Source organism: Streptosporangium sp. NPDC004631 (assembly GCF_053601935.1).
Map to the genome: position 1 here is coordinate 287,727 of NZ_JBSGCR010000002.1, position 82,008 is coordinate 369,734.

General features: G+C 70.4%; 75 protein-coding genes, 2 tRNA genes and 1 riboswitch (1 of these 78 cut by a window edge). Of the genes, 49 read left to right on the forward strand and 28 right to left on the reverse strand.

Going from position 1 to position 82,008, the window contains the following annotated elements:
• The 7 genes from ACWEF2_RS02925 to ACWEF2_RS02955 all read left to right on the forward strand — a co-directional run.
• Window positions 1–161 carry the final stretch of a phosphotransferase enzyme family protein gene (locus tag ACWEF2_RS02925; protein ID WP_453811309.1) on the forward strand. It extends 643 nt beyond the left edge of the window, so 161 of the gene's 804 nt are visible here — the last part of the coding sequence; its start codon lies beyond the left edge, outside the window; its stop codon occupies window positions 159–161.
• The gene (locus ACWEF2_RS02930) at window positions 145–1,143 is read left to right on the forward strand and encodes a cobalamin biosynthesis protein (RefSeq protein WP_453811310.1); all 999 of its coding nucleotides are present in this window, start codon (window positions 145–147) and stop codon (window positions 1,141–1,143) included. The genes ACWEF2_RS02925 and ACWEF2_RS02930 overlap by 17 nt, the downstream gene beginning before the upstream one ends.
• A 148-nt stretch (window positions 1,144–1,291) precedes the next feature.
• On the forward strand, window positions 1,292–2,809 hold the full coding sequence (locus tag ACWEF2_RS02935) for a cobyric acid synthase (RefSeq protein WP_453811311.1): 1,518 nt from the start codon (window positions 1,292–1,294) through the stop codon (window positions 2,807–2,809).
• 58 nt (window positions 2,810–2,867) lie between these two features.
• Window positions 2,868–3,062, forward strand: coding sequence for an SHOCT domain-containing protein (locus ACWEF2_RS02940; RefSeq protein WP_453811312.1), 195 nt, complete (start codon window positions 2,868–2,870; stop codon window positions 3,060–3,062).
• A 143-nt stretch (window positions 3,063–3,205) separates the two neighbouring features.
• On the forward strand, window positions 3,206–4,126 hold the full coding sequence (locus ACWEF2_RS02945; protein ID WP_453811313.1) for an ABC transporter ATP-binding protein: 921 nt from the start codon (window positions 3,206–3,208) through the stop codon (window positions 4,124–4,126).
• On the forward strand, window positions 4,095–4,895 hold the full coding sequence (locus ACWEF2_RS02950) for an ABC transporter permease subunit (RefSeq protein WP_453811314.1): 801 nt from the start codon (window positions 4,095–4,097) through the stop codon (window positions 4,893–4,895). Before ACWEF2_RS02945 ends, ACWEF2_RS02950 begins: the two co-directional genes overlap by 32 nt.
• Window positions 4,895–6,001 carry a PucR family transcriptional regulator gene (locus ACWEF2_RS02955; protein ID WP_453811315.1) on the forward strand — a complete coding sequence of 369 codons (1,107 nt, stop codon included), beginning with the start codon at window positions 4,895–4,897 and terminating at the stop codon, window positions 5,999–6,001. Before ACWEF2_RS02950 ends, ACWEF2_RS02955 begins: the two co-directional genes overlap by 1 nt.
• An 89-nt stretch (window positions 6,002–6,090) precedes the next feature.
• On the opposite strand, the gene ACWEF2_RS02960 is transcribed toward ACWEF2_RS02955, so the two are convergent.
• The gene (locus ACWEF2_RS02960) at window positions 6,091–7,050 is read right to left on the reverse strand and encodes a quinone oxidoreductase family protein (protein WP_453811316.1); all 960 of its coding nucleotides are present in this window, start codon (window positions 7,048–7,050) and stop codon (window positions 6,091–6,093) included.
• A 326-nt stretch (window positions 7,051–7,376) separates the two neighbouring features.
• On the opposite strand from ACWEF2_RS02960, the gene ACWEF2_RS02965 reads away from it, so the two are divergent.
• Window positions 7,377–7,643 carry a DUF6504 family protein gene (locus tag ACWEF2_RS02965; RefSeq protein WP_355599235.1) on the forward strand — a complete coding sequence of 89 codons (267 nt, stop codon included), beginning with the start codon at window positions 7,377–7,379 and terminating at the stop codon, window positions 7,641–7,643.
• A gap of 14 nt (window positions 7,644–7,657) precedes the next feature.
• Here the strand turns inward: ACWEF2_RS02965 and ACWEF2_RS02970 are convergent, their stop codons facing one another.
• Together ACWEF2_RS02970 and ACWEF2_RS02975 are read right to left on the reverse strand one after the other, a co-directional pair.
• On the reverse strand, window positions 7,658–8,377 hold the full coding sequence (locus ACWEF2_RS02970; RefSeq protein ID WP_453811317.1) for a DUF4328 domain-containing protein: 720 nt from the start codon (window positions 8,375–8,377) through the stop codon (window positions 7,658–7,660).
• Between the two features lie 240 nt (window positions 8,378–8,617).
• Complete coding sequence (locus ACWEF2_RS02975; protein WP_355599233.1) at window positions 8,618–9,268, reverse strand: response regulator transcription factor; 651 nt, start codon at window positions 9,266–9,268, stop codon at window positions 8,618–8,620.
• A gap of 137 nt (window positions 9,269–9,405) precedes the next feature.
• Here ACWEF2_RS02975 and ACWEF2_RS02980 point away from each other — a divergent pair, with 137 nt between their 5' ends.
• From ACWEF2_RS02980 to ACWEF2_RS03050, 15 genes are all read left to right on the forward strand, one after another.
• A complete protein-coding gene (locus ACWEF2_RS02980; protein WP_453811318.1) occupies window positions 9,406–10,173 on the forward strand; it encodes an ABC transporter ATP-binding protein in 768 nt (255 codons plus the stop codon).
• Window positions 10,170–12,155 (forward strand): FtsX-like permease family protein, encoded by a 1,986-nt coding sequence (locus ACWEF2_RS02985; protein WP_453811319.1) that lies wholly within the window; start codon window positions 10,170–10,172, stop codon window positions 12,153–12,155. Before ACWEF2_RS02980 ends, ACWEF2_RS02985 begins: the two co-directional genes overlap by 4 nt.
• 240 nt (window positions 12,156–12,395) lie before the next feature.
• Complete coding sequence (locus tag ACWEF2_RS02990; protein ID WP_453811321.1) at window positions 12,396–13,886, forward strand: sulfatase family protein; 1,491 nt, start codon at window positions 12,396–12,398, stop codon at window positions 13,884–13,886.
• 103 nt (window positions 13,887–13,989) lie between these two features.
• Window positions 13,990–14,862, forward strand: a complete 873-nt coding sequence (locus ACWEF2_RS02995) for a (Fe-S)-binding protein (RefSeq protein ID WP_453811323.1) — start codon at window positions 13,990–13,992, stop codon at window positions 14,860–14,862.
• A complete protein-coding gene (locus ACWEF2_RS03000; protein ID WP_453811324.1) occupies window positions 14,859–16,268 on the forward strand; it encodes a lactate utilization protein B in 1,410 nt (469 codons plus the stop codon). The genes ACWEF2_RS02995 and ACWEF2_RS03000 overlap by 4 nt, the downstream gene beginning before the upstream one ends.
• A gap of 86 nt (window positions 16,269–16,354) precedes the next feature.
• Entirely contained in the window at window positions 16,355–16,969 is a 615-nt protein-coding gene (locus tag ACWEF2_RS03005) for a LutC/YkgG family protein (RefSeq protein ID WP_453811326.1), read from the forward strand.
• Between the two features lie 138 nt (window positions 16,970–17,107).
• A complete protein-coding gene (locus ACWEF2_RS03010; RefSeq protein WP_355598932.1) occupies window positions 17,108–17,935 on the forward strand; it encodes a sirohydrochlorin chelatase in 828 nt (275 codons plus the stop codon).
• Between the two features lie 117 nt (window positions 17,936–18,052).
• Window positions 18,053–19,150 (forward strand): nicotinate-nucleotide--dimethylbenzimidazole phosphoribosyltransferase, encoded by a 1,098-nt coding sequence (cobT, locus tag ACWEF2_RS03015; RefSeq protein ID WP_453811425.1) that lies wholly within the window; start codon window positions 18,053–18,055, stop codon window positions 19,148–19,150.
• Window positions 19,151–19,302: 152 nt separating this feature from the next.
• Window positions 19,303–20,535 carry a uroporphyrinogen-III C-methyltransferase gene (gene cobA / locus ACWEF2_RS03020; RefSeq protein WP_453811329.1) on the forward strand — a complete coding sequence of 411 codons (1,233 nt, stop codon included), beginning with the start codon at window positions 19,303–19,305 and terminating at the stop codon, window positions 20,533–20,535.
• The gene (locus tag ACWEF2_RS03025; RefSeq protein WP_453811331.1) at window positions 20,532–23,675 is read left to right on the forward strand and encodes a GTPase; all 3,144 of its coding nucleotides are present in this window, start codon (window positions 20,532–20,534) and stop codon (window positions 23,673–23,675) included. The genes cobA and ACWEF2_RS03025 overlap by 4 nt, the downstream gene beginning before the upstream one ends.
• On the forward strand, window positions 23,672–25,312 hold the full coding sequence (locus tag ACWEF2_RS03030; RefSeq protein ID WP_453811333.1) for a GTPase: 1,641 nt from the start codon (window positions 23,672–23,674) through the stop codon (window positions 25,310–25,312). The genes ACWEF2_RS03025 and ACWEF2_RS03030 overlap by 4 nt, the downstream gene beginning before the upstream one ends.
• 138 nt (window positions 25,313–25,450) lie before the next feature.
• Window positions 25,451–26,029 carry a single-stranded DNA-binding protein gene (locus ACWEF2_RS03035; protein WP_453811335.1) on the forward strand — a complete coding sequence of 193 codons (579 nt, stop codon included), beginning with the start codon at window positions 25,451–25,453 and terminating at the stop codon, window positions 26,027–26,029.
• Window positions 26,030–26,886: 857 nt separating this feature from the next.
• Complete coding sequence (locus ACWEF2_RS03040; protein WP_355598926.1) at window positions 26,887–28,185, forward strand: GGDEF domain-containing protein; 1,299 nt, start codon at window positions 26,887–26,889, stop codon at window positions 28,183–28,185.
• Between the two features lie 26 nt (window positions 28,186–28,211).
• On the forward strand, window positions 28,212–29,876 hold the full coding sequence (ettA, locus tag ACWEF2_RS03045; RefSeq protein WP_453811337.1) for an energy-dependent translational throttle protein EttA: 1,665 nt from the start codon (window positions 28,212–28,214) through the stop codon (window positions 29,874–29,876).
• A gap of 100 nt (window positions 29,877–29,976) precedes the next feature.
• Window positions 29,977–30,396 carry an acyl-CoA thioesterase gene (locus tag ACWEF2_RS03050; protein WP_453811339.1) on the forward strand — a complete coding sequence of 140 codons (420 nt, stop codon included), beginning with the start codon at window positions 29,977–29,979 and terminating at the stop codon, window positions 30,394–30,396.
• 272 nt (window positions 30,397–30,668) lie between these two features.
• On the opposite strand, the gene ACWEF2_RS03055 is transcribed toward ACWEF2_RS03050, so the two are convergent.
• The 3 genes from ACWEF2_RS03055 to ACWEF2_RS03065 all read right to left on the reverse strand — a co-directional run bounded on the left by ACWEF2_RS03055 (window position 30,669) and on the right by ACWEF2_RS03065 (window position 32,872).
• A complete protein-coding gene (locus ACWEF2_RS03055; protein WP_453811340.1) occupies window positions 30,669–31,067 on the reverse strand; it encodes a globin in 399 nt (132 codons plus the stop codon).
• A gap of 20 nt (window positions 31,068–31,087) precedes the next feature.
• Complete coding sequence (locus ACWEF2_RS03060) at window positions 31,088–31,990, reverse strand: mechanosensitive ion channel family protein (RefSeq protein WP_453811342.1); 903 nt, start codon at window positions 31,988–31,990, stop codon at window positions 31,088–31,090.
• Between the two features lie 597 nt (window positions 31,991–32,587).
• On the reverse strand, window positions 32,588–32,872 hold the full coding sequence (locus tag ACWEF2_RS03065) for a hypothetical protein (protein WP_355598921.1): 285 nt from the start codon (window positions 32,870–32,872) through the stop codon (window positions 32,588–32,590).
• A 343-nt stretch (window positions 32,873–33,215) separates the two neighbouring features.
• On the opposite strand from ACWEF2_RS03065, the gene ACWEF2_RS03070 reads away from it, so the two are divergent.
• Together ACWEF2_RS03070 and ACWEF2_RS03075 are read left to right on the forward strand one after the other, a co-directional pair.
• Window positions 33,216–34,775, forward strand: coding sequence for an XRE family transcriptional regulator (locus ACWEF2_RS03070; protein ID WP_453811345.1), 1,560 nt, complete (start codon window positions 33,216–33,218; stop codon window positions 34,773–34,775).
• Entirely contained in the window at window positions 34,772–35,251 is a 480-nt protein-coding gene (locus tag ACWEF2_RS03075) for a GNAT family N-acetyltransferase (RefSeq protein WP_355598919.1), read from the forward strand. The genes ACWEF2_RS03070 and ACWEF2_RS03075 overlap by 4 nt, the downstream gene beginning before the upstream one ends.
• Window positions 35,252–35,666: 415 nt before the next feature.
• On the opposite strand, the gene ACWEF2_RS03080 is transcribed toward ACWEF2_RS03075, so the two are convergent.
• Window positions 35,667–36,299: a DUF47 domain-containing protein gene (locus ACWEF2_RS03080; protein WP_453811347.1), complete on the reverse strand. Its 633-nt coding sequence runs from the start codon at window positions 36,297–36,299 to the stop codon at window positions 35,667–35,669.
• On the reverse strand, window positions 36,296–37,234 hold the full coding sequence (locus ACWEF2_RS03085) for an anion permease (RefSeq protein ID WP_453811349.1): 939 nt from the start codon (window positions 37,232–37,234) through the stop codon (window positions 36,296–36,298). The genes ACWEF2_RS03080 and ACWEF2_RS03085 overlap by 4 nt, the downstream gene beginning before the upstream one ends.
• 398 nt (window positions 37,235–37,632) lie before the next feature.
• On the opposite strand from ACWEF2_RS03085, the gene purU reads away from it, so the two are divergent.
• The gene (gene purU / locus ACWEF2_RS03090; protein WP_453811351.1) at window positions 37,633–38,487 is read left to right on the forward strand and encodes a formyltetrahydrofolate deformylase; all 855 of its coding nucleotides are present in this window, start codon (window positions 37,633–37,635) and stop codon (window positions 38,485–38,487) included.
• A gap of 155 nt (window positions 38,488–38,642) precedes the next feature.
• Here the strand turns inward: purU and ACWEF2_RS03095 are convergent, their stop codons facing one another.
• Window positions 38,643–40,715 (reverse strand): prolyl oligopeptidase family serine peptidase, encoded by a 2,073-nt coding sequence (locus ACWEF2_RS03095; RefSeq protein WP_453811353.1) that lies wholly within the window; start codon window positions 40,713–40,715, stop codon window positions 38,643–38,645.
• A gap of 319 nt (window positions 40,716–41,034) precedes the next feature.
• Here ACWEF2_RS03095 and ACWEF2_RS03100 point away from each other — a divergent pair, with 319 nt between their 5' ends.
• The 3 genes from ACWEF2_RS03100 to ACWEF2_RS03110 all read left to right on the forward strand — a co-directional run bounded on the left by ACWEF2_RS03100 (window position 41,035) and on the right by ACWEF2_RS03110 (window position 42,726).
• A complete protein-coding gene (locus ACWEF2_RS03100) occupies window positions 41,035–41,544 on the forward strand; it encodes an HNH endonuclease (RefSeq protein ID WP_355598940.1) in 510 nt (169 codons plus the stop codon).
• A 127-nt stretch (window positions 41,545–41,671) separates the two neighbouring features.
• Window positions 41,672–42,493, forward strand: coding sequence for a GNAT family N-acetyltransferase (locus ACWEF2_RS03105; protein ID WP_453811356.1), 822 nt, complete (start codon window positions 41,672–41,674; stop codon window positions 42,491–42,493).
• Between the two features lie 14 nt (window positions 42,494–42,507).
• Window positions 42,508–42,726: an FmdB family zinc ribbon protein gene (locus tag ACWEF2_RS03110; protein WP_355598939.1), complete on the forward strand. Its 219-nt coding sequence runs from the start codon at window positions 42,508–42,510 to the stop codon at window positions 42,724–42,726.
• 70 nt (window positions 42,727–42,796) lie between these two features.
• Here the strand turns inward: ACWEF2_RS03110 and ACWEF2_RS03115 are convergent, their stop codons facing one another.
• From ACWEF2_RS03115 to ACWEF2_RS03125, 3 genes are all read right to left on the reverse strand, one after another.
• Window positions 42,797–43,282, reverse strand: a complete 486-nt coding sequence (locus tag ACWEF2_RS03115; RefSeq protein WP_453811359.1) for a helix-turn-helix transcriptional regulator — start codon at window positions 43,280–43,282, stop codon at window positions 42,797–42,799.
• Window positions 43,283–43,406: 124 nt separating this feature from the next.
• Window positions 43,407–45,245, reverse strand: coding sequence for a dihydroxy-acid dehydratase (gene ilvD, locus ACWEF2_RS03120; protein WP_453811361.1), 1,839 nt, complete (start codon window positions 45,243–45,245; stop codon window positions 43,407–43,409).
• A 133-nt stretch (window positions 45,246–45,378) separates the two neighbouring features.
• The gene (locus ACWEF2_RS03125; protein WP_453811363.1) at window positions 45,379–46,203 is read right to left on the reverse strand and encodes a nuclease-related domain-containing protein; all 825 of its coding nucleotides are present in this window, start codon (window positions 46,201–46,203) and stop codon (window positions 45,379–45,381) included.
• 152 nt (window positions 46,204–46,355) lie between these two features.
• Between ACWEF2_RS03125 and ACWEF2_RS03130 the strand changes: the two genes are divergently transcribed.
• The 5 genes from ACWEF2_RS03130 to ACWEF2_RS03150 all read left to right on the forward strand — a co-directional run bounded on the left by ACWEF2_RS03130 (window position 46,356) and on the right by ACWEF2_RS03150 (window position 49,907).
• On the forward strand, window positions 46,356–47,777 hold the full coding sequence (locus ACWEF2_RS03130; RefSeq protein WP_453811365.1) for an amidase: 1,422 nt from the start codon (window positions 46,356–46,358) through the stop codon (window positions 47,775–47,777).
• A gap of 39 nt (window positions 47,778–47,816) precedes the next feature.
• Window positions 47,817–48,110 carry a hypothetical protein gene (locus ACWEF2_RS03135; protein WP_453811367.1) on the forward strand — a complete coding sequence of 98 codons (294 nt, stop codon included), beginning with the start codon at window positions 47,817–47,819 and terminating at the stop codon, window positions 48,108–48,110.
• On the forward strand, window positions 48,104–48,478 hold the full coding sequence (locus tag ACWEF2_RS03140) for a TPM domain-containing protein (protein WP_453811369.1): 375 nt from the start codon (window positions 48,104–48,106) through the stop codon (window positions 48,476–48,478). The genes ACWEF2_RS03135 and ACWEF2_RS03140 overlap by 7 nt, the downstream gene beginning before the upstream one ends.
• A complete protein-coding gene (locus tag ACWEF2_RS03145) occupies window positions 48,475–49,134 on the forward strand; it encodes a hypothetical protein (protein ID WP_453811370.1) in 660 nt (219 codons plus the stop codon). The genes ACWEF2_RS03140 and ACWEF2_RS03145 overlap by 4 nt, the downstream gene beginning before the upstream one ends.
• A gap of 65 nt (window positions 49,135–49,199) precedes the next feature.
• On the forward strand, window positions 49,200–49,907 hold the full coding sequence (locus ACWEF2_RS03150) for a hypothetical protein (RefSeq protein ID WP_453811372.1): 708 nt from the start codon (window positions 49,200–49,202) through the stop codon (window positions 49,905–49,907).
• 127 nt (window positions 49,908–50,034) lie between these two features.
• Here the strand turns inward: ACWEF2_RS03150 and pepN are convergent, their stop codons facing one another.
• On the reverse strand, window positions 50,035–52,602 hold the full coding sequence (gene pepN, locus ACWEF2_RS03155) for an aminopeptidase N (protein WP_453811374.1): 2,568 nt from the start codon (window positions 52,600–52,602) through the stop codon (window positions 50,035–50,037).
• A 224-nt stretch (window positions 52,603–52,826) separates the two neighbouring features.
• Here pepN and ACWEF2_RS03160 point away from each other — a divergent pair, with 224 nt between their 5' ends.
• The 3 genes from ACWEF2_RS03160 (at window position 52,827) to ACWEF2_RS03170 (ending at window position 55,839) form a co-directional block, all read left to right on the forward strand.
• A complete protein-coding gene (locus ACWEF2_RS03160) occupies window positions 52,827–53,447 on the forward strand; it encodes a mycothiol-dependent nitroreductase Rv2466c family protein (RefSeq protein WP_453811376.1) in 621 nt (206 codons plus the stop codon).
• 344 nt (window positions 53,448–53,791) lie between these two features.
• A complete protein-coding gene (locus ACWEF2_RS03165; protein WP_453811378.1) occupies window positions 53,792–55,201 on the forward strand; it encodes an aldehyde dehydrogenase family protein in 1,410 nt (469 codons plus the stop codon).
• Between the two features lie 179 nt (window positions 55,202–55,380).
• The gene (locus ACWEF2_RS03170; RefSeq protein WP_453811380.1) at window positions 55,381–55,839 is read left to right on the forward strand and encodes a hypothetical protein; all 459 of its coding nucleotides are present in this window, start codon (window positions 55,381–55,383) and stop codon (window positions 55,837–55,839) included.
• 64 nt (window positions 55,840–55,903) lie between these two features.
• Here the strand turns inward: ACWEF2_RS03170 and def are convergent, their stop codons facing one another.
• Window positions 55,904–56,392, reverse strand: a complete 489-nt coding sequence (gene def / locus ACWEF2_RS03175) for a peptide deformylase (RefSeq protein WP_355598902.1) — start codon at window positions 56,390–56,392, stop codon at window positions 55,904–55,906.
• Window positions 56,393–56,489: 97 nt separating this feature from the next.
• Between def and ACWEF2_RS03180 the strand changes: the two genes are divergently transcribed.
• Window positions 56,490–56,957 (forward strand): ribose-5-phosphate isomerase, encoded by a 468-nt coding sequence (locus ACWEF2_RS03180; protein WP_355598901.1) that lies wholly within the window; start codon window positions 56,490–56,492, stop codon window positions 56,955–56,957.
• A gap of 38 nt (window positions 56,958–56,995) precedes the next feature.
• Here the strand turns inward: ACWEF2_RS03180 and ACWEF2_RS03185 are convergent, their stop codons facing one another.
• Window positions 56,996–57,172 (reverse strand): hypothetical protein, encoded by a 177-nt coding sequence (locus ACWEF2_RS03185; protein WP_453811383.1) that lies wholly within the window; start codon window positions 57,170–57,172, stop codon window positions 56,996–56,998.
• A gap of 63 nt (window positions 57,173–57,235) precedes the next feature.
• Window positions 57,236–58,465, reverse strand: a complete 1,230-nt coding sequence (locus tag ACWEF2_RS03190; protein ID WP_453811385.1) for a GNAT family N-acetyltransferase — start codon at window positions 58,463–58,465, stop codon at window positions 57,236–57,238.
• Window positions 58,466–58,582: 117 nt separating this feature from the next.
• Between ACWEF2_RS03190 and ACWEF2_RS03195 the strand changes: the two genes are divergently transcribed.
• Window positions 58,583–59,698, forward strand: a complete 1,116-nt coding sequence (locus ACWEF2_RS03195; protein ID WP_453811387.1) for a PP2C family protein-serine/threonine phosphatase — start codon at window positions 58,583–58,585, stop codon at window positions 59,696–59,698.
• Window positions 59,699–59,811: 113 nt separating this feature from the next.
• Here the strand turns inward: ACWEF2_RS03195 and ACWEF2_RS03200 are convergent, their stop codons facing one another.
• On the reverse strand, window positions 59,812–60,417 hold the full coding sequence (locus tag ACWEF2_RS03200) for a response regulator transcription factor (protein ID WP_453811389.1): 606 nt from the start codon (window positions 60,415–60,417) through the stop codon (window positions 59,812–59,814).
• A 192-nt stretch (window positions 60,418–60,609) separates the two neighbouring features.
• Here ACWEF2_RS03200 and ACWEF2_RS03205 point away from each other — a divergent pair, with 192 nt between their 5' ends.
• A complete protein-coding gene (locus ACWEF2_RS03205; protein WP_453811391.1) occupies window positions 60,610–61,917 on the forward strand; it encodes a M50 family metallopeptidase in 1,308 nt (435 codons plus the stop codon).
• A 57-nt stretch (window positions 61,918–61,974) separates the two neighbouring features.
• Window positions 61,975–62,499 carry a MarR family winged helix-turn-helix transcriptional regulator gene (locus ACWEF2_RS03210; protein ID WP_453811393.1) on the forward strand — a complete coding sequence of 175 codons (525 nt, stop codon included), beginning with the start codon at window positions 61,975–61,977 and terminating at the stop codon, window positions 62,497–62,499.
• Here the strand turns inward: ACWEF2_RS03210 and ACWEF2_RS03215 are convergent.
• The 6 genes from ACWEF2_RS03215 to ACWEF2_RS03240 form a co-directional block, all read right to left on the reverse strand.
• Entirely contained in the window at window positions 62,486–62,992 is a 507-nt protein-coding gene (locus tag ACWEF2_RS03215; protein WP_453811395.1) for a DinB family protein, read from the reverse strand. The genes ACWEF2_RS03210 and ACWEF2_RS03215 overlap by 14 nt on opposite strands.
• Window positions 62,993–63,086: 94 nt before the next feature.
• Window positions 63,087–64,058 (reverse strand): coiled-coil domain-containing protein, encoded by a 972-nt coding sequence (locus tag ACWEF2_RS03220; protein ID WP_453811397.1) that lies wholly within the window; start codon window positions 64,056–64,058, stop codon window positions 63,087–63,089.
• 2 nt (window positions 64,059–64,060) lie between these two features.
• Window positions 64,061–64,195: riboswitch (cyclic di-AMP (ydaO/yuaA leader) on the reverse strand.
• A gap of 71 nt (window positions 64,196–64,266) precedes the next feature.
• Window positions 64,267–65,346, reverse strand: coding sequence for a galactose-1-phosphate uridylyltransferase (galT, locus tag ACWEF2_RS03225; RefSeq protein WP_453811399.1), 1,080 nt, complete (start codon window positions 65,344–65,346; stop codon window positions 64,267–64,269).
• A complete protein-coding gene (locus ACWEF2_RS03230; RefSeq protein WP_355598891.1) occupies window positions 65,343–66,143 on the reverse strand; it encodes a DeoR/GlpR family DNA-binding transcription regulator in 801 nt (266 codons plus the stop codon). Before ACWEF2_RS03230 ends, galT begins: the two co-directional genes overlap by 4 nt.
• A gap of 84 nt (window positions 66,144–66,227) precedes the next feature.
• Window positions 66,228–66,824: an HD domain-containing protein gene (locus ACWEF2_RS03235; RefSeq protein WP_453811402.1), complete on the reverse strand. Its 597-nt coding sequence runs from the start codon at window positions 66,822–66,824 to the stop codon at window positions 66,228–66,230.
• A 419-nt stretch (window positions 66,825–67,243) separates the two neighbouring features.
• A complete protein-coding gene (locus ACWEF2_RS03240) occupies window positions 67,244–67,813 on the reverse strand; it encodes a TIGR03086 family metal-binding protein (protein WP_453811404.1) in 570 nt (189 codons plus the stop codon).
• Window positions 67,814–68,013: 200 nt separating this feature from the next.
• Here ACWEF2_RS03240 and ACWEF2_RS03245 point away from each other — a divergent pair, with 200 nt between their 5' ends.
• Window positions 68,014–69,267 carry an FAD-dependent oxidoreductase gene (locus ACWEF2_RS03245; protein WP_453811406.1) on the forward strand — a complete coding sequence of 418 codons (1,254 nt, stop codon included), beginning with the start codon at window positions 68,014–68,016 and terminating at the stop codon, window positions 69,265–69,267.
• Window positions 69,268–69,303: 36 nt separating this feature from the next.
• On the opposite strand, the gene ACWEF2_RS03250 is transcribed toward ACWEF2_RS03245, so the two are convergent.
• From ACWEF2_RS03250 to ACWEF2_RS03265, 4 genes are all read right to left on the reverse strand, one after another.
• On the reverse strand, window positions 69,304–70,992 hold the full coding sequence (locus ACWEF2_RS03250) for an ATP-binding SpoIIE family protein phosphatase (RefSeq protein ID WP_453811408.1): 1,689 nt from the start codon (window positions 70,990–70,992) through the stop codon (window positions 69,304–69,306).
• Window positions 70,993–71,021: 29 nt separating this feature from the next.
• Window positions 71,022–72,641, reverse strand: coding sequence for a phytoene desaturase family protein (locus tag ACWEF2_RS03255; protein ID WP_453811410.1), 1,620 nt, complete (start codon window positions 72,639–72,641; stop codon window positions 71,022–71,024).
• Window positions 72,642–72,790: 149 nt separating this feature from the next.
• Entirely contained in the window at window positions 72,791–74,149 is a 1,359-nt protein-coding gene (locus ACWEF2_RS03260; protein ID WP_453811412.1) for a TrpB-like pyridoxal phosphate-dependent enzyme, read from the reverse strand.
• 319 nt (window positions 74,150–74,468) lie between these two features.
• A tRNA-Gly gene (locus ACWEF2_RS03265) sits at window positions 74,469–74,539 on the reverse strand.
• 88 nt (window positions 74,540–74,627) lie between these two features.
• Between ACWEF2_RS03265 and ACWEF2_RS03270 the strand changes: the two genes are divergently transcribed.
• Window positions 74,628–74,701 (forward strand) — tRNA-Pro (locus ACWEF2_RS03270).
• A 585-nt stretch (window positions 74,702–75,286) separates the two neighbouring features.
• Entirely contained in the window at window positions 75,287–75,427 is a 141-nt protein-coding gene (locus tag ACWEF2_RS03275; protein WP_453811414.1) for a hypothetical protein, read from the forward strand.
• A gap of 14 nt (window positions 75,428–75,441) precedes the next feature.
• Here ACWEF2_RS03275 and ACWEF2_RS03280 read toward each other — a convergent pair whose 3' ends face one another.
• A complete protein-coding gene (locus tag ACWEF2_RS03280; RefSeq protein ID WP_453811416.1) occupies window positions 75,442–75,951 on the reverse strand; it encodes an ATP-binding protein in 510 nt (169 codons plus the stop codon).
• Between the two features lie 243 nt (window positions 75,952–76,194).
• On the opposite strand from ACWEF2_RS03280, the gene ACWEF2_RS03285 reads away from it, so the two are divergent.
• From ACWEF2_RS03285 to clpX, 5 genes are all read left to right on the forward strand, one after another.
• Window positions 76,195–77,061: a helix-turn-helix domain-containing protein gene (locus tag ACWEF2_RS03285; RefSeq protein WP_453811418.1), complete on the forward strand. Its 867-nt coding sequence runs from the start codon at window positions 76,195–76,197 to the stop codon at window positions 77,059–77,061.
• A gap of 208 nt (window positions 77,062–77,269) precedes the next feature.
• Window positions 77,270–78,673: a trigger factor gene (gene tig, locus ACWEF2_RS03290; protein WP_453811420.1), complete on the forward strand. Its 1,404-nt coding sequence runs from the start codon at window positions 77,270–77,272 to the stop codon at window positions 78,671–78,673.
• Between the two features lie 430 nt (window positions 78,674–79,103).
• Window positions 79,104–79,745 (forward strand): ClpP family protease, encoded by a 642-nt coding sequence (locus ACWEF2_RS03295; RefSeq protein WP_453811422.1) that lies wholly within the window; start codon window positions 79,104–79,106, stop codon window positions 79,743–79,745.
• Between the two features lie 11 nt (window positions 79,746–79,756).
• Window positions 79,757–80,401 (forward strand): ATP-dependent Clp protease proteolytic subunit, encoded by a 645-nt coding sequence (locus ACWEF2_RS03300; protein WP_355598880.1) that lies wholly within the window; start codon window positions 79,757–79,759, stop codon window positions 80,399–80,401.
• Window positions 80,402–80,594: 193 nt separating this feature from the next.
• The gene (gene clpX, locus ACWEF2_RS03305) at window positions 80,595–81,875 is read left to right on the forward strand and encodes an ATP-dependent Clp protease ATP-binding subunit ClpX (protein ID WP_355598879.1); all 1,281 of its coding nucleotides are present in this window, start codon (window positions 80,595–80,597) and stop codon (window positions 81,873–81,875) included.
• Window positions 81,876–82,008: the final 133 nt, after the last annotated feature.

The following is an 82,008-nucleotide window of genomic DNA, read 5'->3' on the forward strand; positions in this document are numbered from 1 at the left end:
GGCTCCGCTTCGACCGTTCGTACCACGCCATGCGGACCAGGGCCGTGACCATCGGCGGAGGCTGGGCCCGTATGTGGGAGAACGGGGCTGGAGCGCGCATCCGCCGGGCCTGTGCCTGGCTCGAAACCAACCAGGACGAACTGCATGCCCATCTCATCTAAGCGGACCGACCGGCGAACCGGGTTCGGGCGGGCGTGGGGCCGCTGCGCGCCGGGGCGGGCCGAGGCGGTGGGGATGCTCGCCGGGGTCGTGGCCGACGCCCTGCTCGCCGACCCTCGGCGTGGGCATCCGGTGGCCCTGTTCGGCCGGGCCGCAGCTGTGCTGGAGAGACGCGTGTACGGCGACGCCCGGCCGGCCGGGGTCCTCCACGTCGGGCTCTGCGTCGGCCCGGTGGCGCTGCTCGGGCTGGCCGTGACCCGGGTGGGGAGCCCCGTGCTGCGGGGGGCGCTGAGCGCCGTGGCGACCTGGGCGGTGCTGGGCGGCACGACGCTGGGGCGCGAGGGCGTGGCCATGGCGGAGTTCCTGGAGGCCGACGACCTCACCGGGGCCCGGGGCAGGCTCTCCCACCTGTGCGGGCGCGACCCCTCCCTGCTGGAGCCGGCCGAGCTGGCCAGGGCCACCGTCGAGTCGATCGCGGAGAACACCTCCGACGCCGTGGTGGCCCCGCTGTTCTGGGGGGCGGTGGCCGGGGTCCCTGGGCTGCTGGCCTATCGGGCGATCAACACGCTGGACGCGATGGTCGGTCATCACAGCCCCCGCTACGAACGTTTCGGCTGGGCCGCGGCCCGGCTGGACGACGTGGTCAACTTTGTCCCGGCCCGGATCACCGGCCTGCTCGCGGCCCTCGGCGCCCCTGTGGTGGAGGGTTCGGCGCGGCGTGCGGTGGCCGTACTGCGCAGGGACGGCCACCGTCACCCGAGCCCCAACGCGGGCCGCTGCGAGGCGGCCTTCGCCGGGGCGCTGGACGTCACGCTGGGCGGGGTCAACGTCTACGGCGACCGGGTGGAGCACCGGCCCGAGATGGGGGACGGGCGCAAGCCGGAGACCGTGGACATCCGCCGCTCCGTACGGCTGGCGCGGGCCGTCGGCGTCGCCGCGGCGGGCCTGGCCGTACTGGTCGCGCTCCGGGGGCCGCGCCGGTAGGCGATCCGGTCGTGCGGTGGCCGATGTGACGGCCGGTGTGCCCCGGACGCGCGGTACGGCGTGCCGCGCGTCATGCTGTCATCATGATTGCCGATCCGCCGAGTGTGCCGTCGCCGTCGCCGTCGCAGGGAAGCCCGGTGGTGTGCGGGTGAAGGGGGCGCTGCTGGTCGCCGGGACCACCTCCGACGCGGGCAAGAGCGTTGTCACGGCGGGGATCTGCCGCTGGCTCGCCCGGCGGGGTGTGAAGGTCGCGCCGTACAAGGCGCAGAACATGTCACTGAACTCCTTCGTCACCGCCGACGGCGCCGAGATCGGCCGGGCCCAGGCGGTGCAGGCCGCGGCCTGCGGCCTGGAGCCCACCGCGGACATGAACCCGATCCTGCTCAAGCCGGGCAGTGACCGGCGCAGCCAGGTCGTGGTCATGGGCAGGCCGATGGCCGAGGTCGACGCGATGGAGTACTGGGACGTCAAGGACCGGCTCCGGCAGGTCGCCGTGGACGCGCTGGAGCGGCTGCGCGCCTCCTACGACGTGGTGGTCTGCGAGGGTGCGGGCAGCCCGGCGGAGATCAACCTGCGCAGGGGCGACATCGCGAACATGGGACTGGCCCGTGCCGCGGAGCTGCCGGTCATCGTGGTCGGAGACATCGACAGGGGCGGGGTCTTCGCCTCGTTGTACGGGACCGTGGCCCTGCTGGAACCCGCCGACCAGGCGCTGATCGCGGGCTTCGTGATCAACAAGTTCCGGGGGGCGCGGGAGCTCCTCGAACCCGGTCTCGACATGATCGAAGGTCTGACCGGCCGCCGGGTCTACGGCGTGCTGCCCTGGCTGAACGGCCTCTGGCTGGACGTCGAGGACTCCCTCGCCCTGGACAACCGTCCCGCCGCCGGGACGCGCCCGCCGTACGGCGGGCAGAGCCTGCGGGTCGCGGTGGTCAGGCTGCCGCGCATCTCCAACTTCACCGACGTGGACGCCCTGGTCTCCGAGCCCGGGGTGGTGGTCCGCTTCGTGACCTCCCCGGCGGAGCTGGACGACGCCGACCTGGTGGTGCTGCCGGGCTCCCGCGCCACCGTCTCCGACCTGGCCTGGCTGCGTGCCTCCGGGCTGGCCGACGCCTTGGGCGGCCGGGCGGTGCTGGGCATCTGCGGGGGCTACCAGATGCTCGCCCGGACCATCCACGACGACGTCGAGTCCGGGGCCGGGAGGGTCGAGGGGCTGGGACTGCTGCCCGCGACCGTGGAGTTCGGGGCCGAGAAGACGCTGGGCCGCCCGGTCGGCAGCGCGTACGGCTGCCGCGTCGCGGCCTACGAGATCCACCACGGCGTCGTGACGGCCGAGGGCGGCGACCCCTTCCTGGACGGTTGCCGGTCCGGGCCCGTCTGGGGCACCACCTGGCACGGGGCGCTGGAGAACGACGACTTCCGCCGGGCGTTCCTGGCCGATGTGGCGGCCGTCTCCGGCCGTGACTTCACCCCCGCCCCGGACGTCTCCTTCGCCGCGCTGCGCGAGGAGCGGCTGGACGCCCTGGGTGACCTGATCGAGCGGCATGTGGACACCGAAGCCCTGCTCAGGCTCCTGAGGGACGGGGCTCCCCGGGATCTGCCGATCCTGCCTCCCGGCGGTGCTTCGCGCGAGGCGCCGGACTTCTCCCGTGGCCTTCCACGGTAGAAACGTGGTTTCTTACGGTGAAGTGGATTTCCCGCGGTAACCCCATGGAAGGTGAACGATGATCCGGCTGCTCTTCCCCCTTCTCGTCCTGGCCGTGATCGTCGGCGCCTTCCTGCTGCTCCGCGCCTCCAGGGCGGACAGGCGCCCCGCCGCCGACGAGCCGCGCGAGATCCTCAGGCGCCGCTACGCGGCGGGGGAGATCGACGAGGACGAGTATCTGCGCCGTATGTCCGGTCTCTCCCAGGACTGGTAGGGAGCCGGTCTCTCCGGTCTCTCCGGTCCCGCTCCCCGCCGGGGTCGGCGCCGGATGGTTCCGGAATCGGGCAACGAACGGGCGGCCAACTGTCGGGGTCCGGTCATGGTCCGGGCGGGGCGCGAACAGGCACGATCGAGGGCATGACAGCGGTGGTGCAGACCGAGGGGCTTACCAAGTTCTACGGTAAGCGCCGGGGACTGGAGGATCTCAACCTCCTGATTCACCCCGGAGAGGTGTTCGGGTACCTCGGCCCGAACGGTTCGGGTAAGACAACCACGATCAGACTGCTGCTCGACGTGATCCGGCCGACCAGAGGCCGGATCACGGTGCTCGGCCTGGATCCCCGTGACGCGGGGGTGCGCGCCCGGATCGGCTACCTGCCGGGGGAGCTCGTCCTGGAGGGCAGGGAGAAGGCGGCCGACTATCTCGCCTTTCTGGGCGAGGTCCGGGGCGGTGTGCCGAAACACCGGATCGAGGGGCTGGCCGAGAGGCTGGAGGCCGATCTCTCCGTGCCCATGGGCAAACTCTCCAAGGGCAACAAGCAGAAGGTGGGGCTCATCCAGGCGTTCATGCACGAGCCGGAGTTCCTGATCCTGGACGAGCCGACCGGCGGCCTGGATCCGCTGGTGCAGCAGGAGTTCCTGGCCATGGTCCGCGAGGTCCGCGCCTCGGGACGGACCGTGCTCATGTCCTCCCACGTGCTCGCCGAGGTCGAGAACGTCTCCGACCGGGTCGGCATCGTGCGTGCCGGCCGGCTGGTCGCGGTGGAGGACGTCTCCGCGCTGCGGGAGAAGGCGGTGCGCCGGGTGGAGTTCCACTTCGACGCGCCCGTTCCCCGCGAGGCGTTCGAGAACCTGCCCGGTGTGCGGGACCTGCGGGCGGAGGGGGCGAACGTGCGGTGCACCCTCGACGGCCGGCCGGACGCGCTGATCAAGGCCGCGGCGCGGTTCACCGTGGTGCACATGACCAGCGCGGAGCCCGACCTCGAAGAGATCTTCCTGACCTACTACAGCGATGAGGAGGCGCGCCATGCCCGCGCTCGTGTCCAAGAGCCTGCGTGACCAGCGGCGGGCACTGATCGGCTGGACGGTCGGCATCTGCGCCTTCCTCCTGCTCTATCTGTCGATCTACCCGTCCATAGCGAGTAACCCCGACCTGTACGGCCAGGCGATGGCGGCCAAGTATCCGGGGGCGCTGAAGGACCTGATGGGCGGGCTGGGGGACCTCACGAGCGGTGCCGGATACCTCCAGGTCATGGCGTACCAGCTGTTCGGCCCGCTGCTGTTCATCATGTCCGCGGTCACCCTCGGCAACCGGGCGATCGCCCAGCCGGAGGAGGCGGGGACGCTGGAGCTCACCATCACGCTGCCGATCGACCGCAGGCGGCTGGTGCTGGAGCGGCTCGCCGCGCCGGCCCTTGGCCTGCTGGCCATCGGGCTGGTCACCTTCGCGCTGGTCGCGGGGATGGCCTCGGCGGTCGACATGGGCGTGCCTCTGGGCAACATCGTCGCCGCGCACGTCGGGCTCTGCCTCCTGGTGCTGTTCTTCGGCACGCTGACGGTGGCCGTGGGCGCGGCCACCGGGCGCAAGGGGCCGGCCCTGGCGGTCAGCGGGGTGTGGGCGGTGGGCGGTTACGCGGTGGAGACCCTGGGCCGCGACGTGGCCGCGATCTCCTGGCTGCGCCCGCTCTCGCCGTTCCACTACTACCTGGACGGCAAACCCCTCTACCAGGGGTTCCCCTTCGGGGACTACGGTGTCCTGGCGGGTGCGACGGTCGTGCTGGTGCTGGTCGCGATGGTCACCTTCGATCGCCGTGACGTAGGAGTCTGATGGACGAGCTGCTCGGCGGCCGGCTCCGGACGCTCCGGCAGGTGGCCGCCACCGGCAGGCTGCCCGTCCGGGCCGAGCTGGACGACTGCCGGGCCGTCGGCGCGCGGGCCGCCGAGCAGGGAGTTCCGGTGCGGGTGCTGGTCGAGTCCGCCTTGGAGACGGCCGGATCCACCGGCCCGATCTCGCTCCCGGCCCTGAAACGCCTGGTCTCCGCGCTGATGGAGGGTCACGAGAACGCTCAGCGACTGGCCCTGCGCCATGAGGAGGCCGCCCGCCGGGAGTTCGTGGACGACCTGCTCCAGGGCCGGGCCGACAGGCTCGCCGAACGGGCCGAGCACTTCGGCCTCCGCCTCGCGGAGACCTACCTGGTCGCGGTCGCCCGGCCGGCCGGTACCACGGGCGCCGTGCCCGCCCCCGGCGCCCCCGGCGTCGGCGCCCCAGCCTCCGGCGTCGCCGTCGTCGTGGGCGACCCGGACGCCGACCTGTCCGCCCGGCGGATCGAGGAGGCGATGGTCGGCCGGTTCGGCTCGCACAACGTGCTGGTCACGGTCCGTGGCGGGGTGCTCGTGTGTGTGGTCCCCGGCGCCCTCACCGTCGCCGTCGGGGAGTTCACCCACCATGTGCGGCAGATGTTCCTCCCCGGCTGGCGGGTCGGCCTGGGGCGGCCTCACCGGGGGCCCGGCGGGGTGGTCACCTCCTACCGGGAGGCGGTCAACGCGATCGAGCTCGGTGACCGGCTGGAGTTGCGGGCGCCGGTGCTCAAAGCCGCGGACCTGCTGGTCTTTCCGGTGCTCCTGCGGGACCGCGCGGCCATCGAGGATCTGGTGACGACCGTGCTCAGCCCCCTGCTGGACGCGCGCGGCGGCCCGGAGCCGCTGCTCGGCACGTTGGAGGCCGTCTTCGCCTCCCAGGGCAACCAGGCCGCCGCCGCCCGAAGGCTCGGTCTCAGCACCCGGGCGGTGACCTATCGGCTGGAGCGCATCCGCCGTCTCACCGGGTTCTCACCCGACGACCCCACCCAGCGGTTCACGCTGGAGACGGCGGTGCTGGGGGCACGGCTGCTGGGCTGGCCGTCCTCCCTCGCCGATGACCCCCGCCTCCGATAGCCCTCGCATCCGACGATCCCCGCCTCGGACGATGTCCTGCCCCCGATGACACCGAGGCCGGTGGCCGTGCTCGGGGAGCCCCGGAGGGGTCAGGTCAGGAGGAGGAGCTTGCCGGTGGTACGGCGGGCCTCCAGATCCCGGTGGGCCTGGGCCGCCTCGGCCAGGGGGTAGCGGCGGGAGATGTGGACCCTGAGCTCTCCCGAGGCCACCCAGCCGAAGATGTCGGAGGCCCGCCAGGCCAGCTCGTCGCGGGTGGCGAGGTAGGGGGCGAGGGAGGGGCGGGTCAGGAAGAGGGAGCCGCCCTTGGCGAGGGTCTGCGGGTCGACGGGGGGCACCGGGCCTCCGGCCTGGCCGTACAGGACCATCATGCCGCGTGGGCGCAGTGAGGCGAGGCTCCCGTCGAAGGTGGGGGCGCCCACGCCGTCGTAGACGACGTGGGCGCCGGAGCCGGTCAGGTCGCGGACCGCGTCGGCGAAGCCGTCGTAGCGGAGAACGTCGTCGGCACCCGCCGCGAGGGCCAGCTCCTCCTTCTCCTCGGTGGAGACCGTGCCGATCACCCGGGCGCCGCGCAGTTTGGCGATCTGGACGAGCAGCAGGCCCACGCCTCCGGCGGCGGCGTGCACCAGCACGTTGTCGCCTGGTTTCACCCGGTAGGTGGAGTGGGTCAGATAGTGGGCGGTCAGCCCCTGGAGGGTGACGGCCGCCGCGACTTCCGCCGTCATCCCCTCGGGTACGGAGAGCACGTGGGTGGCCGGCACCACGGCCTTGGCGGCGTAGCTGCCCATGACGTTGGCCCAGGCCACGGTGTCGCCCACCGAGACGCCCCGGACGTCCTCGCCGACCGCGGCGACGGTGCCCGCGCCCTCGTTTCCGGGGACGAAGGGCAGGGAGAGCGGGTAGCGGCCCATCCGGTGGTAGACGTCGATGAAGTTCACGCCGGCGGCGGCGACGTCGATCAGCACCTCCCCGGGGTTCGGCTCCGGCTCAGGGTGGTCGGTGCAGGTCAGGACCTCGGGGCCGCCGGTGGCGGAGACGACTATGGCGCGCATCGTGCTGAACTCCTTGGCTCGATTGGTGCTTCGATCGTCCCCGGCCGCGTACCGATCAGTCGAATGCCCCGGCGGCGGGCGGCCGGTGCCGTGCGGGGTGACGTCCGGCGCCGGTGACCGCGTGGCGGTCCCGGTACACGCGGCTGCGCGGACGCCGGAACAGCGGGATGCCCCCGCCGCGCTCGAACACCCCGGTACTCGCGGACGCCGGGCCACCGGTGTGACGGGAGGGGACTTGCGCCCGGCGCCGTGGGAACGTATGTTCGACGGACTGTGCCCGTCTTCCCCCGGGTTCCCATCTCGACACCGTGGGGAGAAGAGGCGTCTTGAGCAGACTTCACGGAGACCCGATCGAGGTCTGGACCCGTGGCGGCAGGCCGGTCCAGTTCGTCTGGCGTGACCGGCTCCACGCCGTGCGCCGGGTGCTCGACGAGTGGGTCGTCTCGCGAGAGTGGTGGAAGATCTCCGAGGGCGACCCCGGCGAACGCCGGTTCTGGAAGGTCGAGGCCGACCCCGGCGACCGGCTGGGCACCTATGAGCTCCGTTTCGACACCGCGGGCGAGGGCTGGCTGCTGATGAGGTCGTGGGACTGACGGTCCGGGGGGTGTCACCGCCCGGCCGGATGGACCTGCCGCGCAGCCGCCCGCCTCGTGAAGATCTTCGAGATGGCCCGCGGTGTGATCCTGTCCGACCCGGCCCCGCGGCGGCGGGCGCCGGCGGTCTGGATCCTGGTGATCTGCCGGACGGTCGCCCCGCACAGCAGGGCGGAGACCGTGACGGCGGTCAGCTCGACCGGGCCGAGGCCGGTGAGGCTCGCGTCCCCGGGGGTGGCGTGGAGCGGCAGCCGTACCAGGATCAGGGCGAGCGTGGTCAGCCAGCTCAGCCACCAGGCGGCGAGCAGCGCGACCCAGCGGCCGTGGCGGTCGGCCGGCGGGCGTGAGGCCCACCAGAGGCGATACAGCAGCACCGGCGGGACGACCAGGTTGACCCCCGGCACGAGCCAGGCCGCCAGCGTCGGCAGCGCCGACGCCCCGGGGTGGGCCGCGTTCTGCCGAGCCTGGATCAGCCAGGTCAGATAGGCCGCCGCGGTCGCGATCAGCGTCACGGTAATGATCATCATGAGGACGGCGAAGACGGTCACCGCGCCGACGACGGCCTGCGCGCCGGGGGCGTGGGGGTCACCGCCGAGCGCCGAGATCTCCCGGGCCAGCCGCCGGCCCCGGGCCTGTTCGAACATCACCAGGGCGGCTGTCGCGAGCACCTGGACGCTCAGCGCCACGTGGACGGCCGTGGCTGACCTTCTCGGTAGAGACGAGACGAAGCGCATGTGAATCTCCCCCCGGCATGCGCTGGAGAACCTGCCCTTCTTCTATCCCGTTGACCCCTTTGCTAATCAGTTTCACCGAATGGCTGACCAGGTCGTTCGGACGACCGGCCGACCACGTCGACCCGCTGATCACACCGGTCCCCGTAGTCCCGGTGATCCCCGTGGTCCTCCTACCGCCTTCCGGCTCGCCCGCCTCCGGTCAGGCCGTCCGCGCCGGACGGATCACACCGGCCGGGCCGGTCAGCCGACCACACCCGACTCCCAGGCCCAGGCCGCGATCTCCACCCGGTTCCTCGCGCCGAGTTTCACCTGGATGCTCCCCAGATGGGTCTTGACCGTGGAGAGCGAGACGAACAGTTCGGCGGCGACCTCCTGGTTGGTCCGCCCCCTGGCCACCAGGCGGACGACGTCCAGCTCGCGCTCGGTGAGCGGTTCGCTGGGCGGCCGGGCGGTACCGATCCTGGGGTGGGCCAGGTGTTCGAGCAGCCGTACCGTCACCGACGGCGACACCAGCGCGTCACCGGCCGCGGCCGCCCGGATCGCCTCGATCAGCAGCGTCGGCCCGCTGTCCTTGAGCAGGAATCCGGTGGCTCCCGCGCGCAGCGCGCCGTACACGTATTCGTCCAGGTCGAAGGTGGTGACGATGACCACCCTCATCGGATTGGGCACTCCGGGCCCGGAGAGGAGCCGGGTGGCCTCCAGCCCGTCCAGCCTGGGCATCCGGATGTCGAGCAGGCACACGTCCGGACGGAGCCTGCGCGCGTGCTCGACCGCCTCGGCGCCGTTCGCGGCGGTCGCCACGACCTCCATGTCCGCCTGGGCGTCCAGAATCATCTGGAAACCGGTCCGTACCAGCTCCTGGTCATCAGCGATGAGCACCCGAATCGTCACGCGGTCGATTCTGCCAGCCCGGTCCAGGATGTCGGGCTTTTGACCTTTCGCCTTTCCGCCTTTTGGCCGATGCCGCCGCCGCCGGATCGGACGGTCGGCCGATCCGCCGTGACGTCCCCGCGCGAGAGGGTCTCGCCATGGATGTCGTTCTCGAAGGAATCAGCCTGGTCAAGCGGTTCGGCCCGACCGTGGCTCTGGACGGGGTCGGGCTGGCCCTCCGGCCCGGCGAGGCTTTGGCGATCATGGGGCCTTCCGGCTCCGGCAAATCGACGTTGCTGCACTGTCTCGCCGGGATCATGAAACCGGACGCGGGCGAGGTTCACCTGCTCGGCCGGCGCATCGACGCCATGCGGGAGGGCGAGCGCAGCGCTCTGCGCCGTACCCGGTTCGGGTTCGTGTTCCAGTTCGGCCAGCTCCTGCCCGAGCTTCCGGCGGAGGAGAACGTCGCGCTGCCGCTCATGCTCGGGAACGTCTCCCGGGCCGACGCCGTACGGCAGGCCCGCGAGTGGTTCGGCCCGCTCGGACTCGGCGGAATGGAGAGCCGCCGTCCCGGTGAGCTCTCCGGCGGCCAGGCGCAGCGGGTGGCGATCGCCCGCGCCCTGGTCACCCGGCCCGCTGTGATCTTCGCTGACGAGCCGACCGGCGCCCTCGACCAGACCACCGGTCACGACACCATGCGCCTGCTGGTGGACGCCACCAAACGCAACGGGGCCTCCCTGGTGGTCGTCACCCACGATCCCCAGGTGGCCCGCTGGTGCGACCGCGTGGTCGAGGTCCGCGACGGCCGGATCGTCCCCGGCCCCTCCGGCCCTCGGCCGTCCGCTGGCCTGGGAGCGTGGGATCCGGAGCCCACGCCGGGCGCGCGGGGTACGGAGACTCAGGCCCTTCCCGGAGCGGTGGGATGAGCGGGCTGACGGGCCTGGCCTGGCGGCTGCTGCGCGGCGGTGGCCGCCGCGGTCTCCTCGGCGCCGGGCTGACCGTGGCGGCCGTGGCGGTGTCCACCGGTCTGCTGCTGTTCGCCGTGACGGCCAACCTCGCCTTCCAGGGCCGGGCCGACCGGGGGGCGTGGCGCAACCCGGTCGCGGCCAAGGCCGGCGCGGTGGCGGTCGAGGCCGTACACAGGGACTATGTGGACGACCGGCCGATCACCGTCGTGGACGTGGCGGCGCTGCGGCCGGGAACATCCCCGCCGCCCGGTCTGGATCGTTTTCCCGCGCCGGGCGAGGTCTGGTTCTCCCCGGAGCTGGCACGGCTTGTGAAGGAGCTGCCGCCCGACCGGCTGGCCGCCCGGTTCTCCGGTAAGGCGGCGGGGACGATCGACGAGGCGTCCCTGGTCCATCCGGACGAGCTGGTCGTGGTCCGCGGGCAGCGGCCGGACTCCCTGGTGCCGGACTCCCTGGTGCCGGACTCCCCGGTGCCGGCCGCCGCGGAGGCGAGCCATGAGGGGTCCGCTGTCGCACCCACCGGGATCTCCGATTTCACCGGGCGGCCGACGGCCGACGCCGAGGCCTACAAGGTGCTCGCCCTGATCGGGAGCATGCTCATGATCGTGCCCCTGCTGGTGTTCGGCGGTGCCGCGGCCAGGCTGACCGTGGCCCGCAGGGACCAGCGCCTGGCGGCGCTCCGCCTGGTGGGCGCGACCCCCGGTCAGGTGGTGGGGATGACCGCCGTGGAGGCGGTGATCACCTCGTTCGGCGGGGCCGTGATCGGGGCGCTGCTGTACACCCTGGCCATTCCGCCGCTCACCCGAATCGAGATCGCCGGGAGCGCCTGGTTCCTCTCCGACCTGTGGCCCGGAGTGCTCGCCGTACTCGCCGTGCTGGTGGGGGTGCCGCTGCTTGTCGGCCTGTCGGCGATCGTGGGCCTGCGCAGGGTCGTGGTCAGCCCGCTCGGCGTCGCCCGGCGGGAGACGCCTCCGGCGCTGCGCTTCGTCCGGGTCGTCGCGCTGCTGGCGATCCTCGCCGTGGTTCCCACGCTCGGGGTGGGGAGCGCGGCCGGGGTGATCGCGGTCGTCCTGGGCCTCGCCTTCCTCGCCATCAACCTGGCGGGTCCGTGGGTGGTCGGCATGCTCGGCCGGATCGTCGCGAGGACGGCCCGGAGGCCGGCCGGGCTGCTGGCCGGACGCCGCCTGGTGGACGATCCCAAGGCCGCCTGGCGTACCGTGAGCGGCGTCGCCATGACCGGGTTCGTGGCCGGGTTCATCGGCCTGCTCAGCCCGGCCGCCGAACTGTCCGCCCCGGCGGACGCCGCGGCCCTGCGCCTGTCCGTCCCCTCGTCCAGGGTGACCGAGGTCGCAGCCGAGGCGCGTGAGCGCCTGTCCGCCGCGGGCGTGCCGGCCACGGTCGAGATCCGGGACGAGGGCCGGAGCAGGGTGCTCGTCACCTCCCTCCGCGGGCGGGACGCCGGGTCGACGGATCGGGCGCGCACCGCGCTCGACGGCCTGGTGCCGGGGCGCAGCGCCACCACGGCCGTCGACGAAGACCGTGCCGATCTCCAGGCGATGGAGGACATCGGCACGGGTACGGTCATCGTGCTCGCCGTCTCGTTCCTGGTGGCGATCTTCGGCGCCGGGATCACCGCGGCCTCCTCGATTCTGGATCGCAGGCAGACCTACGCCCTGCTCAGGCTGGCGGGCACCCCGCTGGAGGTGCTGGATGGGGCCCGCCGCGCCGAGACCCTCATTCCGCTGACCGTCATGGGCGGCGGCGCCATCGCCATCGGCGTGTTCTGTGCCGTCCCGTTCGCCTTCTCGGCGATGAACGTCTCCGGGGCGATCACCCTGCTCGTCTGCGTCGCACTCGGCTTCGCCGGGGTGCTGGGGGCGGGGGCGACGAGCAGGCCGCTGCTCCGCTCGGTCACGGCCAATCCGGTACCCCGCCCGGACTGAGGGCTCCCGCGCGGTCCACCCCCGGCCGCCCGGCGGCGTCCCCGGCACCTCGACGAGCGGGGCCGGGTGCGGCCGGGGGCACGGCGGGGCGTCGTCCCGGCCCCCGGAAGGCGTCACGCCGGCGTCTGTGGCAGGCGGTCCCGACCGGGGTCCGAAGCCTGGGATACGGTTGGAACGCGTTCCATATTGGCTGGTCGGAGGGGAGGTGTCGAGATTCGGCCTTCTGGGAAACGTGAGCTTGTGCTTAATGCTGTCCGCAAGGTCCTGTGCCTGGTTCTGCTGTGTACCCTCGGCGCTCCGGGACTCGTTCCCGCGGTGGCGGGGGCGGCTGAACGGCCCAACATCGTGTTCATCCTCGTCGACGATCTGGAAGCAGGCGATCTACGGAAATTTCCTAATATCTGGAACGAACTCGCCGGGGGAGGCACCGGTTTCGAACGGTTCTTCGTGACCAACTCCTGGTGCTGCCCGTCCCGCTCGACGATTCTGCGCTCCCAGTACGTTCACAGCCACGGCGTGCTGACCAACACGGCCCCCGAGGGCGGCTTCACCAAGTTCTACAACTCCGGACTGGAGCGTTCCACGCTCGGCACCTGGATGCAGTCGGCCGGCTACCGCACCGGGCTGATGGGCAAATACCTCAACCACTACCCCGGGGGCGCGACCGACCCCACCTACGTGCCGCAGGGCTGGGACGAGTGGGACGTGCCGGTGCGCAGGCTCTACAAGGAGTACGACTACACGCTCAACGAGAACGGCCTGCTGAGGGCCTACGGCTCCGCGGACACCGACTACCTGACCGACGTGCTCAGCCACAAGGCCGACGCGTTCGTCTCCCAGGCGGGCGACGAGCCGTTCTTCCTGTATCTCGCCCCCATCGCCCCGCACAACCCGGCCAACTGCGCCGCCCGGTACCGCGACGCCTTCACCGGCGTCACCGCCCCCAGGCCCCCTTCCTTCGACCAGCCGGACGTGAGCGCCGAGCCCCGCTGGCTGAGCTCGCGCGAGAGGTTCAGCGACCGGACGATCGAGGGCATCGACGAGCGTTACCGCCGCAGACTGAGGGCCATGCTCGGGGTGGACGACATGGTCGGCTCCCTGATCGAGACCCTGCGTGTCACCGGGAAGCTTGATAACACCTACCTTTTCTTCACCTCCGATAACGGGTTCCACCTGGGCCAGCACCGTCTTGCCCAGGGCAAGACGACCCCGTTCGACGAGTCGATCAGGGTGCCGTTCCTGGTCCGGGGGCCCGGCGTCCGGGCCGGTGGACTCGTCGGCGACATGGCCGCCACCGTGGACATCGCCCCGACCTTCGCCCAGCTCGCCGGAGCCCGGCTCCCCGGCTTCGCCGAGGGCCGATCCCTGCTCCCGCTCCTGCGCGGCCAGACCCCGCCCTCCTGGCGCCAGAACGTGCTGCTGGAGTTCTACCGTCCGCTCAACCCGAGCTCGGCCCGCCAGACGCCGGTCCCCGCCTACCAGGGCATGCGGACGGCCCGGTACACCTTCGTCCGCTACTCGACCGGCGAGTACCAGCTCTACGACGTGTTCACCGACCCCTACCAGCTCTCCAACCTCGCCGTCAGGGTCCCGCCCGCGGTGATCGCCCAGTTCAACCAGCAGCTCGACGCGCTGGTGGCCTGCTCCGGGCCGACCTGCCGCTCCGCCGACTCCGTCCAGCCGCCCACACTCGTCCTCCCGGCCCCGACCCCCGTCCCACGGCGCTCGTGACACCGGCTCCGGGGCGCCGGTCACGACCGGCAGACCGGTGCCCCGGACGGAGGCGAGCGTCGCGGCTCGTACAGTGGCCTGACCAGATGGCGGAAGGAGCGCCGTGCGCGTCGCCCTGTTCATCACGTGTGTGAACGACACGCTGTTCCCCGGCACCGGGCGGGCGGTCGTGACACTGCTGCGCCGCCTCGGCTGCGCCGTCGAGTTTCCCCCGGCCCAGACCTGCTGCGGCCAGATGCACGTCAACACCGGTTACCCCCGGGAGGGTGGGCGACTGGCCCGGCACTTCGTGGACGTCTTCGCCGGATACGACGCGGTCGTCACGCCGTCCGGATCATGTGCCGCGATGGTCCGCGAGCAGTACCCGAAGCTGGCCCGCGATCTCGGTCTCGGCGCCGCCCCCTCCGCCGCTTCCCCCGCCGTTTCCCTCGTCGGTTCCTCCTCCGGCCCTGCCTCCTCCGACGGCTCCGGTTCCTCCGACGGCGGAGGTGTCCCCACGGGCACGACGGTCTCCTCCGGCACGGCCGGCTCGTTCGCCGACGCGGTCGCCGAGACGGCGCCCAGGGTGTACGAACTCTCCGAATTCCTGGTGGACGTTCTCGGAGTCACCGATGTCGGCGCCTACTTCCCGCATCGGGTGACCTACCATCCGACCTGTCACTCCCTGCGCGGCCTGCGCCTGGGAGACCGCCCCGCCCGGCTGCTGGAACAGGTCAGGGGGCTGGAGCTGGTCCCGCTGCCCGACGCCGACGAGTGCTGCGGCTTCGGCGGCACCTTCGCGGTGAAGAATCCGGCGATCTCCGCCGCCATGTGCGCCGACAAGGTGCACAACGTCGCGACCACCGGTGCCGAGGTGCTCTGCGCCGCGGACAACTCCTGCCTGATGCACATCGGCGGCACCCTCAGCCGCCAGCGCGCCGGGATCCGTACCATGCATCTCGCCGAGATCCTCGCCGCGACGGAGCCCGTCCGATGACCGGCGGCACCTTCCTCGGCATGCCGGCCTTCCCGGTGAACGCGGCGGCGGCCGTACAGGACTCCCAGCTCAGGTTCAACCTCCGCAGGGCCACGCACACGATCCGCGGCAAGCGGGCCTCCGCGGTCGCCGAGCTGCCCGACTGGGCGGAGCTGCGGACCGCGGGGAGCCAGATCAAGGACCACACCCTGCGCAACCTGGACCGCTACCTGCTCCAACTGGAGGAGGCGGTCACCGGGGCGGGCGGGCACGTGCACTGGGCGGCCGACGCCCAGGAGGCCAATCGGATCGTGGCCGGGCTGGTCAAGGCGACCGGGGAGACCAGTGTGGTCAAGGTCAAGTCGATGGCCACCCAGGAGATCGGCCTCAACGAGGCACTCGCCGCCGAGGGCGTCACCGCCTACGAGACCGACCTGGCCGAACTGATCGTGCAGCTCGGCGACGACCTGCCCTCGCACATCCTGGTCCCCGCGATCCACCGTAACCGTGCGGAGATCCGCGAGATCTTCCGGTGGAGGATGGCCGCCTGGGGACGTGCGGCCCCCGACGGGCTGACCGACGATCCGGCTGCCCTGGCCGAGGCCGCCCGGATCCACCTGCGAGAACGCTTCCTGTCCACCAAGGTCGCGATCTCCGGCGCGAACTTCATGATCGCTGAGACCGGCACGCTGGTGGTGCTGGAGTCCGAGGGCAACGGCCGGATGTGCCTGACCCTGCCCGAGACGCTGATCAGCGTGGTCGGCATCGAGAAGGTGCTGCCGGGCTGGCGGGACCTGGAGGTCTTCCTCCAGCTGCTGCCCAGGAGCTCCACCGGCGAGCGGATGAACCCCTACACCTCCACCTGGACCGGCGCGGTCGAGGGGCAGGAGTTCCACCTCGTCCTGCTCGACAACGGCCGCACCGGGGTCCTCGCCGACGAGGTCGGCCGGCAGGCGTTGCGCTGCATCCGCTGCTCGGCCTGCCTGAACGTCTGTCCCGTCTACGAGCGCGCCGGAGGTCACGCCTACGGCTCGGTCTACTCCGGCCCGATCGGCGCGATCCTCACCCCGCAGTTGCGCGGTATGACCTCGGAGCTGGACGCCTCCCTGCCGTACGCCTCGACGCTCTGCGGTGCCTGCTTCGACGCCTGCCCGGTGGCGATCGACATCCCCGAGGTCCTGGTCCACCTGCGGGGCAGGGCGCCTCATCCACGGGCCGAGCGCCTGGGCATGCGCGCCGTCGGCTGGGTGCTCGGCGACCCGGGGCGGCTGGGACGTGCCGAACGGCTGGGGGCCCGGCTGCGCCGGTTCGCTCCCCGGCGCCTGCCGGGCTCGCTCTCCGCCTGGACCGACACCCGTGACATCCCTGACATTCCCCCCGAGTCCTTCCGTGACTGGTGGGGCCGTACCGACGGGGGTGCCCGTTGAACGGCGGCGCGGGCGACCGGGAGCCGGAATCGCGCCTCCGGATGACCGGACCGGCCGCGCCGGACCGGCTCGGGAGGGGCACGGCCGTGACGGGCAGGGAGCTGATCCTGTCGAGGATCCGCGCCGCGGTGGCCTCGGCGCCGGACGTCGAGATCACCCGCGCCTACCGCACACCGTCCGGCGCGGCGGGCGCCGAGGCCGGCGTGGCGGAGCTGTTCGCGGAGCGGGTGGCCGACTACCGGGCCGTCGTGCACGTGGTGGGGGAGGACGGCGTGGCCCGGGCGATCGCGGCGGCGCTGACCCGGTGGGGGATCATCCGGCCCGTCGTCCCGGACGGGCTGCCCCCCGAATGGACGCCCGAGGAGTCGATCATCGACGATCCGCCGTTGAGCGCGGCGGAACTGGACGCGGCGCGGGGGGTGGTCACCGGCTGCGCCGTGGGGATCGCGGAGACCGGCACGATCGTGCTGGACGCCGGCCCCGGTCAGGGGCGGCGGGCGCTGACCCTGGTGCCGGACCACCACCTGTGCGTGGTGCGGGCCGGGCAGATCGTGGCGGGAGTGCCCGAGGCCGTCGGACGGCTCGATCCGGCCAGGCCGCTCACCTGGATCAGCGGTCCGTCGGCGACCAGTGACATCGAGCTGAACCGGGTGGAGGGCGTGCACGGCCCCCGCACGCTGGAAGTGGTGATCGTTCTCTGACCGGAGGCCGGGCCGCTCCGGCTCGGGCGATATCGGATCCGATTTATGCTTTCGTTACCTGTCCATGCCCTCCCATTATCGGATATCCTCGCGAGTCGCGACTGCGTAACCCCAGGTCAAGGTCATTGGAGTCCCTCTATGAAGCCCCCGCTGCTGCTCATCGGGCAGGGCTCACACGATGACAACGGATCCGTTGAGTTCGGCAGGTTCATCCACCGGCTCCGCTGCCGGCTGGACCAGACCGCGGCCGACGTCTCCGGTGGATACATCGCCAGGTCCAGGCCGCGTCTCAGCGACTCGGTCGCCTCACTGGTCGCGCGGGGACACCACCGCATCGTGGCGCTGCCGCTGAGCCTCACCGGTGACGTGCGGATCGACACCGACATCCCCGCGGCGCTGGCCCGGGAGCAGGATCGTCACCCCATGCTCACCTGCGACCACGGCCGTCCCCTCGGCTCCGACCCCCGCATCCTGGCGCTGCTCGCCGAGCGCCTGGCCGACGCCGCGGCCGAGGTCGCCAGCCTCCGCCTGGTTCCCGCGGCCGCCGGGTCGTTCGACGACGAGCCCGAGCACATCGAGATCGGTGAGACCGCGGTGGTCCTGGTGGGCGACGGCTCCACCACCCCGGCCACCAACGCCGACGTGCACCGCGTCTCCCGGCTGTTCTGGGAGACGCACGCCCACGAGTACATGACGGTGGAGACCGCCTTCGTCTCCCTCACCCCGCCCGGCGTCCCCGGCGGCATCGAGCGCTGCCGCCGCCTCGGCGCCAAGCGTGTGATCGTCGTGCCCTACCTGCTGTTCGCCGGTGGCGTGCTGGACCGGGTCTGGGCCCAGGCCATGGCCTACGCCGCCGGTCATCCGGACCTGGACGTCCGCTGCGCCGATGTCATCGGTGACTGCGAGGGGCTGGCGGATGTGGTCGTCGAGCGCTACGAGGAGGCGCTCAGCGGCGTCGTCTGGTGATCCTCCCGGACACGGTGATCCCGGGCTCCGGCCGCTATGACCGCTATGACCGCTCCGGATGGTTTCGAGCGCTGGATGACATGACCGTTCCAGGGGTTTCACGGGAGACTGATGGGCATGACCATCCTTGAGCAGACCGTCGCCGCGATCCGGCCCGCCGACCCGGCGGCCCTCGCCGAGGCGCGGGCCCACCAGGACAGCCTGACCAAGCCCCGGGGTGCGCTGGGCGTGCTGGAGGAGGTGGCGGTACGGCTGGCGGGGGCCGCCTCGGCCAGCCCGCCGCCGCTCCCGGTCCCGGCGGCTCTGGCGATCTTCGCGGCCGACCACGGCGTCCACGCCCAGGGGGTCAGCCCGTGGCCGCAGGAGGTCACCCTGCAGATGGTCGGGAACTTCCTCGCGGGCGGTGCGGTGGCCAACGCCTTCGCGGCCCAGGTCGGCGCCTCGGTGACGGTCGTGGACGTCGGGGTGGCCGCCGACCTCGCCCCCGCGCCGGGCCTGACGATCAGCAAGGTCGCCTACGGCACGGCCGACCTGTCCCTGGGCCCGGCGATGACCGCCGGGCAGGCGGTCGCCGCGCTGGAGGCGGGGATCGCGACCGCCCGCGACCTGGTGGAACGGGGAGCCCGCTGCCTGATCACCGGGGACATGGGCATCGCCAACACCACCGCCTCGGCCGCTCTGATCTGCGCGTTCACCGGGCAGGACGCGGCCGTCGTGACCGGCAGGGGGACCGGGGCCGACGACGAGACCCTGGCCCGCAAGGTCGAGGTGGTCAGGCGGGCGCTGCGGGTCAACGGCCTGCGGCCGGGAAAGAGCGGTGAGCCGGGGCCGGACGGTTCCGCGCTTTCGGCGCTGGGCACGCTGGCCGCGGTCGGCGGCCTGGAACACGCGGCGATCGCCGGGTTCATCCTGGGCGGGGCGGCCCTGCGAGTGCCGGTCATCCTCGACGGGGTCATCGCGGGATCGGCCGCGCTCGCCGCGGCGGCACTGGCGCCCGACGTGGTCGACCACTGCGTGGCCGGTCACCGTTCCGCCGAACCCGGCCACGCCGTCGCGCTCGGTCACCTCGGCCTGCGTCCCCTGGTCGAGCTGGAACTCCGGCTCGGCGAGGGCACCGGGGGGCTGCTCGCCCATCCGCTGGTCTGCGCGGCCGTCAGGGTCATGCACGAGGTGGCGACCTTCGACTCCGCCGGGGTCACCGACAAAGAGGGCTGACCTGCGGAAGGCTTGGGTCCGGCGGGTGCGCCAAGGCCGGTGTCCTTGGCGCGTTGTTAACACGGGAGCAACGAACGACGGAGTATTAGCCGGTAGGTTTACCTCCTAACACGCCATGCTCACAATCCAGTGCGAACGGGAGATCTGTCACCATGTCGCCCTACCTGCTCGGTCTGCGTCTCTCCGGGCGGCGGGTGCTCGTCGTGGGAGGTGGGCGCGTCGCCCAGAGACGGGTCCCGGCGCTGCTGGAGGCCGGAGCCCTGGTCACCATCGTCTCGACGAGTGTCACGCACGCCCTCGACGATCTCATCGCGACCGGCCGGGTGGTCTGGGAGGCCAGGCCGTACCAGGTCGGTGACGTCGACGGGGCCTGGCTCGTCCAGGCGTGCACCGACGACCGCGCGGTGAACACCGCGGTCGCCGCGGAGGCCGAGGCCAAGCGGATCTGGTGCGTGCGGGCCGACGACAAGGACGCCTCGGCCGCCTGGACCCCCGCCGGCGGAAGAGTGGGTGAGATCAGCGTGGCGATCACCGCCGGGGGCGACCCCCGACGGGCCGCCGGGATCCGGGACGCCGTCGTGGAGGCGCTCCGCGACGGTACGGTCGACGCCCGGCGGAACCGCACCAAACCGGTCGGTGTCGCGCTGGTCGGCGGTGGCCCCGGCGATCCCGGCCTGATCACGGTCCGGGGGCGGCAACTGCTCGCCCAGGCCGACGTGGTCGTCGCCGACCGCCTCGCCCCGCAGGCGCTGCTCGACGAGCTCTCTCCGGACGTCGAGCTGATCGACGCCGCGAAGATCCCCTATGGCCGCTACCTGGCCCAGGAGAGGATCAACGAGCTGTTGATCGAGCACGCGAGGCGGGGCAGGTTCGTGGTCCGTCTCAAGGGGGGCGACCCCTTCGTCTTCGGCCGGGGCGGAGAGGAGATGCTGGCCTGTGCCCGTGCCGGCATCCCGGTCGTCGTGGTCCCCGGCATCACCAGCCCGGTCGCCGTGCCCGCCGCGGCCAACGTGCCGGTGACCCACCGCGGCGTCAGCCAGGAGTTCCATGTGATCTCGGTGCACGTCCCGCCCGGCGACCCCCGGTCCACCGTCGACTGGTCGAACCTGGCGAGATCCGCCGGAACACTGGTTCTCATGATGGCGGTTGAACGAATCCAGCCGATTGCCAAAACACTCATACAAGAGGGACGTTCGCCGGAAACTCCCGTAATGGTGGTACAGGACGGTACTCTTCCCACCCAACGAGCTCTTCACGCTACGTTGTCCACCGTAGCTGAGCGCGTGACCGCGGCTGGGATTCGGCCACCTGCGATCGTGATCGTCGGCGATGTCGTGAAGGTCGGCCAGGAGGTCGAGATGGTTCGAGCGGAGCGGGTACCGTGAAATCGGCTGCCAACAGACCCACTCATTCGAGCGAGCGCGACTCCAGCCTCGCCGGCGCCCCCCAGGATCCGCCGGATGACACCGCGCCGGACGACGCCGAGTCCCTCGGCGAGCAGACGGTCACCTTCCGCGCGATCCGTCCCGACGACACGGCACCCCCTCGCGCCACCCCCTCGCCGCCTGCGCCCAAGAGGCAGGAGACCGGCGACGCCGGAGACAACGCCTCTCCACAGGTGGACGACGCCTTCGCGGCCTTCCGCGCGGCGGCCGAGGCGGCCATTTCGTCGGTGAACGAGGTGGCGGCGGCCGCTCAGCGGAAGGACGTCGCCGTCTCCTCCGGCGGAGGTGACGCCGCGCGATCCGAGGGCGGGGGAGGCGCCGCCTCCCAGGAGCGAGGCGCGACCCCCTCCGCGCTCGGAGACAGGGCTGCTTCTCGCAAGGGTGCCACCGGGCCTGCCGGTGCCGGGTCCGCCGGTGAGACCGGGGCCGCGGGCAAGGCCGGAACTGCCGCCGGCAGGGGGGCCACGGCCTCCTCGGGAGACGGCGCCCACATCGGCCGGAGTGCCACCGCCGCCCAGACGGACAGGACCGTTCCCTCCCAGACCGGTGGAGGTGCCTCCCCTCCCCTGAGAGCCGTTGCCGAGCCGGTGCGCGGGGGTGCCGCTGTTTCACGCGGGGAGGACGCCGGGTCTCCGCCGGTGGACGACGCCTTCGCGGCCTTCCGCGCGGCGGCCGAGGCGGCCATTTCGTCGGTGAACGAGGTGGCGGCGGCCGCTCAGGGCAAGGACGCCTCCACCTCGTCGTCCAAGGACGGGGACGTCGCCGCTTTCCAGGCGCCCGCCGCCTCTCGGAGGGCGGCCGCCTCCCGGGAGGCCTCGGTCTCTCAGGAGGTCGACGCCCCTCAGGAAACCGTTGCCCAGGAGACCACTCCTCAGGAAACCACCTCTCGGGAAACCGGCGCCCCCGAGGGGACCGGTTCCCCCGCCCCCGTCGACGGGCCGGCCTCCGAGGAGACACGTGCGGGTGCTGGCGAGGACGCCGAGATCGCGACCGGTCTCTCCACGGGCCCCGGTACGGCCGGGGCCCCGGGAGAGACGGAGGGCGGCGGTCCCGGCGGCGACGCCCCCGGCGCCACCCCCGACGACGCTTCTGACGCTTCCGGGGCCACCCCCGACGCCCCCGGCGACATGTCCGGCGACGTCCCCGGCGCCTCCGGCCTCTCCGGCCGAGATGACGTCTCCCACGGGGATGACGTCTCCGCCGGAGAGGCGGACGCGGGTTCGGACGAGAGCGCCGTCCTTGTCGGGGACTGCGATGGATTCGACGCCGATGAGCACGGTGACGGCGAGCAGGACGGTGGCGAGCGGGACGGCGCCGATGAGCACGGTGACGGCGAGTGGGGCGGCGAGGAGTGGGGCGGCGGGGCCGAGGGGGCGGGGAGCGACCGGGTACGGGAGGTGCCGCTGCCCGAGGCCGTCTCCGAGGCCCTGACCAACGCGCTCGCCTCCCTGCGCGACAGCGTCACCGACCTCGGCTTCGGCCTGGACCTTCCCGGTGCCGAGGAGGCCAGGCGGGCCCAGAGCGAGATCCTGGCCCAGCTCGACGACTACGTGATCCCACGGGTCCACATGAGCATCGCGCCGGCGCTCGTGGTCGTCGCGGGTTCCACCGGCGCGGGCAAGTCCACGCTCCTCAACACCCTGGCCAACGCCACGGTCAGCGCCACCGGTGTGCGGCGCCCGACCACCGGCACCCCGGTCCTCGCCTGTCACCCAGACGATCATGAATGGTTCGCCGAGGGGGACCTGCTGGGCAGCCTCCGGCGGCGGGAGGCGCCCGGCTCCAAGGTGGAGCCCGGCAGCATCGTGCTGGTCTCCACCGAACGGCTCCCGCCGGGGGTGGCGCTGCTCGACACCCCCGACATCGACTCGGTCGTCGAGGAGCACCACGAGATCGCCCACCGCATGCTCGACGCGGCGGACCTGTGGATCTTCGTCACCACCGCGGCCCGCTACGCCGACGCCCCCGCCTGGCGGCTGCTCCGCCTCGCCAAGGAGCGCGGGGCCCGGCTGGCCATCGTGCTGTCCCGGGTGCCGCCGAGATCCCGCGAGGTGGTCACCAAGCACTTCTTCAGAATGCTCGCCGAGTACGGCCTCGGAGAGGTCGACCGGTTCGTCGTCAACGAGAGCAGGGTGATCGACGGCATGCTCCCCGACCACGAGGTCACCGAGCTCCGGCTCTGGCTGACCGAGCTGTCGGTGGACGATCAGCGCCGGGCGCAGGCCGTACAGGAGACCCTGTCGGGGACGCTGGACAGCTTCCGCACCCGGGTTCCGGCCCTGGCCAGGCAGCTGGAGGTCCAGGTGGCGTTCAGGCGTGATCTCCGTGGTGATGTGGACACCGCCTACGCCACCGCGCTCGCCGAGATCGAGGAGGCGACCAGGAACGGCTCGCTGTTGCACGGCGAGGTGCTCGCGCGCTGGCAGGACTTCGCGGGGGCGGGTGACCTCATGAGGGCCCTGCACCTGCGTAAGCCGGGCCGGTTCGCCGGGAAGGCGAGCCACCAGGCCCCCGAGCGGCTCAGCGCGCTGAAGTCGGCGCTCCGGGCCGGGCTGGAGTCCGTCGTCGTCTCCGCGGCGGAGCGCGCCGCCGAGGAGGCGGTCTCGCGCTGGCTGCACCGTCCCGGTGGGGAGTCCCTGGCCGCCACCGCGGGCCTGGGCCGTGCCTCCGACGACCTGCTGCGCAGGACCAGCCGGGCCGTGGGCGGCTGGCAGGACCACATCATCGAGCTGATCCGCACCGAGGGCGTGACCAAGCGGTCGGTGGCGAGGCTCGTCTCGTTCGACGTCGAGTCACTGGCACTGATCTTCGTGGTGGGGCTGCTCGGCTACGGTTCCACCGAGGCGGAGGGCCCCGGCACCGGCGGCCTGCCGCAGCGGCTGGTGCACGCGCTGCTGGGCGCCGAGTCGCTGCGCACCATCGGGGCCAGGGCCCGCAGTGATCTGCGTGCCCGGATCGCCACGCTGTTCGACGATGAGACGTCGCGTTACGTCCAGGCCCTCGACGGCGCGGGCATCCCCGACGAATCCGCCGCCACCCGCCTCTACCAGGCAACGTACAACCTTGAGGTCGCCCGATGAGTGTTGGCACCACCCAGACTCGCCAAGGTCTTGACGGCAGGCTCACCGCGCTGGCACGGATCGTGGAGCTGGGACCGGGCAGGGTCGACCCCATGTTGCTCACCGAGTCCGGGCAACTACTGCTCCGCGCCGGTGACAGGCTCAAGCTCTCCGCCGACCACACCGTGGTCGCGCTCGCCGGCGGTACGGGCAGCGGCAAGTCCACGCTGTTCAACTCGGTCTCCGGCCTTGAGCTGTCGCCGACCGGGGTCCGCCGCCCGACCACGGCGCGCACCCACGCCTGTGTCTGGGGCCTGGAGGGTGCGGGCCCGCTGCTCGACTGGCTGCAGATCCAGTGGCGGCACCGTTTCGCCAGGGCCAGCGCCCTGGACAAGGGCGAGAGCCGGTTGCACGGGCTGATCCTGCTCGACCTGCCCGACCACGACTCCATCCGGGCGCTCACCGACACCGAGGCCGACCGGCTGATCCAGGTCGCCGATCTCGTCGTCTGGGTGCTCGACCCGCAGAAGTACGCCGACGCCTCCACCCACCGGCGCTACGTGACCGAGCTGGCCGGAAGCGAAGCAGTGACGATCTTCGTGCTCAACCAGGCCGACCGGCTGACCTCGGACGAACTGGCCGAGTGCGTCGCCGACCTGGACGGCCTGCTCCGCCGCGAGGGGGTCGACACCCCCGTCATCGTCACCACCACCGCGATCACCGGGGAGGGGGTGGACGACCTCAAGTCCGTCCTGGCCGAGACCGTGGCCAGGCGCAGGGCCGCGATCCAGCGGCTGACGGCCGACCTCGACCGGCTCGCGCTCCGCCTGATGAAGATCGAGCCCGCCGACGGGACCCCGGCACCCCCCTCCTCCATCGACGACGCCCGCCGGATCGGTCTCACCGACGCGCTCTGCGACGCGGTCGGTGTGCCCGCCGTCGGTGAGGCCATGGAGAACGTGTACGGCGTGCGCTCCATCGAGTGGGTCGGCTGGCCGTACACCCGCTGGCTGGCCAGGCTCCGCCCCGATCCGCTCAACAGCCTGCGCCTAGGCGACCTCAGGGACGAGATCCGCGGCCTCACCGGCGGTTCGGTCAGCGCGCAGGCCGCCGAGGTGGACAACGCGGTGCGGGCCCTGTCCGACGGCCTCACCGCCGGGATGCACGAGGCGTGGCAGACCGGGATCAGGGACGCCGCCCGCTCGCACGCGGCCCAGCTGCCCCAGACCCTCTCCGCGGAGCTGTCGGAGGTCGCGCCGAGGCTGGACCGGGTTCCCGGCTGGTGGCGGCTGCTCCTGGTCTGGCAGTACCTGCTGGTCCTGCTCTTCCTGGCGGGGATCGCCTGGTTCGGTACGGCTCTCGCCTACGGCGTGTTCGGCGCCGGGAGGCCGCCGGCGGGCCTGGCGATGTTCGCCGACGCGGCGTCGCTGCCCTGGCTGGGGCTGATGATCCTCTCCGTTCTGGGGCTCGGCCTGCTCACCGCGGTGGCCGGCCGTAACCTCGTCATGCTCGGTGCGGGCAACGAGCGCGACCGGCTCGAACGGGAGATGCGCCGCAGGGTGGCGGGGGTGGCGTCGAGAGCGGTGATCGAGCCGGTGGAGCACGAGCTGGCGAGATACAACGAGTTCTACTCCGCGCTGCGGGGCGTGCGGGGCTGATCCCGCGCTTGTCCACAGCTCCGCCGCGCGAGCGCGCGGTAATCCACAGAGCGTCGTTCGGTGGCCCGTGCCCGAGGTGGCACGGGCCACTCTGTCCTCCACAGCCGGGTACTCCGCCCGCTCTCATGGGAGGCCACGATGAACGACATCCATGTCACGCTGACCGGTAACGTCGCCGCTCCGCCGCGCCAGCACACCTTCCCCGACGGTTCGCGCGTCACCTCGCTCAAGGTCGCCTCGACAAGCCGTTACTTCGACCGGGCGGCCCAGCAGTGGTGTAACGGTGAGACGACCTACTTCGGCGTCCGCTGCTTCCGGGGGCTCGCGGACAACGTCGCCCAGTCGGTCCGCGTGGGCCAGCCGGTTGTCGTGCAGGGACGGCTGCGGATCCGTGAGTTCACCCACGAGGGGGAGCGCCGTTTCATGCCCGAGGTGGAGGCCAACTCGCTCGGGCACGACCTGCGCTGGGGCCTGGGAAGCTTCAGCAAGCCGCAGCGGGGTGGGACGGTCCCGACGCTGGGGCGCGACCAGCGGACCGAGCTCGACCGGGGGACACATGACTGGGCCATGGGGGGCGTGACCTCCGCCGAGACCCCTCCACCGGCCCCCGCCCCGGTCGGGGAGATCGGGAAGGCCGGGGAAGACGGGGAGAACGCGGGGGAGGCGGAGGCGGAGGACGAGACGCCGTGGCCTGCCGAGGTGCGGGCGGTGGCCTGAGGCGACCTTGGACGATCTGAGGCGCGGGCCCTGGGCGGTGGGTGCTCCCGGGCTCGTCCGTCGCGTCTTCGCGCCTGATGAAGCCGAGGAGGAGGGCCTGCCGGGACCGGAAAAACGGGCTGGGAGGCGCTGAAGGGGAGGGGCGGCGGAGGACCGGAGGGTGCCGGAGGGGAGGATGCCGGAAGGTGCAGAAGGGGAGGGGCGGCCGGAAGGTGCCGGAAGAGGGGGTGCGTCGAAAGAGAACGTACGGGGAGGGACGTGCCGGAGGGGCTGAAACGAGGGCATGAGACGGGAGGGGCCGGCAGGAAGGCGGGAGGGACCTGAAAGGGGAGGGGAGGGGGCATCGGCCAAGCCTGGCCGGTGCCCCGCCGGAAGAGCACGGTGGCACCGAGGGGATGGGCCGATGGACTTGCCCTTTTCAGATGCCCAGAGCATCCGTTAGGTCCTGTCCCGCAGACCTTGCCTGTCCTGCAGATCGGCCCGGTGATGCGTCGCCCGCCCCGGTGGGAAGCCGCAGTGTGCTGCGGCGGCCGGGACATCCCCGGAACACCATGGCGAACGCGAAGTTTGCGGAGTGTTTTCGCAGGTTGGGGTGGCAACGCCATACGGCGAGGCCTGGGCGGGCGCGGTAGGCGGAAGATCGCAGGCAGAAAGGTCTATGGGACAGGGCCTAGGTCCAGGTCACGCCCCGCAGCATGGCTGCTCCTTTCCCACATGGTCCGCTCTCCGGGAGAGCGATTTGCAACAGTGAGCCACCAGATGAGTGGACCCCACTCCGTCAAGGTAGCGGTTCCCATCGCGCGGCGCACACTCCGCAACTATCGTGTTACACATCGTTAGTCGGAGAAGGGGACGACATGGCGGCACCCAGTCACACCTCGGTCAAATCACGCGAGACCGTGACGACCTTGGCCGATCGGTGGCCCATCCTTGGACAGCGCCGTCCGCTGGTTGTCTATCTTTGCGGCATCGTTGCCCTGGATCTGGTCGCAATCGGATTTTTCGCTGCATCCAGCGATTTCCACTGGCATGATCTGCTCACCTTCGTCGCGCTGATGGCCTGCGGCGCCGTCTGCATCGAGGCGACCCGCAGGCTCGGCATGCCCGCCGGTGTCTCCCGAGACCTGCTGTCCGCCTGGTGGCTGCCCGCCGCGCTGCTGCTGCCGCCGGTCTACGCGCTTCTCGCACCCATTCCGCTCCAGATCCTGCTGCAGAAACGGGTGCGTGAGACGGTCGTCTACCGGAGGGTCTTCAGCTCGGCGGCGATCGGCCTGGCCGGTTGTGCGGCCTCGGTGCTGTTCCACGCCCTTGTCGGCGACCTGACCGTCCTCCCCGCGGGGACCGGCGAGCCGATCCTCGTCGCCATCGGCTGCGCCGTCCTGTTCACCGTGCTCAACACCGCGCTGATCGCCATCGCGGCGCACACCGCCGCCCCCGACAGCCGCTGGCGGGACGTGCTGTGGAACCGCGAGAGCCTGCTGCTCGACGTGGTCGAGCTCTGCCTGGGCGTTATCGTCGCCATCGCCTGCGGGCTGAACCTGGCCCTGCTGGTGCTCGCCCTGCCGCCGGTGGTGCTGCTCCAGCGCAGCCTGCTCCACGCCCAGCTGCAGGCGGCGGCCCGTACCGACGCCAAGACCGGCCTGCTCAACGCCGCGGCCTGGCATCGTGAGGCGGACACCGAGATCGTCCGGGCCCGCCGTACGGGCGAGACCCTCGCCCTGCTGATCGTCGACATCGACCACTTCAAACGGGTCAACGACACCTACGGTCACCTGGTCGGCGACCAGGTCCTGGTCGGGGTGGCAAACACCATCCGAGGCCAGCTGCGCGACTACGACGTGGTCGGCCGCTTCGGCGGTGAGGAGTTCGTCGTCCTGCTGCCCCGGGCCGACGTGACCGAGGCGCGCAGGGTCGCCGAGCGGCTGCGCTCACGTATCGGGCGGATGGCCGTCCCGGCGGACGACAACATGATCACTGTGACGATCTCCGTGGGTGTCGCGATCATGAGCATGCACGGCGACGACCTGATCGAGTTGCTCGCCGCTGCGGACCTGGCCCTCTACCGGGCCAAGGAGCTCGGCCGCGACCGGATCTGCCTGCCCGCCACCGCCGTTCCCCCCGCCAGACGGCCCGGCCCCGAGGCCGCCCCTAGCTAAGCCCAGCAGGGCCTAAGCTAGAAGGCATGCCGGAGTACATCTACACAATGCAGCGCGTGCGCAAAGCGCATGGTGACAAGGTCGTCCTTGACGATGTGACGCTGTCGTTCCTGCCGGGCGCGAAAATCGGCGTTCTGGGTCCCAACGGCACCGGAAAGTCGACGCTGCTGAGGATGATGGCGGGTCTGGAGCAGCCGTCCAACGGCGATGCCCGGCTCATGCCCGGCTTCACCGTCGGCATGCTCCAGCAGGAGCCCCCCCTCAACGAGTCCAAGACCGTGCTGGGCAACGTCGAAGAGGGCGTCGCCGAGACCAAGGGCATGCTCGACCGATTCAACGAGATCGCCGAGCTGATGGCCACCGACTACAGCGACGAGCTGCTCAACGAGATGGGCAAGCTGCAGGACGCGCTTGACCACCGCAACGGGTGGGATCTCGACAGCCAGCTGGAGCAGGCGATGGACGCCCTCCGCTGTCCTCCGCCGGACGCCGACGTCACGCTCCTCTCCGGTGGTGAGCGGCGCCGGGTCGCGCTCTGCAAGCTGCTGCTCGAACAGCCCGATCTTCTCCTGCTCGACGAGCCCACCAACCACCTCGACGCCGAGAGCGTGCAGTGGCTGGAGTCACACCTGGAGAAATACCCCGGGACCGTTCTGGCCGTCACCCACGACCGTTACTTCCTGGACAACGTGGCCAACTGGATCCTGGAGCTCGACCGCGGCCGCTGCCACCCCTACGAGGGCAACTACTCCACCTACCTGGAGGCCAAGGCGGCCCGGCTCAAGCTTGAGGGCCAGAAGGACGCCAAGCGTAAGAAGCGCCTGGAGGAGGAGCTGGAGTGGGTCCGCTCCAACGCCAGGGCCCGCCAGACCAAGAGCCGTGCCCGTCTCCAGCGCTACGAGGAGATGGCCGCCGAGGCCGACAAGCACCGCAAGCTGGACTTCGAGGAGATCCAGATCCCGCCGGGCCCGCGTCTGGGCACCACGGTCATCCGGGCCGAGAAGCTCACCAAGGGCTTCGAGGACCGTCTCCTCATGGACGACCTCTCGTTCGACCTGCCGCGTAACGGCATCGTCGGCGTCATCGGCCCGAACGGCGTCGGCAAGACCACGCTGTTCCGGATGATCACCGGGAGCGAGGCCCCGGACGACGGGCGGATCGTCGTCGGCGACACCGTCAAGATCTCCTACGCGGACCAGAGCCGGGGCGGCATCGACCCGGCCAAGAACGTCTGGGAGGTCGTCTCCGACGGGCTCGACTACATCAAGGTCGGCCAGGTCGAGATGCCGTCGCGGGCCTACATCGCCGCGTTCGGCTTCAAGGGCCCGGACCAGCAGAAGAAGGCCGGCGTCCTGTCCGGTGGCGAGCGCAACCGGCTCAACCTGGCGCTGACCCTGAAGCAGGGCGGCAACGTGCTGCTGCTCGACGAGCCCACCAACGACCTCGACACCGAGACGCTCTCCAGCCTGGAGAACGCCCTGCTGGACTTCCCGGGCTGCGCGGTCATCACCTCGCACGACCGGTGGTTCCTCGACCGCATCGCCACTCACATCCTCGCGTGGGAGGAGGACTCGAACTGGTTCTGGTTCGAGGGTAACTTCGCCGACTACGAGAAGAACAAGATCGAGCGGCTGGGGGCCGACGCGGCCCGCCCGCACCGGGTCACCTACCGCAGGCTCACCCGCGACTGAGCCGAGTCGTCAGCCGACCGAGTCGTCAACGGCCTCCGGCACCCCGCCGTACCGGCGGACGCCGGAGGCTCGCTACCTTTCTCGTGTGTTTGGATAGAGCGTGGCCGACGCCGTGAGCAGTATCCGCCGGCACGTGTTCCCCCGGGCCGTCAGATTCGCCGACGTCGACTCGCTGGGCCACGTCAACAACGTCAGATTCTTCGACTATCTTGAGGACGCCCGCCTGGAGATGTTCCACATCGACCCCTACCGGGAGGGGGAGACCCCCTTTCAGGGGCTCGTGGTGGCCAGGCACGAGATCGACTACCGGCGTCCCCTCACCTTCCGCGCCGATCCGGTCCGGGTGGAGTCGTGGGTGACCGAGGTCCGCCCGGTCCGGTTCACCCTCAACCACGAGATCCGTGACGACGAGGAGATCTTCGTCCAGGCCCGTTCGGTGATCGTCGCCTACGACGTGGAGAAGGCGGCCCCGCGCCGGCTGGACCGGCACGAACTCGGCTACCTGGGCCGCTACCAGTAGACGGGTGACCGGATGGCCTGGGTGACGGGGCTTGCTCCGGCCCCTCTCCGGAGCCCGGAGAGGGGCCGGTGGCCGCGGCGGGGATCTCCGATCCGCTGCCGGGGAACCTCCGCCGGTCGGCCTCACCCGACGGCAGGCGTTGCCGGATGCCGGCCGGATCGCCGACGCCGTCTCCTGAGGCGTCGGCGGGGCTGCGAACGTGGACTCCGTGGACGACGGGACCGCGCCGCCAGGGGTTTCCAGGTGCTTCGACCGCCCTGGTCCGGCGGGTTTTACACGCCGGGGGCGTTGACCATGCTGTGCGCCGCGTAGACGAGGTAGTCCCACAGACGCTTCTGGTGCTCCTCGGGGAGCTCCAGTGCGACCACGGCGTCGTGCATGTGCCTCAGCCACGCGTCGCGCTCGACCGGGCCGATCACGAACGGGCTGTGCCGCATCCGCAGCCGGGGGTGCCCTCGCTGCCGGCTGTAGGTGTTCGGACCGCCCCAGTACTGGATCAGGAAGAGGGACAGCCGGTCCTCGGCCCCGTCGAGGTCGTCCTCGGGGTAGAGCGGCCAGAGCAGCGGGTCTTCCACGACGCCCTGGTAGAAGCGGTGGACGAGACGCCGGAAGGTCTCCTCGCCGCCGACGGCGTCATGGAAGGACTGGGGTTCCTCGGGGATAGCGGACACGCCTCCAAGCCTAAGCGACGTCAGGCGGCGATCGGGATGGCGGCCCGATCCAGGGCGGACTTGACGCGGACGCGCAGCTCACGGCCGACCTCGGCCTGCCGGGAGGGGATCGTCTTGGCGCTCACCCGGAAGACGACGGCCGTGTCGGAGATCTGTTCGATGCCCCAGACCTGCGGCTCCTCGACGATGACGGAGTCACGGAAGGCGGCGTCCTTCCACAGCTCGTCCGCGACCTCCTTGAGCAGGTCGCGGACCGCCGGGATGTCGGCGGCGTAGGCGACCGGCACGTCCACCGTGGCGCGGGACCAGCCCTGGGACTCGTTGCCGACCCGGGTGATGGTGCCGTTGCGGACGTACCAGACCCGGCCGTCGGCGTCGCGCAGCCTGGTGATGCGCAGGGTGACGGCCTCGACGGTGCCGACCACGGCGGCGGCGCCGACCGTCGCGCCGACGTCGATCACGTCGCCCACGCCGTACTGGTCCTCCAGAAGCATGAACATGCCCGCGATGAAGTCCTTGACGAGCTCCTGGGAGCCGAAACCGATCGCCACGCCCAGGATGCCGACGCTGGTCAGCAGGGGGGCGATCGGGACGGAGAGCCGTTCGAGGATGGTCAGGGCCGCCGTGCCCAGAATGATGATCGAGGCGATGTGCTTGAGTACGGAGCCCATGGTCTCGGCCCGCTGCCTGCGCCGTTCGGCCACGATGGCGTCGAGACCGTCGAGGGGCGTCGCCTCCTTGCCGCGCAGCCGCCCGGCCAGGGAGGGGCGGTCGGAGGAGGCACGCTGCACGATCCGGCCGATCAGCCGGTGGGACATGTTGCGGAGAACCAGTGCGACGACCGTGATCAGCACGACCGCGATCAGCCCGGCGATCAGCCCGGCGACGATGGGGGCCCAGGTTGCGGGCAGAACGGTCTGCACGAGCTCGCAGATTACCCCACCATTGGGCCCGCACGACCCGTTCGCCATGGTGTTGAGATCCAGCCAGTCGGGGATGACCGAGGGCAGAGGGGAGGGGATGACCGAAGGCAGACGGGAGGGGAGAGGTGTGGGAGTAGGTGCGGGGACGGGCGGTAACACGGAGTGGATCCTCCCGGATCGGTTCGGCGAGTAAAGGGGTAAGTCAGGCGACCTACCTATATTGCCGACCGAACCGGCCGCCGTCACATCACGCCGGGGAAGACGGGAGCGTCCGGATCCGGGGCCGCGGGGGGCGGGTTCGGAAGCTCCGGTGACAGGCGGCTCGGACGGGGCACGCACCCGGAAGCGTGTCCCGTGCCGTTTCCAGGGGGATCCCTCCGATCACCGTCCGGGGAATCCCGGACGGTAGTCTGTTGTCGTCTCTGTGCCACGTTGCCGGGTGCTCCGGTGGTCTGGACGTGCCGTCCCGTTCCGGAGCCGGCGGGGTGCCCAGCGTCCGGGAGGACGCTCCGCACCGGTCACCCCGCCGGCCTTGTGACCGCGGCAGGCGCGGTGGCCCGGACGGCTGCGACCCCGTCCGGGCCACCGTTCACCCTGTTACTCCCCCACCGCGGCGAGCACGCGGGCGACCTTGGTCGCCGCCCCTGCGGGGTCGCTTACCGTGTGCATACGCTCTCCCCAAGACCACCAGTAGTACCAGTCACGGTGGCTGGGAGCGGTCTGCGCTCGGCAGGTGACGTTCTCCGCCAGGCTGGTCGCGTTCGGGTTGATCACACGTACGAAGGCGCGGCCCGACTGGGTCCGCACCACCCGGGCGTGCAAACCTCGGGCGTCGAGCTCCGACACCAACCGCTCCAGGTGCCCGAAGTTGTCTTCCCCCAACTCGTCCCTCCTCCTGGTCTTGGCCGATCTCGTGCCGAACCGTGTTCGCTCGGTTACGCGAATCGGTGCTGGTTGGCCAAACATGACTCACCGGGCGCGATGGGTCAACGGCGGCTCATCATGATTGGGGTATGCCTTGTCCCAAGTAGGTTGAAAGAAGCAGTCCGTTGGAGGACGATCCTTAGCCGATGGCTTAATTCGTGCGTTCCGAATAAGCCAACGGTGGTCCATTATTCTCCCTAGGCACGGTGCGACCCTGAATCGCACCGGGCCAACGGGGAGAGAGGACCGGTCGGGATCAGGTGTGCCAACCAGCCCAGCTGGCCACAAGAGAGGGGCCGGTATGTCCGGCAGGCAGCACAAGGAGACAGAGTTAGCGCGGCAAATCCGGGCGAGGGGCCTGGCGGCGGGGCGTAGTCCGGCCCAGATCGCCGAGGAGATCCACGACACGTGTGGTCCGCAGTTCGGGACCACGCGCATCAAGGGTCATCGTCTCGCGCACGGTGTCGCCCTCGCCGACGTGATCGAACAGATTCGGGCGCTGTTCGAGCGCGACGGCAAGTCGGCTCCGGGGATCGGGGAGACGCTGCTGTCCGCCTACGAGAGTGGGCTGAAGCGGCCGGGACCCGAGTATCTCCACTACCTGTGCTCCGCCTACCGGGTGGAACCGGCCTCCCTCGGCTACGACGGCCCCTGCATCTGTGGTCACGGCCACCGGATGCCCGGTGCGGTCCGAGGTGATCTCCAGGATGGAAGACCCGACACTTCCCCTGATCCGCGCGAGCCGTCGACCAAGTCGATCGGCGGTGACCCTTCCGCGGGCGGGAGCGAGGAGGACGAGAACGTGTTACGGAGGACGCTTTTACAGCTTCTGGCCGGCAGCGGCGTTGCGCTGGACGGACAGGTGCTCGGATCCGTGGAGAACATCCGCAGGAGGATGGACGAGACCCTGGTCTCGGCAACCGTCTCACCCGCGATGCTCGACCAGTGGGAGGAGAGTACCGTCGGCTTCGGCCGGCAGTACATGAGCACACCGCCGTTACGGCTGCTCTGTGACGTGCTGCTGGAGTTCAGCGCCGTGCGCAAGGCCATGGAGCGGCGCCAGCCGGTGGACCTGCAGGAACGGCTCTGCCGGATGGCGGCCCAGCTCGCCGGCCTCAGCGGCATGATCATGATTAATCTCGGTGACCACAGGCTGGCCAGGTCCTTCTTCAGGACCGGCCGGATGGCCGCCGACGACACGGGGGACCGCGCGCTGAGAGCCTGGGTCATCGCCAGGGAGGCGCTGGTCCCGCTCTACTACGGTGATCCGCGCGAGGCGCTCAACCTCGCCAGGAAGAGCCGCGACCTGGCCGGTCAGACGCCGTGCGCGGCCCAGGCCATGGCCCCCGTCGTGGAGGCCCGGGCGCTCGCGATGATGTCGGGCGCGGGGAAGAAGGACGTGGTCGACCAGGCCAAGCGGGCGCTGTCCCGGGCCAGGGCCGCGTTCTCCCAGATGACCGCCGCCGACCAGGACGACCCGACCTTCGGCTACACCGAGCGGCAACTCTACTTCCACCAGGGCGATGCGCTGGTGAAGCTGGGGCAGACCATGGAGGCCGACCTCATCCTGGAGCAGGCGCTCACCAAGTACGGCCCGGCGGACTGGCTCGACCCGACGTTCATCAAGTTCGACCGTGCCAAGTGCAAACTCCTGGAAGGCGATGTGGACGAGGCTCTGGCGATCGCCAAGGCCACCCTCGCCGGTCTGGGGGAGGGGTGTCGCCCGGACATCCTCATCCAGCGGGCCCACGAGGTGGCCAAGGCCGTGGAGGCCAAGGTTCCCGACCATCCCGAACTCAAGGTCTATCTGGAGGCACTGCGCGCCGCACCGTCGGCTGACCCGACGCTGGGGGATGCATGAGGCTCCGGCGCTACCGCCGGTCCGACCTGGAGTCGGTCTCGGCGCTGCACCGGATCTGCCTCGGCCAGGTCGGTCTCGCACCGGGAGACGGCGTCTACTACGAGGACGACTTCCCGAGGATCCACGAGGTCTATCTCGCCGCCCGGGGGGAGTTCCTGGTCGGCGAGGTTCCCGGAGGGCAGGTCGTCGCGATGGGCGGCCTCCGCCGGGTCGACGACCAGACCGCTGAGATGTGCCGTATGCGGGTTCATCCGGATTTCCAGAGGCGTGGCTTCGGTGACCGGATGGCCGCCGAGCTGGAGAAACGGGCGATCGAGCTGGGGTATGCCCGGCTCTGCGGGGACACCACCCTCAACCAGCCGGCCGCGATCGAGCTCTACCGCAAGTACGGCTGGCGCGAGATCCGCAGGGAAGAACGTGGCGGATGCATCGTGATTTATGGGGAAAAAGATCTGACTTCGGCATGTCTACTCTGACAAATTAGAACAAATCCAGACCTATTGGTCATCGCCATCCGGTGAAGTGCCCGAGCGCGTGTTTCTCGTGCCTGGATTCGCTCTCCCGTGCGGGCGCGGTGAAGAAGATCATTATTATCGGGCCGGTGCCACCGGGCTCGGCGCCCGACGGATGTCGGCAGGGTGATTTATCCCCAAAGGTTGGCCTGGGTGGTGAATTCTCCCCCGCGGGGGATGAATCGCTACCCGCGCTGCCTCGCGGCGTGGATTCCTTCCTCTCGGGTAGCGATATTTCCCCCTAGGGGGATATTTCATGCCCTGGGGGAGATCGTCCGGCGGATGGGCGGCCCGCCGCCGGAGGCTGATCGTTCGCGCCTCCGGCGGCGGTTATGCGGGGTAGTGGTCTGGAGCGTGACAAGGGGGGACGGCTGGGACGTTAGCGTTTCATCGCGCCGTCGGCTATGGCGTCGGCGGCCTCGCCGATCGCCATGCCGACGATCTCCAGGCGGCGGACCAGCTCGCGTTCCTTCATGTTCTCCGTGCTGATCTCCCCGGAGAAGATGCGGGCGATCTCGTACTGGTACATGCGCCGGAGGGTCCCACCGGCCTTCTTGGCCTCCAGCGCGTCCACGGTGACCGCGGAGGGGCGGGAGACAAGGTCGCGGACCGCGGTCTCCAGAGATTCGATGCCGACGATCGCCTGGTCGAGCATGGGGGCGAAGCGCCGCTGGTCGTCGACCCGGTAGAGATGTGACTCGCGCACGAAGTCACGGAGGGAGTCCAGCACGTCGTCGATCGAGCGGGAGAGACGGAACAGGTCCTCGCGGTCGATCGGCGTCACCAGGGAGCTGGACAGCTCCTCGATCAGGCGGGCCCGCTCGGTGTCGCCGCGATGCTCGATGGCGCGCATCCGCACGTGGGCGTCGGTGCGGCCGGTGTCTCCGCTGATCATGGCCATGGCCAGCCAGGCCCCCTCCTTGGTGGCCTCCAGTTGCCCGATCAGCGCCTCACCGAGCGCACTGTCCATGCGCCCGGTTATCAGGTCCCGAACCCGTCGTAATCGTTTCACGCAATCACTCCTCGTACGATGAGCGCCGCCGCCGCGGCGAGCAGTCCGCTCACCGGCAGCGTCAGCGTCCAGGCTAGAACGATCTTTGTTGCGGCATGCCAGCGCACCTTGGCGGTGCTCTCGGCGACGCCGGCCCCGATCAGGGCGCCGGCGATTGTCTGTGTCATGCTCACCGGCACGCCGATCGCGGCGCAGCCGATCACCGCGGTGCCACTGGACAGCTCGGCGGTCACGCCGTGCAGCGGCCGGGAGGCGATGATCTCCCGGCTGAGGGCGCGGCCTGCCCGGGGCAGTCCGTACATGGCACCGACGCCGAACAGGGCCGCCACGATCAGGCAGACGGGGAGCGGGGCGTCCTCGAAGCCGAGCGCGATCATGAAGATGGCCAGCATCTTCTGGCCGTCGTTCGCCGCGTAGGCCAGACACTGCACGGCGAACCCGGCGCGGTGCCACTGCCGCAGCCTGCGGCCCCGCGCCAGCAGCATGAGCAGGCGGCTCATCAGGATCGCCAGCAGTCCTCCCACGAACGGCGCCGCCACTCCGACCGCCAGCACGAACAGTACGGCGCGGCCTGAGACGGGCAGTCCCCAGCCCAGACCGGCGCCGGTGAGGGCGCCGACGATGGCCAGGGTCAGGCTGGTGGGCCGTCCCCGGTTGCTGAGGAAGGTGACGACGGTGAGTGCGGAAAGGACGGCGACGGTCATGACGATCCGGCCGCCGGGGACGTCCAGGTTCGTCAGTCGGGTGGTGAAGGTCGCGGCGACCTGATGGGTCACCAGGGGAACCAGCGCGACCGCGGTCATCAGGGCGGCCAGGCCGATCATCGGTCGGATACTGGGGATTTTCAGTCCGGTCGCCAGTAGGGCACCGCCGTCGTTGATCCCGGTGACGACCGAGAACAACCCGGCGAGCGATGTTAGGGCAATCAGGCTCACACCCCCTATCTCAGATGAACAAACGGTGAACAACAATGCCGGTTCGGTCACGGAATCATGGGTAAATCGGCTGCGGCTCCCCGTCCGGGCGCTCCGGGATGCGTCCGAGGGGCACTGATACGGACATGCTTACCCAAAGATCCGGTGAATGATGGGTGACGGTCCCGTCCCGCCGGCATCGGCCCGATCCATGGCTCACCCCCCGGCTCCGGAGGCGACCACGGCGGCCACACGGCGCGAACGCGCGGGGACACCGTGTGGGTGAAGGCGGGTGACGCGCTGTACTCTGCCCAGGTCGGTGTGAGACGCGGTGGATCCGGCCTTTTCGGGGATGAGGGCATGAACGAGCGAGTCAGAAGGCCCGGTGCGGGCTCCGAACGGCTGGGCGAGGAGATCGCATGAGCTCCGCCACCCGGTTCGTGTTGACCCTGTCCTGCCCGGACCGCCCCGGGGTGGTTGCCGCGGTCTCCGGCCTCCTGGCCCGGAGGGGATGCAACATCGTCGAGAGCCAGCAGTTCGGCGATCCCGTCGCCGAACGGTTCTTCATGCGGGTGGAGTTCGCCTCATCGCTGCCCGGTCCCGAGCTCCGCGAGGCCTTCGCCGCGCTCGCCCCCGAATTCGGCATGGAACTCAAACTACGGGACACGGCCGTCAAGCCGCGTGTGCTGGTGATGGTCAGCAAGTTCGGTCACTGCCTCAACGACCTGCTCTACCGGACACGTTCCGGTCTGCTGGACATCGAGATCGTCGGGGTGGTCGCCAACCATCCGGATCTGCGGCCGCTGACCCAGTCCTACGGCATCGACTACCACCACCTGCCGGTGACCGCCGAGACCAGGTCCCGGCAGGAGGCGGAGATCCTGGCCCTGGTCGATCACTATCAGGCCGATCTGGTGGTGCTCGCCCGTTACATGCAGGTGCTGTCGGAGGACCTGTGCGTCAAGCTGGCCGGGAACGTGATCAACATTCACCACTCGTTCCTGCCGTCGTTCAAGGGGGCCAAGCCGTACCACCAGGCCCATTCGCGGGGGGTGAAGCTGATCGGCGCCACCGCCCACTACGTGACCGCCGACCTCGACGAGGGGCCGATCATCGAGCAGGAGGTGGCCCGGGTCAACCACACCCACTCCCCGGAGGACCTGGCGGCCATCGGCCGTGACGTCGAGTGCCAGGCCCTGGCGCGGGCCGTACGGTGGCACACCGAGCAGCGCGTCCTTCTCGACGGCCACAAGACCGTCGTCTTCCCGCGCTGACCACGCGTCCTCACCGGGCCCGCGGCGGCCGTCTCCGCGGCGGGTCCGCGCCGGAACGCCCCGGCTGGAGGACCTCCGACCGGAACGCCCCGCCCCGGAACCGCCGGTTCCGGGACGCGCGGCCGGGGCGGGCGGTGCCCCGGCCGGGGCGGCCGTCAGGAGGTCAGGCCCGTGTGGTGGGCGAGGAAGGTGAGCTGGTCGGCGGCGAGCTCGACGGTCTTGCTGATCGCCCGGGCCCCGTGGCCGACCTCGGTCTCGTTGCGGAGCAGGATCGGCCGGTCGGCCTCCTGGGCGTACTGGAGCGCGGCGCACATCTTCCAGGCGTGCAGCGGGTGGACCCGGGTGTCGGACTGGAAGACGGCGAACAGCGTCGCCGGATAGGACACGTTCTCGCGGACGTGGTGGTAGGGCGAGTAGCCGTGCAGCCAGGCGAACTCGTCGGGCTTCTCGGCTGAGCCGTACTCGACGTTCCAGGTCGCGCCCAGGCCGAACAGCTCGTAGCGGATCATGTCCAGCAGCGGGGCCGAGCAGACCACCGCGGCGTACAGCTCGGGGCGCTGGGTGAGGGCGGCGCCGACCAGCAGGCCGCCGTTGGAGCCGCCGGAGATGGCCAGCCGGGAGGCGGTGGTGACGCCGGTGGCGATCAGGTGCTCGGCCGCCGCGTGCAGGTCGTCGAAGACGTTCTGCTTGTGGGCGAGCATCCCGGCCCGGTGCCACTCCTCGCCCTGCTCGCCGCCCCCGCGCAGCTGGGCGATCGCATAGCTGCCGCCCGACTCCACCCAGGTCAGGATGGACGCCGAGTAGCCGGGGGTCATCGAGAGGCCGAAGCCGCCGTAGCCGTACAGGATCGTGGGGCGCGGCCCCTCGGCGCCGGGGGAGGAGATCACCAGCATGTGGACCTCGGTGCCGTCGGCCGAGCGGTAGGTCATCTGCTCGGTGTCGACGGCGGGCACCTCGACGGCGCCCGGGGAGGCGGCCCAGAGGGTCGTCTCGCCGGTGCGGGCGTCGTAGCGCTGGATGGTCGGCGGGGTGGTGTTGTCGGTGTAGCCGAACCACGCCTCGTGGCCGCCCTCGGGGCGTTCGGAGATGCCGCCGATCGTGCCCAGGCCGGGGGTGGGCACCTGCCCGATCCGCTCGCCGGTGCTCAGGTCGTGGACGGAGATCTCACTGATCGCGTGGCGGGTCCAGCCGACGAGCATGACCGGCCGGTCCAGGTCGTCGAGGATGGCGAAGTCCGTCAGCACGGCCTCGGGGTCCTGCGGGATCAGGTCGCGCCAGTGTTCGAACTGGGGGGTGGCCGGGTCGGTCACGCAGATCCGGGCGCGGGGGGCGTCGCGGTCGGTGAAGACGTAGAGCAGCCCGTCACGCCCGAAGTGCAGCGCGGTCTGGGCGTCCACGTCCTCCTGGACGACGACCAGCTCCGGCGACTCGGGGGAGGAGGCCGAAAGGTCGGCCACCCAAAGGTCGTTGCGCGGCGCCGTGCCCCGGGAGGCGGAGATCTGCAGCCGGCGCCCGTCGCGGGAGACCGCGACCCCGTAGTAGTTGGTCTTCTCCATCCCGGCCCCGAAGATCAGCACGTCCTCGATGGTGGAGGTGCCGACCCGGTGCAGGTGGACCCGGCGGTGGAACTGCTCCTCACCCTCGGGCACCTCGGTGGCGGGCAGTCTGCGCACGTAGTAGAACGCCTCCCCGCCGGGGAGCCAGGCGATGGGGGAGTAGCGGCACCGGTCGATCGGCCCTTCGATCCGTTCACCGGAGGCGATGTCCATCAGATAGAGGCTCGACTCCTCGTCGCCGCCCACCGAGACCTGGTAGGCGAGCAGCCTGCCCTCCTTGTCGGGCTGCCAGGAGTCGAGGGTGGTGAGCCCGGTCGGGTCCAGCGCCATCGGGTCCAGTAGCGCGCGCTCGGTGCCGTCGGGGTCGACGGTGTAGAGCACCGCGTGCTCCTGCTCCGGAGTGCGCCGCATGAACAGCCGCCGCTCCCCCCGCCAGACCGGTGCGCCGATCGAGCCGGACCTGAGCAGCTCGGCGATCCGCGCCTTGAACCGGTCGCGCCCCGGAAGCGCCCCCATCTCGGTCGCGAACAGCTTCTCCTGCGCGGCCAGCCACTCCTCGGTCGCCGGGTCGTCGGGGGCTTCCAGCCATCTGTAGGGGTCGGCGACGCCGACACCGTGGAGCTCCTCGACGAGGTCGTCACGGCCGGCGGGCGGGTATGGCTGTCGAGTCATGGCACGAACCCTATGACCTGGTGACGGCGGTGCGGAACCATTGCGCGAGTGGCGTACTCGATCTTCGAATGGAGGAGTTAAAAACTGGTAATGCGGGCATAAAACGTACCGGGCGTCCCTCCAATCGTTTAGTGGGTGGCGGGAACGACGATGCAGAAGCCAAACTTGGTGGAGGACGGTGCCGTGGTGACCATCCGCTGGGCCGTCCGGCGGAGGTCCTCGTGACGGAAGCATCCGGGCCCCAGGAGGGGCCGCCAACCGGGGTACGCCACGGCGTGCCCCCTCAGATGACGCGTCATGCGGCGGGGAAGGCACGCTGATGCGCCAGGTCCTGCTGCTCAACGCCACCTACGAGCCCCTGACCACGCTCTCCCTGCACCGCGCGGTCGTGCTGGTGCTCAGGGAGAAGGCGGACGTCGTGCACCGCGACGGCCGGGGGGCCGTGTTCCGCTCGGCGAGCCGCACGCTCGACGTCCCGTCGGTGATCAGGCTCCGCCGGTACGTCCGCATCCCCTACCGGTCCCGGATCCCGCTGACGCGCACCGCGCTGATGCGCCGGGACGACTACCGGTGCGCCTACTGCGGCCAGCGGGCCGAGACCATCGACCACGTGATCCCCCGTTCGAGGGGTGGCCCCCACACGTGGGAGAACTGCGTGGCCTCCTGCACGCCGTGTAACCACCGCAAGGCGGACCGGATGCTGGAGGAGCTGGGATGGACGCTGGACGTCGCTCCCGTGGTTCCGCGGGGAGTCCACTGGAGGCTGATCGGCGCGCACAACATCGGAGACCCCCAGTGGGCGCCCTATCTCGCGGAGAGCGCCGCCTGAGGGGCGCCCGAACGCCTTTCCGAGCGGAGCCCGACGCCGCTCGGCGGCACGCGGTGTGGGCACGGTGCGGGCGGGGCGGGCGCGCCACCCGCTCGCACCGGCGCGGCGGTCTCGGCACAATCGGTGGATGAGATGGACTTTCACCTCCGATGTCGAGGCGTACGCCGGGGCGGTGGAGCCGTGGCTGCTGCGCGACCCGGTCCGTAACACCGTTCCGCTCACGGTCCTGCGTGCGATCCGCGCCGGTCTGTGGGGCGACGACGTGCTGCTGGGCCGGCTGGAGCACGAGGGGCGGACCGTCGCCGCGGCGCTCCAGACGCCGTCCCACGCCCTGCTGCTCCCCGACGTGCCCATCGAGGCCGTGCGAAAGCTCGCCACCGAGCTCATCGAGGTCGAGCGGGCGATCCCCGGCGTCTCCGGGCCGCTCGCCCAGGCCGAGGCGTTCGCCGGCGCCTGGTGGCGGCCCGAGGCCGGGCGCCGCTCCGAACGCCTCTACCGGCTCGGCACGCTCGTGCCGCCCGACCCCTTTCCCGAGGGGGCCTGCCGTACGGCGGGCATCGGCGACGTCGAACTGCTGGTGGCGTGGTCCCGCGCCTTCCAGGCCGAGGTCGCCGGGACCGTCCCGGCCGGGCTGACGCCGCTGGTGAACAGCAGGATCGGCCGTGCGGAGCTGGTGCTCTGGGAGGCCGGCGGACGGCCCGTCGCGTTCGCGGGCGCCTCCTCGCCGCTCGGCGGCATGTCCCGGGTCGGCCCGGTCTACACGCCCCCGGAACTGCGCGGGAAGGGGTACGGCACGGCGGTCACCCACGCCGTGACGGCCAGGGCACGGGCCGGCGGCGCGGACGAGGTGCTGCTCTTCACCGACCTGTCCGACCTCACCTCCAACTCCGTCTACCAGGCGATCGGCTACCGTCCGGTCACCGACTACGCCTCCATCACGTTTGGCTGAGTAGTGTGTATGGCATGCCGCGCTATGACTTCCGCTGCCGTGCCTGCGGGTCCACCTTCGAGCTCTCCCGTCCGATGGCGCAGTCCGGTGACCCCGCGCCCTGCCCGCAGGGGCACGACGACACCGTGAAGCTGCTGTCCACCGTCGCCGTGACGGGCGGGTCCGGCGCCGGAGCGCCGGGCCCTGCCGCCGGTGGCGGTGGCGGATGCTGTGGTGGCGGCTGCTGCGGCTAGCCCCTCCCGGAACCCCCGAGCCCCCGGATCCGCCGCGCGCGGCGGTCGACCGGACGGCCGCCGCCACGCCCTATGCGGCGCGCCTGCCCTGGAAGGGCAGGAAGTTGTCGGCCCGATGCGGGCGGGCGGGGACGAAGGTGGGCTCGGCGGCCACGATCCGATCGAACCGGAAAGCCCGGATCGCGCCCCGCAGACGGCACATTCCCACGAGATACCAGTAGTCGCGGTGGACCATGCAGGTCACCGGATCGACGTCGCGGACGGTGACCCGGCCGGAGACGTCCTGGTAGTGCAGGCGGATCACCAGGCCGGACGTGATGGCGCCGGCGATGGTCCTGGCCCGGTCGGCGATCGGGCCGGGCATCGGCTCGGTCAAGGTCGTGAGCGTGGTGGCGATGATCTCGTCGTCGAGCTCCATGTGCTCGAAGGCGTGGCGCAGGCCGCTGCGGGCGGTGGTGGCCTGCGGGCCCGACCCCAGATGGGCCAGGGACAGGGCGAGGGCGGCGATCTCGGCGGTCGTCAAAGGGCTGGCGGAAGGCTTGATGACGTTGGCCATACCCATATGGTATCGACGGCCACCGACATTTTTCGAACGCCCTGTCGGACACAGCACGCTTCCCTGTCGGGTGCGGCAGGCCGTACCCGACAGGGAAACCGGTGGGCGGAGCGGGGGAGATCCGTCAGCGGGAGAGCTGGGACAGGTCCCGCGAGGCGCCCGTGGAGGCCGAGGTGGTCAGCGCGGCGTAGGCCTGGAGCGCGGCGCTCACCTGGCGCTCGCGGTCGCGCGGCCGGTAGCCGCCCAGATCGGCCAGGAGCCGCTCACGCCGCACGGTGAGCTCCGCCTGGGAGACCTTCAGCTCGATCGAACGGCCCGGGATGTCGATCTCGACGGTGTCGCCCTCCTCGACCAGGGCGATGGTGCCGCCCTCGGCGGCCTCGGGGGAGGCGTGGCCGATGGACAGCCCGCTGGTGCCGCCGGAGAAACGGCCGTCGGTGACCAGGGCGCAGACCTTGCCCAGACCCTTGCCCTTCAGGAACGAGGTCGGGTAGAGCATCTCCTGCATGCCGGGCCCGCCCTTCGGCCCCTCGTAGCGGATCACCACGACGTCTCCGGCCTTGACCTTGTTGTTCAGGATGCCCTCGACCGCCTGCTCCTGTGACTCGAAGACCACGGCGGGGCCGGAGAACCTCCAGATGGACTCGTCGACCCCGGCGGTCTTGACGATGCAGCCCTCCGTGGCGATGTTGCCGTAGAGGACGGCCAGGCCGCCGTCGCGGGTGTAGGCGTGCTCGGAGTCGCGCACGCAGCCCTCGGACCGGTCGAGGTCCAGGGAGTCCCAGCGGGCCTCCTGGGAGTAGGGCTTGACGGTGCGGACGTTGCCGGGGGCCGCGTGCCAGAGCTCCAGCGCCTCGGGCAGCACGCCGGCCGAGCACGGGTCCCAGGCGTCGACGTAGTCGCCGATCGTTCCGCCGTTGACGGTGTAGGCGTCACGGTGGATCAGGCCGGCCCGGCTGAGCTCGCCGAGGATGGCCGGGATGCCGCCCGCGCGGTGGACGTCCTCCACGTGGTACTTCGCGGTGGCCGGGGCGACCTTGCACAGGCACGGCACCCGCAGCGAGATCTCGTTGATCTCCTTGAGCCCGAAGTCCACCTGGGCCTCACGGGCCGCGGCGAGGATGTGCAGGATCGTGTTGGTCGACCCGCCCATCGCCACGTCCAGCGCCATGGCGTTCTCGAACGCCTCCTTGGTGGCGATGGCGCGGGGCAGGACGGTCTCGTCGTCCTCCTCGTAGTAGCGGCGGGTGATCTCCACCAGCTGCCGCCCGGCGTCCTGGAACAGCTTCTTGCGCGCCTTGTGCGTGGCGAGGATCGTGCCGTTGCCCGGCAGCGCCAGGCCGATGGCCTCGGCGAGGCAGTTCATCGAGTTGGCGGTGAACATCCCGCTGCACGAACCGCAGGTCGGGCAGGCGTTCTCCTCCATCTCCAGCAGCTCGGCGTCGGAGACGCCGTCGTCGGCGGCGGCGATCATCGGGTCGATCAGGTCGAGCTTGCGGCCCGGCGTCTTGCCGGCCTCCATCGGGCCGCCGGAGACGAAGACCGTGGGGATGTTGAGCCGGAACGCGGCGAGCAGCATGCCAGGAGTGATCTTGTCGCAGTTGGAGACGCAGATCAGCGCGTCGGCGCAGTGCGCGTTCACCATGTACTCGACCGCGTCCGCGATCAGCTCGCGGCTGGGCAGCGAGTAGAGCATGCCGCCGTGGCCCATCGCGATGCCGTCGTCCACCGCGATCGTGTTGAACTCGCGCGGGATCGCCCCCGCCTCGCGGATCGCCCCGGCGACCACGTCGCCGACCTCGCGGAGATGGACGTGTCCGGGGACGAACTGGGTGAAGCTGTTGGCCACGGCGATGATCGGCTTGCCGAAGTCGCCGGCGCCCACGCCCGTCGCCCGGAGCAGGGCCCGGGCTCCGGCCATGTTTCTGCCGTGAGTGACCGTACGAGACCTGAGGGCGGGCATGAGGCTGCTCCCATCGTCGAAACCGTGTCCTCAAATGGTACGGCCAACGACCGGTGCGTAAGACGTCCGTCCACATCGCGAGAGGGCGTCCGGGCTCCGCGCGGCCCGGCCGGCCACGGGCCGGGCCGGAGGGTCAGGACTCGGGATAGCGCGCGGGCAGAACCCGCTCGGCGGCGTCGTAGATCTCGTCGATTTCGACGTCGGTGAGTGACCGTTCCCGCTTGGTGATCCATTTACGGACACGACCGCCGTCGAAGACGTCGACGTCGCGGACCGTGAGGACCTTCCACGGAATCGCCGGGCCGTAGATCGCCAGAGACGGGATGATCGTGACCTCGCGGCTGAGCGCCTCGCCGATCAGCTGGGCGGCCTGGGACGCCTCCCAGCGAGCCTCGTCGAGCCGGGGCTTCTGGTTGAACGGGCCGTGGAACAGCTTGCGGTGCGACTGGACGCGGACGGGCAGGCGCTTGTCCCATTTCTCGGAGTCGACGGCGTACACGCCCGTGGGGCCGACCACCAGGTGGTCGATCTGCGCCTCACTCCCCGGGATCGCGCGGGCGTGCAGGGTGCGGTAACCGCCCCGCTCCAGCCTCTTGAGCTGGGCCTCGGTGCGCCGCTCCGCGACCGAGGCGCGCCGCCAGGCGGGCACGGTCGAGTGGGCGCGGGCTCGCAGCACCGTGTCGACGATCGCGCCCAGCACCGCGGCGGTGACCCCGAGCCGCCAGCTGGCGAACAGGATGGCCGCGACCACTCCCACGACGACCGCGACCAGGGCGCGCCGTCGCAGATGGCCGTACCTGGGGTCGTCGAGCAGGCCGCGCAGGGAGGCGCGCTCGACGGGTGCGTACGTAGACGCGGGTGCGGCGGGTCGAGACGTCGGCCTGTCCTCGGCCGGTCGGTCGCTGACCCAAATTGGTGACGTAGTGTTACCGTCTTCTGGTGCCTGACCGGAATCCACGTAACTCACCGTAGCTGACGTCCGTGAGGGTGCCTAGTATTGCATTTCTCATACTTTTGTGACCGCCGTCATCTGCTTGACAACCCGTCAAACCGGGTATCCATTCGTTTTCTCTCTGGATAACCCGGCCGTCTGCGCCTACTGTGCGGGACGTGGCTCACATACACGATCTTAGCGCCCTGGAGCAGGCCACGGCCGTGCGCCGCAGAGAGATCTCGCCCGTCGAGATCACCGAGCACTACCTCGACCGCATCGCACGGCTGGACCCCCAGGTCGGCGCCTACGTGACCGTGACCCCCGAAACGGCCCTTGAGCAGGCGCACAAGGCCGAGGCCCGGGCGCTGGCGGGGGAGGACCCCTCGCCGCTGCTCGGGGTGCCGATCCCGATCAAGGACCTCAACCTCGTCAAGGGCGTCCCGATCCACTTCGGCTCCGCCGTCTACGGCGACTTCGTGGCCCCGGTGGACGACAGCGTCGTCGAGCGGCTCAGGGACGCCGGGACGATCATGCTCGGCAAGACGGCGACGCCCGAGTTCGGCCTGCCGTGCTACACCGAGACCTCGGTCTCCCCGCCCACCCGCACGCCGTGGGACCTCTCCTGCTCGGCCGGCGGATCCAGCGGCGGCGCCGCGGCCGCGGTCGCCGCCGGCCTGGCCCCGGCCGCGCAGGGCAGCGACGGCGCCGGGTCCATCCGGATCCCCGCCTCGGTCTGCGGGCTGTACGGCATCAAGCCGACGCGGGGCCGGATCAGCTCCGCCCCGATCATCCCCGACCTGGCCGGCCTGTCGACCATCGGCCCGATCAGCAGGACCGTGGCCGACGCCGCGGCCCTGCTCGACGTGATGGCCCACAACAACCCCGGCGACCTCTACCACGCGCCGCCGCCCGGCCTCGGATCGTTCACGGCCTACGTGGGGCGTGACCCCGGCCGTCTGCGCATCGCCCGCCACGCCGAGCCGCCCGTCCCCGGCGCGGAGGTGGCCCCCGAGGTTCTCGCGGCCTACGAGCACGCCTCGGCGGAGCTGGTGGCGCTCGGGCACGAGGTGGTGGACATCCCCTCGCCGTTCACGCCCGACCTGGTGCCGTGGTTCGTGACGCTCTGGTACGCCTTCTCCTGCATGCACCCGGTGGAGCCGGCCAAGCAGGACCGGCTGCGGCCGCTGACCGCCTGGCTGCGGGAGCGGGGCTTCGCCACCCCGGCCCCCGACTTCCTCCAGGCCCAGTCGGCGCTGCAACTCGCCACCCGGCTCGGGCTGCTGGTCACCGACCGGTACGACGCGGTGCTCACCCCGACCGTGACCCTGCCGCCCCGGCCGGTGGGCTGGTTCGAGGACGTGGCGGACCCCGGGGAGACCTTCGAGCGGATGAAGCGGTTCGCCGCCTTCCCCGCCCTCTGCAACATCAGCGGCCAGCCCGCGGTCAATCTCCCGTTGCACTGGACGCCCGAGGGGCTGCCGATCGGTGTCATGCTGGCCGGGCGGTTCGGTGACGAGGGCACGCTGATCTCCGTCTCGGCACAGGTGGAGGCGGCACGCGGCGGATTCTGGGGGGAGCGCAGGCCGGTCCTGTGGTAGGTCTCGACGAGGCTTCTGATCCGGGCTTACGTTGGAGGTGTGGACGCGATCCAGGTCTTCGGGTTCCTGATCGGGGCTTCCGCCGGTCTGTTTCTGCTCATCGTCGCCCTGGTGACGCTGCCCGCCCGGGTGCGCGCGGGCGCCGTCCGGAGCCCCTCGGCGGGCGCGGTGTGGTTCGGCGGCCCGCACCGCAGCGAGCGGTGCGCGAGCGGCGGCGGGCTGGTGCTGGTGGACCGGCCGGTTCACCCGCTGACACCGCAGGTGGACTGGGCGGCCCTGGCGGAGATCTCCGAGCCGGGGCGGCACCTCGGCGGGGGGTCGGCGAGATGGTGACGGTGACGCCGGTCCTCACCTCGACGCAGGCCCAGGACATCCGTGAGGCGCTGTACACCGCCGAGCGCCGCAGCGGCCTGCGCTTCGCCGCCTACCTCGGCCCGGCGGTCGGCCCGCGCCGTCACTTCTCCGAACGGCTGCACGCCGCCCTGGGGCGGGAGGCCGACACGGCCGTACTGGTCTTCGTGGACCTGGGGGAGAGGGCGCTGGAGATCGTCACGGGCTCCCGGGCCAGGCTGAGGCTCACCGACGGGGAGTGCCGCCTGGCGGCGGTGTCGATGGCGGCCGTGCTCGTCACGGGGGATCTGGCGGGCGGGATCGTCACCGGGGTGTGGATCCTCGCGGACCTGGCTTCCCGCAGGAGATGAGCTTCTCGCATAATCAGGGCGTGCTGAAGATCGTGCTGGGTACGCCGTCGGCCGACGTCTCGCGGGAGGGCAGGGTGCGGCAGGAGCCGGATGAGGTTCTCTCCCATATTCAGGCCGTCCTGGCGGAGGTGCGCGACGACAACGGCAGAGCGAACCGCAGGGCGGCCGCCCTGCTGGCGGTGGCCGTCCTCGGCGGGCTGGCCGCGAGCGGGTGGAGGCCACAGGGGCTTCCCAGTCAGGTGGAGTGGCTCTGGTGGACCGGGGTCTTCTTCTGCGCGATGGGAGGTCTGGCCCTCGTGGGCGCGCTGCACCCCCTCACCGCGCGGCTCGCCGGGCGGACCGTGGAGCGCCGCCGCTCCTACGCCGGCCGCCTGCACGCCTGGGGCCCGAACGCGGTGAACTCCCCCGCGGGGAGGCCTCCCCCCGGCAGGTCGCGCGGCGCATTCTCCGAGGAGGCGCTGGCCGAGTTGAGGACCCGCATGAGGGGTCAGGACACCCGGGTCCGGGCCGACATGCTCGTGCTGCGGGTCAGGAGGCTCAGCTCCGTCGCCCACGCCAAGAACCGCTACATCCGCAGGGGAGTGCTCCTGCTGTCCGTCGCCGTCGCGTGCCTCCTGCTCTCGGTGACCATCGGACAGGCCATCTTGAGCGCCTGAGCGCCCGGGCTCTCCCTTTTCGTTTTTCTCTGCGAATGGTCACGGCTTGCGCAAGGATCGTCGCCGTGAGTATCTGTAAGCTTTCAGGGATCCTCATCCAGAGGGGGGAGCAGGTGCTGGAGCTCGCCCCCGGCGAGCACGTCACCTTCGGTCACGGGCCGGCGGATCTGGTGCTGTCCGACCCCACGGTCTCGTGGCCGGCCGGGCGGATCGACGCGGTGGACGACTACTGGATGATCTCCAATCTGAGCCGATCGGCGACCTACCTGGTCGACAACCCCGAGGGCGGCGGCGAGCTCGTCAAGGTGCCACCCGGCCGCATGCGCGCCCCGATCCCCTTCGAACTGGCCCGGGTACGGCTCCCCGCCGACGAGACGTCGTTCATGGTGTTCGCCCCCGAGCACGTGCTGCTCCATCCCGACGCGTCCCGGGAGTGCGGGAAGACCGTGCCGGCCTTCCCGCTGGACGTCACCGCGAAATACTTCCTGATCCTGGTCGCCCTCTGCGAACCCCGGCTGCGTGATCCGCTCTCCAGCGTGATCCCGACCGTTCCGGAGATCATCATCCGCCTCGCCGACCTCGGTCTCGGCCGTGCGGCGGTCAACCTGCACATCGACTATCTGGCCCGGGTGAAGCTCCGGGTGAGGACACCGGAACGCCCGGGGAAGTCCGACTGGCAGCGCGCGGCGCTCGTCTCCGTGGCGCTCGGGCAGAACCTGGTGCGGTCCGAGCACCTGGCGCTGCTGGAGACGCGGAGCCGCCTTCCACTGTGACCGGGGAGCGGCCGGTGCGACGGCGAGGCCGGCGCGGGAGCCGCGGTGACGGCGCGGCGCGGAGGCCGCGCCCGGCGCGGGGCCGGGTGGGGCCGGGCCGTGTGCCGCCCGGCCCCACCCGGTCAGGTCAGGACGGCGAGGCGTCCTTGGCCTGGGCGCGCAGGGCGCGGCTGATGCCGTCGGCGCCCTCCAGCAGCAGACGCCTGAGCGCCTGCGGAGGCCGGCTCTCGGAGATCAGGTCCTGGGTCCTGGCGACGGTCTCCGGAGAGATCGCCAGGGCCGGGTAGCAGCCGTTGGCGAAGTTCTGGGCGCTGTCGGAGGTCCAGGACTTCCAGATCCGGCCGATCTCCTCGAAGTACTTCGCGGCGTACGGCTCCAGCAGCTCGGGGTGGCGAGGGTCCATGAAGCCGTTGATCGTCGAGCGGAGCAGGGCGCCGCTCAGCCTGCCCTCGGTGATGGCGGTCCACGCGGTGGACTTGCCCTCGGCCGTCGGGAGCGTGGCGCGGGCGAGCGCGGCGGAGCGCTCACCGGTGGCGGTGGCGTCGCGCAGCAGCTCCTCGGCGATCCCCTCCTCGCCGAGAACGCCGCCGGAGACCAGGGCTTGGACCAGCGTCCAGCGCAGGTCGGCGTCCACGGTCAGGCCGTCGAGCACGGTCGAGCCGTCCAGCAGGCCCTTCAGGAACGCCAGGTCCCCGGCCGAGAAGGCCATGGTGGAGAGGGCGTTGACGTAGGCGAGCTGGTGGTCGGAGCCGGGCTCGGCCGCGGCGATGAGGGAGCGCAGCGAGGAGCAGAGCAGGGCCAGGCCCTCGCCGCGCCAGGCGGGGTCGGCGTACTGCTGGACGGCCTGGCGGGCCTGGCGGAGTACGGTCTGCACGACGGTGATGTCCTTGACCGACGAGATGCCGGAGGTCACCAGGGCGACGTAGTCGCGGGTGGACATCTCGGCGTCCCGGGTCATGTCCCAGGCCGCCGACCACGACAGCGCGCGCGGCAGGGACTCGGTGAACTTCGCGATGCCGCCGTTCACCAGTGTCTGCAGCGAGCGCTCGTCGAGCCGGATCTTGGCGTAGGTCAGGTCGTCGTCGTTGATCAGGACCAGGTCCGGCTGGACCTCGCCGACCAGCTCGGGCACCGCGGTGCGCGCGCCGACCACGTCGAGTTCGACCCGCCGGGTGCGGACCAGGGCGCCGTCCCGCAGGGAGTAGAGGCCGACGGCGACGCGGTGCGAGCGCAGGGTCGGATAGTCGGCCGGGGCCTCCTGCAGCACCTCGAACTCTCCGAAGCGCCCCTCGGAGTCGGTGGTGAACGACGGGCGCAGCGTGTTGACCCAGGAGGTCTCCAGCCACTCCTTGGACCAGGAGGACAGGTCCCGGCCCGAGGTCCGTTCCAGCGCGCCGAGCAGGTCCCCCAGCGTGGTGTTGCCCCACGCGTGCTCGTCGAAGTAGTCGCGTACGCCGGCCAGGAAGTTGTCCAGCCCCACGTAGGCGACGAGCTGCTTGAGCACCGAGGCGCCCTTGGCGTAGGTGATGCCGTCGAAGTTGACCTCGACCGCGTGCATGTCGACGATGTCGGCGGCGATCGGGTGCGTCGAGGGCAGCTGGTCCTGCCGGTAGGCCCAGGACTTCTCCACGTTCGCGAACGTCGTCCACGCGCCCTGGCCCCAGCGGGTGGCCTCGGCCTGGCAGAGCACCGAGGCGTAGGTGGCGAACGACTCGTTCAGCCACAGGTCGTCCCACCAGCGCATGGTGACCAGGTCGCCGAACCACATGTGCGCCATCTCGTGCAGGATCGTCTCGGCGCGGCGCTCGATGATCGCGTCGGTGACCCGGGAGCGAAAGACGTAGTCCTCCAGGAAGGTCACGCAGCCGGCGTTCTCCATCGCGCCCGCGTTGAACTCGGGCACGAACAGCTGGTCGTACTTCCCGAACGGGTAGCGGATGCCGAAGATCCGGTGGAAGAAGTCGAAGCCCTGCCGGGTGACCTCGAAGAGGTTGTCGGCGTCGAGGTGCTCGGCGAGCGAGGCCCGGCAGTACAGCCCGAGCGGGATGCCGTCGTGCTCGGAGGTCACCTTGTGGTACGGCCCGGCGCACAGGGCGGTGATGTAGGTGGACATCACCGGGGTCGCGGGGAAACGCCAGCGCCTGGCGGCCTGGAGCGCGCCGTGCCGCCCCCGGTACTCCTGGAGGTCCCTGGCCTCCTCGGGCGCCGCGTTGGAGATGACCTCCCAGTGTGACGGCGCGAGCACGGTCAGCTCGAAGGTGGCCTTCAGGTCGGGCTGGTCGAAACAGGCGTACATCCGATGGGCGTCCGCCGTCTCGAACTGGCTGTACAGGTAGACGTTCTTGTCAACGGGGTCGACAAAGCGGTGCAGGCCCTCACCGGTGCGCATGTAGGAGCAGTCGGCGTCCACGCGCAGCATGTTGGACTCCGCCAGGTTCGGCAGGGGCAGCCGCCCGGTCTCGGGGTCGTAGCCGCTCACGTCCAGCTCGACGCCGTTCAGGACGGCCTTGCGCACCTTGGCGCCCGCCAGGTCGATGAACGTCTCCGCGCCCACCCGGCCACTGGTGAAGCGGACCGTGGTGACGCTCTCGAAACGCTCCTCCCCCTCGGTCAGGTCGAGCTCCACCGCATACGACTGCACGCTGATCAGCCGTGCGCGCTCCCGCGCCTCGTCACGGGTCAGATTGCCTGCCACCACTGCTCCCTCGTCACCAATTTCCTCCGCTCTGTTGCGAAGGAGTGCCTGAATCCTGCCACGTGAGGCCCCGGGTCGTCGCCCCCGAAGAGCAGGGAGTCGACTGCCGATCACACGTGAGGACAAAAGCGCCGGTCAAGGTAATAAACCGTCCCAGGAATAGGAAACTCGGGATCCAGGGTTATCGCCATGTGAGACAACCTCACGATCAGAAAGCCTGAGAGATGACTGAGCGCACCCCGGTCGACTTCTGGTTCGACCCCTTCTGCCCGTACGCGTGGATGACCTCCCGCTGGCTGCTGGAGGTGGAGAAGGTGCGCCCCATCGAGCCGCGGTGGCACATCATGAGCCTGAACGTGCTCAACGAGGACAAGGACGTCCCCGAGAAGTATCGTGAGTTGATCGCCAGGGCCATCGGCCCGGTCCGTGTGGTCGCCGCCGTGCAGGAGAAGTACGACTCCGAGACGGTCGGCCGGCTCTACACCGAGCTTGGCGTCCGCTTCCACGACCGAGGTGGGCTCAAGGCGCTGGACGGGCTCCGCGGAATCGTGGAGGAGGCGCTGGAGGCCGCCGGGCTCGATCGCGCGTTCGCCGACGCGATGGACTCCGAGGAGTTCGACGAGACACTGCGCGCCTCGCACGACGACGGCATCGGACGGGTCGGCCAGGAGGTCGGCACCCCGGTCATCGCGGTCGAGGGCGTCGCCTTCTTCGGCCCTGTGGTCTCGCCCGCGCCCAAGGGCGAGGAGGCGGCCAGACTCTGGGACGGCGTCCGCCTGGTGGCCGACATCGACGGGTTCTTCGAGCTGAAGCGCTCCCGCACCCGGGGCCCGATCTTCGACTGACGCCCCCGGCGGCGCTGAGCACCTCCCGGCGGGGTCCGGCCCGCCGGGAGGCCACAGGTGCCCTCAGGCGGATCAGCCGGGTCCCGGCCGGGGGGGCGTCCGCCCGCGCTCATCGGGCCCGGAGCGGCCGGACGGGGCGTCCGAGGCGCCGGTCCACCGGGGAGATTTCGGTGGTTCATCGTTGCCGGGGGACCCTCCCCCCGTAGTCTCGTCGCACAGGGCGGCCGGGTGCTCGCCGCGGTGAGGAACCGCGTCAGGCCGTGCCCGTGATCTTCACGCGGTGTGGTGGGCCTGTGACCTGCAGGGCCTCGCCTTATGACGATCAGCGCGCAAGGATGAGACTCATGCGTCACCTTTATCTGAACGGGGCCTGGCAGGCGTCGGCGTCCGGTGAGAGCATCGGCGTCGTCAACCCCGCGACCGAGGAGACGATCGACAGGGTGCCCGCGGGGTCGCCCGCCGACGTCGAGGTCGCCGTGGCCGCGGCGCGTGCGGCGCTGCCCTCGTGGTCGGACACGGCGCCCGCGGAACGGGGCGGGATCCTCGCCGCCGCGGCGGGGCTGATCCGGGACCGCGCCGACCAGCTGGCCAGGATCATCGCCACCGACATGGGCGCGCCGTACGACATGGCGATGAAGGTGCAGACGCTGATGCCGGCCGGGGTGCTGGCCTCCTACGCCCAGCTGGCCGAGACCTACGACTTCGACGGCGGGCGGATCGGCAACTCCCGGATCATCCGGGAGCCGGCCGGCGTCGTCGCGGCCGTCACGCCGTGGAACTACCCGCTCCACCAGATCGTGTGCAAGGTGGCCCCGGCGCTCGCCGCCGGCTGCACGGTGGTGCTCAAGCCCAGCGAGGTGGCCCCGCTGGCGGCCTACGCGCTGGCGGGGATCCTCGATGAGGTCGGGCTGCCTCCGGGGGTGTTCAACCTGGTCAGCGGGTACGGCCCGGTGGTGGGTGAGGCGCTGGTCACCCACCCGGACGTGGACATGGTGTCGTTCACCGGCTCCACCAGGGCCGGGCGGCGGGTCGCCGCGCTCGCGGCCGAGACGGTCAAACGGGTGGCCCTGGAGCTCGGGGGCAAGTCGGCGAGCCTGATCCTGCCGGACGCCGACCTGGCCACGGCGGTCAAGGCGACCGTGGCCAACGCCTTCCTCAACTCCGGGCAGACCTGCTCCGCCTGGACCCGCATGATCGTCCACCGGGACCGGTACGACGAGGCCGTCGGTCTCGCCGTCCAGGCCACGGGGAGGTACACCGTCGGCGACCCCTTCGACGAGCTCACCCGGCTCGGCCCGCTGGTCTCCGCGGCGCAGCGCGACCGGGTCGTCCGCTACATCAACCGGGGTCAGGAGGAGGGGGCCCGGCTGGTCGCCGGAGGCACCGACAACCCCATGGACCGGGGCTTCTACGTGGAGCCGACGGTCTTCGCCGGGGTGGAGCCCGGGATGATCATCGAACAGGAGGAGATCTTCGGCCCGGTTCTGACGATCATCCCCTACACCCGGGGCGAGGACGAGGCCGTCGCCATCGCCAACGGCACCCCGTACGGCCTCGCCGGCGCGGTGTGGGCGGGAGACGAGGAACACGCGGTCTCGGTGGCGCTGCGGCTGCGCACCGGGCAGGTGGCCGTCAACGGCGGCGGGTTCAACCCGCAGGCCCCCTTCGGGGGCTACAAGCAGTCGGGGCTGGGCCGTGAGCTGGGCCGGTTCGGCCTGGAGGAGTATCTGGAGGTCAAGTCGGTCCAGCTGTAGGCCGCCCCCGTCCGACAGCCCCGCCCGCCCTGTCCCCACGCGCCCGCGTCTCCGCGCCGAGCCTCCTCCGCGGACGCGCCCCGGCCGGATCGGGACATCGGCCGGATCGAGTCGTGGTCTCAGGATGTTCTGGGTAAACCCGCCCTAAGGGAAGCTTCCCCTCTTCCGAAGGGCGTCGCATGGAACGGGGCACCGCGCGGCTCAGCGCGTTCGATCTGGTGATCGCCGCAGGAGGCCTGCTGCTGGTGTTGCTGGCCGTGCAGAACCTCGGGCCCGCGCTGGCCGCACTCCGGGGGGAGGGCACCTGGGGCACCTTCACCGCCCACCGGGTCGAGTGCGTCGAACATCCGGGTCACCAGCAGTGCACCTGGCTGGGCGAGTTCCGGAGCGGCCGGACGGTCCGTGAGGAGATCGGGTTCTACGGAGGCGACCGCGACGCGTTCACCCCCGGCCAGACCGTGCGGGCGTTCGACACCGGCCGTCAGGGCCATGTCTACGGTCCCGGCGGCTCCAACGAGTGGATCGTGGTCGTGCTGCTCATGGCCGCCGGTCTCGGCCTGATGGCCAGGCCGCTGCTCCGCCGCCGGCGGAGTGTCCCACGCCCCGGCAGCCCGGCGGCCACCCCCGGGAGCGGGTGAGCGCCCGGGTGCGGAGGAGCGTCACGGAGGGCGACCACGGAGCCGAGTCCGGGCCGGCCGCCGATCAGGGGGCCTGGAGCAGCACCCGCCGGGCGGCGTCCTTGGCGAGCCGGTCGACGTAGAGCATGCCGTCGAGGTGGTCGGTCTCATGCTGGAAGCAGCGCGCGAGCAGGCCGCGGGCCTTGACCTGGACCGGGCGGCCCAGCCGGTCGAAGCCGCGGACGGTTACCCCGGCCGCGCGGGGGGTGCTGGCGTAGAGCGGGGTGCCGGTGCCACGCCCGGGAACCGACAGGCACCCCTCCTCGTCGAGGATCTCCGCGTCGTCGTCGACCGTCAGCACCGGGTTGACCACGTGCCCCTTGCGGTTGCTGCAGTCGTAGACGAAGACCCGCCTCGACACGCCGATCTGCGGCCCGGCCAGACCGACGCCCTGCGCCGCGTACATCGCGTCGAACATCTCGTCGATCAGGCGGCGCAGATCGCGATCGAAGTCGGCGATCGGCTCGGCGGGCGTGCGCAGGACCGGATCCCCGACCACTCGGATGTCACGCATGTGGACTCTCTCTTGTAAGGGTTACCATGGCTATCCGGTCATTACTTTAGCCGGGGTGGGGGTCAAACCGCCCACGCATACCTGCGAAACTGGGCGGGTGCGCGTCTACATCGGTGCCGACCATGCCGGCTATGAGCTTAAGAACCGCGTCGTCTCCTGGCTCAAGGAGCACGGCCACGAGGTCACGGACTGTGGCCCGTTCGTCTACGACGCCGAGGACGACTACCCGCCGTTCGTGCTGCGGGCGGCCGAGGGGGTCACGGACGACCCCGGCAGCCTGGGGGTCGTCATCGGCGGCTCGGGCAACGGCGAGCAGATCGCGGCCAACAAGGTGCGCGGCATCCGCGCGGCCCTGGCCTGGAGCGACGAAACCGCCAAGCTCGCCCGCGAGCACAACAACGCCAACGTGGTGAGCATCGGCTCGCGGATGCACACCGAGGACGAGGCGATCCGTTTCGTCGAGCTCTTCCTGGCCACGCCCTACTCGGGAGCCGAGCGGCACAACCGCCGGATAGCGCAGCTCACCTCGTACGAGACGATCGGCCAGCTCCCGCCGCTGCCGTAGGCCCCGGCCTGCCGGAGGGTTTCCGGCACCCCGGGCCGCTACCCGCGGCGGGGCGCCTCCTTGCGGGGTGTCTCCTTACGCGGCGCCTCTTTACGCGGCATCTCATCGCGTAGCGGCCTCCGGTCCGCGCTCTCCCGCTGCTCCCGTGTGGGCCGGGAGACGTCGCGGGCCCGCATCGCGGTGACCGCGTTGATCTGCAAACTCTGCAGTGCCATGCCGTCACCATAACCCGCACGGCCCGGGGCGTGTGATGTCCCACGTCCCGGGCCGGTCCCCGATCAGAAGACCAGACCGGCCCAGGGCGCGGGTTCCCAGGACATCGCGGTGGACAGCTCCCGGACGGCCCCCGCCCGCGTCTCGTGCACCACCCCCGCCGCCAGCAGGGCCGTGAGCGGCCGGCCGCCCAGGTAGGCCGCGCCCAGCGCGGTGACCGGCAGCCTCAGGTCCGCCGGATCGCCGCTGGGCACGCACCGGGCGCCGGAGACGCCGGCCGACAGCCGCCAGCGGTGTGCGTTCCACGGGCAGAGCGGATCCTCGACCTCGATCACCACGTCCACCGGTGCGGAGTAGCGTCGTGCGGCCAGAGCCCGCTCGACGTCGACCAGGCGGATCCAGAGCTCGTCCAGCCAGCCCGCGTTCAACCGGCGAGGCTCGGCGAGCAGGTGGATCAGCGGGTCGTCGACCGGCCGCTGTCCCGCCCTGACCCGGGCGACCAGGTCGCGATCCAGCACGTGCCGCCAGAGCAGCGCGTAGGCGGCCGGGTCCAGGCCGAACAGTTCCTCAAGCCGCAGCTCGCCGTCCGGAAGGTCGTGGGGGGTGAAGTTCATCTTGATCCGGAAGAGCGCGTAGCCGCGGGGACCCCGGCCGTCCTCGACGACCACGGCACGCAGCGGTCCCGCACCCCCCTGATCGGCCTCGTGGTCCGACAGCAGGGCGTTCCAGCGCGAGGGCGTCCGGGCGTAGAGTCCCGGGCGGCTGTCCAGCAGGCTCTCGAAGGTCTTCTCGAAGGCGGGCCTGCCCTCGGCGGGGGTGACGACACGCAGCCGCAGCGCCGGATCGGCCGGGGCGTTCTTGACGAATGCCGAGCTGTGCGTGGGGATGTCGAAGAAGAGGTTGTCGGCGGCCCTGCCGTACCCGAAACGCCGGTAGATCGCCGCTTCGGAGGCGTAGAGGGCGGCGACCGTCTCGCCCCGCTCGCGGACGTCGTGGAGCTGGCGGGCCATGAGCGCGGACAGAACGCCCCGGCGGCGGTGGGAGGGCAGCACCCCGACCGCGGTGACGCCGGCGACCGGGATCGGTCCGCCGGGCACCGTCATGGTGAAGCTGCACACGGCGGTGACGCCCACGAGCAGGTCGCCCTCGAACGCGCCGAGCGAGCGGTCGAACTCGGTGAGGTCCTTGAACAGCTCCAACCGGTGCGGGGAAAGGGCGTTGCCGAACGCCTCCCCGCCCAGGCCGGTCCAGGCGGGCCAGTCGGTCTCGGTCATGGGCCGCAGGCTAAGGGTCATTTTTCCTACGGTAGATGGGACAAAACGTTCCGGCCATTCAATATCCGCCCTTAATGATCAAGGTCTTGGTCAAGTGGGCTGTCCAAACGGGGGATACCCGATACAGTCGAGCGCATCATGAGTTCCCGTCCGGTGCCGCTGATCCCTCCTGCGCTCCGTGCGTTCCTGGTGCGGGTCCCTCTTCTGGTGCCCATTGTGCGCTTCCTACGTCGCGGGCCGCTGGCCCGCGACCGCAACCTGCTCATCACGCTGATCGTGCTCACCCTGGTGCTCGGAGGGCTGGCCGCCCGGGTCTCCATGGAGTGGTTCTCCCCAGCGCTCATGATCCCGATCACCCTCGTCGCCGGACTCCAGCTCCGGCTGCGCAGCCTGGCCAAACTGCTCTGCGCGGTCGCGATCGCCCTGGTGTACGTGGGCGTCGTGCGCGGGGTCGGGCACATCGGTCCCGGTCTGCTGACCACCTTCGTGTTCACCGGCGTGCTGGCCGCGCTGATGGCCCGCACCCGGGGCAAACTCGGCGTGCAGGGCCTGCGCGGCGACGTGATGCTGCTTGAGCTGCGCGACCGGCTCAAGAACCAGAGCGATCTGCCCCGGCTGCCCAAGGACTGGGACTCGCGTGTGGTGCTCAAGCAGGCCGGCGGGTCCTCCTTCGGCGGCGACTTCCTGGTCTCGCTGCGCGAGGGCGACATGGTGGAGCTCGCCCTGGTCGACGTGTCGGGCAAGGGGGTCGACGCGGGCACCAGGGCGCTGATGCTGTCGGGCACCTTCGGGGGCCTGCTCGGCTCGGTCTCCGACTTCCTGACCGCCTGTAACGCCTACCTGCACCGTCAGCGCGAGGCTGAGGGCTTCGTCACGGCCGTCCACATACGGCTCAATCTCGCCACGGGCGAATACCTGATCACCTCGGCGGGTCACCCGCCGGTGGTCAAGTTCGACTCGGGCACCGGCACCTGGCGGGTCTCCCCGGCCAAGGGCGTGGTGCTGGGAGTCGTGCCCGATCTGCACTGCGAGCCCGATCGGGGAACGCTCCGCAAGGGCGACGCGCTCATGCTCTACACCGACGGGCTGATAGAGCAGCCCGGCCGCGACATCGACGCCGGCCTCGACCGGCTGCTGGGCGAGGCCGAGCGACTGCTGCCCTCCGGGTTCCGCGACGGTGCCCGCAACCTCGTCGCCTCCATGTCGTCGGGGCACAACGACGACTGCGCGCTGGTCCTCATCTGGCGTCCCTGACCTGCCTTCTCATCGAAGAAACGCCGCGCCCCCGCGGTTGGCAGGTGCTCGCGCCAGGGGCGTGGCCGACGCCGCGGCGGGTGCGGCGACCCGCCGGAGCGCCGGCCGCCGGGTCACAGCCAGCCGGAGTCGCTGGCGATGCGCACGGCATCCAGGCGGCTGCGGGCGTGGGTCTTGCACATGATCCGCGACAGGTGATTGCGGACCGTTCCCACCGACAGGAACAGCTGATCGGCGATCTCGCTGGACCGCGCTCCCCGGGCGGCCAGCCGGAGCACGTCCATCTCCCTGCGGGTCAGCGGGTTCTCGGCCGACTCAAGGGCGGCCAGTGCGAGATCGGCGTCCACCGCCCTGCGCCCGGCCGCGACCCGGCGGACGCCGTCGGCCAGCTGCTCCGGCCGCGCGTCCAGGCTCATGAAGCCGAGCGCGTGTACGGCGAACGCCCGGCGGACCTGGCCGGGGTTCGGCCGGCGGGCCAGCAGGAGCACCCGGCAGCCGGGGGCGTTCTCGTGCAGTCGCAGGGCCACGGTGAATCCATCCAGGCCCGGCAGGTCCAGGTCGACAACCGCCGCATCGGGATGGTGTTCCAGAACGGCGGGGACGACGTCCTCGCCGTTGTCCACGTCGGCGACGACCTTCAGGTCGGTCTCGCACTCCAGCGAGGCCACCAGGCCCCGCCGGACCATGGGCTGGCGCTCGGCAACCAGGATCCCGATCAAGTTTTTCCCCTCGCCCCTTTTCTCGCAGGGTGATCGAACAGTCGCTTACTGTAAAAGAAGTCTCTCTATTTGGTAAAGACTTCGCAAGTGATCGGATCCGGACCGCCCGCCGCCCTGGAGCCTGGGCCCGGGATTATTCGGCTAATCTCTTATGGGCGTTGTCGATAGTTCCGTGACCGGGGGTATGGACCTGTGAGCTGGCTCTTCGTGATCGGGATCGTCGTCTTCCTCGTCGGGCTGATGGCGTCGATCGCGCTGCACGAGATAGGTCACCTGCTGCCGGCGAAGTTTTTCGGCGTCAAGGTCACCCAGTACATGGTCGGATTCGGCCCGACGATGTGGTCCCGGCGCAGGGGCGAGACCGAGTACGGCGTGAAGTGGATCCCGCTCGGCGGTTACATCCGGATGATCGGCATGCTGCCTCCCAGGCCCACCGACGACCCCGGCAAGGTGCGCTCGGTCTCCACCGGGCCCTGGCAGGCCCTGATCGAGAACGCCCGCGACGTGGCCCTTGAGGAGGTCCAGCCGGGCGACGAGAACCGCGTCTTCTACCGCAAGCCGTGGTGGCAGAAGGTCATCGTCATGGCCGGCGGTCCGGCGATGAACTTCGTGCTGGCCTTCGTCCTGTTCGCCGTCGTGCTCATGGGCTTCGGCGTCGCGGTGCAGAAGACGCAGGTCGCCTCGGTGCCCGCCTGTGTGAAGACCGCCGCCGAATACGCCGAGAACCCCGACTGCACCGCGGCCGACAGGCCCAGCCCCGCCGCCGCGGCCGGATTGAAGCCGGGTGACGTCATCCTGTCGGTGGGCGGCAGGCCCACCGCGAGCTGGGACGCCGCGACGCGGGCCATCCGTGGCCACGGCGCGGGCCCGGTCGAGGTCGGGATCCAGCGGGCCGGTCGGCAGATGACCCTCACCGCCACCCTCATCTCCCAGGACCGGGAGTCGCTGGACCGGCCCGGCAAGATCGACAAGGGTGTCGGCTACCTGGGCGTCAGTCCCACCACGGTCATCGAGCAGCAGGGCTTCGGCGCCGTGACCACCCACATGTGGGATCTCACCTCGGCGACCGCCGGTGCGCTGCTGCGCTTCCCCGAGAAGATGGTCGGCGTCTGGAACGCCGCCTTCTCCGGCGAGGAGCGCGACAAGAACGGCCCGATCGGTGTCATCGGCGCGGGCCGCATCGGCGGGGAGATCGCGGCCTCCGCGGTCCCGCTGGAGAACAAGATCGTCATCTTCATCAACCTGCTGGCGGGGTTCAACCTGGCGATCGGCCTGTTCAACCTGATTCCGCTGCTCCCGCTGGACGGCGGCCATATCGCGGGTGGCCTCTGGGAGGGTCTCAAGCGGGCCTTCGCCCGGGTGACCCGCCGCCCCGCCCCCGGGCACGTCGACATCGCCAAGGCGCTTCCGCTGACCTACGCGATCGCCTTCGTAATGGTCATCATGGCCGGCCTGCTGATGTACGCAGACCTCGTCAACCCGGTCCGTCTGTCCGGCTGAGGCCTCGCGGGTACGGCGCGTAGCCGACGTGTACCCGTACGCCGATAGGGTTGCGCCGTGAAGGACGGGACGCCGGGGGCCATGATCGATGTCGCCCTGTTCCGGCTGCGCCGGATCTGGGCGCGGCCCTTGCGCACGCGCAGGCTCGGAGATCCGCAGCGGCCGGTGCACATGTCGAACGTGATGGTCGTGCGCGCCGTGTACAGATTGTGCGGAGAGATGCCCGAGGTGACCGTGGGCGCCGTCGCCGAGCAGTTGGACGTCGACCCCTCCACCGCCAGCAGGCTGGTCAACGACGCGATCGGCGCGGGGTTCGTGGAGCGCGAGGAGTCCGAGGTGGACGCCCGGAGGGCCAGGCTGCTGCTGAGCCCGAGAGGGCTCCGGGTGCTCCAGGTGGTCGTCCGCTCCCGGCGGACCTACCTGGACGAGTTGATCGCCGACTGGGACGAGGCGGACCGCGGGCTCTTCGCCGACCTGCTCACCCGCTTCGCGGAGGCCGCCACGGCACACCCGCCCGACCTGGCGGCTCTCGACCGGCTGATCACCGAGGCGATCGCGGAGGAGAACACTAGTCTCCCGTGACCCCGTCGATCCGCTCGCGAATGATGTCGGCGTGGCCGTTGTGCCGGGCGTACTCCTCGATCATGTGGACCAGGATCCACCGCAGCGAGACGTCCTCACCCCTGCGCTGCCGTCTGCCCACGGTCTCCAGGGGCAACTCCGCGTAGAGCTCGCGGACACCGTCGATCTCGGCGTGCCAGCGGGCGACGGCCTCCTCGGCGGAGCAGGAGCCCAGCAGGTTGAAGTCCCCGTCGCGATCCTGCTCGGTGCAGTAGATCGACGGCCTGTCCTCGCCGCTGAGGATGTTATGGAACCACTGCTGCTCCACCTCGGTCATGTGACGGACCAGGCCCAGCAGGGAGAGCGTGGACGGAGCGCAGGGGCGGAGGGCGAGCTGCCGCTCCGACAGCCCGGCGCACTTGACGGCCAGGGTCTCCCGGTGGAAGTCCAGCCAGGAGTGCAGCATGCCGACCTCGTCGGCGACATAGGGAGGAGCAATGCGATTGTCGGTCATGATCCCCCATCCTCCCCGCGCACACGGCCACTGTCACACCCTTTTTTCTCGATCCACACCCCCCGGAAACGCTCCCGGCGGGGGCTCCACGGCGCTAGTACATCGAGATGTGGGGGTGGTCGTAGTGGTTGGCGGTGATTCCGCCCCGGTTGGACATGGCGCGCCAGCCGGAGCCCATGTTGATGCGCTGGCGCCAGATCACGTACTTGACGCCGAGCCGGTCCTTGTTCTTGATGGCCCAGGCGGAGATCTCGTCGCCGAGCCTGATGTTCTCCGCCGAGGGCATCGAGCCGCCGGTGCTCATCATGAAGTCGCAGGCGCGGCCCAGGGGGTGCTCGCCGTTGCCGCCGGTGCGGTAGCAGCCGACCTCGTGGGGGAGTTTGAAGCGTTCTTTGATGGCTTCGAGCATGATCCGGGTGCGGTCGGTGATGTTGTCGCCGCCGGTGGGGAGCTGGGGGACCCAGCTGCCGTCGGCGCGGCGGCCGGAACCCATCGGGACGAGCTGGTCGAGTTTCCGCTCGATGTCACGGATCACCCTCTCGGCGCCCTGGCGCTCGGTCTCCACGACCTTGGCCTCCACGCCGATCTGCTCGGTGAGCCGGGCCGCCTTGTCGGCGGCCTGCTTCTTGAGGTCCCGGCTCTGGGCGAAGTCCCGCAGGTAGGCGGTCCGCTGGGCGATGAGCTGTTCCATGACGACGGCGCCCTCCATGTCGGGGGCGAACAGCAGGGCGGGCAGGTCGGCGGCGCTGCTCTGGTAGCGGAGCTGGGCGATGGAGTCGACCTGTTCGCTCGCCTTGTCGTAGGTCTCCTCGGCCTTGCGCAGATCGACCTGGGCGGCCTCCTCGGCCAGCCGGGCCTTTCGCAGAGACTCCCGTTTGGCCGCGTAGGACTCGATGAGCTTGTCGACCTTCTTGTTCAGCCGGGCGAGTTCGGCGCGGAGCTCGGGCTCGGCCGGTTTGGGGGCGGCGCTGCCCGCGGACGCGCTGCCCAGGGTGAACGCGATGGCCGAGAGCACGGAGGCGGTCAGGGCCGCATGACGACGGAACGTGGGGGGCGAGGCCGCCACGGTTCTCCTCTCCTCACGCCTACCGGGTTAGCTGACGGGTTCGGGCTGGAGGAAGCCCTTCCACCGAAGTGGTTCACCCCAAATGCGTGGGTCCCCGGTTCCCGGGCGAGGCGCCCCGGATTAGGCATATCGGATGTTATGTCCGATGTGTGAGGATAGTAGTGGTAAACGGATGGTCATGCGACCCCAAGTCGAGACCGATCAGTGATCATTCCGTGATGACGGATCGGAGGAGTAGCGCCGCCTCCTCGGGCAGGACGTCGTTCACGAAAGCCCCCATGGCCGACTCCGAACCCGCGAGATACTTCAGCTTGTTGGGTGCCCGGCGGATGCTGAACAGCTCCAGGTGCGCGTAGGACAGCTCCCGGCCGACGTTCACCGGTGCCTGGTGCCAGGCCGCGACGTACGGCATGGGCATACCGAAGAGCCCGTCCAGCCGGCGCAGCACCTCTGTGTAGAGCGGCCCGAACGCCGCGCGCTCGGCCTCCTTGAGCCCGCCCAGGTCCGGAACCCGGCGGTGCGGGTAGAGGTGGACCTCCACGGGCCACCGGGCCGCGGCCGGCACGAAGGCCGTCCAGTGGTCGTTCGCGGCGACCACCCGGACCTCGGCCTCCCGCTCGGCGGCCAGTACGTCGGCGAAGAGGTTGCCGCCGGTCCGCTCCCGGTGGCGCTCGGCCGCGCCCAGGGAGAGCCTGGTGCGCGGGGTCACATAGGGGTAGGCGTAGATCTGGCCGTGCGGGTGGGCCAGGGTGATGCCGATCTCGGCCCCCCGGTTCTCGAAGCAGAACACCTGCTCCACGCCCGGAATCGCGGACAGCTCGGCGGTGCGGTCGATCCACGCCTCCATCACCAGGTCGATCTGGCCGGGGGAGAGCCGGGAGAAGGAGGAGTCGTGGTCGGAGGTGAAGCAGACCACCTCGCACCGGCCGGTCCCCGGCCGGGCCTCGCTCATGCCGCCGATGTCCCGGTGCGGGCCCGGCTGCGCGGAGAGGGATGGGAAGCGGTTTTCGAAGACCACCACGTCGTAGGAGGCCGAGGGGATCTCCGTGGAGTGACCGGGGGTGGACGGGCAGAGCGGGCACTCGCTCGTCGGCGGGAGGAAGGTGCGTCCCTGGCGGTGCCCGGCCACCGCCACCCACTCCTCGGTGAGCGGGTCGTAGCGCAGTTCCGAGGCGGCGGGCCGGGGCGGCAGGTCTCGCCGGTCGATCGCGCTCCGATCGGCGTCGTCGTGCCGGTCGAAGTAGACGAGCTCGCGGCCGTCGGCCAGATGGGTGATCGTGCGCTTCATCGGCTCAGGGCCTCGCTTTCCTGTCGGGGTTCGGCTATGACCAGCTCGCCCACCCGCGCGGTGAGCTCCTCACGGGCCTCGTCCGCCAGGCCCGAGTCGGTGATCACGAGGTGGGCCTGGGCCAGCTCGGCGATCGTGCTGATCCCGACCGTGTCCCACTTGGTGTGATCGGCGGGCACCACCAGGCGGTGTGCGGAGGCGACCAGTTCCCGGTTGGTCTCCGCCTCAAGCAGGTTCGGGGTGGTGAACCCGGCGCGGGCGCTCATCCCGTGCACGCCGAGAAACAGGGTGTCCACGTGGAGTCCGCGGACGGCCGCCACGGCGACCGGCCCGACCAGCGCGTCGGAGGGGGTGCGGACGCCGCCGGTCAGCACGACGGTGCGGTCGGCGCGGGGAGAACGGTGGAAGACGTCGGAGATCCGGATCGAGTTGGTGATCACGGTCAGTTCCGGCACGTCCACCAGGAAGTGGGCGAGTGTCCAGGTCGTGGTCCCGGCGGAGAGCGCGATGGCGGTGCCGGGCCGGACGAGCTCGGCCGCCTGCCGGGCGATCGCCTCCTTCTCCGGCTGCTGGCGCACCGACTTGGCGGCGAACCCGGGCTCCTCGGTCGAGCCCGGCCCGGCGTTGGTGGCCCCGCCGTGAACCTTCTCCACCAGTCCGCGCCCGGCCAGCACCTCAAGATCCCTTCGGATCGTCATGTCGGACACGCCGAGCTCGCGGACGAGGTCGGCGACCCTGACGCCGCCCCTGCTGCGCACCCGCTCCAGAATCGCCTGCTGCCGCTGCTGGGCAAGCATTGATCCACTCCTTAATCAACCAGATTCCACCAAATTACCACAGTAAACCCCACAAATGCCTGTTGAATCATGGTGAATAGCCGGTTACAGCCGGGTGAGTTCGACCTGGATGTTCGCCCTCGCCGCCGCCTCCACATCGGTGATGTGGAAGATCGCCGGAAGGTCGAGCAGCGCGCGCAGCACGGCGGCCCGGCCCTTCCGGAACGCCTCGTCCGGGACGAAGGAGTACTCCTCGCGCACCGCCGCCGCATACGCCGCGTACACCTCGGGCGCAGAGGCCAGGATCGCCAGGTCGGCGTCGCACAGCACGGCCCCGTCCACGTCGCCGGGCGCCGGGTCGTGGGTGCGGGTCAGCCGGACCAGCCGGGCCACCGTGGCCACCGCCTCGGCGGCCAGTCCCAGCTCGGGCAGCGCGCGCTCGGCCAGCCGGGCACTGAGCTCCTCGTTGTCGCCACGCCGAGGGTCGTAGACGGCGTCGTGGAACCAGGCCGCGAGCCGTACGAGATCCGGGTGCGCGGTGTTTCCGGCCAGCGCGTCAACCTGGGTCAGTACGGCCCGCAGGTGGGTGGCCGTGTGATACCTGCGGTGCGGCTCGCCGTACCGGGTGATCAGATCCCGGCCGAGGTGGTCGGCCCCGGGGCCTGCCAGGGAGCGCCAGAGGTCCATCAGCTTCGCGTCCATGCGACGGAGCCTAAAACCACGGTCACCGGCCGCGCGGGTCGTCGGGCGGGCCGGCGCGAAAACGCCCCCCGGCCGTGTGGATCATCGGAGGGGCCGGGGGAACACGGCACTCGGCCGTGCGGATCATTGCTCAGATCTTGCCCGGTGGGTCTTGTACGGCAGGCGTTCGGGGAGGAACGTGGAGCCGGACCCGTTCTCCGCGAGGGTCCGGTGAGAGGGGTGGTCGGTATGGGCAGGCGGGCGCGTAAGAGCAGGGCGCGTAAGAAGCGCAGGGCCAACCACGGTAAGCGGCCGACGGGGCGTTGAGCCCGGAGACGCCGGACAGGAGGCGGCGGGTGGCCTGCGCCTCCGTCGTGTGAGTGGCGCGCCCGGGGTGGCCGACGGCGTCTCGGGCCGGGACCGCCCTGTCCGGTGGAGCCTCAGCCGCGACGGCCCCAGGAGGCGAGCAACCGGGTCTGGGCGTCGGTGTCGGAGAACACCTGTTGCCGCTCCCCTGTCACCCCGGCCTGACGGTAATCGTTCTCCGTGCCGGCGAACCACGCCGCGCAGGCCCCGACAAGTTCGGGGTCGAGCCGTTCGTCGGCGCCGATCGCGCGGGCGAGGTCCCAGGTGTGGATGAGGGCGTCGGCGAACAACTCGGTGACGTACTCCCCGCCGGGCACATCCCCGAACGACAGGCGCACCATGCGGGTCAGCGCGCCGTTCTCACCCGCCGCCTGGACGGCGGCCACGGCCGAGGTGTCGAACGCCTTCAGGGGGTCGTCGCCGAGGAGGTCGCCGTCGAAGGCGTCGCCGACGTCCGCGGTGGTCCGTCCGGCGAGCAACTCAGGGACCCACAGGTTCTCCCCGACCACGTGGTTGACCAGGGAGCGCACGTCCCAGTCCACGCAGGGCGTCGGGGTATGCCACTGCTCGGGGGCGATCTTGTGAACGAGAGCGCCGAAGTCGTCCAGCGCGCGGCGGTATGCCTCGCGTATGTCGATGGTCATGATGCCCTCCTCATGTCCTCATCTCGACCGTAACCCCTGGGCGCCCGCTAGTCATCGCGCTCGGCGGAGGGAGGCCGGGCGCAAGGGGTGTCCGAGCGGAGGGAGGACCGGGGGAGAGACGGGTGTCCGGGCGGAGGGGGCCGGGGAAGAGACGCCCGAGGGGAGGGCGCTCGGGAGTCCAACCGGTCGATAGTGGAGGTATGACGGACTCCAGAGTGGCGATCATCGGTGCCGGCATCGGCGGACTCTGCCTGGCGCAGGGGCTGCACGGGGCCGGTGTGGACGTGGCGGTCTACGAACGTGACCGCACCCCGGCCGACCGGCTCCAGGGATATCGCGTGCACATCGACCCCGGCGGCGCCCGGGCCCTCCACGCCTGCCTGCCGGAACCGCTCTGGGAGGCGTTCCTGGCGACCGTCGGCCGGAGCGGGCAGGACTTCGGCTTCCTCACCGAGAAGATGGGACGGCTCCTCCTGCTGGAGATCCCGCGGGCGCCCGACCCGCTCGACAACCACCACTCGGTCAGCCGGATCACCCTCCGCCAGGTGCTGCTCTCCGGCCTCTCGGACGTGGTCCGGTTCGACAGGACCTACGAGCGCTACACCCGCGACCCCGACGGCACCGTCACCCTGCACTTCGCCGACGGGGCGGCCGAGACCGCCGACATCGTGGTGGCCGCGGACGGCGGCAACTCACGGGTCAGGCGCCAGTATCTCCCGCACGCCCCGCGGATCGACACCGGCATCCTCACGATCGCCGGGAAGTTCCCGCTCAACGACGACACACGCCCGCTGGTCGCCTCCCGGCTGTGGCGGGGGCCCAACATGATCATCCCGCCGAGGGGGTGTTCCATGTTCACCGCGCCCCAGGACTCCGGCGGCACGGTCCTGCCCTCCGGGATCGGGCGCACCGAGCAGGAGGGGGCACTGCTCGACAACACCGGCGGCTACGTCATGTGGGTCTTCGGCGCGGCGAGCGGGCGCATGCCCGAGGGGCTCTCCGGCATGACCGGCGAACGGCTCCGGGACACCGTGGCCCGGATGATCGAGACCTGGCACCCCGACCTGCGGCGGCTGGTCACCGCCTCCGCCCCCGAGACGGTCTCCCTGCTGCCGATCCGCAGCTCGGTCCCGATCGACCCCTGGCCGGCCACGAACATCACCCTGCTCGGCGACGCCATCCACAGCATGACCCCGATGCGCGGCATCGGGGCCAACATCGCCCTCCGCGACGCCCACCTGCTCTCCCGGGCGCTGACCCGCGGCGGGGACCCCGTCGCGGCCATCGCGGACTACGAGGCGCGGATGCGTGAGTACGGCTTCGCCGCCGTGCGCAGGTCCCTCACGGCGGCCAGGCGGTTCGTGGACGAGAGCCCACTGGCCAGGGCCGGTTTCAAGACGCTCCTCCGCGCGGCCCGGCACGTCCCGGCGCTGAGACGGAGAGCCGTCTCCTGATCTCCGCGTCTCTCACCCTCCCACCCTCGCCGGCCGTCACGGCAACCGCTGCTCCACCCAGACGACCTTGCCCTTCGGCGTCGGGCGCGAACCCCAGCGGTGGGCGAGCCAGTTGACGAGATAGAGTCCGCGGCCGCTGTCGGCGTCGCCGCCGACCTCGCGCATGGTCGGCAGTACGGCGGAGCGGTCGGCCACCTCGCACACCAGCGTGGGGCCGCGGAGCAGACGCAGCTTCACCGGGCCCGAGCCGTGCTCGATGGCGTTGGCGACCAGCTCGCCGACCAGGAGTTCGGCGGTGTCGGCGATCGCCTCCAGCCGCCACTCGGTGAGCGTGGCGCGGACGAAACGGCGGGCCCGCACGGCGGAACGGCGGTCCGAGGGCAGCCGGAGCTCGACGACGTCGTCCTCGTCGAGCTCGCGCACCCTGGCCAGCAGGAGCGCGATGTCGTCACGCTCGTGGCCGGGCCGCTGCGCGCCGATCGTGAGATCGCAGAGCTCCTCCAGGTCCTGGTGCCGGCCGGTGAGCAGCTCACGGACCATGCCGATGCCCTCGTCGATGTCCCGGTCGCGGCTCTCCACCAGGCCGTCGGTGTAGAAGGCGAGGACCGAGTCGTGCGGAAGGGTCAGCTCGCGCATCTCGAACGGGTCGTTTCCGATGCCCAGGGGCACCCCGGCCGGCAGTTCGAGCAGCTCGGTCTCGCCGTCGGGCCGTACCAGGATCGGTGGCACATGGCCCGCGCACGCCAGCGCGCAGGCCCGCGTGACCGGGTCGTAGGTGGCGTACACGCAGGTCGCGATCTGGGTGGTGTCCAGGTCCTGGCTCATCCGGTTGAGCCGGAACAGCACCTCGTCGGGGCGGAGGTCGAGGCTGGCCAGGGTGCGGGCGGCCGTGCGGAGCTGGCCCATCGTGGCGGCGGCCCTGATGCCGTGCCCCATCACGTCGCCCACCACGAGGGCGACCCGGCAGCCGGGCAGCGGGATCACGTCGTACCAGTCGCCGCCCACCCCCACCAGGTCGCTCGCGGGCAGGTAGCGGGAGGCGATCGTCAGGCCCAGCGGCTGGTAGAGGTCGGCGGGCAGCAGGCTGCTCTGCAGGGTCAGCGCGGTACGCCGCTCCCGGCCGTAGAGTCTGGCGTTGTCGAGGCAGACCGCGGTCCTGGCCGCCAGCTCCTCGGCGAGGTTCACGTCCTGCTCGTCGAAGGGCAGGCTGCTCGGTCTCCGGGTGAAGATCACAAAACCCAGCACCCGGCCGCGCGCCTTCAGCGGGACCACCAGGAACGAGCTGTCCTCCAGCACCTTGGCGACCGAGTCGCGCCTCCAGAACCGCCCTATCTCCTCCGAGGTCCGGCGGCCCAGGCGCGGGTAGAGGATCGGGTTGCCGGTGGCCATGCACCTGGCGTAGGGCGTCCAGGCCGCGTACACGGCGATCTCGTCCACCGGGAAGGCCCTGGCGTACTCGTTGGGCCTGGTGCTGGACACGCCGACCGCGATCCGCCGCACCATCGCCGAGCCGTCGTTGCTGCGCTGCGGGAACTCCCCTTCGGTGACCAGCCGGTCCTGTACCAGGATGCCCGCCGCGTCGGCGAAGCGCGGCACCGCGACATCCATCAGTTCCCTGCCGGTCTCGAACATGTCCAGCGTGCTGCCGATCCGCTTGCTCGCCGCGTTGAGCAGCGAGAGCTGTTCGTGCATGGTGGCCGGACTGCTCATCCGAGGCGTCGCCACCCCTGGGTCCTTGGCGACGAAACGGCGGTTCACTCGCTCCACCGAGGAGCCGGAACCGGGGTCCACCAGGAGGTGAGCCCGAGATCCTCGACGATGGCGTTGGCGCCGTTGTAGCCGGGGGCGGCGGAGACCGAGCCGCCGGGGTGGCTGCTCGCGCCGCAGAGGTAGAGGCCAGCGATCGGGGTGCGGTACTGGCCGAGCTCGGGGACCGGCCGGTTGCCTCCCAGCTGGGAGGGCTCGTAGGCGCCGACGTGGTGGCTGCCGCGGACCATGTTGATGCAGTGCCGTTCTATGTCGAGAGGGGAGAAGACCCGCTTGCCGAGCACGGTGTCCTCGGTGAGGTTGGGGGCGTACTCCGACCACTCGCCGAGTAACCGGTCTCCCACCTCCTCGCGCCATCGATCCCAGTTCTCCGGATCTCCGCCGAGATCGTAGGGGGCCCACGGCCACCAGAACGCCACGTGCCCGCCGGCCGGCGCGTAGGACGGGTCGAACAGCGAGGGACACGCGCCGTTGCCCGCCAGCCGCTCGGGTAACCGTCCCCGGTGGATCTGGTCGAACGTACGGCTCAGCTGCTCGCTGTCGTCGGCGCCGAGCACGACCAGGAAGGCGCGGTTCACATCGGGCTCGAACTCGGCCGCCGTATAGCGGGGCGCCTCCTTCAGCGCGAGGTGCAGGGTGACGAGGCTGTGCCCGGCCCACCGGTAGCCCTCGACCTTGGCCGCGAGTTCGGCGCCGAAGTTCTCCGGGCCCGCCAGCCGTACCGTCTGGGGGGCGTCCACCGCGCTGGCGACGAACCGCCGCGCGCCGATGACCTCGCCCGTGGCCAGCTCGACCCCGGTGGCCCGGCCGTCGCCGACCAGGATCCGCTGGACGTGCGCGCCGGTGATCACGGTGCCGCCGTGCTCCTCGATGACGCCGCGTAACGCGTTCGCCACGTTCGCGGCGCCGCCCACCGGCACGCCCAGCCTGGCGATGCGCGAGAGCAGGCGTGGCAGGAAACCGCCGGTACCGGGCACGTTCTCGATCGAGATCGCGTGCAGGAACGACTTGAACAGCACTCTGACCTGCTCGCTTTCGAAGTTTCTGTCTACTGCCTCGTAGATCGAGAGCGGTATGTAACTCAGCAGGTCACGCCCGAGATCGCCCTGGAGCCGTTCGGCCAGCACCGGCGGGGGCAGCGGTCTGGAGTACAGGAAACCGTTCATCAGGTCCCTGGCCGCCTCCGCGTAGCGTCCGTACAGCTCCAGCCACCGATCCGCATCGGCGCGGGAGAACCGGGCGAAGGACTCGGCGGTGCGCGCCGGATCGGTGTGAACCGTGACCGCGCGGCCGTCCCGGAAGATCGTGGAGTGCTGGACCTGGGGGTAGACGTACCGCAGGCCGTACCGCTGGAGCTCCAGGTCGGCCGGGACCGGCCCCTCCTGCAGGAAGTGGTAGTTGCTGTGGGTGTTGTGCCGGAATCCGGGGAGGGTCAGCTCCTGGGTGGCGCAGCCGCCGCCCACCTCGTCGTTGCGTTCGACGACCGCGACCGACAGTCCCGTCCTGGCGAGATAGGCGGCGCACGTGAGCCCGTTATGGCCGCCGCCGATGATGACGCCGTCGAACCCCGTCACGTTCTCCTCCGGTGCAATTTGACTGTCGTTCATGGAGAATCGTAAAGAACGATCTATATTGGAGATCCGGGTTTGGCATAGATTTCTCGCATATTTCTCCCCAGGGTAAAATCGGCGCCCCGCCCCGAGCCACGAGATCGCTTCCGCTCCGGTCGTGACCCGGGGCGGCGGAGACGGGACGCCTACAGGCGGGGCAGCCCGGCCAGCGCCGCGTCGATCCGGTCCCGGGGCAGCGCGAAGTCCTCCATCCGCCCGGACAGGTAGCGGTCGTAGGCGTTCAGATCGAAGTGCCCGTGCCCGCACAGCGCGGTCAGCAGGACCTTCGGTTCACCGGTCTCCTTGCACCGCAGGGCCTCGGCGATGATCTCGGCCAGCGCGTGCGTCGGCTCGGGGGCCGGAACGATCCCCTCGGTCCTGGCGAAACGCAGCCCCGCCTCGAAACACTCGGTCTGTCCCTTGGCCACCGCCTCGAACATGCTCAGCTCGTACAGGTGCGACAGCAGCGGGGACATGCCGTGATAGCGCAGGCCGCCCGCGTGGATCGGGTCGGGCACGAAGTCGTGGCCGAGCGTGTGCATCTTCAGCAGCGGGGTGAAACCGGCGGCGTCGCCGAAGTCGTAGGCGTAGGTGCCCCGGGTGAGCGACGGGCAGGCCGCCGGCTCCACCGCCCGGATCACCGGATCCATCCGCCCGGCCAGCTTCTCCCGCATGAACGGGAAGGTCAGTCCGGCGAAATTGGAGCCGCCGCCCGCGCACCCCACGATCACGTCCGGGACCTCGCCGAACGCGGCCATCTGTTCGAGCGCCTCCTCGCCGATCACGGTCTGGTGCAGCAGCACGTGGTTCAGCACGCTGCCGAGCGCGTAACGGGTGTCCGGGGCGGACGCGGCCACCTCGACCGCCTCGCTGATCGCGATGCCGAGGCTGCCCGGTGAGCCGGGATGCTCGGCCAGCACCCTCCGGCCCGCCTCGGTCAGCGGGGACGGACTCGCGTGCACGGTCCCGCCGTACACGCGCATCAGGCTCGCCCGATGCGGTTTCTGGTCGTAGGAGGCGCGGACCATCCAGATCTCGCACTCGATGTCGTACTGCGCGCACGCGAACGCCAGCGCCGAGCCCCACTGCCCGGCCCCGGTCTCCGTGGTCAGCCGTCGGACGCCCTGCCGCGCGTTGTAGTAGGCCTGCGGGACGGCGGTGTTGGGCTTGTGCGAGCCCGAGGGGGAACCACCCTCGTACTTGTAGTAGATCCTCGCCGGGGTGCCGAGCGCCCGCTCCAGCCTGCGGGCGCGGATCAGCGGGGTCGGCCGCCAGAGCCGGTAGACGTCGCGGACGTCCGCGGGGATCGCGACGGAGCGGTCGGCGGAGACCTCCTGCTCGATCAGCTCCGTCGGGAACAGCGGCGCGAGGTCGTCCGGTCCGACCGGTCGCAGCGTGCCCGGATGGAGTGGCGGCGGCGGGGGTACGGGCAGGTCGGCCACGATGTTGTACCAGTTGCGCGGGATACGGGACTCGTCGAGCAGAACGCGGGTGGCTTCGTTCATGCCTGCCTCCATGGGACGGTTTCACCAAGTGTCGGCCCCGTCGCCGTCGGTGGTCCATCCCCCGGCCGGAGTGGGAGGGGCCGTCCGGGGGGCTTGGAGGTGTCTCCGGTCACCGGTGTCCAGGGGGGCGGGGATGCGCGCTCAGACCACAGCCGAGGAGGGTCGCCTCAGGTGGCGGCGCCTTCCCGAGCGGAGCACGCCGCCGGGCACGGCGTGGGCACGGCGCAGGTACGGTGCGGGCACAAAAGATCGTGAAGCTCTGGCACACAGCAGAAGGCCAGGTCCCCGCGGAGCGGCTGACCTGGCCTTCTGTCATCTGAGCGGACGACGGGAATCGAACCCGCGTAGCCAGTTTGGAAGACTGGGGCTCTACCATTGAGCTACGTCCGCACGAGCCGGTCTCAGTCTGGTCTAGACTTCATCCGTTCGTCAGGGCGTAATCGTACCGGAGTTCCGGAGCGTGCGCGCACCCTGCCGACGGGGTGTGGCGCAGCTTGGTAGCGCACCTGCTTTGGGAGCAGGGGGCCGCAGGTTCAAATCCTGTCACCCCGACACGAAGTGCGAGGCAGAGGCCGTTTCCGACCTTCGGAGGCGGTCTCTGACCATGTGAGACGGCAGGGGCGTCCCGATGTTCGGGATCTCCGCCGGGTGGCCGTCGCCGGCTCCCGGTGTCGAGGCCGCGGCCCCGGCCGCCCCCGGCGGTCCGTGCGCTCCGGGCGGAGGTGTCGCATGGTGAATCGGGGCCGATATCGTGGTGTCGCCGAATTCGACCGGTCCCGTTTCGATAACAAAGGGCTTTGGTGAATACGGAGTTCGGGTGAGGGCCTTCCGGTGGAGAAACAAGCCCGCTCGCCGACGTGGGATGATGTGACCTGGGTCACGAGGGGCTGACAGCGGAAGTGGGGCACTTTCTGACCGTCGCCGCGAGAATCGGCGATTTCAACTGGAGCATGCCGCCTGAGCTGGTTAGACTTTCCTCCCGGTTGGGCCACTGGACAGGCGAGGCCCTCTTCCGGGATACGGGGCCCACAGGTGTGAATCCTGTCACCCCGGCATGAAATACCAGGTAGAAGCCGTGTCTGAGTTTCGGGTGTGGTTTTACCCGTTTTCCGGGGGCGGGAAAAAGAGGGCCGGGTCGTGATGGACGGCGCGGCGCCCTTCCCGATCTCCTCGCGGGGCGGTGGCCCGGCCGTACGGCGCGGCTCGGGGGAGACCGCGACGAGGGCCGCCAAGGGCGAGGGAGAGGTCGGGCAGGTGCGGAGAGAACGGGGGCCGTAGGCGCGCCCGGAGGGTCAGGGGGTTCCGCTGAAGAGGGCCCAGACGGCTTTGCCGCCGCGGTTGAGGTGGTCCCAGCCCCAGCGTTCGCTGTAGGTCTCCACGATGTAGAGGCCCCGCCCGTTCTCGGAGATGAAGTCCGGCTTCTTGGGGGTGGGGATCTCGTCGCTGGGGTCGGTCACCGCGAGGAGAACGTGAGGAGACAGGTGCAGCAGGACCAGGGTGATCGGATTGGTCTCGATCTGGCTGGGGGGGCACAGCGCGTAACGGACCGCGTTCGTGACCAGCTCCGAAACCACTAGCGCCGCGTCATCGCCCAGCTCCGGCAGACCCCAGCCGCTCAGCGTCGACCGGGTCACATCCCTGGCGGTCTTCACGGAGTCCGCCTGGCGGGGCAGGGGGCACGCGGTGGCCGCGGAGTGATCGGCTGCGAGAAGTTCGTCGAAGCCGATTTCGCGAGTCGTCCGCAGGTAGCCGGCAGCCGATTGCGGCTCCTCCACCATCCTGCCGGTACCTCCCGCTGTCATCGTGAGTCTCCGTGCCAGTTGTGAGTTTTCAGAGCTTGTGCACCATAAGCCCAATATGCACTAGGCCATCATGGGTCACCGGAACGTCGGCTGCAAGACCCAAATGCACGTGCAGTTGCAATGTGCAGCCGCATGAGCGGTTGTGACGGGACATTGGCGAATCGGACACTGGGGTGAGACCTTGTCATGATGGCCGGAAGTGGTGACACTGTGTGCGCTGGCCCAAGTACAGAGGGAGGCGAAGTGGCGCAGATTCAACCGGGATCAGGTCCCACAGCTCTGCGTATCCTTTTGGGCTCCCAACTGCGTCGGCTCCGCGAGGCCAAAGGGCTGTCGCGGGAGGAGGCGGGTCACCTGATCAGGGGGTCCGAGTCCAAGATCAGTAGAATGGAGCTCGGACGGGTCGGCCTGCGGGAACGCGACGTCACGGACCTGCTCACCTTCTACGGAGTGAACGAGGAGCAGGCGCGTTCGGCGGTCATGGACCTTCTCCTGCGGGCGAACGAGCCAGGCTGGTGGCACCGGTTCAACGACCTGCTGCCCTCGTGGTTCCAGACCTACGTCGGACTGGAGGAGGCGGCGTCCCGCATCCGCACCTATGAGGTGCAGTTCGTGCCGGGCCTGCTTCAGACCAGGGAGTACGCCCGCTCGGTCATTACCGCGGGAAGCGCCGGGATCGCTCCAGAGGAGATCGCCCGCCGCGTGGACCTGCGGATGCAGCGTCAGCAGGTGCTCGAACGCGCCGACGGGCCGTTCTTCTGGGCGGTCATCGACGAGGCCGCGTTACGGCGCCCCATCGGGGGTGTGGAGGCGATGCGGGCCCAGCTGGAGCATCTGCTCGACCTCATGCGCCGGCCCAACGTCACAATTCAGATCATGCCCTTCAGCTTCGGCGGTCACAGCGCGGAGGGCGGTGCCTTCAGCGTGCTGCGCTTCCAGGACGAGGAGCTTCCCGACGTGGTCTACGTCGAGCAGCTCGCCAGCGCGCTCTACTTGGACAAACGCGAAGAAGTGGACCGCTACAGCGAGGTCATGGAACGGCTGTGCGCGGTCAGCACCACCCCGGGGGAGACAAGCGACATCCTGCGGCGAATCATCAAGGAGAACTGAACAAGCGCCGGTCGCTCCAAGGTGCGGGTCTGCCCTAGACTGGCCAGCGGCGCTGGACACCCGCCACAGTGGAGCATGCCCTCATCTCGCATGTCTCGACGGCTGTGCCCGGTGCCGCTCATGTGGGCGCGGCGCGCGAGCTTGCCGCGGTGGCCGTACGACTTGACGCGCCCGCGATCACTCGAAGCTTGATCAAGGAGACCACCCCGTGAAGACCGCTGTCGAGGAGCTCAGCCCGACCCGGGTCAAGCTCACTGTCGAGGTGCCGTTCGAGGAGCTCGGCGAGAGCCTGCAGGCGGCGTACAAGAAGGTCGCGCAGCAGGTGCGTGTCCCCGGTTTCCGCCCTGGCAAGGTTCCGGCCCGGATCATCGAGCAGCGCTTCGGCCGCGCGGTGGTGCTGGAGGAGACCCTCAACGACGCGGTGCCCAAGCTGTACGGCCAGGCCGTCGACGAGAGCGACATCTTCCCGGTCAGCCAGCCGGACATCGAGGTCACCAAGGTCGAGGACGGCGAGCAGGTCGAGTTCACCGCCGAGGTGGACGTCCGCCCGAACTTCGACGTCCCCGACTACCAGGGCCTTGAGGTCACCGTCCCGGCCGCCCAGGTGTCCGAAGAGGACGTCGACGCCCAGCTGGACGGTCTGCGCCAGCGCTTCGCCACCCTGACCGGCGTCGAGCGTCCCGCCGCCAACGGCGACTACGTCGTCATGGACCTGGCCGCCGCCATCGACGGCGTGAACATCGAGGAGCAGCAGGCCAACGACGTCTCCTACGAGGTCGGCGCCGGCTCGGTGCTGCAGGGGCTGGACGACGCGCTGGTCGGCATGTCGGCCGGTGACGTCAAGGAGATCACCACCGGCCTGGTCGGCGGCGAGAACGCCGGCGAGGACGCCCTGGTCACCATCACCATCAAGAACGTCAAGGAGAAGGTCCTCCCCGAGCTCGACGACGAGTTCGCCCAGCTGGCCAGCGAGTTCGACACGCTTGACGAGCTCAAGGAGAGCATCCGCGAGCAGGCTCGCCGCAACAAGCTGGTCGAGCAGGTCGTCCAGGCCCGGGAGAACGCCCTGGACGCCCTCCTCGGCAAGATTGACATCCCGATCCCGGAGAGTGCGTTCAAGGCGGAGGTCGACAACCGCAAGCACAACCTTGAGCACCAGATCGCCGAGAGCGGCCTGAGCAAGGAGGCGTACTTCCGCCTCTACCAGACCACCGAGGAAGACCGCTACGCCGAGTTCGACGAGAGCGCGGCCAAGGCGATCAAGACCGGCTTCGTGCTTGACAAGATCGTCAAGGCCGAGGAGATCGGTGTCAGCGAGCAGGAGCTGACCAACTTCGTGGTGCGCCGCGCCATGCAGATGAACGTCGCCCCGAACGCGCTCGCCCAGCACCTCGCCGACAACGACCAGCTCACGCTGGCCATGGTGGAGATCGTCAGGGACAAGGCCAAGAGCGTCCTGGGCGACGCGGCCAAGGTGACCGACGAGGCCGGCCAGGAAGTGGACCTCAAGGCCATCTACACCGAGATCAACGGCGAGGCGCCCGTCGAGGACGCCGCCGTGGAGTCCGGTGAGGAGTCCACCGAGGAGTCGGCTCCGGAGACCGCGAAGTAGGTCTCGCCGCACCGCACACGACGCCCCCATCGCGCCCGGCGCGGTGGGGGCGTTCCGCTTTCCGGCCGGAGTGTCCTCGCCCGACCCTCCACAGGGCCACAGCGGGTCTTGGGCGGACGCTCCGGCCGGGGGCCCCGCCGGGGCCGGCTCCGGCCCTGTGGAGTCCTCGTGGCCGTCCGGGCCCGCGGGGATGGCGCCGTGCCCGGCCCGCCCCTGTGCGGCCGGGCCGTACCCGGATCCGGCCGAGGACCGACACGCCGGGCGAACCCGGGCGGGGACCGGACTCCGGAGACCGGGCGGAGGAGCCTGGGGCGCGGCGGCGAGCATGCGCCGTCAGCGAACAGCACGTGGAGGGGGCATGTCCGGTAGGCGGCGCGCGTTAAGGTCACAAGCAAAGCCAATCGATTACGACGCATCGGAAGGTGACGCTGTGACCAGCCCGCCGACCTACCAGCCGACCGGTTCCGGACCCGAGTCGATGAGCCAGCCGAACGGCTCGTTCAGGCTCGAAGACCAGCTCTACCAGCGGCTGCTGCGTGAGCGCATCATCGTGCTGGGCACTCAGGTCAACGACGAGATCGCCAACCGAATCTGCGCCGAGCTGCTCCTGCTCGCCGCGGACGACTCCAACCGGGACATCTGGCTTTACATCAACTCGCCAGGCGGGTCCGTGACGGCCGGCATGGCGATTTACGACATGATGGAATACGTGCCCAACGATGTGTGCACGGTCGCGATGGGGTTGGCCGCCTCCATGGGGCAGTTCCTCCTCTGTGCCGGTGCGCCGGGCAAGCGTTACGCCCTGCCGCACGCCCGCATCATGATGCACCAGCCGTCCGGGGGCATCGGCGGTACCGCCGCCGACATCGCCATCCAGGCGGAGCAGATGCTCTACGTCAAGAAGACTCTTGCCGAGCGCATCGCCTTCCACACCGGCCAGAACCTGGATCAGATCGAGACCGATTCCGACCGGGATCGCTGGTTCACGGCCGAGGAGGCCAAGGACTACGGTTTCATCGATCAGGTCGTGCGCAGCGCTCGGCAGGTGCCCTCCGCGGGCGCCGTCTCCTGAAGGGGAAAAAGGTGAGTGAGTTGATCCGGCCGGGAGACATCAACGGCCGTTACGTTCTTCCCTCCTTCGTCGAGCGCACATCGTATGGCGTGAAGGAGATGAACCCGTACAACAAGCTGTTCGAGGATCGCATCATCTTCCTCGGCGTGCAGATCGACGACGCCTCGGCCAACGACGTCATGGCGCAGTTGCTGACGCTGGAGTCGCTCGATCCCGACCGCGACATCAGCATCTACATCAACTCGCCCGGTGGGTCGTTCACCGCCATGACGGCGATCTACGACACGATGCAGTTCGTCCGGCCGGAGATCCAGACGGTCTGTCTTGGCCAGGCGGCCTCGGCCGCGGCGATTCTGCTGGCCGGCGGCACGCCGGGCAAGCGGTTCGCCCTGCCGAACGCTCGCATGCTGATCCACCAGCCCTCCACCGAGGGCGGCGGCCAGGGAAGCGACATCGAGATCCAGGCGCGTGAGATCCTGCGGATGCGCGCGCTGCTGGAGACGATTCTGGCCAGGCACACCGGCAAGTCGCCCGCCGAAATCCGCAAGGACATCGAGCGCGACAAGATCCTTGAGGCTGAGGAGGCCAAGGCGTACGGGCTGGTGGACGACATCATCCCGTCCCGCAAGAAGCTGGCCAAGGCCATAGCCTCCTAACGTGGCGTATCGCACCGGAACGGTGCCCAATTGGGCACGTTCCGGTGCGACTCGCCGCTAGAGGGCTCACTGAGGGCTCAGAAGACGGTAACGTCGAAACCTGAGCGGGATGACTTTTCGCACCGGGTATCGGACCGGTCGGGAGAAACGGACCGCGGCAGCCAAGGCGGTCCCACGCAAAGGAGTATCTGGGGTGGCACGCATCGGCGACGGGGGAGACCTGCTGAAGTGCTCTTTCTGTGGAAAGAGCCAGAAGCAAGTCAAGAAGCTCATCGCCGGACCTGGCGTATACATCTGCGATGAGTGCATCGATCTCTGCAACGAGATCATCGAAGAGGAGCTCAGCGAGTCCTCCGAGCTCAAGTGGGACAGCCTGCCCAAGCCGAGGGAGATCTACGAGTTCCTCGATGCCTACGTCATCGGTCAGGACCAGGCGAAGAAGGCGCTCTCGGTGGCGGTCTACAACCACTACAAGCGGGTGCAGTCCGGCGAGCGCGGGCGTGACGACGGCATCGAGCTGTCCAAGTCCAACATCCTGCTCCTGGGCCCGACCGGCTCCGGCAAGACACTGCTCGCCCAGACGTTGGCGAAGATGCTGAACGTGCCGTTCGCCATCGCCGACGCCACCGCCCTGACGGAGGCGGGCTATGTGGGCGAGGACGTCGAGAACATACTGCTTAAGCTGATCCAGGCCGCTGACTACGATGTCAAGAAGGCCGAGACCGGCATCATCTACATCGACGAGGTCGACAAGATCGCTCGCAAGAGCGAGAACCCGTCGATCACCAGGGACGTCTCCGGCGAGGGTGTGCAACAGGCCCTGCTGAAGATACTGGAGGGCACCACGGCGAGCGTGCCGCCCCAGGGCGGACGTAAGCACCCCCACCAGGAGTTCATCCAGATCGACACCACCAACGTGCTGTTCATCTGCGGTGGTGCCTTCGCCGGCCTCGAAAAGATCATCGAGTCCCGGGTCGGCCGGAAGGGCATCGGTTTCAACGCCATCATCCGCTCCAAGGACGACATCGACTCCGCCGACATCTTCGGCGACGTCATGCCCGAGGACCTGCTGAAGTTCGGCATGATCCCCGAGTTCGTCGGCCGCCTGCCGATCATCACCAGCGTGCACAACCTCGACCGCGACGCGCTCATCCAGATCCTCACCGAGCCGCGCAACGCCCTGGTGAAGCAGTACCGCCGGCTGTTCGAGCTGGACAACGTCGAGCTGGAGTTCACCGACGACGCCCTGGAGGCCATCGCCGACCAGGCGATCCTGCGCGGCACCGGCGCCCGGGGCCTGCGCGCGATCCTGGAGGAGGTCCTGCTCTCGGTGATGTACGAAGTGCCCTCCCGTCAGGATGTGGCACGGGTCGTCATCACCCGCGAGTCGGTGCTGGAGCACGTCAATCCGACGCTCGTACCGCGTGACCAGCTCAACAAGCAGCAGCGTCCGCCGCGCGAGAAGTCCGCGTAGCGAATCGGTCCGTACGGCGACGCCCCCGCGGGATCCCGCGCCGCCAACCGAGTGTGCTTGCCACACGGCCTTTACTCCGGCAGCATGTCTCAGGCTGCCGCGATCGCGGCAGCCGATGCGTACCGGTCCGGCG

What these genes read in the sequence shown, in the direction of transcription:
- ACWEF2_RS02930 (WP_453811310.1), top strand. Translation starts at nt 145, where the DNA reads ATGCCCATCTCATCTAAGCGGACCGACCGGCGAACCGGGTTCGGGCGG.
- ACWEF2_RS02940 (WP_453811312.1), top strand. Translation starts at nt 2,868, where the DNA reads ATGATCCGGCTGCTCTTCCCCCTTCTCGTCCTGGCCGTGATCGTCGGC.
- ACWEF2_RS02945 (WP_453811313.1), top strand. Translation starts at nt 3,206, where the DNA reads ATGACAGCGGTGGTGCAGACCGAGGGGCTTACCAAGTTCTACGGTAAG.
- ACWEF2_RS02950 (WP_453811314.1), top strand. Translation starts at nt 4,095, where the DNA reads ATGCCCGCGCTCGTGTCCAAGAGCCTGCGTGACCAGCGGCGGGCACTG.
- ACWEF2_RS02955 (WP_453811315.1), top strand. Translation starts at nt 4,895, where the DNA reads ATGGACGAGCTGCTCGGCGGCCGGCTCCGGACGCTCCGGCAGGTGGCC.
- ACWEF2_RS02960 (WP_453811316.1), bottom strand. Translation starts at nt 7,050, where the DNA reads ATGCGCGCCATAGTCGTCTCCGCCACCGGCGGCCCCGAGGTCCTGACC.
- ACWEF2_RS02970 (WP_453811317.1), bottom strand. Translation starts at nt 8,377, where the DNA reads ATGCGCTTCGTCTCGTCTCTACCGAGAAGGTCAGCCACGGCCGTCCAC.
- ACWEF2_RS02980 (WP_453811318.1), top strand. Translation starts at nt 9,406, where the DNA reads ATGGATGTCGTTCTCGAAGGAATCAGCCTGGTCAAGCGGTTCGGCCCG.
- ACWEF2_RS02985 (WP_453811319.1), top strand. Translation starts at nt 10,170, where the DNA reads ATGAGCGGGCTGACGGGCCTGGCCTGGCGGCTGCTGCGCGGCGGTGGC.
- ACWEF2_RS03000 (WP_453811324.1), top strand. Translation starts at nt 14,859, where the DNA reads ATGACCGGCGGCACCTTCCTCGGCATGCCGGCCTTCCCGGTGAACGCG.
- ACWEF2_RS03010 (WP_355598932.1), top strand. Translation starts at nt 17,108, where the DNA reads ATGAAGCCCCCGCTGCTGCTCATCGGGCAGGGCTCACACGATGACAAC.
- cobT (WP_453811425.1), top strand. Translation starts at nt 18,053, where the DNA reads ATGACCATCCTTGAGCAGACCGTCGCCGCGATCCGGCCCGCCGACCCG.
- cobA (WP_453811329.1), top strand. Translation starts at nt 19,303, where the DNA reads ATGTCGCCCTACCTGCTCGGTCTGCGTCTCTCCGGGCGGCGGGTGCTC.
- ACWEF2_RS03030 (WP_453811333.1), top strand. Translation starts at nt 23,672, where the DNA reads ATGAGTGTTGGCACCACCCAGACTCGCCAAGGTCTTGACGGCAGGCTC.
- ACWEF2_RS03035 (WP_453811335.1), top strand. Translation starts at nt 25,451, where the DNA reads ATGAACGACATCCATGTCACGCTGACCGGTAACGTCGCCGCTCCGCCG.
- ACWEF2_RS03040 (WP_355598926.1), top strand. Translation starts at nt 26,887, where the DNA reads ATGGCGGCACCCAGTCACACCTCGGTCAAATCACGCGAGACCGTGACG.
- ettA (WP_453811337.1), top strand. Translation starts at nt 28,212, where the DNA reads ATGCCGGAGTACATCTACACAATGCAGCGCGTGCGCAAAGCGCATGGT.
- ACWEF2_RS03070 (WP_453811345.1), top strand. Translation starts at nt 33,216, where the DNA reads ATGTCCGGCAGGCAGCACAAGGAGACAGAGTTAGCGCGGCAAATCCGG.
- ACWEF2_RS03075 (WP_355598919.1), top strand. Translation starts at nt 34,772, where the DNA reads ATGAGGCTCCGGCGCTACCGCCGGTCCGACCTGGAGTCGGTCTCGGCG.
- purU (WP_453811351.1), top strand. Translation starts at nt 37,633, where the DNA reads ATGAGCTCCGCCACCCGGTTCGTGTTGACCCTGTCCTGCCCGGACCGC.
- ACWEF2_RS03095 (WP_453811353.1), bottom strand. Translation starts at nt 40,715, where the DNA reads ATGACTCGACAGCCATACCCGCCCGCCGGCCGTGACGACCTCGTCGAG.
- ACWEF2_RS03100 (WP_355598940.1), top strand. Translation starts at nt 41,035, where the DNA reads ATGCGCCAGGTCCTGCTGCTCAACGCCACCTACGAGCCCCTGACCACG.
- ACWEF2_RS03105 (WP_453811356.1), top strand. Translation starts at nt 41,672, where the DNA reads ATGAGATGGACTTTCACCTCCGATGTCGAGGCGTACGCCGGGGCGGTG.
- ACWEF2_RS03110 (WP_355598939.1), top strand. Translation starts at nt 42,508, where the DNA reads ATGCCGCGCTATGACTTCCGCTGCCGTGCCTGCGGGTCCACCTTCGAG.
- ACWEF2_RS03115 (WP_453811359.1), bottom strand. Translation starts at nt 43,282, where the DNA reads ATGGCCAACGTCATCAAGCCTTCCGCCAGCCCTTTGACGACCGCCGAG.
- ilvD (WP_453811361.1), bottom strand. Translation starts at nt 45,245, where the DNA reads ATGCCCGCCCTCAGGTCTCGTACGGTCACTCACGGCAGAAACATGGCC.
- ACWEF2_RS03140 (WP_453811369.1), top strand. Translation starts at nt 48,104, where the DNA reads ATGGTGACGGTGACGCCGGTCCTCACCTCGACGCAGGCCCAGGACATC.
- ACWEF2_RS03145 (WP_453811370.1), top strand. Translation starts at nt 48,475, where the DNA reads ATGAGCTTCTCGCATAATCAGGGCGTGCTGAAGATCGTGCTGGGTACG.
- ACWEF2_RS03160 (WP_453811376.1), top strand. Translation starts at nt 52,827, where the DNA reads ATGACTGAGCGCACCCCGGTCGACTTCTGGTTCGACCCCTTCTGCCCG.
- ACWEF2_RS03165 (WP_453811378.1), top strand. Translation starts at nt 53,792, where the DNA reads ATGCGTCACCTTTATCTGAACGGGGCCTGGCAGGCGTCGGCGTCCGGT.
- ACWEF2_RS03170 (WP_453811380.1), top strand. Translation starts at nt 55,381, where the DNA reads ATGGAACGGGGCACCGCGCGGCTCAGCGCGTTCGATCTGGTGATCGCC.
- def (WP_355598902.1), bottom strand. Translation starts at nt 56,392, where the DNA reads ATGCGTGACATCCGAGTGGTCGGGGATCCGGTCCTGCGCACGCCCGCC.
- ACWEF2_RS03185 (WP_453811383.1), bottom strand. Translation starts at nt 57,172, where the DNA reads ATGGCACTGCAGAGTTTGCAGATCAACGCGGTCACCGCGATGCGGGCC.
- ACWEF2_RS03190 (WP_453811385.1), bottom strand. Translation starts at nt 58,465, where the DNA reads ATGACCCTTAGCCTGCGGCCCATGACCGAGACCGACTGGCCCGCCTGG.
- ACWEF2_RS03195 (WP_453811387.1), top strand. Translation starts at nt 58,583, where the DNA reads ATGAGTTCCCGTCCGGTGCCGCTGATCCCTCCTGCGCTCCGTGCGTTC.
- ACWEF2_RS03215 (WP_453811395.1), bottom strand. Translation starts at nt 62,992, where the DNA reads ATGACCGACAATCGCATTGCTCCTCCCTATGTCGCCGACGAGGTCGGC.
- galT (WP_453811399.1), bottom strand. Translation starts at nt 65,346, where the DNA reads ATGAAGCGCACGATCACCCATCTGGCCGACGGCCGCGAGCTCGTCTAC.
- ACWEF2_RS03230 (WP_355598891.1), bottom strand. Translation starts at nt 66,143, where the DNA reads ATGCTTGCCCAGCAGCGGCAGCAGGCGATTCTGGAGCGGGTGCGCAGC.
- ACWEF2_RS03235 (WP_453811402.1), bottom strand. Translation starts at nt 66,824, where the DNA reads ATGGACGCGAAGCTGATGGACCTCTGGCGCTCCCTGGCAGGCCCCGGG.
- ACWEF2_RS03240 (WP_453811404.1), bottom strand. Translation starts at nt 67,813, where the DNA reads ATGACCATCGACATACGCGAGGCATACCGCCGCGCGCTGGACGACTTC.
- ACWEF2_RS03245 (WP_453811406.1), top strand. Translation starts at nt 68,014, where the DNA reads ATGACGGACTCCAGAGTGGCGATCATCGGTGCCGGCATCGGCGGACTC.
- ACWEF2_RS03255 (WP_453811410.1), bottom strand. Translation starts at nt 72,641, where the DNA reads ATGAACGACAGTCAAATTGCACCGGAGGAGAACGTGACGGGGTTCGAC.
- ACWEF2_RS03260 (WP_453811412.1), bottom strand. Translation starts at nt 74,149, where the DNA reads ATGAACGAAGCCACCCGCGTTCTGCTCGACGAGTCCCGTATCCCGCGC.
- ACWEF2_RS03280 (WP_453811416.1), bottom strand. Translation starts at nt 75,951, where the DNA reads ATGACAGCGGGAGGTACCGGCAGGATGGTGGAGGAGCCGCAATCGGCT.